84 protein-coding genes, 2 tRNA genes and 4 pseudogenes (1 of these 90 cut by a window edge) are annotated in these 90,741 nt (G+C 43.7%); 36 read left to right on the top strand and 54 right to left on the bottom strand.

Annotated features, from left to right (window positions below):
* Positions 1-108 precede the first annotated feature (108 nt).
* The 15 genes from JC606_RS02170 to JC606_RS02100 all read right to left on the bottom strand — a co-directional run bounded on the left by JC606_RS02170 (position 109) and on the right by JC606_RS02100 (position 12,945).
* The gene (locus JC606_RS02170; RefSeq protein ID WP_137407767.1) at positions 109-1,050 is read right to left on the bottom strand and encodes a sensor domain-containing diguanylate cyclase; all 942 of its coding nucleotides are present in this window, start codon (positions 1,048-1,050) and stop codon (positions 109-111) included.
* 190 nt (positions 1,051-1,240) lie between these two features.
* Positions 1,241-1,879, bottom strand: a complete 639-nt coding sequence (locus JC606_RS02165) for an OmpA family protein (protein WP_137407766.1) — start codon at positions 1,877-1,879, stop codon at positions 1,241-1,243.
* An 8-nt stretch (positions 1,880-1,887) separates the two neighbouring features.
* Positions 1,888-3,450 (bottom strand): TadE/TadG family type IV pilus assembly protein, encoded by a 1,563-nt coding sequence (locus JC606_RS02160; protein WP_137407765.1) that lies wholly within the window; start codon positions 3,448-3,450, stop codon positions 1,888-1,890.
* A gap of 4 nt (positions 3,451-3,454) precedes the next feature.
* Entirely contained in the window at positions 3,455-4,012 is a 558-nt protein-coding gene (tadF, locus tag JC606_RS02155) for a tight adherence pilus pseudopilin TadF (protein WP_105057041.1), read from the bottom strand.
* Positions 4,002-4,484 carry a TadE/TadG family type IV pilus assembly protein gene (locus JC606_RS02150; RefSeq protein ID WP_137407764.1) on the bottom strand — a complete coding sequence of 161 codons (483 nt, stop codon included), beginning with the start codon at positions 4,482-4,484 and terminating at the stop codon, positions 4,002-4,004. Before JC606_RS02150 ends, tadF begins: the two co-directional genes overlap by 11 nt.
* The gene (locus tag JC606_RS02145) at positions 4,471-5,208 is read right to left on the bottom strand and encodes a tetratricopeptide repeat protein (RefSeq protein ID WP_137407763.1); all 738 of its coding nucleotides are present in this window, start codon (positions 5,206-5,208) and stop codon (positions 4,471-4,473) included. The genes JC606_RS02150 and JC606_RS02145 overlap by 14 nt, the downstream gene beginning before the upstream one ends.
* A gap of 11 nt (positions 5,209-5,219) precedes the next feature.
* Positions 5,220-6,062: a type II secretion system F family protein gene (locus tag JC606_RS02140; RefSeq protein WP_198777743.1), complete on the bottom strand. Its 843-nt coding sequence runs from the start codon at positions 6,060-6,062 to the stop codon at positions 5,220-5,222.
* Complete coding sequence (locus tag JC606_RS02135) at positions 6,059-6,961, bottom strand: type II secretion system F family protein (RefSeq protein ID WP_198777741.1); 903 nt, start codon at positions 6,959-6,961, stop codon at positions 6,059-6,061. Before JC606_RS02135 ends, JC606_RS02140 begins: the two co-directional genes overlap by 4 nt.
* A 1-nt stretch (position 6,962) precedes the next feature.
* Positions 6,963-8,234 carry a CpaF family protein gene (locus tag JC606_RS02130; RefSeq protein ID WP_061031447.1) on the bottom strand — a complete coding sequence of 424 codons (1,272 nt, stop codon included), beginning with the start codon at positions 8,232-8,234 and terminating at the stop codon, positions 6,963-6,965.
* On the bottom strand, positions 8,231-9,472 hold the full coding sequence (locus JC606_RS02125; protein ID WP_198777739.1) for an AAA family ATPase: 1,242 nt from the start codon (positions 9,470-9,472) through the stop codon (positions 8,231-8,233). The genes JC606_RS02130 and JC606_RS02125 overlap by 4 nt, the downstream gene beginning before the upstream one ends.
* The gene (locus JC606_RS02120) at positions 9,472-9,951 is read right to left on the bottom strand and encodes a hypothetical protein (RefSeq protein WP_137407758.1); all 480 of its coding nucleotides are present in this window, start codon (positions 9,949-9,951) and stop codon (positions 9,472-9,474) included. The genes JC606_RS02125 and JC606_RS02120 overlap by 1 nt, the downstream gene beginning before the upstream one ends.
* A complete protein-coding gene (locus JC606_RS02115; protein ID WP_137407770.1) occupies positions 9,948-11,318 on the bottom strand; it encodes a type II and III secretion system protein family protein in 1,371 nt (456 codons plus the stop codon). Before JC606_RS02115 ends, JC606_RS02120 begins: the two co-directional genes overlap by 4 nt.
* Positions 11,318-12,142: a Flp pilus assembly protein CpaB gene (gene cpaB, locus JC606_RS02110; RefSeq protein ID WP_137407757.1), complete on the bottom strand. Its 825-nt coding sequence runs from the start codon at positions 12,140-12,142 to the stop codon at positions 11,318-11,320. The genes JC606_RS02115 and cpaB overlap by 1 nt, the downstream gene beginning before the upstream one ends.
* A gap of 21 nt (positions 12,143-12,163) precedes the next feature.
* Positions 12,164-12,589, bottom strand: coding sequence for a prepilin peptidase (locus JC606_RS02105; protein WP_198777738.1), 426 nt, complete (start codon positions 12,587-12,589; stop codon positions 12,164-12,166).
* 149 nt (positions 12,590-12,738) lie between these two features.
* Positions 12,739-12,945, bottom strand: coding sequence for a Flp family type IVb pilin (locus JC606_RS02100; RefSeq protein ID WP_061031451.1), 207 nt, complete (start codon positions 12,943-12,945; stop codon positions 12,739-12,741).
* Positions 12,946-13,362: 417 nt separating this feature from the next.
* Between JC606_RS02100 and JC606_RS02095 the strand changes: the two genes are divergently transcribed.
* Positions 13,363-14,256 carry a LysR family transcriptional regulator gene (locus tag JC606_RS02095; protein ID WP_137407756.1) on the top strand — a complete coding sequence of 298 codons (894 nt, stop codon included), beginning with the start codon at positions 13,363-13,365 and terminating at the stop codon, positions 14,254-14,256.
* Between the two features lie 583 nt (positions 14,257-14,839).
* Here JC606_RS02095 and JC606_RS02090 read toward each other — a convergent pair.
* The 3 genes from JC606_RS02090 to JC606_RS02080 all read right to left on the bottom strand — a co-directional run bounded on the left by JC606_RS02090 (position 14,840) and on the right by JC606_RS02080 (position 15,900).
* A tRNA-Val gene (locus JC606_RS02090) sits at positions 14,840-14,916 on the bottom strand.
* Between the two features lie 77 nt (positions 14,917-14,993).
* A tRNA-Val gene (locus JC606_RS02085) sits at positions 14,994-15,070 on the bottom strand.
* A 167-nt stretch (positions 15,071-15,237) separates the two neighbouring features.
* Positions 15,238-15,900 (bottom strand): DUF2726 domain-containing protein, encoded by a 663-nt coding sequence (locus JC606_RS02080; RefSeq protein ID WP_061031453.1) that lies wholly within the window; start codon positions 15,898-15,900, stop codon positions 15,238-15,240.
* 282 nt (positions 15,901-16,182) lie between these two features.
* Here JC606_RS02080 and JC606_RS02075 point away from each other — a divergent pair, with 282 nt between their 5' ends.
* On the top strand, positions 16,183-16,368 hold the full coding sequence (locus tag JC606_RS02075; RefSeq protein ID WP_105025039.1) for a hypothetical protein: 186 nt from the start codon (positions 16,183-16,185) through the stop codon (positions 16,366-16,368).
* Between the two features lie 329 nt (positions 16,369-16,697).
* On the top strand, positions 16,698-17,006 hold the full coding sequence (locus tag JC606_RS02070) for a TetR/AcrR family transcriptional regulator (protein ID WP_198777736.1): 309 nt from the start codon (positions 16,698-16,700) through the stop codon (positions 17,004-17,006).
* Here JC606_RS02070 and JC606_RS02065 read toward each other — a convergent pair.
* Positions 16,994-17,965 (bottom strand): annotated as a pseudogene (locus tag JC606_RS02065) (GGDEF domain-containing protein); the annotation flags it as partial. The gene JC606_RS02070 and the pseudogene JC606_RS02065 overlap by 13 nt on opposite strands.
* A 279-nt stretch (positions 17,966-18,244) precedes the next feature.
* On the opposite strand from JC606_RS02065, the pseudogene JC606_RS02060 reads away from it, so the two are divergent.
* Positions 18,245-19,350: pseudogene (locus JC606_RS02060) on the top strand (M20/M25/M40 family metallo-hydrolase).
* A 105-nt stretch (positions 19,351-19,455) separates the two neighbouring features.
* Here JC606_RS02060 and JC606_RS02055 read toward each other — a convergent pair.
* Positions 19,456-19,878: a DUF3859 domain-containing protein gene (locus JC606_RS02055; RefSeq protein WP_198777734.1), complete on the bottom strand. Its 423-nt coding sequence runs from the start codon at positions 19,876-19,878 to the stop codon at positions 19,456-19,458.
* A gap of 77 nt (positions 19,879-19,955) precedes the next feature.
* Positions 19,956-20,324 carry an ATP-binding protein gene (locus JC606_RS02050; protein WP_198777732.1) on the bottom strand — a complete coding sequence of 123 codons (369 nt, stop codon included), beginning with the start codon at positions 20,322-20,324 and terminating at the stop codon, positions 19,956-19,958.
* A gap of 265 nt (positions 20,325-20,589) precedes the next feature.
* Between JC606_RS02050 and metA the strand changes: the two genes are divergently transcribed.
* Both metA and pilW read left to right on the top strand, forming a co-directional pair.
* On the top strand, positions 20,590-21,531 hold the full coding sequence (metA, locus tag JC606_RS02045; protein ID WP_198777730.1) for a homoserine O-acetyltransferase MetA: 942 nt from the start codon (positions 20,590-20,592) through the stop codon (positions 21,529-21,531).
* A 181-nt stretch (positions 21,532-21,712) separates the two neighbouring features.
* A complete protein-coding gene (gene pilW, locus JC606_RS02040; RefSeq protein ID WP_198777728.1) occupies positions 21,713-22,453 on the top strand; it encodes a type IV pilus biogenesis/stability protein PilW in 741 nt (246 codons plus the stop codon).
* A gap of 95 nt (positions 22,454-22,548) precedes the next feature.
* Here the strand turns inward: pilW and rlmF are convergent, their stop codons facing one another.
* Complete coding sequence (gene rlmF / locus JC606_RS02035; RefSeq protein ID WP_198777727.1) at positions 22,549-23,796, bottom strand: 23S rRNA (adenine(1618)-N(6))-methyltransferase RlmF; 1,248 nt, start codon at positions 23,794-23,796, stop codon at positions 22,549-22,551.
* A 4-nt stretch (positions 23,797-23,800) separates the two neighbouring features.
* Positions 23,801-24,298, bottom strand: coding sequence for a M48 metallopeptidase family protein (locus tag JC606_RS02030; RefSeq protein WP_198777725.1), 498 nt, complete (start codon positions 24,296-24,298; stop codon positions 23,801-23,803).
* A 153-nt stretch (positions 24,299-24,451) separates the two neighbouring features.
* On the opposite strand from JC606_RS02030, the gene JC606_RS02025 reads away from it, so the two are divergent.
* Positions 24,452-24,688, top strand: coding sequence for a glutaredoxin family protein (locus JC606_RS02025; RefSeq protein WP_004741645.1), 237 nt, complete (start codon positions 24,452-24,454; stop codon positions 24,686-24,688).
* A 681-nt stretch (positions 24,689-25,369) separates the two neighbouring features.
* On the opposite strand, the gene JC606_RS02020 is transcribed toward JC606_RS02025, so the two are convergent.
* Positions 25,370-26,242 carry a LysR family transcriptional regulator gene (locus JC606_RS02020; RefSeq protein WP_198777722.1) on the bottom strand — a complete coding sequence of 291 codons (873 nt, stop codon included), beginning with the start codon at positions 26,240-26,242 and terminating at the stop codon, positions 25,370-25,372.
* Positions 26,243-26,353: 111 nt separating this feature from the next.
* Here JC606_RS02020 and JC606_RS02015 point away from each other — a divergent pair, with 111 nt between their 5' ends.
* Both JC606_RS02015 and JC606_RS02010 read left to right on the top strand, forming a co-directional pair.
* The gene (locus tag JC606_RS02015) at positions 26,354-27,553 is read left to right on the top strand and encodes an MFS transporter (RefSeq protein WP_198777720.1); all 1,200 of its coding nucleotides are present in this window, start codon (positions 26,354-26,356) and stop codon (positions 27,551-27,553) included.
* Positions 27,554-27,638: 85 nt separating this feature from the next.
* Positions 27,639-28,205, top strand: a complete 567-nt coding sequence (locus JC606_RS02010; RefSeq protein ID WP_004741642.1) for a DUF1415 domain-containing protein — start codon at positions 27,639-27,641, stop codon at positions 28,203-28,205.
* Positions 28,206-28,232: 27 nt separating this feature from the next.
* Here JC606_RS02010 and JC606_RS02005 read toward each other — a convergent pair.
* Positions 28,233-29,300 (bottom strand): annotated as a pseudogene (locus JC606_RS02005) (sensor domain-containing diguanylate cyclase).
* A 212-nt stretch (positions 29,301-29,512) separates the two neighbouring features.
* Between JC606_RS02005 and JC606_RS02000 the strand changes: the two are divergent.
* On the top strand, positions 29,513-30,088 hold the full coding sequence (locus tag JC606_RS02000; protein WP_198777719.1) for a nucleoside triphosphate pyrophosphohydrolase family protein: 576 nt from the start codon (positions 29,513-29,515) through the stop codon (positions 30,086-30,088).
* A gap of 135 nt (positions 30,089-30,223) precedes the next feature.
* Here JC606_RS02000 and JC606_RS01995 read toward each other — a convergent pair whose 3' ends face one another.
* The 13 genes from JC606_RS01995 to JC606_RS01935 form a co-directional block, all read right to left on the bottom strand.
* Complete coding sequence (locus tag JC606_RS01995; RefSeq protein ID WP_198777717.1) at positions 30,224-30,712, bottom strand: GNAT family N-acetyltransferase; 489 nt, start codon at positions 30,710-30,712, stop codon at positions 30,224-30,226.
* A 289-nt stretch (positions 30,713-31,001) separates the two neighbouring features.
* On the bottom strand, positions 31,002-31,181 hold the full coding sequence (locus tag JC606_RS01990; protein WP_102425737.1) for a hypothetical protein: 180 nt from the start codon (positions 31,179-31,181) through the stop codon (positions 31,002-31,004).
* Between the two features lie 241 nt (positions 31,182-31,422).
* Positions 31,423-32,913, bottom strand: a complete 1,491-nt coding sequence (locus JC606_RS01985) for a lytic polysaccharide monooxygenase (protein ID WP_198777748.1) — start codon at positions 32,911-32,913, stop codon at positions 31,423-31,425.
* Between the two features lie 520 nt (positions 32,914-33,433).
* Positions 33,434-35,245: a hypothetical protein gene (locus tag JC606_RS01980; protein ID WP_198777715.1), complete on the bottom strand. Its 1,812-nt coding sequence runs from the start codon at positions 35,243-35,245 to the stop codon at positions 33,434-33,436.
* A 400-nt stretch (positions 35,246-35,645) separates the two neighbouring features.
* On the bottom strand, positions 35,646-36,404 hold the full coding sequence (gene btuD / locus JC606_RS01975; RefSeq protein WP_198777713.1) for a vitamin B12 ABC transporter ATP-binding protein BtuD: 759 nt from the start codon (positions 36,402-36,404) through the stop codon (positions 35,646-35,648).
* Entirely contained in the window at positions 36,391-37,386 is a 996-nt protein-coding gene (gene btuC, locus JC606_RS01970; protein WP_198777712.1) for a vitamin B12 ABC transporter permease BtuC, read from the bottom strand. Before btuC ends, btuD begins: the two co-directional genes overlap by 14 nt.
* Positions 37,387-37,520: 134 nt before the next feature.
* Positions 37,521-38,549, bottom strand: coding sequence for a succinylglutamate desuccinylase (locus JC606_RS01965; protein ID WP_198777710.1), 1,029 nt, complete (start codon positions 38,547-38,549; stop codon positions 37,521-37,523).
* Positions 38,550-38,815: 266 nt separating this feature from the next.
* On the bottom strand, positions 38,816-40,612 hold the full coding sequence (locus tag JC606_RS01960; RefSeq protein WP_198777708.1) for a M3 family oligoendopeptidase: 1,797 nt from the start codon (positions 40,610-40,612) through the stop codon (positions 38,816-38,818).
* 125 nt (positions 40,613-40,737) lie between these two features.
* Positions 40,738-41,355, bottom strand: coding sequence for a histidine phosphatase family protein (locus tag JC606_RS01955; RefSeq protein WP_102425546.1), 618 nt, complete (start codon positions 41,353-41,355; stop codon positions 40,738-40,740).
* A 9-nt stretch (positions 41,356-41,364) separates the two neighbouring features.
* Positions 41,365-41,958, bottom strand: coding sequence for a bifunctional adenosylcobinamide kinase/adenosylcobinamide-phosphate guanylyltransferase (gene cobU / locus JC606_RS01950; protein ID WP_198777706.1), 594 nt, complete (start codon positions 41,956-41,958; stop codon positions 41,365-41,367).
* A 26-nt stretch (positions 41,959-41,984) separates the two neighbouring features.
* Positions 41,985-42,791: an adenosylcobinamide-GDP ribazoletransferase gene (locus JC606_RS01945; protein WP_198777704.1), complete on the bottom strand. Its 807-nt coding sequence runs from the start codon at positions 42,789-42,791 to the stop codon at positions 41,985-41,987.
* Positions 42,791-43,819 (bottom strand): nicotinate-nucleotide--dimethylbenzimidazole phosphoribosyltransferase, encoded by a 1,029-nt coding sequence (gene cobT / locus JC606_RS01940; protein WP_198777703.1) that lies wholly within the window; start codon positions 43,817-43,819, stop codon positions 42,791-42,793. Before cobT ends, JC606_RS01945 begins: the two co-directional genes overlap by 1 nt.
* 71 nt (positions 43,820-43,890) lie before the next feature.
* Positions 43,891-44,502: a flavin reductase family protein gene (locus JC606_RS01935; protein ID WP_137407739.1), complete on the bottom strand. Its 612-nt coding sequence runs from the start codon at positions 44,500-44,502 to the stop codon at positions 43,891-43,893.
* Positions 44,503-44,762: 260 nt separating this feature from the next.
* Here JC606_RS01935 and JC606_RS01930 point away from each other — a divergent pair, with 260 nt between their 5' ends.
* From JC606_RS01930 to JC606_RS01890, 9 genes are all read left to right on the top strand, one after another.
* Complete coding sequence (locus JC606_RS01930) at positions 44,763-44,945, top strand: hypothetical protein (RefSeq protein WP_198777701.1); 183 nt, start codon at positions 44,763-44,765, stop codon at positions 44,943-44,945.
* 279 nt (positions 44,946-45,224) lie between these two features.
* Positions 45,225-45,710 (top strand): type II secretion system protein, encoded by a 486-nt coding sequence (locus JC606_RS01925; RefSeq protein ID WP_137407738.1) that lies wholly within the window; start codon positions 45,225-45,227, stop codon positions 45,708-45,710.
* 220 nt (positions 45,711-45,930) lie between these two features.
* Positions 45,931-46,626 (top strand): NAD-dependent epimerase/dehydratase family protein, encoded by a 696-nt coding sequence (locus tag JC606_RS01920; RefSeq protein ID WP_137407737.1) that lies wholly within the window; start codon positions 45,931-45,933, stop codon positions 46,624-46,626.
* A 185-nt stretch (positions 46,627-46,811) separates the two neighbouring features.
* Positions 46,812-48,185 carry an L-cystine transporter gene (locus tag JC606_RS01915; protein ID WP_137407736.1) on the top strand — a complete coding sequence of 458 codons (1,374 nt, stop codon included), beginning with the start codon at positions 46,812-46,814 and terminating at the stop codon, positions 48,183-48,185.
* Between the two features lie 211 nt (positions 48,186-48,396).
* Positions 48,397-49,158: a YdcF family protein gene (locus JC606_RS01910; protein ID WP_137407735.1), complete on the top strand. Its 762-nt coding sequence runs from the start codon at positions 48,397-48,399 to the stop codon at positions 49,156-49,158.
* Positions 49,159-49,619: 461 nt separating this feature from the next.
* Positions 49,620-51,092, top strand: coding sequence for an aerolysin family beta-barrel pore-forming toxin (locus JC606_RS01905; RefSeq protein ID WP_198777700.1), 1,473 nt, complete (start codon positions 49,620-49,622; stop codon positions 51,090-51,092).
* Between the two features lie 185 nt (positions 51,093-51,277).
* Entirely contained in the window at positions 51,278-53,557 is a 2,280-nt protein-coding gene (locus tag JC606_RS01900) for a hypothetical protein (protein ID WP_198777699.1), read from the top strand.
* A gap of 4 nt (positions 53,558-53,561) precedes the next feature.
* Positions 53,562-55,181, top strand: a complete 1,620-nt coding sequence (locus tag JC606_RS01895) for a M91 family zinc metallopeptidase (RefSeq protein WP_137407732.1) — start codon at positions 53,562-53,564, stop codon at positions 55,179-55,181.
* 196 nt (positions 55,182-55,377) lie between these two features.
* Positions 55,378-55,560 carry a hypothetical protein gene (locus JC606_RS01890; RefSeq protein ID WP_137407731.1) on the top strand — a complete coding sequence of 61 codons (183 nt, stop codon included), beginning with the start codon at positions 55,378-55,380 and terminating at the stop codon, positions 55,558-55,560.
* A 160-nt stretch (positions 55,561-55,720) separates the two neighbouring features.
* Here JC606_RS01890 and JC606_RS01885 read toward each other — a convergent pair whose 3' ends face one another.
* Positions 55,721-56,242 (bottom strand): DUF2058 domain-containing protein, encoded by a 522-nt coding sequence (locus JC606_RS01885; RefSeq protein WP_198777698.1) that lies wholly within the window; start codon positions 56,240-56,242, stop codon positions 55,721-55,723.
* A gap of 345 nt (positions 56,243-56,587) precedes the next feature.
* Between JC606_RS01885 and JC606_RS01880 the strand changes: the two genes are divergently transcribed.
* Both JC606_RS01880 and JC606_RS01875 read left to right on the top strand, forming a co-directional pair.
* A complete protein-coding gene (locus tag JC606_RS01880) occupies positions 56,588-57,922 on the top strand; it encodes a sphingomyelin phosphodiesterase (RefSeq protein WP_198777697.1) in 1,335 nt (444 codons plus the stop codon).
* Positions 57,923-57,937: 15 nt separating this feature from the next.
* Positions 57,938-58,894, top strand: a complete 957-nt coding sequence (locus JC606_RS01875) for a chromosome partitioning protein ParA (protein ID WP_137407729.1) — start codon at positions 57,938-57,940, stop codon at positions 58,892-58,894.
* A 52-nt stretch (positions 58,895-58,946) separates the two neighbouring features.
* On the opposite strand, the gene JC606_RS01870 is transcribed toward JC606_RS01875, so the two are convergent.
* Positions 58,947-59,981, bottom strand: coding sequence for an AraC family transcriptional regulator (locus JC606_RS01870; RefSeq protein ID WP_198777696.1), 1,035 nt, complete (start codon positions 59,979-59,981; stop codon positions 58,947-58,949).
* A gap of 167 nt (positions 59,982-60,148) precedes the next feature.
* Here JC606_RS01870 and JC606_RS01865 point away from each other — a divergent pair, with 167 nt between their 5' ends.
* A complete protein-coding gene (locus JC606_RS01865) occupies positions 60,149-61,162 on the top strand; it encodes a DUF2804 domain-containing protein (protein ID WP_198777695.1) in 1,014 nt (337 codons plus the stop codon).
* Between the two features lie 87 nt (positions 61,163-61,249).
* Positions 61,250-62,098, top strand: coding sequence for a sterol desaturase family protein (locus JC606_RS01860; protein WP_198777694.1), 849 nt, complete (start codon positions 61,250-61,252; stop codon positions 62,096-62,098).
* 55 nt (positions 62,099-62,153) lie between these two features.
* Here JC606_RS01860 and JC606_RS01855 read toward each other — a convergent pair whose 3' ends face one another.
* Positions 62,154-63,983, bottom strand: a complete 1,830-nt coding sequence (locus JC606_RS01855; protein ID WP_198777692.1) for a ricin-type beta-trefoil lectin domain protein — start codon at positions 63,981-63,983, stop codon at positions 62,154-62,156.
* Positions 63,984-64,263: 280 nt separating this feature from the next.
* On the opposite strand from JC606_RS01855, the gene JC606_RS01850 reads away from it, so the two are divergent.
* A complete protein-coding gene (locus tag JC606_RS01850) occupies positions 64,264-65,010 on the top strand; it encodes an ADP-ribosyltransferase (RefSeq protein WP_198777690.1) in 747 nt (248 codons plus the stop codon).
* 76 nt (positions 65,011-65,086) lie between these two features.
* On the opposite strand, the gene JC606_RS01845 is transcribed toward JC606_RS01850, so the two are convergent.
* The 4 genes from JC606_RS01845 to JC606_RS01830 are packed head-to-tail and all read right to left on the bottom strand — an operon-like array spanning position 65,087 to position 69,235.
* Positions 65,087-67,537, bottom strand: coding sequence for a carboxypeptidase-like regulatory domain-containing protein (locus tag JC606_RS01845; protein WP_198777688.1), 2,451 nt, complete (start codon positions 67,535-67,537; stop codon positions 65,087-65,089).
* Positions 67,538-67,591: 54 nt separating this feature from the next.
* Positions 67,592-68,302, bottom strand: coding sequence for a fimbrial biogenesis chaperone (locus JC606_RS01840; protein WP_198777687.1), 711 nt, complete (start codon positions 68,300-68,302; stop codon positions 67,592-67,594).
* Positions 68,299-68,748 (bottom strand): DUF4402 domain-containing protein, encoded by a 450-nt coding sequence (locus JC606_RS01835; protein WP_061031507.1) that lies wholly within the window; start codon positions 68,746-68,748, stop codon positions 68,299-68,301. Before JC606_RS01835 ends, JC606_RS01840 begins: the two co-directional genes overlap by 4 nt.
* A gap of 52 nt (positions 68,749-68,800) precedes the next feature.
* Positions 68,801-69,235: a DUF4402 domain-containing protein gene (locus tag JC606_RS01830; RefSeq protein ID WP_008217484.1), complete on the bottom strand. Its 435-nt coding sequence runs from the start codon at positions 69,233-69,235 to the stop codon at positions 68,801-68,803.
* A 965-nt stretch (positions 69,236-70,200) separates the two neighbouring features.
* On the opposite strand from JC606_RS01830, the gene sbcB reads away from it, so the two are divergent.
* The 5 genes from sbcB (at position 70,201) to purT (ending at position 75,208) form a co-directional block, all read left to right on the top strand.
* Positions 70,201-71,625, top strand: coding sequence for an exodeoxyribonuclease I (sbcB, locus tag JC606_RS01825; RefSeq protein WP_198777685.1), 1,425 nt, complete (start codon positions 70,201-70,203; stop codon positions 71,623-71,625).
* Positions 71,626-71,649: 24 nt separating this feature from the next.
* Positions 71,650-72,021: a CidA/LrgA family protein gene (locus JC606_RS01820; RefSeq protein ID WP_198777683.1), complete on the top strand. Its 372-nt coding sequence runs from the start codon at positions 71,650-71,652 to the stop codon at positions 72,019-72,021.
* 2 nt (positions 72,022-72,023) lie between these two features.
* Positions 72,024-72,701, top strand: a complete 678-nt coding sequence (locus tag JC606_RS01815) for an LrgB family protein (protein WP_198777681.1) — start codon at positions 72,024-72,026, stop codon at positions 72,699-72,701.
* A 276-nt stretch (positions 72,702-72,977) separates the two neighbouring features.
* The gene (gene cdd / locus JC606_RS01810) at positions 72,978-73,865 is read left to right on the top strand and encodes a cytidine deaminase (protein ID WP_008217477.1); all 888 of its coding nucleotides are present in this window, start codon (positions 72,978-72,980) and stop codon (positions 73,863-73,865) included.
* Positions 73,866-74,032: 167 nt separating this feature from the next.
* Positions 74,033-75,208 (top strand): formate-dependent phosphoribosylglycinamide formyltransferase, encoded by a 1,176-nt coding sequence (purT, locus tag JC606_RS01805; protein WP_137407720.1) that lies wholly within the window; start codon positions 74,033-74,035, stop codon positions 75,206-75,208.
* A 92-nt stretch (positions 75,209-75,300) separates the two neighbouring features.
* On the opposite strand, the gene JC606_RS01800 is transcribed toward purT, so the two are convergent.
* Positions 75,301-75,954, bottom strand: a complete 654-nt coding sequence (locus JC606_RS01800; protein WP_137407719.1) for a thiopurine S-methyltransferase — start codon at positions 75,952-75,954, stop codon at positions 75,301-75,303.
* A gap of 323 nt (positions 75,955-76,277) precedes the next feature.
* On the opposite strand from JC606_RS01800, the gene JC606_RS01795 reads away from it, so the two are divergent.
* Positions 76,278-77,057 carry a RelA/SpoT domain-containing protein gene (locus tag JC606_RS01795; protein ID WP_116870434.1) on the top strand — a complete coding sequence of 260 codons (780 nt, stop codon included), beginning with the start codon at positions 76,278-76,280 and terminating at the stop codon, positions 77,055-77,057.
* Between the two features lie 99 nt (positions 77,058-77,156).
* Here JC606_RS01795 and JC606_RS01790 read toward each other — a convergent pair.
* The 5 genes and pseudogenes from JC606_RS01790 to ihfA all read right to left on the bottom strand — a co-directional run bounded on the left by JC606_RS01790 (position 77,157) and on the right by ihfA (position 80,129).
* Positions 77,157-77,588, bottom strand: a pseudogene (locus tag JC606_RS01790) (c-type cytochrome).
* Positions 77,588-78,019 (bottom strand): cytochrome C, encoded by a 432-nt coding sequence (locus tag JC606_RS01785; RefSeq protein ID WP_137407717.1) that lies wholly within the window; start codon positions 78,017-78,019, stop codon positions 77,588-77,590. Before JC606_RS01785 ends, JC606_RS01790 begins: the two are co-directional and overlap by 1 nt.
* 8 nt (positions 78,020-78,027) lie before the next feature.
* The gene (locus JC606_RS01780; RefSeq protein WP_137407716.1) at positions 78,028-79,254 is read right to left on the bottom strand and encodes a sulfite oxidase; all 1,227 of its coding nucleotides are present in this window, start codon (positions 79,252-79,254) and stop codon (positions 78,028-78,030) included.
* Positions 79,251-79,556 (bottom strand): c-type cytochrome, encoded by a 306-nt coding sequence (locus JC606_RS01775; protein ID WP_105057835.1) that lies wholly within the window; start codon positions 79,554-79,556, stop codon positions 79,251-79,253. The genes JC606_RS01780 and JC606_RS01775 overlap by 4 nt, the downstream gene beginning before the upstream one ends.
* Before the next feature lie 276 nt (positions 79,557-79,832).
* Positions 79,833-80,129 (bottom strand): integration host factor subunit alpha, encoded by a 297-nt coding sequence (ihfA, locus tag JC606_RS01770; protein ID WP_004734853.1) that lies wholly within the window; start codon positions 80,127-80,129, stop codon positions 79,833-79,835.
* A gap of 584 nt (positions 80,130-80,713) precedes the next feature.
* Between ihfA and JC606_RS01765 the strand changes: the two genes are divergently transcribed.
* From JC606_RS01765 to JC606_RS01750, 4 genes are all read left to right on the top strand, one after another.
* Entirely contained in the window at positions 80,714-81,187 is a 474-nt protein-coding gene (locus JC606_RS01765) for a Fur family transcriptional regulator (protein WP_198777679.1), read from the top strand.
* Between the two features lie 68 nt (positions 81,188-81,255).
* Complete coding sequence (locus JC606_RS01760; protein ID WP_137409066.1) at positions 81,256-82,638, top strand: dihydroorotase; 1,383 nt, start codon at positions 81,256-81,258, stop codon at positions 82,636-82,638.
* 36 nt (positions 82,639-82,674) lie between these two features.
* On the top strand, positions 82,675-83,235 hold the full coding sequence (locus JC606_RS01755) for a carbonate dehydratase (RefSeq protein ID WP_004741797.1): 561 nt from the start codon (positions 82,675-82,677) through the stop codon (positions 83,233-83,235).
* Positions 83,225-84,235, top strand: a complete 1,011-nt coding sequence (locus JC606_RS01750) for a CobW family GTP-binding protein (protein ID WP_198777677.1) — start codon at positions 83,225-83,227, stop codon at positions 84,233-84,235. The genes JC606_RS01755 and JC606_RS01750 overlap by 11 nt, the downstream gene beginning before the upstream one ends.
* 92 nt (positions 84,236-84,327) lie before the next feature.
* On the opposite strand, the gene JC606_RS01745 is transcribed toward JC606_RS01750, so the two are convergent.
* Positions 84,328-85,200: an aspartoacylase gene (locus tag JC606_RS01745; protein ID WP_198777675.1), complete on the bottom strand. Its 873-nt coding sequence runs from the start codon at positions 85,198-85,200 to the stop codon at positions 84,328-84,330.
* Between the two features lie 282 nt (positions 85,201-85,482).
* Positions 85,483-86,397: an EamA family transporter gene (locus tag JC606_RS01740; RefSeq protein ID WP_198777674.1), complete on the bottom strand. Its 915-nt coding sequence runs from the start codon at positions 86,395-86,397 to the stop codon at positions 85,483-85,485.
* Positions 86,398-86,501: 104 nt separating this feature from the next.
* On the opposite strand from JC606_RS01740, the gene JC606_RS01735 reads away from it, so the two are divergent.
* Both JC606_RS01735 and cqsA read left to right on the top strand, forming a co-directional pair.
* A complete protein-coding gene (locus JC606_RS01735) occupies positions 86,502-87,890 on the top strand; it encodes an aminotransferase-like domain-containing protein (RefSeq protein WP_137409073.1) in 1,389 nt (462 codons plus the stop codon).
* Positions 87,891-88,134: 244 nt separating this feature from the next.
* Positions 88,135-89,316, top strand: coding sequence for an alpha-hydroxyketone-type quorum-sensing autoinducer synthase (gene cqsA, locus JC606_RS01730; protein WP_198777673.1), 1,182 nt, complete (start codon positions 88,135-88,137; stop codon positions 89,314-89,316).
* Between the two features lie 152 nt (positions 89,317-89,468).
* Here the strand turns inward: cqsA and JC606_RS01725 are convergent, their stop codons facing one another.
* Positions 89,469-90,741, bottom strand: partial view of an ATP-binding response regulator gene (locus JC606_RS01725; RefSeq protein WP_198777672.1) — the 3' portion only. 776 nt of this gene lie beyond the right edge of the window; the window shows 1,273 of its 2,049 coding nt (coding positions 777-2,049); its start codon lies beyond the right edge, outside the window; its stop codon occupies positions 89,469-89,471.

Here is a 90,741-nt window from a genome sequence, read left to right as displayed (position 1 = left end):
CGATTATCTCTCAGAAGAAGGATCGGTCAACCGATCCTTATCTGATCTACATTGCTCCAATGTGAGGGCTTTTTCGTACCTGTCATCGGCATATAAAAGTTGTATAACTTACAGCTTATTTTTCTTATTGCGATACATGTTCTCGTCTGATGACTTGATCAAGTTAATGATGTTCAAACTTTGAGAATCAGAAGTTCCGCACCCATAGGAAAACCCAAGTGAAACATCATCATCACCACGAAACCCTTCAATGAACTCATGAAAATCTGCACGAATTTTACGAACCAATTCACAAGCGTATCCGGGCTCTTCTGAATGAATAACCACAATGAACTCATCACCACCGACTCTCGCCGGTATTGTGTTGTATTTGATGTTATTTCTTATGCACGAAGCAAAGCCAGAAATATAGTCGTCACCTTTAAAGTGCCCATAAGTATCATTGATGTACTTTAAATTATCCAAGTCAAAATACAGACAAACGATCTCTCCATCATCAATGTTTGCTTTGTTGAACTCATAAAAGAACCCCCTTCGATTGAGCAACATCGTCATGATATCGAAGTGGCTGTTTTTATATAAAATCCTGCTCTCTTCTTTCAAGAGGATTTCAGAGCGTAGTAAGGTTGAAATGTTCTCAATCAGGTTCACTTGGCTTTCCGTATACTCGGTTGGATTCAAGTCAAACACAAATAGGATGGCAAACACTTCTCCATCTGTGCCGCTGATGGGGATGCCACAAAATGATTTATAGTCGTCAGGCTCCTTCTCAACAGTTGCCTCACCACAAGAACATCCACTCAAATAAACCGTGCGGTTCTCTTTGTATACGTACTCACAAAAACAACTGATCTTACTTTTGTGCTGCTCGCATAACTTGGTTGAAGAACATAAAACGCTCTCAAATCCCAAACAAGTAAAATCGGAGATCGTGATGATTCCCGCATTCGATGCGTCCATAATGTCGCATATGTTGTCCAATATAGATATCCAAGTATCTACGTCGATATTTTGTTCCATCCCTTCAGAAGAGACTCTGTCAAATAGCATCAATTATTCTTTAGTATCAGATAGTTAAATTTGATTGAATATTCATTAGCATCCGTTATAACAAAAATTCTAAGCAAGGTAATATTGAGTGGGGTTCCGACAGATTGATGGCTAAGACTTTTTCTTAGCCACATCACAAGCCACTGACTCCATTAACTATTTATATTGGGTTGAACGCTAAGATATGCTCTTAGTTCACTCGTTCTGTAGCATCATCATTCGACGTCCAGATCTCGACTCGTCTGTTCTTTGCTCGCCATTCACTCGTTTCATTAGAAGAGATAGGCTTACTTTCACCAAAAGAACGAATAACCAAGCGATTCTTCTCTACCCCATCAGCAACCAAAGCATTCGAAGTAGTGAGCGCTCTTTGTAGCCCTAAAGCTTGGTTGTAGCCTTCATCACCAGTGCTGTCTGTGTGCCCATCGACCGTGACCGAACTGCCACTGGTTTGTAATTCACTAGCGAGTTGGCTCAGTGCTTTGCTGCCCATTGGTGTTAGACTGTGTTGGTCAAAACCAAAGTGGATTCGAGCCAACAATCTGTGGCGCTCTTGGCTGCTGATCCAAGTCTTACATCCGGCTTTATTGATACCTAGACTCGATTGGCTGGCTAATGCCTGTTTCAACTCGTTGCTATCGGATTGTTGCTCTATTTGTAGCGCCCCCAACCTGTGCTGCGCGACACCAACAACATCATCAACTCTCACACTGTGTTGATATTCACTGAATGCCGTGTCGCAATAAACGCTTATGCCGTCCTCCGCATTGGCGTGAAGGCTAAATTGCAATGTCGACAGGACAATGGAACCGATCATTAACTTTTTCATATTTTCCTCTAATACAACTTAGTGATGCCGCTTGTTTTTGAGCCTTTACGGATGAGTTCTTCTATCTTTTCAATCAATTCATCAAGGTTAGATACGTCGATGATGTCCTCATTTGGGTCGATAACACAGTCTTGAAAACCGCTTTGCTGAGAAGCACGGAAATCGATACCGATGACACCAATATATAAGCCAGGTATCTCCTCTCTTGCTTTGTCACACATGCCTCTATCAACAAGCCCTTTAAGAATGCCGTTATTAGGGCTTTCTTGACCATCACTCAAAATAAGCAGCATCTTGATTTTCTTGTTGTATGCTTGCTGTTCTTCGTCATCCGAGCTATTGGGATCGCCATCCTTAAGGATTTGAGAGCCTCTTAAGATCCCTTGAAAGGCGGCGGTGCCACCGTCTGCCCACATAGAACTAATCGGGTTTAGATCGGACAATTTGTTCGATAATCGAATGTTTTTAAACTGCGTTGAACTTGAAGAACCATGAGCGTTAAAAAGATCCGTTCCATTCACACCATAGAAGTTGGGTCTTAACCCCGACTTGTCCGTAAACATCGTGGCTACAGACGTGGATAAATCAACATAGTTGTATACGTCAGCAACGTGATAGTTATCTAAATAGATCACATCCTTGATGCGCTTAGCGTACTTTTGATTGTCCGATTTTGGGCTTGGGCAGTAGGACTGCCAATTCGCGCAATTGAGTACCTCATTCTGCGAATACGCACGCCAATAATCCCAATTAACATCGTTGTAAGAATAAGGGGACACGTTGGGTTTATAATTGTGTTTATAACTCAACTGACTGGTCGCGTTTGCTCGACCACCTGAGACGATTTCCCTCGTTCTCACGTTAAAAGGCACAAAGCCCACTCGGTTAAGTAACTTATCTCCGGTGGTGTCTTCTCCAGGTTCATCACACACCTCTTTCCACTCACCATCGACGTACTCTAAGTCAGTCGATGTGCACAGGATCTTGCTAGATATCTGATCGATGGCCGTTTTCAAATCATCAATTTTTTTATGACGACTTGACCCCCACCTATCATCCATCGAGCCAGAAAAGTCTGATACGAACACAATGTCGATGTTGTTATCACCAAGGTAAACGGGGTATTTTCGCGCTAGTGAGCGCCCTGCCAGATCTTGCTGCTCATCAAACGAAGGGATAAAACTGCTCGCAAACCAAGAGTCATGAGTGGTCTTTGCATTAACCGTGTATTGGATATATTCAAGAATCCCTGCTCCCTCATCTTCCGCTTGATGAAATCTCTGTGCAGAAAGATTGGTAGACTTAATGTCCCTCACGTAATTCTCGACATATTGAGTTGCTAATCCACGCGCAAGATCAGGCTGATCTTCAATAGTCACCGCTATTGCCGCAGCCTCTGCGGAATCTCTAAGTCGACTGGTCTCTTGCAAGTAGCGTGTACCTTCAACTGCCCAAAAGGTCATTCCCATGATAGGAACAAGCAATAAGCCCATCCATACTGCGGCGACACCTTGCTGTCTTTGTAGACTGAGATACTGACGATTGATATGACGTTCATGCTGAATTTTCATTTCATTATCTCCCAGGCATGATAGAAGAAGAGGCAATCTTAACCGTGGTACTCGTACCATCATTAAAGAACGGCTTGAACCAAGAGCTTTCCTCTTCGCAAAGGCTAACGCGATACAAGGGGTAAACAACGCCCTTATCTACCGGCGCTAAATCCGCATGGTCAATAATTGAATCCGTCTGGCAATTTAAGCTTCTGAACTTACTGCTACTAAACTCAGCGACATTACTGTTGTTCGTTAACGACTCGATCTTGATTGCCACATTGTCTACGGGTGTATTGAGCATTCGACTTGCTACCTTCGTCATGTCTTGTAATTCTGAGTTAGTCACAGACAGGTTCTGCCCCGCCAATACATCCGCTTCAAAATAACGCGTGCGTTCTTTAATCACGTTCACCAAAGCAAAGCTGGACCTATCGAGCTTTGCGCGTGCGAGCAGCTGATGGCTTAAATCGGCGCCAAAAAGATAAACGCCCCACAACGCGACAAGGATGAACAGCAACTCAACGGTAAAAGAACCTTGTTGGCGATTTCCATAAAACGCTCCTGGGTTACGGCGCATCATCGTTCCACCCCTCGTGTTCTAAGTTCAAAACCATTGTGCGTGAAATATCTCTATCTGCTGCACCAGCCAATTTAATGATTGGTGTGTAGCGATAAGTCACGGTAATTTCGGCCAGATCGTAATTGAAGTTCAAACCTTGGTCCGAATGCCCTCTGTTCTCAACAAAATCGTCGTAGGTTTTGAAATACTGACCCTTCATCGAGAAGCGTGAGCCATCAATCAAAAAGCTCCATAGATTGTCATCATCTTCAATCAAGCTTCGGAACTTGTTCTCGTATTGCTCATTGATCCCTTTACCTTCATAGATCTTGGTATTTCTGATCGTTTCTCTAAGCGAGTATTCGGTCATGTTTACAACGTAGATTTGGTAGCTCGACTCAAAGATCGCAAAGGTTGCGAAGAACAGCACCAGAGCCCCTAAAACAAACTCAATCGCTGTCACCCCTTTCTGCTTATTAAGACGCTTCATCGCTCACTCCCAGTTGAGTCAATTCAGCGGCAATCACTTGAATTTCTTGCGCCGAAAAGTCGCCTTTAAGTAGCTTTTGGGCCGAATCAATCTGCTGGGTTTTCATCAATGCTATCGCCAAGTTCGCTTTTACAATCTGATTGGTTGGTTCTTCTTTCAACACTGGCGCTAATGTTTCAATCGCCTGCTGGAACTCACCATTAGCCATCTGGACCATCGCGATGTTGTTCTTAACCACCACATCGTTATAACCACGTAAGCGTGCCAGATTCAGCTCTTGATATGCTTTCTCATACTGACCAATTTTTGTGTATGACACGCCGAGTAATACGTGAATTTGACCAGCCCTATTACCAGCCTCGACAGATGCAATATAAGCAGCTATCGCACTATCCGTGTCATTTTTGGCATCAAATACTTGCCCTTCTAACTGATAAAGGTCTGGGTTTTCGATGCCCTCTTTTTTCAGGTGTTGAGCGTAAAAATCTGCGGATTCGATGTCGCCTTTATAGAAGTACGCCCATGCTAGTTTCTGTTTCACCACTGGATCTTGGGAGCCTTGCTCAAGCTGAGATTTGTAATGGTTAATGAGACCATCGTAGTTTTTGACCTTCTCCATACTGGTCACCTCGGCAAGCTGGTGGTCTTGCTCGGAAGGTGTCGATTGGCACCCGGCTAACAGGCTTAGCGTTAGCAGCATCAGGTACATCGTTTTTTTATTCATGCTTCACGCCCCTAGATACTCAATGTCATTTGCATGATGCTCGGTGCGAGAATCAAGATGACGATCGGAAACATGATGAAAAGGATCAACGGCACACTCATCTTTGCAGAGAGCTTACCTACCTTTTCTTCAACCGTGAGGATTTGAACTTTTCGCATATCTTCAGCAAGGTCACTGAGTGTTTGAGCGACAGAAGTACCGTATTGCAAGTTCTGAATAATCGTCAGAACAAAGCTTCGAACGGCGGGAGTTGGAATACGCTCAGTCAAATCGTTCAATGCCTTCTCTACACCATGTATCTTGGCAGAGTCAGAGGTACGCTTAATTTGGTAGCAAAGGTCGGAATCAAACTCGGCCAGCTCTTTACCCAAGTACACTAAAGATGCCTCTATTGTCATGCCGGTTTGTACACATACCGACATCATGTCTAGTAAATAAGGGAGCTGTGCTGAGGTTTTGCTGATCAACATCTTGCGTCGCATTTGCAACAAGGTATCCGGAACAACAATCACCGCAATTAGAGAGACAATCACCACCAGCAATTTGTTGGTCGATGTCATGTCCCCTAACAGAACCAAACCTGAAACAAGGCCTAACACCAACACCTTGGCTGGAAAGTAAAACTTTGCCCATTCGGTGTTGTAATAACCTGCTTCTATTAGTTTCTGTTCAAGTTCATGTCTATGCTCCTTACCAAATCGAACAAAGAAGCGGTTAATGCGCGAAGGTGGTTTAATGGTATCCCCCCCAATATACGCAGCAACCTTCTTTAGCCTTTGATTGGAACGCACCGACTCAATAATCAAAAAGAGCAGCGAAAAAAACAGAACGATAAGCGAAGCTAATATCATCATGCTCGTACACCTCTTACTAATAGCCAAACGATGAACAAGCCGAACAGCTCACTGCCAAGTACGTAAAACAACACCACACGACCTGATTCGTCATACAGGACATAATTGACATTGTCGGGGTTTACATAATTCAGAATGATCATAAAAACCAAAGGTATAGCGGCAACAATCTTGGCGGAGATCCTCGCTTCCGAAGTCATCGCCATCTTCTTTTTTTCTAACGTTCTGGAATCCACTAGTACGCGAATCAATCGAGCTAACACACCTTTGAGCTGCCCGCCGCGCGCAATATTGGCTCTAAGCGTCACGGTGAAGAACAAAAACTCTGGATACGGGTAGTTTTTGCACGATCGCTTAAGTACCACTTCTGGCGATTCACCTAATTTCAATCGGTCGCCCATCAGCTTAAATTCACGCCCGATAGGGTTGTCCATCACTTCGCCAACATAACTAATGGCTTGCATCAAACTGTCACCCGCCGTCACCGCACTCATCAGAATGTTCAACGCATCTGGGAAGGTATTCTCGAAATCTCGACGCCTTCTGGTCACCAAGAAGCGGTAACCGAAAAAGGAAAAAATCGAAGCCAACACAGGTACCCACCAGGAGTTTGTCATCGAAAGCAAGTCAATCACGATGTACCACGAGGTAATTAAACTGCCCGTAATGTATAACGCGATGTACAAGGTAGAACGCGGCCCCAACACCATCAAGGTTGGTGAAATGGACTCTTTGAACGTGTGCCAGCTCTGTTTACGAACCAATGATTTCACGTTAATAGCGTTAAAGTTTTCCGCTTCCGCTTCTTCAATATTGAAGAATTGATTGACCTTTTTTACCTTTGAGTCCCGAATCAAAAGCAGCACAAAAGCGAATAGGATCAACGAAATCCAAAGCATGTTATGCCCCCTTAAAGGATGCGATAAGCTCTTCATAGAGCCCAAAGAATTGCGCTTTTTTCACAAGCTCAGATCGCTGCATAATGCCGTTGGTGACAAAATCTCCTTTCACGTTTTCACCGAAATGAGCATCGTCGTAACGGAAGCGATAGATCTCTTCCATCACCACGCTATCGCCCTCAAGCCCGACGATTTCTGAGATGCTGGTAATTTTACGAGACCCATCACGCAGCCTATTCACTTGAACAATCATCTGCACGGCACTGACGATCGTTCTACGAATCGCATCTAGAGGCTGATTTAAATTCGCCATCATTACCATAGACTCAACACGGGCAATCGCATCTCTTGGAGTGTTCGCGTGGAGCGTAGACATAGAGCCATCGTGTCCAGTGTTCATTGCTTGCAACATTTCAAATGCTTCAGAGCCACGACACTCACCAAGGATGATTCGATCAGGACGCATACGCAGTGCGTTAATCACCAAGTCTCGCTGGGTGACCGCTCCGGTTTGTTCAACACTGGAGGTTCGCGTTTCAAGTCGAACCAAGTTGGGTTGTTGTAGACGTAATTCAGCGGCATCTTCAATCGTGACGATACGTTCGTCTTCCGCAATGTATTGCGAGAGCGCGTTGAGTAGCGTCGTTTTACCTGAACCCGTACCGCCAGAGATCAAAACATTGATACGGCAGCGAGAAGCAATCATCAGTACTCTCGCCATGTCTGGAGACATCGAACCGAAACCGATCAGGTCTTCAAATCCGATGTTCTGCTCTCTGAACTTACGAATGGAGATTGAGGTACCGTCTAATGCAATCGGTGGGATCACAATGTTCACACGGCTGCCATCTTCTAGCCTTGCATCGACCGTAGGAGAAAGCTCATCGACACGTCGTCCAACACGCGAGGCAATACGCTTAGCAATCGCCAATAGCTGCTCTTCATTCACAAACGAGACTTCAGATTTTTTGACCTTGCCATGTCGTTCGAAAAAGATGTTATTTGGCCCGTTCACCATAATATCGGAGATAGACTGATCTTCGACCAAAGGCTGAAGTGGACCAAGACCAAACAGCTCATCGATTAAACTTTTCACCAAACCAGACTTCATCATCGATGTGATGGGTCTTTGGTAACTGTTTGCCAGCAAATCAACCGCGGCTTGAATCTGTGATTCTAGGTCTTTACGGCTCATTTTCTGAACCGCTTCTGCATCTAATGCCTCAAAGATTTGACCACGAAAAGCGAGATATAAGTCTTTGTTTGAACTCATTTAACACGCACCTTCTTTAACCAAGAATTCATCGCTTTTTGGTCAATCGGCTGTCCATTAATCAGCTTGACCAACTGTTCCATAGAACGACTCACATGACGGTCGTGTTTATGGGCTCGCTTTCCATCGATAATGATGTGCGCCAACAACTTACAATAGTCGACCTCTAGATCAACATTTGCTCCGAGATACTTCGCTAGATCGGGTTTCTGCAACACATAAGCGCCTTGCGGGCGATGGTAGTTGGCAACCATAATGACGCGCGTACGCGATGATAACGTGAGCTGTAAGCTCGCTATCTTTTCAAACAGTCGCTTCGCACTTCTCACGGATGACACCGACGCGTCGAACACCAACACGACCACATCAAAGTTTTCTACCAAGAGTTGTGGTTCAACTTTGAAGTCCACAGCGCCAGAGAAGTCTTCGATGATGAAGTTAGCGTTTCTTGCCAACAACTCACACAAGGTTTGGTTGTAATTAAGCACGTCGTTTTGGCTCATGTCACCGTCAATGGCGAGCAAACGCAGGTTCTTACGAACGCTCGTGAGGTAACTCAATGCCCCCTCTTCATCCATTTCATGCAGTGGCGCGGTAAACTCATCAATAGTTCGTGGCTTAAAGTCTTTTAAACCCAGCAACACATCAATGTTGGTGTCGGCGTATTGATGATCAACAAGAATGGTGTCTGAGCCCTGTGTCGACAACAGTGACCCGAGCTCAGTAGAGATAAACGACGTGCCTACGCCGCCTTTTGCGCCAACGATGGCAACACGCTTTGCTTTACGTTTCTGACTGACACCAGAGAAGGTTTTTAGGTTCTTACTTACGTGCGTTAAGAAATCTGTGAACTCCTGCTTATTCACAGGCCAGAACACATAATAGAAACCCATGTCTTTGAGAGAACGAAGCGTTGAAATGGCATCTTCTTTGCCAATCACGACCACACCTTTATGAGTCGGCAGTTTGCTGGCAAAAGCTTTCGCATCTTCCACCACATTACTCGACTCATTAAGCTCTAGAATCACGATATGACTACTTTGTTGCTCGGTGATTTTGGTGATGCCCGCTGTCGCTTTCACACACGCAGGCTCATTCCAACCTTCAAAGCGAAACACTTCCTGAACCAGGCTTAAACACTCTTGTGATTGGTAAAACAACGTACACCCAGCGACACCTGTCGAGGTTGCCTGAACTGGCTTAGCCTTCGTTGTTAATGCTTTCGTTAGATCAAACATTATTGTTCTCCTACCAATCTCGACTTGTACGCGACTTGCTTCAATCTCATCGATTCAACAAAACAATCGGACTGCCTTGCACGAACATGAATCTGTGCTGGTGTACATTCTTGGCTCTTCAATCCCGTTAACGTCACTTGGATATTTAGATCAGTTGGTAATAACTGGGCATGTCGATAAACCACTCTCTGTGGGGCGATGATGTGCGATGGGTACTGTTCAAAGATCCCCTGCAACATCTTCTTGTTAACGGCCGACTTATAATCCACCAAGTAGGTCGCTTCTTTATCCATCGACTCAATCTTGTGTATTAAAACGTCGAGTTGCTTGGTGGTTTCTGCACGGCTTTTAATCTCGAACTTAAAGCTGTGATGCTCTTTGTATACCAGGGCTTCAGAACCATGACCGACAAAATATTGTTCAGAAGCACAGCCGAATAGTGAAATCGCGAACAACGCCATCAATACTAGTTTCTTCATTGGATAAATCCTCCTTGCGACAGCAGACGAATCGTTGCATCAGAAGACGTCACCTCTTTACCATCCCATTTGATGTTCAGCCAACGTGCCAATGTCGATGTTTTCTTGATATATGGCAGTTGAATATCTTTCGGCTTCATCGGCTCCACGAGGTTTACGGTGGCTACGATGATCAATTCGGTGCGTTTTCTTTCAGTGGTTGCTTTTCTAAATGCGGCACCAAGAACTGGAATATCGCCAACAAAAGGGATCTTCTGCATTTTTTCCAAGTCAGCACTGCTCATCAAACCACCGAGAACAAAGCTATCTCCATCGGCAAGCTCCACGGTTGTCATGGCACGTCGAGAGGCCAATTGCGGTACTTTTATACCGGCGGCTTCTACGTAACCCTCAACCTCACTCACTTCCGGTGCTAGTTGCATACGGATTTTGTCTTGGCTCAACACTTTGGCCGTCAGGTCCAGCTTGATACCGAACTCTTTAAATGAAATGTTTACGTTACTGCTGGTAGAGACGATAACTGGCACTTCACCACCAACGAGAAAGCTTGCAGACTCGCCAGACAAGACCGTCAAGTTTGGCTCTGCGAGAACCTCTGCGATTTGGTCGTTACCTAACGCCATGATTAAGGTGCTGAGGTTAACCGCATCAAATTGGTCGAAAACAAACTCACCCACACTTGAGCCAACGGTGCTCCAATCAACACCGACGGTTTGCCCAAACGATTCTGTTACTTGAGCGACCGATATCTTGACGTTCACTTGCTGAGTCGTCGCGACTTCAATCCGTTCAATGATCCCTTCCCACGTCATATTGCGGGCAAACACCATGCTTTCAGGTTCTTCATAGTCTGAACTATCAGATTTAAACTCTAGCTTTTGCGTTTTGTCCCATTTCTCCGTTTTTTCTCGACCTAGCAGCGTCGCGACCAAGCGGTAGATGTCGTCACGCGTTGCTTCTGAGTCAACAACGCCACTCACTGCGACTTGCTCTCCCACTGACTGAACCTTGACCTTGGCATCAGGGAAAAGGAATTTGAGTTGTCGCCTGATGTCCGTTAAGTTCAGGTCAACAATAATACGGTCTGATAGCAGTACATCGTCATCAACGCCGTAGACAATCAAACGCGATTGACCCACGCTATTGGCAAATACTACAAGGGTATTGTCATTGATTATCTTGTAGTCAACGATACTTGGGTTGTTAATGAACACTTGACCGATTGGGCTTTTAAATTGGATGTGCTGACCATCATTGAGCGTGATAGAACGATCAGCCGCAAAAGTGTTTGTGGTAGAAAGTAAGCCAACCAGCGTTACTAGAATAGAACCAAACAGTGCTCGTTTAACTCGATGGGTAATTCTCATCACAAAGCCTCTCTTGGGGTGTTCTCGTTACCACGTAACTCAACAATGCCTGTATAGTTATCGATGATATTGCGTACCTCGGCGAACTCCGGCTGCAAATAGTGTTGACTGCGATAGATTTCGATATGCATGGTTCGTTGCGCAAGCGCGAGTTTTGGTAGTTCATCCGGGCTCACTTCAATAACAACGGTTGTCAGACCATCTTCTTTGCTCGGAGAGCGAGCGGTAATAGAACTATCACCCGTGTCATCATTACCGATATTGAGTACCTTGACGTGTTTCAAAAACATCGACGCCTTCACTCCCCTAAAGCGCTTTGGCTTATCGATGTTGCCAGCCAAATTGGCGTTAGGTGAACTCACCGTAAGTACATCGATAAACGAACCCGGTCGGATGTAATCATTAATCAGATTTTTATCGCTGACCTTGAGTGGGTATAACGTCATGCCCTCTGTAACTAGAAGGTCAATGTAGCCAGGCTTGCCCGGGCTCACTTGATATTCAGGCAATACAACATCGCCTGCTTTAAGATTTCGATTTAATAGAATGGAAGGTGAAAAGCTGATCTGAGCATCTTCTCTAACACCAAGCGTCAATGCTTCACTGAGAGGCAATTGCTGTTTAACGACACCTTGTGCATTGATTGCATACCCTTTTTCAAAGCTTTTGGTGCTAATCCAAACCCCAACATGCTTTTCGCTTTTTTCAGCGACCACTTCATCAGTTGTTGTTGGTTTAGGTTCACTTTTGAACAGATCGATAACGCCTAGTGCGCCGATGATTAAGGCAGCAATGGCGACAAGTAATACCAGTCGTGATCTCATAATGTGCTCATATTTTGAGGATTATATATATGGCGTAGATTGAGTTAAAATTGCTAAATAAAAGCCGATGCTAATAGCGATCCCATATGGAATACCCTCTTGAAAACCAACTTTATTTCTTATTAATTTTTTACTCACTAGATAAGAGATAGCTAAAATACCACCAGAAAAAGCCGTCAGAATAAACGCCAATAATAAGTCATTAACAGGGATGGTAAGCGACAAAATAACGACGTATTTAATATCACCCGCCCCAATCCAAATCAGTTTATTAAGAATAAGTCCGATACCTAACATCAGTAAAAAACTCATAATTTGAATATCTAGCGGAGATAAAAAACACTGCAAGAAGAGTAATAGGCACAAGGCGTAATTTTGTATCTTACGATAGAGAAAATCAGTGGCCGACACGTATAAACTCAATACTGCCAAAGTCACTAAATACAATTCATGACTAAAAATAGGGAATACCGCCTAAACTTGGTGAGAATTAATCTTATTTAACATCATAAATTAACTAAGCCAGACCGATGCAAAACATAGGTCTGGCACAAATATCTTTCGATATCATCTACACTAGCCAATAAGGCTTAATGTTAGCTGCTCGCAGTATCAATAGCGGTAGCAACTTGCTCGAATGCACCTTCAAGCTTGCCAATGAAACCGTCTGCACCCACTGCTGTCGTTACTAATACAGCCATTGCCACAGCAATTAGACCATATTCAATCGCAGTTACGCCGCGCTCATCGTTCTTGAATTGAGATAAAAACATGGTTGTTTTCACGTATAGCTTAGTAATCATTATTTATTCCTATAAGGGCTGTTGAAAATTCGTCGCCATTATAATTAGCAGGTCAAAGGTAAGGAAAATAACCCCTATCGACTTTATCAATAAGCAGAACAAAAAATGATCAAAATAAAATACCCCCCCCACACTAACTATGAAAACAAATCCATATGTAACAACAAGTTACATATGAAATCAGTTCCAAAGATCAATATTTAATTTATTTTATAAACTTGAAAAAGTAAGACTCAGCTCAATATTTTTAGTTATATCGCTCTTATATAACCTTTAGATATAAACAACTTAATAATTTATCAGTCATTATTATTCATTATAAAAATTGTTGAAATACGAAGATCATCACGCTATTGTTCTTCGAATCAGAAAACCATAAAAATTATAATTTCTTTGTGTCAAAAGGTTAGTGGAATCATGAAACTACATTTCGAAAATATTGTTTCGTTCATAGCAGTAGTTGAAGAAGGTTCATTTAGCTCTGCTGCTCGCAAACTTGGAAAATCACAATCGACAGTTAGTACAGCTGTACAAAATCTAGAGTCAGATTTAGGTTTCAATGTATTTAATAGAGAACACTCTAAAGTTTGGTTAACAGAAAAAGGAGAACGCCTCTTCCAATTATCTTTACCTGTGGTGTCGAAATATCGGGACTTGGTGACCGTTGCTCAACAAATGAATATTTCAGACCAAATCGTTTACCGAGTAGGTATCGATCCATTGGTGTTTGATAAAAATGTAAAGAGGACATTACTGGCATTTTCAGAAGCATTCCCAAACGTGGACTTATTGGTCGTCACCAAACCCAGTTTCGTTTTAGGTAACTATATCAATGAAGGTAAGATAGATTTAGCGCTAGGTAACCCCTACCACAAGACAAGTTATGACTTCAATGTAGAGGAGTTATTTCACGTTAACTGCTGGTGGGTCGCTCATAAGGATTTGGGGCCTATAAAGTCTCATGCACCATCTCAGCGAGTTCTATTAATGGATGGGTGTGAAGAACTGCTTAACTTATCGACTATTGCAGCATATAACCTTTGGCGACTGGATGATTTAGATACCATCATCGATTTATGTAATGCTCAAAAAGGCATCGCATTCTTACCTAGCTTCCTGATCGATAGTCATGTAAAAGATAACAGACTTAAGGTCATTACAGACCACCCTGATTTTTTTGGTAAACGAGTTATTGCTTCCCTTTTCTGGCAAATACATTCTGACTTTAGCTTGTTTAACCAATGGATCAAAAAAGAGCTCAAATCCAGCACTCACTACCAACAAACATTTATTGCGGATTTAGCTCAATAACGCTCTCTTAAATACTGATAGTCACATCTGGTGAGTAGAGCGCCCTTGGTGAATTACTTAACATTCGCGTAGTTCTTGATATAGAACCGAAACAAACCATAGAAAATAAATATAAATTGAAATCCCACATTTTTTTATTGTATAGCTCATTATGTATAAACTAACTTTGTTTATTACCTTCATTGCTTCGGCTTGATCGATATAAACAGCTTAATCACGTTTAATAATCTCCAATGTTTATAAGTAATTTTTTGGGTATTAAAACGTGGATAGCGTTAGATAACACGTATTCAACACGTAGGTAATGAGCTCACTATGGCTTATTCATGCGTGAGTTAGCAGGTTAAAAATGAGTTCGATGCTAAAGCACAGAGAGGCGTTCTAGTAGGTTGACGCCCGCTGGCACTTGAGGATGTGACTTGCAGACTTGAAGCAACAGATGTGGCATTAAAGAAAATCTAAGAACTGTTGATGTAGGTAAGACGAGCGTTAAGTAGAACTAGGCCAGGGTAAATTGGCGAATTTCAGACACAAAAAAGCCCACACTAGGTGGGCTTTTTTGCTTGTTCCTAAGAACGAATAATGGTGCGTCCGAGTGAACTCGAATCACCGACCCCCGCCATGTCAAGGCGGTACTCTAACCAACTGAGCTACGGACGCACAATGTTCTAAATCTTCTTTATGACGATTGTGACTAAATCAAAAGCCGCTACTTTGACAACAAGTAACAGAAGGAATGGTGGGTCCGGGCGAACTCGAATCGCCGACCCCTACCATGTCAAGGTAGTACTCTAACCAACTGAGCTACGGACCCATTCCTTAAGAACGAGGAAGATATTAACGACTGATGTATTGTGGCGCAAGTGGAAATTGCACTTGAATCAACCGTTTGCTCTTATTCGCATCAATACGTTGATTTTTTAGACGTAAAACAGAAATAAACTTGAGTTAGGTCACACTGAGCCTGTGCCCTACTCTTTGTTATTCCTCTTCTACATCGAACACAACATTGTAGTTTTCGGTATAAGTACAGTTCGGTTGACGACTACAAGTGAAAAAACGTCGTCCTTTGTAGTCACCTTGGCTAGCCAGCTTGATGATCATCGGGCTACCGCACTTCTTACAGAATCGAACCTCCTTGGCAGGTTCGATAAGATCGATATGTGTCGCGAGCAGTCTCTTCAAACGGCTCACTTGGTAACTGTGTTTTACTGAAGCGCCAATAAGCGGCAAACCAGCAGACTTACACACATGGATAAGCAGCTTCTCTCGATCCACTTTGCCTTTATTTAGCTCTTTACCATTATCAAGCTCGATGATCACGCGCGGTTCCAACGTTCGTGGGTCACAGACCACAAAATCAAAATAGCTACGAGAGATCTTATTATTCGCGATAAACCAGTTCTTCTTAGTATTCGTTTTCGCAGGTGCCAACACATTCGACATGTTCACTTTGGCAAACACGACACCGTGAGTACCAACCGCCGTAGTCAGTGCATTGTAAAACGCGGCTTGTTGCATGTTGAGCAACGCACCTCTCTTTTGATAAGCGTGGTCTTTGGTGTCGTCATGTTTGAATACGTACTTCTGAATGAAGTAAAAGAAGACAACAAGTACCACTACAACGATAAATATATTGGTCATTAGTAAAACACAGTCAAAGATTCAGGGAGATAAAGAATTTGTAGCGTAAGTAGAAAACAAGAAACTGGCAAGAAAAAGAGAATCAGTTGTTAACGATAATCACGTGCTTTAGAAGATATCAGTTACCTAAGTGCTTGATAGTGAATTTTGGCACCTCGACACAGCTCTCTTATTTGAACATTGTTCAACTATTCAAGCACCTGATTGATCTAGATCAATTCTCAGCATTTTGTGATCAATTGGCCTAAAAAACGTTATCCAAATGTTAATGAGGAAATTGATATGGAACTCAAACAAGACCCAAGATGTTATACCGACGTATGTGTAGATGGTAAATGGTTCCACTATGACCACTGTGGCACTCAAGCCTATATGCTTAAAGGCGGCGCCTCTGCTGTCATCGAGCTAGCAAAAGAGCCAACCACAGAGGGTGAGTTGGTTGAGATGCTGCAAGGTATAGCCAAATAACATAAACCAATTAAATAGCTAAACGCGCTAATACTCCCTACCTCTCCAACAAATTTTAATATTAGCGACAGTAAATCCATTCGAGCCATTCTATCTAACCTAGGTCGGAATGGCTTTTCTTTAAGCTCTTCGACTTGCTAGCAATGATTTTGTAAAAGCCAACAGCTTATACTAAACCCAACACCAAACTCAGCTATAAATATAAAATAAGAAGCTAGAATCAAAACATAGATCTAAGTTTTCCTTCATTAACCGGCTCACTATATGGAATAGCATTTCATATGAGAGTATGCTTTTACTTTGATTTCTTTATATAGGCGCTCTTAAAGATGGCTAAGCGTAGTAAGATCGATACCTGTCGCACTATTCAACTCATCCTCGATACCAGCTGTCATCAGTTATTGACGGTTGGCTACGAAAACATGTCTTACACCACGTTAAGCCAAGCAACCAAAATCTCAAGAACGGGAATCAGCCATCCTTTCCCTACGAAGACTGACTTTCTGATGGCATTAGAAGGACGATTCTTAAAACTTTTAGTTGATCATCTGACGATTAATGAAGGAGGTGAAGCGTTGGAACTGTCTTGGCAGAAAGCCCTTCAAAGCAAAGAGTTTACAGCTATTCTTAGGCACTGATTGGCGACTGCAAGTGCAGCGTTTAACTTTCCTTCCGCCAACAGCACTTCACTGTACGCTCTTAGTACGAGTATTTTATATCGATTGCTCACTTTATCGCTGTTGAGCGCTTCTGCCTTTTCATAAGCAATACGACCGTTGATTAAATCACCACTACTTAAGTAACTGAACGATTCGTTGATATAAAGGATGCCAATGGCTTCATCTTCAAATAGACCACTGTCAAAATAGAGCTTTTTGGCTTTTTCTAGAATGCCTAGTGCTTTCGGCCAATCTTCTAAGTAGATGTAAAGCAAAGCCATGTTCGACATGAGCTTGCTGTTATAAATATGCTTTGGGTACTTCTTCCCTAGTTGTAACCCTTTATGGAAGAAGTACTGCGCATCTTGAAGGTCATTACGCACATTATTGATTGCACCCGCCGTGTTGTAAGCTTTGACCAATAGCTCATCGTAACGAATCGACTCTGCAATCCCGATAGCGGAACGAATCTGAATTTCAGACGCTGCAAGGTCGCCCTCTTTAAGATATTCAATTGCAGATTCAACCAATGACTGCGATTTCAACCACAACATACCTTCTTGTTCAGCAAGGTTGTTGATCTCGTCTAAATATCCCATCACGGCTTTAGTGTCTTGCTGATGTTGCGCCACGTTCGTCAATATCATAAGACGGTACGCTTTGTAGATGACTAAGTCTCTTGTTGGATGCAGGCGAGGTAGTTGAGCCAGCGCTTTATCAGCGAATATGGGATCGCTTCGAGACAAATCGAGAATATGAATTAGCTTTTTTCCATATTCTGTTTTAGAAAGTTCTTTTTCTGGGGTGTAAACAGCGGGCTCGTTGACTTGCGAGTTAGTCAAATCTACATCGTTGATTGGATACAGCAGAAAGAAGCCCAGAAAAGCACTCATTGTAACAACAAGCAGGAATGACCCTAAAACATTGTTTTTATTCATTTATAAGTGCCATTATCAATCGCATAGTTCTCTTACTATTCGGGCAGTGTTCTTACTTTCTGCATGGTTAATTTCGGTTTGCAGTATACCCGAGCAATATACAGATTAAAATGTTGTCAACTTATAGAACTGGATCTTGTTTTTCTCATAATCTGGAATATTCAGGCGGTTTTCTTGATTTAACTCAGGCAATCATCCTACAAAGAGGCGTTATAGTGATTTTCCTGTTCCTACCTCCGTAGTTTTTTATAGCTAGCGGACACATAATGAGAATTAACAATGACCCAAATTAATGAACAACGTCTAGTCGACCATTTCTGCGATCTTGTGAAAATCGATAGTGAATCTCGCAACGAAAAGTAATTGCTGAAGCGCTGGCTGAGCAGTTAGGCGAACTAGGTTTTGACGTACATAAACTGTCGGTTCCTGAAGAAGTATCGAATGGCTTCAACATCTACGCGCGTTTAGACGGCACGCTACGGGGTAGCACAGTATTCAGCTGCCACATGGACACAGTAACCCCAGGTATCGGCATTGAGCCAATCATCGAAGATGGCATCATCCGTTCAAAGGGCAACACTATCCTAGGTGGTGACGACAAGTCTGGCATTGCGGCTATCATGGAAGCCGTTCGCTGCATTCAAGCTGAAGGTCAAGCACACAAGACCATTGAAATTGCATTCACCGTATTCGAAGAAGGCGGTCTATTCGGGTCTTTGAACTTCGATATGTCTTACATTCAATCTGAGCATGCTATCGTTCTAGATACAGGCGGCCCTATCGGCACAATCGTAAACGCTGCTCCAGGCCAACAAAAGATCGTTGCAACTATCAAAGGTCGCCCTGCTCACGCTGGGCTAGCACCAGAAGAAGGCATCAGTGCAATTCAAGTAGCAGCAGACGCTATTACTAAAATGAACCTACTTCGTATTGATGAAGAAACAACTGCGAACGTGGGTATTGTTGAAGGCGGTCAAGCGACTAACATCGTTATGCCAGAACTAAAAGTGGTTGCGGAAGCTCGCTCACTAAATGGCGACAAGCTAACAGCGCAAGTTGAACATATGATTTCAACGTTTGAAGAGAGCGCAAAGCAATTCGGTGCTGAAGTAGAAATCGAATCAACTCGTGCTTACGATGCATTCGTTATTGCAGACGATAACCCGCACATTCTTTCTATCAAATCGGCGTTCGAGAAGCTTGGCGTTACTGCAAACACCAAGCGCACCGGCGGCGGCAGTGATGCAAATAACTTCAATGCGAAAGGTCTAACAACCGTTAACCTATCTACAGGTATGGCGAAAGTGCACACCACTGAAGAGTACATAGCAGTGAAAGACATGGTTGCTATCACTGAGTTTGTTGTGGCTTACGTAACGCAATAATCTTACTTCTAAGCTAGATAAAGAATGTCACCTAGCTAATGTCAAAAAGCCGAGTTCTATAAGACTCGGCTTTTTTATTGTTCAAATTTGTCTAGAAGTTCGAGGCTAGAACCCCCTGCGCTTCCAGAACTGGCCTTGATCTTTTGCTACTAGGTCGAATGTCTTATCTGCGATGATGTTGCCTTTAAGTTCGACCGTCATGCGCCATTTACCGATCTTGTTTGAGACTGGTGCCCAAATGGTGTCGCCTAGGTAGAAATCCCAATCGTTATTGCCGATGTACTCTTCACCATCGAACGGCTCAAGCACTTCGCCTTTGTCGGTTGTGATATCCGGGTGATAAATGCAGTAACGGATCTTTTCGCCTTTGGCTTTTTTGATATTCAATATATAGCCAAACTCGACGTCGATTTCAGCGTCAACGGTGGTGGTAAACTCTTGTATTTTAGGTAGGTCTTTAGACTTAGAATCCCACGTGGAGTAAATACCGTAAGAAGTCATATCTACGACGACAGAGCGTTTTGCCATTTCAATCGTTACCTTGGAATTGTTTTATTAGTTAAATATGAAGGATACCCAATCTATAGAGTGACATCAGCATAGAGCTACTCTTGCCAATCTCTCGCCATGCGCTTGAGCACTGATGGTTCAATGTCGTGAATAGTGCCGTAGTTCTCTCGGCAAACTTCAATCACTAAATCCGCCTTGTATTTGAGTGCGAGTTGGCGATAAGCCTTCATTTCCCAGTGCTTGATGAAGGTATTCGATACAACGACATCTTTCCCTTTCTTAAGGCCATTTTCAGCGGTGTTTTGACACCACTCATGAGCCTGTTGTAGCAGTTTGGGGTCAAAACAGTACTCACCTTGCTCATTAACAAAATACATATCAGCTTCGACATGCAAGGCGTCATAAGTTTTTGCTTTTGTTGACTTACCCGAACCTGGCAGCCCTCGAATGAGTATTAACTTCATTGATGTTTTTCGGCTTAAATCAAAAACATGAGTTTATCGTAAATAGTAGAGTGTTGCTCTTATTACTGCCGATATCAGCAATCAATCACACTTGTACATTGTCTGTACATTGTTAAACAGAGGCAATAACCATAAGGCGACTAAATGCTCTTTTGATAAAAACACAAATAATTTACAACTATCCATTTTGTATATCGACAAGCGCATCAAACTATTATAGATTTAGAAGTATAGACGTCTACATATCTAGCTTAGGGAGAAAGCTGTGCCTATTCGCATTCCAGACCAATTGCCAGCGAGCGATGTTCTTCGTGAAGAAAACATCTTTGTTATGCCGCTATCAAGAGCATCGACACAGGAAATCCGTCCACTTCGAGTCTTGATCCTCAACCTAATGCCGAAGAAGATTGAAACCGAGACTCAATTCTTACGCCTTCTATCGAACAGCCCGTTGCAAGTGGATGTTGAACTGCTTCGAATCGATGACCGTCCAAGTAAAAACACACCGACTGAGCACCTCGATAACTTTTACCGTCAATTTGAGATGGTGAAAAACCGTAACTTCGATGGATTGATCATCACTGGTGCGCCATTGGGTTTGGTTCAATTTGAAGATGTTATCTACTGGGATCACCTCAAAACCATCATGGAGTGGGCTAACAAACACGTTACCTCAACTCTTTATGTGTGCTGGGCTGCTCAAGCGGGCTTGAAATTGCTGTATGACTTACCGAAGCGCACTCGCAAAGAGAAGCTATCAGGTGTTTACAGCCACGAGATTCATAACCCTTACCACCCTATTTTGCGTGGTTTTGATGACACCTTCTTAGCACCACACTCTCGCTATGCGGATTTCTCGCCAGAGTATCTAGCAGAGCATACCGACCTTGATGTACTTGCAACTTCAGATGTCGCTGGTGTGTATCTCGCAGCAACCAAAGACAAGCGAAACGTGTTTGTGACAGGGCACCCTGAATACGATGCGCATACGCTTCACAACGAATACATTCGTGATTTGGGCGAAGGCATGGAGCCAGTCATCCCTATTAACTACTATCCGAACAATAACCCCGACAACAAACCCGTTGCGAGCTGGCGAAGCCACGGGCACTTACTGTTCTCAAACTGGCTAAACTACTGCGTTTACCAACAAACACCTTACGATTTGGATCACTTCAGCGAAGATAACTTCACCAAAGACGATTAACTATTCGCTGGTTTATCAAAGATACAATGTTGCGCCCAACAAGCTGTTTACTTCTATGACGTTGAAAACAAGCTTATTGGGCGCAGCTTTTTTATGGAGAGTCGATCGCATTCCACCGTAGATTTACCACCTTATGTTTACCAATTTCATATGATTGTCTGGTGTTCATAAGGAGCTTCACATGCCTGCCAAGCCATTGTTTTCAAATCCCCTATTCTCAGCTCTGATCGCCTCTCTATCATTGGTTGGCTGTGTCTCTGTAACAGAAGGACCACCGAAAATAGAAAGCGATCCTATTGCGATGTCAGAATCTCGCATTGAATTAGGTTTGGGGTACATGGGCCAAGGCAACATGGTCAGGGCACGTGAAAACCTAGAACTTGCTATCAAACATGCACCGAGTTATTACCGTGCTCGGCTCTCTATGGCCCATTACTATGAACAAGTGGGTGAAGTCGATGAAGCGAGGTCTTCGTATCGAAAAGCGTTAAGCCTAGACTCAAGAAACGGTAACGTGCTCAATAACTACGGGACGTTTTTGTGTAAGCAAGGCGAGTATAAACAGGCCGATAAGTACTTCAATCGCGCCATTGACCAGCCCTACTACTACTTAGTATCCGCCAGTTATGAGAACGCAGCTTTTTGCGCATTCAAGGCAGGTAATACAGAACAAGCCAAGTATTACTTCACACGCGCCATTGACCATGACCCGAACCGAGTAAAGTCGATATTACAGCTATCTAAAATTGAAGTGAGTGAAGCCGATTATAACGACGCTAGGCTTCGTCTGTTTAAATTCCACCAGCGATATGGCTATCAAATTCCATCGCTTCAAATCTTAGTCGATCTGGAAAAGAAAGCTGGGAACCACGCGCTTGAGAAGAAGTACCAAAGTAAATTGGATGAATTGCTCTCTGCTTAGGCACTCAAAAATATAAAACGGGCTTGTTGAATGAACAACAAGCCCGTTTTTATTTAGAAAGTTAACGTGACTCTCTAACTTTGAAGTGTGAACCGTTATTTAAGCGCGATCCACTCTTGTCTTTGCGCGTCGTCCATAAAGGTCCATGCTACAAAGCGGCTCACTTTCTGACCTTGAGACATCTCAACCACTTTCACTTGTTTCGCTCTCAGCTTGCCTAGCTCTGAACGAATCATATCGACGTTGTCTTTCTTCGAAATCAGCGTTGTGAACCACAGCACTTGCGTTGCAAACAGTTGGCTCTCACGTGCCATTTTCATGATGAATGCCGCTTCACCACCTGGACACCATAGCTCTGCTTTTTGGCCACCAAAATTTAAGGTTGGCTTATTTTGCTTAGCTTTTTTCGATTCAGGTTTGAACGTTTGGCCTGCTTTCTTAGCTCGGTTTGCCGCTAGGTTGTCTAATTTACGCTGTGATCCCTTTTCGGCTTCTTCTAGAGAGCTATGGAATGGAGGGTTACAAATAGTGACATCGTAACGCTCATTATCCTTTATCACACCCTTAAAGATAGATTCAGAGTCCGCTTGCAAACGTGCTTTGATCTTACCTTTTAAATTAACGTTACTTTCCGCAATGAAATTCGCGGCTTTCACTGACACAGGGTCAACATCGCTACCCGTGCAACGCCATTTGTATTCCGTGGCACCGATAATTGGGTAGATGCAGTTAGCACCAACACCGATGTCTAGGGCTTTCACTGACTGATGGTTGTAAGCTTCACCTTGACCATCGCTATTAAGGATGTCTGCCACTCTGTGGATGTAATCTGCTCGACCAGGAATTGGCGGACATAAATAACCTGCAGGAATATCCCAGTGCTTAACACCATAGTGATGCGCCAATAGCGACTTGTTGAGTAGTTTAACCGCCAGTGGATCAGAGAAATTGATCGTATCTTCGCCTACTGGATTCTTAACTAAGTGTGATTTTAGCTCTGGTAAAGCAGCGACCAATAAATCAAAGTCGTAACGTCCTGAATGTTGGTTTCTTGGGTGTAAACCCGCTGCTGGCTTTACGGTATTCTTATTGCGTGGTGCACCGCCAGAACGCTTCGAGCTAGAAGGCTTGTGCGAACCGTTCGATCTTTTGGGTGCGTTATTATTAGAAGTGCCTTTTTTAAAAGGTGCTTTACCCTTCCCGCCTTTGTTGTTGCTTGGTTTACCAGGAACTCGCTTGGCTTTGTTCTGTCCAGCCACTTTTGAATCCGTACTGTTACGGTTTTTATCAGAAGCACTGTTTTTTGACAGACTTAACGTGGTTCTATTTTGTGATTGGCTCATAGGGCTACTTCTTTAAATCTAAATAAATCATGAATAAACGGGCATCTAACTCAAGTTGATGATATTCCGGTTCCATGTGACAGCATAGTTGGTAAAAGGCTTTGTCGTGGTCTTTCTCTTTAATGTGCGCCAGTTCGTGCACCATCAGCATTCTCAACAAAGGCTCAGGAGCATTACGAAAAACACTGGCGATACGAATCTCATTCTTCGATTTGATCTTGCCACCGTGGTTTTTGGCGACATATGAGTGCAAACCTAGTGCATTATTGATTAGGTGAATCTTGCCATCATAAATGACTTTACTGATGGGTGGCGTTTTCTTCATATAGCGATTTTTAATCTCAATCGCATAATCAAACAGGGCTTTCTCGCTTTTTATTTCGTGATTCTTTGGGTAGCGAGCTTCAAACCATGGCACCAATTTACCTGACTCAACAAGCTGAGTGACAGGATCGATAATGTGCTTTGGATAGCCTTGGATATAGCGTAATGAAGGATGCATGCAGAAAGACCGTACAAGTTACGTCACATCAAAATGTTATGACGTCGAAAATTGAGCCGCATAGTGTAACTGATCACACTTTTCTAATCACCTAGGATTCGTTACACTTTAACTAGATTCACCAAGAGCTAGACTCAAAAAGAGACTGTAAAGATGAAACGTGTTGTATTGTACGTGGCAGACAAATGCCCGCACTGTAAAGATGCCCAAAGATATTTGGACTCTAAGAAGATTGTTTACCGCTTAACGAATGCCAAGATGCAACGCGGCCGTAAAGAATTACAAGCGATGGGCGCTCGCTCTATCCCAGTGCTTAAAATCGGTGACCAAATCATGGTCGGATGGAACCAAAAGAACTTCGACAAGATGTATAACTCAAAAAACACTTAACGCTATGTAAGTTGTTATACCTCTTTACAACAAAGCCCGAATATCTCACCAAAGATATTCGAGCTTTGTGTTATCAGTATAGGAAACCAAGGTCTACCTTCCCTTTTCGCCACTATCCTTTTACCTTCAGAACACCACTACAAGACGCGCACCTGTATTTCTCTTTTATACCGAGAACTTTGTCAACTGATGTTCTACGAACTCTAATGAGCCTTCGTTCTTTACACTTACATTTCATGGAGCTAGGGTTGCCTAATTGATTAATTTAAAGGCAACTAATATCTACCAATCACTGCTTGTCAACCATATTGTAGGGCACACATTTTTCACAGAATAATATAATCGACGAATTAATTTTCAAACGGGCTCATTACTCTCATCTCAATACCTAGCCCTTTATTTTAATGACAGTATCGCACTTGCTGCATTTATATCGCCCCTTGATTCCTAACACTCGGTCGAGCAACGTTCTACGAATTCGTATTAACGTTTGCTCCTTACATCCACATTTCATGGCCCCTCACTAACTACTCAAAAAGTACTAGTATTATTTAACGGGCATGCATACCAAGTAAATTAGAAACTGTTAATACCCGCGCCATGCATAGTGATATGCGTCGCATAAAGCCATGATAAATGTGATATTAGTCCCAAGTGTTTGCGGGGTTAATATGTTACTAATCACACATTTTGTTTAACGAAATCGATAAAGGTTCTGTCAGCCTTAGACAAATAGCCCTCTTTCCGCCACGCCAAAGATAGATTAAGTTTTACAGGGTCTTTAAATGGCACTCCAACCACGTCGTCCTCATACTCTGTTACCAAGCTAAGCAATGCGGTAATAGCGAACTCGCGCTTTACAATAGAAAGAATCATTGGCAACAAATTAGTCTCGAATGCGATCGTCATATCTAAATCGTATTTTTTGCAGGTCGCGTCGATGAAATCACGATGGAAATAGCCTGACTTAAACATTATCAACTCTTGCTCAAAAAACTCTTCAAAAGTGATGGATGACTGTGACGCCAATGGGTGCTCTTTACCGACAACAGCTAACATTTCAGAACTGAGTAAGTGGTCAGTTTCTAGGTCATCCGGTACATTTTCATGATTGATAACACCGATATCGAGTTCGCCGTTTAATAACATTTCACGAATCGAAGCCGTGCCCGCATCGATCAACGTCAGCTTGAGATTTGGGTATTGGCTTTTAAATGCCATAACGACTTGTGGAAAGAAGTAGCTTCCCATCATACTTGGCGCTCCCAAACGTACCTCCCCTTTCTCCAAGCCTTTCAATTCATTCATCGCCAGCTCTGCATCATCAAACTGTTGGGTGATTCGCTTAGCATGCTCAAACAGTACCTTTCCTTCCTCCGTCAAAGTGACCGATTTATCTCCGCGTCGGAACAAAATCAAATCAAGTGTTTGCTCGAGTTTTTTAATGGATATGCTCAAGGCAGGTTGCGCGATATGTAAGGCTTTGGCCGCTTGGGTAAAATTCCCAAACTGTGCAACCGCGAGAAAATGGCGAAGTGGTTTTGATTCAAGCATATCGATATATTAAATATATAGAGGTGATATTTTTAATATATTTCTTTAATCCACCTTGTACTGATAACTTGTTCACAAACAGCTTAATTATTCCGCATAGGCACAAGATAAATGTTCGACAAAGGCAGTACTCAATACAAACGGATCACTCAATCATTGGCGATTGGTTCATTTATCATTTTCTGCAACCTTTACGTATTTCAACCTATTTTGCCGCACATGGCTGAACACTTCCAAGTGTCGGAAACCCAAATTAACTGGCTATTTGCCGCAACCACGCTTGGGTTATCGATTAGCTTAGTACCGTGGGCTATCGCTTCAGAGTCATTTGGTCGAAAGCCTATCATCCTATTTAGCCTTTTTGCGATTCCAGTAATTGGTTTAGGCATGGCATTCACCACCACGCTGTTACAACTCGTTATTGCTAGAGCATGCATGGGAATTGCGGTCGCAGCTTTTGCTGGTGTCGCTGTCGCCTATATGGTCGAAGAGTTAACACCCAAAGCCTTTGCTGTCGCGATTGGTGGCTATATTGCTGCTAACTCATTGGGAGGGATCTTTGGCCGTGTGCTAGGCGGCTTGCTCACAGACTTTTTCGATTGGCACGTTACCGTGCTGATCTTTGTGGTGGGCTCGCTATTAGGCGCTTTATTCATTGCCTATCGACTACCCGACCAGCAAAACTTCAAACCGCAAAAAGGGCTGTTCTTTCATCATAATCGCTCAGTTGTGATGCATTTAAGAAACCGTACCTTATGGCTTGCTATGTTGATTGGTGGAGCCAACTTCGCTCTGTTCGTGAACCTGTATTCAGTAATGGGCTTTAGATTGGTATCCGAGCCTCACTCCGTCCCTGTTGGCTTAGCATCACTGATCTTTCTCTGCTACCTGGCAGGTACCGTCAGCTCTAAGCTGTCTAACAAATGGACGCTCCGTTTCGACCCGTTAAACGGAATTCTGTTAGGTGTGTGTATAAGCTTGCTAGGAATGCTGGTATCTGCGGTTGATGACATTCCATTCATGTTTGCAGGGTTATTGCTGATAAGTTGCGGAGCTTTCTTCTCGCATACCCTAGCCTACTCTTGGGTCAGTCAAAAAGCACCAAGCGCCAAAGCGACGGCAACCGCGCTCTACCTTGTGCACTACTATATTGGTGGCAGTTTGGGTGGGTTCTTACTCTTATACTGCTGGCAGTTATTTGCTTGGAATGGCGTGATTGCAGGAGGCTCAGTCTTCTATGTCGCGATATTTGCTTGGGTCTACCAGTTGAAACAACGTCAAGTATCGACAACTAAACTCGCAGAGGCATAGAAACAACAGTATTTTCGAGACAATTAGTGCTTTTGATTAACAACCGTTCTGATATCCTACGCAAAATTTCATTTCGGAACCTGTTATGTCGAACACTCAAAACACTGATCTTCAAACCATCCATGACCAAGTAAAGCAATGGTTAGACGATGTTGTTATTGGCCTAAACCTGTGCCCATTTGCAGCAAAGCCACAACGTAATAAGCAGATTAAGATCTTTGTGAGTGAGGCAGAAACCGAAGAGGCATTGCTAGAAGACATCATGACTCAATTTGTTGAGTTGGATAACACACCAGTCGCTGAGCTAGAAACGACTCTGGTGGTTGTTCCTAACATGCTGCAAGATTTCTTCGACTACAACATGTTCATCGATTGGGTAGAGGCTTTGATAAAGCAGCAAGATTGGGAAGGCGTTTACCAAGTGGCGACCTTCCATCCTGATTACTGCTTTGGCGGTGCGGATCCTGAAGACGATGAAAACCTGACGAACCGCTCTCCATATCCGGTTTACCATTTGATTCGTGAAGCGAGCATGGAAAAGGTGTTGAAGCATTACCCTAACCCTGAAGCTATTCCAGATACCAACATCGCTCGAGTTGAATCGTTAACACCAGAAGAGCGTCGTAAATTGTTCCCGTACTTGTTTAGTTAATCACTTAGTATTCCCCTGCAGCAGTAACTAAGTGCCTTTTTGCTGATGATATGGACGAGACACAAACTGATCTCGTCCATTTTCTTTGGCAACATACAAACACTCATCCGCTACTTTAATCAGTGAATCCAACGCTGACATTCGTTCATTGCGTGTTTCACCAGCACTTAATTCGAAATGGCAAGCGCCAATAGAGATAGTAATAGGCTTTCGATCAAGAGTAATCTTCTTCACTTCCTCAAGCAGCGTCGCAAGCTTATCCTCAACCGTGTTGACTGGCGTACTCGGGTACCAAATCACAAACTCTTCGCCACCAAAGCGAGCAACAAACTCTCCTTCTTGAGCATTACTACTCAACACATTGGCCACTTTCTTTAGCACAACATCGCCCATTTGATGACCATAGCCGTCGTTCACTGATTTAAAGAAATCAATATCAACCACGGCTAACGTTCCCTTACCTAAAGACCCTTTAAGCTGCTTTACCTCGCCGTTAAGTGTTTTAAATAGAAAACGTCTATTGGGTAAATGTGTCAGTGGGTCATAGAGTGCTTGATACTCTAGCTTCTCATTTAATTCTTGTAGTTTTCTCTCTTGCTGCCTGCGAACGAGTTCAACCTCAATCCATGACGCCATTAGCTTCATCACATCAATATCGAACTCTTTAAACTCTCGGTAATAAGGGTTACCACTCGAAAAGTTAAGCGTGCCGTAAAGTTCATCATCGACAAAGATAGGAATACCGATATAAGACTCGAGACCAAAGGATTGGTAAGCAGGGTGTCGCGCGTAAGTATTATGCTCACCACAGTGCTCTATGCAGATAGGTCCACTCGAGCTGCATGTGATCTCACAATAAGTTGAGCGGTAATCGAACATATCACCACTTTTCAGGTCAACGCCTTAAGGTGTGACACAGTGCTCCACAAGGTAAGTATTACCGTCCACTTTTGACAAGATACCAATATCCAAATCAAAACGTTCGAGCCCCATAGCGAGTAGTTGGGCAATCTGACTATCGAATCCTTTTCGATATTCATTGGTAATTTGATACAAGCGGCGTATAACAATTTCGCTTTCACTAGCTTGGTGCATAACGATATCCCACTGCTGCCTAAGTGAGCGACAACATTAATATTTCTAATATAAACAAGAGTAAAAAGTAGAAAATCATAATAATCAATTGATTTGTGTGCAAAATACCTCATTGGTCCAATGAATAAAAGTCGAGTTCTTCGACTTTGCGTTAGCACCCTATTCTTACCTTTGTTAAAATGACCCATTAACGAAACAGAATGGATAGGAATATGAACCTTTCTCAACTAAACCAAGAAATCTACGATCACCTTTACCGCGACATTGAAGAGTTCCGCAGTACTTTTGATCTGCCGGTTGCTGCTCCTGAAACAATGGACGAAAAAGGCGATACGCTACATACATCTCTAGCGATCGAAGAGCTAACAGAACTTGCAGAAGCTGACTCTAAAATCGAACAAGCGGACGCTATTGTAGACAGCGTTTATGTTTTGATGGGACGTTTGGTTCACCTTGGCCAATCCAAAGTAGAAGACAACCTAGCGATCAGCTACTTAATCGACTTACTGTTGAACGTTGCCAAAAACCGTTCAATTGACTTCTTACCTTGCTGGGACGAAGTACACTCAAGCAACATGAGCAAAGTATGCCGTAATGAAACAGAATACGCAGAAACAGAAGAATTCTATGCTGAGCAGAACATTAAGCTAATGGCGGTTCAAAAAGGTGAATACATCATTGCTAAATGTGCTGAAGATTTTGTATCGGAAGGTAAAACGGTTCGCCAAGGTAAAGTACTAAAATCTGTACACTATCGTCCAGCTAACCTTGAACCTCTTACAGCTTAAGTAAAGTTAAAACTGAAGCGCTTCAAAGCATCAGTTGACTGAAATAGAAAACGCCACGTTATTGTAACGTGGCGTTTTATTCTCTATTGGAGAACTCTAGCTGTTTTAATTGTAGCCGTGGTTAGAAGCCGAGCGCTATACTAGTCGAGCCATGTGATAAACCGCCACATATTCGCCATTTCTAAAAGCGAACCCTGCAGACTCCCCCTCAATCACGAAGCCAAACTTCTTATACAGGCTGATCGCTCGTTCGTTATCGGTATAAACGGTGAGCTCCAGTCGTTTGATGTTAATCCAGTTATCACATAAGTCGATCGCCGTTGCGAGTAACTGGCTACCTACGCCTTTGCCTAACACATCGTCTTTAACACCCATACCAAAAGAAGCGACATGACGCCTTCTTGGGTTTACACATACTTCCAAGCCTAAGTTGCCAACAATTTCTCCATCCAATAACGCGACATAAGAGTAAACGTTATCTGGAACATTTGAGATTCGTTTTTGCCAAGTTTCCAGAGATGGGTTTGGGAGTTGCAGCGTACCGGTATAAGCATTAGTGCATTCGTAAACTTCTTTTATTCCCTTTGCATCTGACGGTTCAGAGCGTCTCACTACAATACTCATCGCAACTCCTACTGTTATTATTTTGCTAAATCTGAAGTACACTTTTTATGTGCACCTAGACACACTATCAAATAGTAAATATTTAACAATAGGTTAGATAAAATTGTTTCTATTTAACAATTTAGTGACTATGACTATCGACGAGGCGAGCCAATGATTTTGAATGTAACATTAATGGTTGATGCTAAAAAGTTGAACTCAAAAAGGCTACATTGTGCTACTGGTATATACACAGATGAGGCAGCATGGGCACAAACTTCTGTGCCCAGTGCTTAATTATATCTTGTGGTTAGTCACGCTCACATTGAACTTGCATGACTTTTAAATCGGTAGTGTTTAACTTCTTAGCCAGAGCTGCACCTTCTTGGTTACATTCTTCAAGGCTCGTGAATTGCGTGTTCACTTCCATTTCGGCCGTACTTGGTGCGCCACCCATCATTAAGCTAAGAATCAGTGTGAGTTCGTACATTGTTAGTCCTCTTTCGAGTTAAATAAGCATCCATTGAAATAAGATAAAGTGACTCGTGTTTTTCCTATGCACTTGTCGCGTTTGAAATAATTCTAATCAATCCTTCCAACTGAGTTTTACCATTTCGTGCCACGAGGCGATAAACACCTTGAACAAAAAATGACGCTATATCTCTGTAGCGCCATTTATAAGATAATAAACTCAGCCCAAATGGAATCATCAGGGGAACAGTTAACAGGCCTTAGTTAGCTGGACGCCAGACGCCCCACTTGTCGTTTTCGTAAGTCGCTTTCGGGTTTTCACCACCCTGAATCCACCACTGCGCTTTCCAGGACTGGTTAGAGTAAGTCACAACCTCACCACCAAGGTAAACCTTAGATGAATCCCATGTGCCCGGGTTTGGTGTAGGGTCTGGGTTTGGTGTAGGGTCTGGGTCTGGAGTCGGATCTGGATCCGGCGTTGGATCTGGGTCAGGTGTTACACCACCATCTTCAGCAATCACTTCGAATGTGAAGGTTTCAACACTATCACTTTCAATAGAGCTAGCAATGAAAGACAAGGTTTCGTTCGCTGTAATCGCCGTAGTATCAACCACAATTGAAGCCGTACCATTGTTTTGAATGCTTACTGCAGAACCTTGTGTTTGCGTAAGGTTTGCGGTTTCACTTGTTGCAATCACAACTTTGTCGCCCGCATTGACTACGTTGTCACTCTTCACAAGTTCGTAGATGTCGCCTTTCAACGGTTCAACACCGCCATCACCACCGTCAATCAACGTTAACTGACCAGATGCACGGCCATCTTTTGAGTTGAAGAAGTTACGTGAAGGATCATTTTGGAAGTACATATAGTGCTGCATTTCAGCATGCCAGTCGCCGATAAAGACCGCGCCATCTTTAAACTCTTCGTGCCAGCCATTAATTTCTGAAGCCAACAAACGAGCCCAATCGTTAACGTTTGAAGCATCGATGACGATGTCGAAACTACGAGCTACTTCACCATACTTGTTGATGATGTCGTACTTAACGGTGTCGCCAACTTCTGGCGTTCCAAATTGGTCTGAAACAAACAGATCACCACGGACTAGATCGGGCTGTGGACCCGGCTCTGGTGGAGGAGTTGTACCACCAGCAATAGTGATGTCTGAACAGTTGTAGAAGCCTTCACCTGCTGAATCATTACGTTGCCAGCGCACAAACAGGATTGCATCGCCAGAGCGGTCCGAAGGAATGGTTACATTGATACGGTATTTACCGCCATTTACAGGGACATTGCCCTCTTCTTGGATAAGCTCTAAATCTCCCCACGCTAGGCCTTTGCTTAGGTCTGCATTTGGTTTGGTTAGGTAGAACTCCCAGAATGAAGGGTTGTGTGGTGCTGTCGCGTTGAATACATATTCAAAGGTACCAGTGCTTAGCTCGGTACGAGTCCAGCCTGTATGAGGCGCACCCATACCGCGTTTTTGCGAATCATTGGCGTAACATAACGTGCCGTCGGGAATCGCCGCTTTTACAGCATTGATATTATTAAAATCCTGAACATTTTTTGCATATTCGTTACGTTGAACAAACGGATATGATCCAGAAATGTCTTTTGCTTGAGCACAGGCTGCATTCGGTGGTGTACCCGACCAAATACCACCTTGCTCGTAACACGTGTTCTGACGTGCACTTGGAAACTCAGACCAACCATGAGCATTTGCCACTGACGGCACACTCGATAGCAAAGCCATACCTACTGCAGCTTTAAGAAGATTATGATTTATTGTTGTCACTTTCCCACTCTCTATTATTTTATCCTAAACAATGCCAATCACTGCTAATCAATCAGGATTGTAGTTCGAGGATTTATATTTTTCGTTTAAAGAACAACGAAAAATATATACGTCAATTTTATCAATAACAGCGAGTTTTATATCGATAGGAATCGGAATCACACAACTCAAACAAAAGCGTTGTAGATAGATGATGTTGCTTCTAATTATTGGATTTCAGTATTCTGTCTTGATTGTAGAAACAATATTCAAAGTGAAGAAAAAAGCGGCTTCGCGAGTAAGCCACTTTGAGGTTCTCATAGTCAAAAGAGAATTAAATCAGCTAGATGAGTGAGATCTTAGTCCAACTTTTCCCATTGCTGTCTCACTAAATTTGTAAAGTCGACATGGTTAAGGTGCTGGGCGTTAGAATTGATAGGCCATAAGAAGCACAATACTTATACTTCAGCACCCCGTTAATTAAATTATCTAATTGGAACTAGAGTAACGCTACGATACCAGCAACCTCCAAAGCTTCCATTGCTGCTGCAGAAAACTCTTCTGCAGTCATCCCTGCTTGGTAGGAACTATGAATGGCAGTAGTTGCAGCCTGACTTACGTCTTCTACAACTGAACTCCAACCAACACCTGCGAGGCTTGTTGAGTTGTAGATGAACGGCAGACTATCAACGATAGACTGTTCAAAACCGCTGGCAACCGCAAACCTCGCAACAAATTCGCCTACTCCCATAAGACCAGCATCGCCAGCTTCAAACTCACTAGCACTGTGAAGAATAATTACAGATTCATGTTCAGCCGCAACAGCATTTGCTTCATCAGTACCAACAATGACACTAATACTACTCACATGCTGACTGATCCCTGGGATAGCGTCTTCTTCCATCAATAAGTACGAATCTAACTGCCTAACAAAACTTGCAGCAGTCTCTTGAGAGTCAAACTTGATGACAGTTTGTTCTTCTATAGGCGCGATATCTGAAACCGTTTTTGTGATGTATGTCGCGCTCTCATCAAATGGGAGCTGATTGGCTGGCAAACCAGTGTGGAGTTCTTTAAATCCCATATCAGTCATAAAGTTAAGATCGGACTCTGAAATCTGATTCTCAAAATATTCAGCGCCATACTCTCGAGTAGGGAAGGTTAAATAATTTTCTAAAGCTTGCTTACCACCACTTCCTTGCAGGATCTCATACATATCATCGAAAGACGCATTTAGTTTCATAGCGTCAGTACCAGGACCAACTGTAGTTGCAGAATATCCAAGAGCTTGGAATACATCTTGAAAAACACCTTTGCGAGCCAGATAAACTGTCGTCCCAGCAAGCGCAGCAACGCTAACGCCAGCAGTGGCGATAACCGCAACCTTACCTGGCTGAAGGCCTTTATCTGCTGTCACATCATCATAAACCATTATGTTAGAGAGCATTGTTGGTGATGTCTGCTGACCACTGTTCGTTCTAGCAAGATTTGTAAAACTTAAGATAGTTTGTTCTTGCGTCGCTACAAACTGCAGTTCAACCTTTTCCCAATGATTTCGGCCGTTTTCGTTGTTATCCCACGGTGCATCTACAACCCCATAAACGCCCCCAGACCAAAACTCTTCTTGAATTAAAGGGTGCGCTTTAGTGATTAGCGTATCCTCCCCCCCAATGGACACAAGTGTATTTAGTGGTTGATATGTATATGAGAGTCCGGGATGCTTAACAAATTCACCAGTGATGTCAAAAGAAAGCGTATAGCGCTGCCCAGGTACGGTTTGAAGTATCGTTTTAATTGTTGCTTGACTATTAGGTTTGCCGACAACAAGTGTAAAACCACCCGAAGGTGCCATTGCACTATCCAGGTGTGCCAATTGTCCAAATGGCTCGATCGGACTTACACAGTTAGAGTCAAGTACTTCCAAACACCACTCTTCAACTTTCCCGTCCAATATAGCGAACCTTGGGTTCAACACTAACTGATGCTTTAAATAATATTGTATTGATTCAGCCACCTCTTGTTTTACTGCATCACGGTTAACACGGTTTTCATCATATAAAGGATTATTCTTATCAATAATTTCAATTTGATTTAAGTAAGACTTAGCTAAAGTATCTAACTTATTTCTAGGACCATTATTTAACACGAAGTTGAAAGTTAATTCAGATTCTCTAGAAAGCTGGCTATTGGCTTTAAACTTATGTTCATGTGAACTGTTGAGTGTAGGAAAGGTATTGTGATCAGCAAATGCAGAATACTGGACAATGGCACATGATATGCCCAGTGCTAGCTTCCTTATAGTAATACTCATATGTTTTCTCAGTATTTGATAGATTGGATTGATTACAGTGCAAACACAAATTAAAAGTATTTATGCTAATAAGAGTTGTTTTTAACGAATAAATCATCACAAAAAAACAACTCAAACACCCAGAGGCATACAAAGAGCATATGCAACGCAAACATCACACGAAAAAATCAATATAGCGAGGTAATAATTTTATTTTATGATAAAACAACTGTCACCTTGATTTTTTATGGAGCCAAATAGCTTTGAAGTAAAACACTTGTTATCAAATACAGACTGTTGTTAACATTAAGATTTCGAGAAGTAATATATAAAAGAGAATAAGATTGGGTAAAAATCGGCGATAAACCCTTACGCGGAAATAAAACTTAGGGTTTTATTTTTCAGTTGACTGTCCCTTGGTTTATTGAAACAGCAATACCATAATTCCATCAAGAGCCACACTCTTCACTTGAGTGTTGAATACAGACTCAAGTTGTTCTGGAGTCAGTACTTCACCCGCAGTACCACAAGCTTGTAAAAAGCCTTTGTCGAGCAGTAGCACTTGGTCGGCGTGTCTTAGGGTGCGGTTAAGGTCGTGGTTTGCCATGATTATGGCGATGCCCTTTTGCGCCACTCTTTCAATGAGCTTATAGAGTAACGCCTCTTGCGCAATGTCTAACGGTGCCGCCGGTTCATCTAAGATCAGTAACTTCGCATATGGGTTAAGTGTTGGCCAAACTTGTAGGCACATGCCCGCCAATCGAACCCGCTGCAACTCACCACCTGACAAAGCTTGAATTGAGCGATGAAGCTTATCCGCAATGTCGAGCATCTGGGTTATCTCTTCCAAGGCTGCATTGATTTCAGTTTCAAGCCCTTGTGACGAGCTTGGTAGTGATAATGCCAGATATTGGAACACTTCTAAGTTGAAAGCCGGTCTTGCACTCTGACACAAGTACGCACGTTGCAATGATAAGTCCTGTAACGATAAGTCAGATAGGTCTTTCTCATCGATCTTGATATCACCTTTGTAGCTGTCACCTATGCCTGAAATGGCCTCCAGCAAAGTACTCTTGCCACTGCCATTAGGCCCAATAACATGAGTTACTTGGCCCGGCTTGAGCTCAAATGATAATGGTAATAAACGAGCGCCGACGCTCAGGCTCTTAATTTGAATCATGATTTTTAATTAACATCCAAATGAAGATAGGCGCACCGATACTTGTGGTCATCACACCCAAAGGTAATTCTGCAGAATCAAGTAAAGTTCGTGCGCAAATATCAGCAAACACCAGCAGCGCAGCCCCAGCGACGGCAGACAAAGGCAGTAGATATTTATTATCGGTACCAATAGCTAAACGCAGTAAGTGTGGCACAACCAAACCAACAAAGCTGATTACACCGCCCAACGCCACCGCACAGCCAACCAAAATGGATACTGCGAAGATTAAGCGCCAACGTAACTTAGGCACATTCACGCCAAGTTGCGCCGCATGGGTTTCACCGATCATCAGTTTGTCGAGCTTACTGCCTTGCAGACACAACCAGATAATCACAGGAATCATCACTAATGTCAGCGAGTGTTGATACCAAGTCACGCCGCCTAAGCTACCCATTAGCCAGTACATCAAGAGACGAAGGCTCATGTCATCACTGAAATAGAATGCCCATGTCACCATAGCACCAGAAAGAATACCTAATGCGACACCTACCAGCAGCAGCTTGGTCGTGGTAAGCCGCATTGCCTTTACCATACTCACCAAAATCACTGTGAAACAGAGTGACCCTAATACCGCCGCGACCATGAAGAGTTCTGGAGTCGGCGCAAACGGCAAGAAGAACAACACAATCACCATGGCGAGGCTTGCACCACCAGAAATGCCGAGCACACCTGGTTCTGCCAATACGTTGCCTAATAACACTTGTAAGCTTGCGCCAGATACCGCTAGCCCTGCCCCGATGGCAATAGCTGCTAATAATCGAGGTAAGCGTAAATCAATCAGTAGTTTTTGTTCTAATGTGGACAAGGTGCCCAGAGGGGAAATGAAGAGATCGCCAACCATTAGGTAAATAGCACTCAGCGCGATAAGCAGTGATGCCATCAGATAAATGGCTCGCGTCCATTTGCGCTGTTTTTGGTGAAGAAGTTGTTGGAAATCCATATCAAGCTACTTTGAGATTGTTCGCGTAACCTTACCTGTATACCCAAGTAAACTCAAGGTTCACACCGTAATGTGAACCTTGATATTTCAACCAGTTGAGCGGTTATTCAACGAACCGTCGTCGCTGCTACAGATTAATCGTAAACCAACTGCCCATGGTCAAATCGTGTTTCCACTTCACACACCATTAAGGCTGCTCGTTGACCGATAGCAACATTACGGTTTGGGAACACCACCGCTTCGTTTTCATTCTTCGCCATTAATGGTTTATCACCATCATGGCCAAAGACTTCACCGTGCTTGAATGCAGTAAAGTTCTCTACAGAATCTGAGAACATGAAATCGAAATCATCATGTAAACGAACAATGGTGCGGCTCACACGATAAGTAATGGTTCGCTTGGGCAGATGCTCTGGCTCAGATTCCGCGATTAAATTACGCATGGCGAGATCAAAAGCCGTTAGTCTATCGAGTTGGTTCTCACCAATTCTCGCGACCTGCCCGAGTTCCATTGTCAGAGCCTGCGCTCCGAAGTTTTCAGCGCTGTACCAGCTGAACGTGCTGGTAGGTGCATTCGACAGCAACACGGCTTCAACATGAGCACTGTTGATGAAGTCGAATAACTCTTTGCTACGTACTTCGTGGCGAACCTTAGGGCTCACTGCAAATGAATAGTGCTTAGATAAACGGATTGCACAGTGCAAATCTAAGTGCCAGCGTGTTTCTGGCTTGGTTTCTTTATAAAACTCTGTCACCAGATACTTTAAGTTCTGGGCGATATCCACTTCTCGATTGCTCTCGTACTGCTTTTCATCAAACAGACGGTTCATATTCACATCAAGAAAACGGGTATGCGCGTTGGTTGCTTCTGGGTGAGCTATGATAAACAAGCATCTAGCGTTCACTGCCTGAAAGCCTGTTTCAATATCCTCAACGAGCTTATCAATCAGCTCCATTGGTGAGGTTTCGTCGCCGTGTACACCGCTTGAAAAGATAATGTTCTTGGTTTCAGAACTGTAATCAGCGGGAATCACTTCCAACACACCACGTTGATGAAGCTTAATTTGAACACCGTTACTCAGTACGGTCTGTCCTGCAAACACTTCTTGCTCAAGATCTAGGCTGTCAAAAAGAAATGATTGGCGAAAGAGGGTCTTCGTCATGCGTTACTCCTTAATTGCACGGCCGTATGTTAATAAATTGTACATAGAAATTGTGTTGCTAGGATCGCACTTATCAATAGAAACTCCGTTATCACTCACAAATACTACCCATATATTTTATATTTCCTGCTTATTAACAAACCGAGGCCTGTGCTAAATAACTTTCTCTATTTAAAGCAACTTTTGGTTATATCAAGTTCTTTCAGCAAGATAAGAGCCACGTAAGCTAACACAGCTCTTACCTGCTATGAACAGATTGAGATCAATTAATCTTCCTGATCGAGCAATCTTTCAAATTCATCGATCTGAACTTTGACCATGTCGATGCTTTGTTGCCAGAAATCGGCTTGAGTCAGGTCCATTGCTAAGTGTTTTTGAACCACTTCTTCCGCCATCATGCTGCCCGTATCTCGCAACAAAGACACATAGTCGCCATAGAACTGTTCGCCTTTCGCATCACGTTGCGCATAAACACCTTTGCTGAACAGATAACCGAACAAGTATGGGTAGTTGTAGAAACTCACCTGAGAAATACTGAAGTGTAACTTGCTCGCCCAAAAGTAAGGGTCTGCTTCGGTCATCGCATCGCCGTACCACTCTTTCCAAGTGCTTTCCATCAGGTCACACAATTGTTGCGCCGTCAGCTCGCCTTTTTCACGCTGCTCGTAAAATGCTTTTTCGAATTCGAAGCGCACTGGAATGTTGACCATTAAAGCCAATGAAGAAGACAGCTCTTCCCACAGCATTTCAAGTTTCTCGTTTCGTGTTTGGGCTTGCGTTAACAAGTGGTCACGAACGATGTTTTCAGCAAAGATAGAAGCTGTTTCTGCGAGCGTCATTGGGTAGCGTGTCTTACACAACGGCATGTCTTTCATTACCCAGTTGTGGAACGCGTGGCCTAGCTCGTGTGCCAATGTCATTAAGTCAGAGCGGCTGCCACTCCAAGTCATGAACACAAGCGGTGTGCGTGTCGCGGCAAACTTGGTGCAGTACGCGCCTAAACGTTTGTTGGCAGCTGGTGCGGCATCAATCCAGCCATTCTCAACCATCAAAGCGACAAAATCAGCCATCTCTGGATTTACTTTTGCGAAAGCGGTTTTGATCACTTCGATCGCTTCATCAAATGGGTAAACCTTAGATTCAGCGTCACCAAGTGGCGGCATTGCAGCTAAGTGATTCCATGGCTTCATTTCATCTAAGCCGTGAACTCTTGCCATCAACAGACCCGCTTTCTGACCTACTGCGCGATTAGCTTTCGCCACAGACATCATTGTGTCTAGCGTTTCAGGCACAATTCGGCTGCCGTGCAAGCTTGGATCTAAGAAATGCACATCTGCGATTTTCGAGCGCTTTTTGTTTTCAGTCAGACGCCAACCTGCAAGCGCATTTAGAATCGAAGCAAATGACTCTTGGTGAGTCTTCATTGCACCTTGAACCGCGCGCCATGCAGGCTCTTGTTTATCGAATTCGCTACCGTACAACAAGCTCGCCGCTTGCGAGAAACCAAGTGCTTCTTCTTCACCATCAAGTTTCAAAGACAGTTTCAATGAGCCGGTAAGGTTATCGTATAAACGACCCCATGCATCACGGCCATCGACTTTCATGGCTGCTAAAAGCTGTTCTTCAGCCACACTGAGACGGCTCCTTGATAGCTTACGTGAGCTTTCAATCGCGAAGCGTTGGCCTGCAACATCTGCACTCTCGTGTTCTAAAACGGCATCAATAAACTCTGGCTCTGCGTGAATCAGCGTATCTTCATAAGGGCTAAACGCTTGTGACATTTCAGAGTTCAGCTTTGCGACACGGCCAAGCAGCGCTTTGGCTTCTGTATGAGTCGCATCTACTGAAGCGTGACAGTTAGCAAAGGTGTTAATTGTGCTCAGTAGCGTGCCTGCCGCTTCTGAGGTCTGGATTGCGTTTTGCATTGCCAGAATGATGTGACGCTTTTCAACATGGAGGTACAAGAGTTCGATACACTGTTGAATGAGTTCAATATCCTGTTCAATTTTTGCATCATCAAGATCGCGATAAGCAATGCTCAGATCCCAACTCGGTGTTGTCATGACTAAATTCCTTTCACGTAGGTAGTAATACCAATCTGGTATAGCGACTGTTAACGCCGCTTTATACTTCTAATTACTTTTAATACTTCTAAGATTGTTAATTCTTAAACTGTGTTTTTGGACACTCAGAGAACAGGCAGGCCTATCGCTTTGACGCTGATAAAGCTCTGCGCGAACTGGGTCACTTGAATATGGGTTATCGATGCATTCTCGATCGACAACTTTGAGTACAGACTCGGATTTTTCCAATCAATATCAAGGCAATGCGCCAATAACATACGAATAACGCCACCATGGGTAACCAACAATAGATTGTCACTTGGATCGTTCAAAACTTGCGACCAAGCTTGAGTTACTCTTTCGTGGAAGCTCCGTAAACTTTCTGCACCATTGAGCTTATGGTTCGATGGGTCTTGCCAAAAAGTGTCGAGCATTGCCCACTTGTCCTCAAGCTCATCAAATGCGATACCATCCACTTCGCCAAAGTTCATCTCTTGAAATTCAGGAGCATCAGACAAAGGCACAGACATGCACTCCGCGTACAAGTGAGCTAAATCGCTACAACGCTTCAACGGTGAAGTGATGACCGCATCAACCGCTATATCCTGATGTACCAAAGCGTCACAAATCTGCTGTTGAAGCTCCGGATTGACCAATACGTCAGAGACACCGTTTAGCGCAGCCTTCCCTTCCACTTTGCCATGTCTGAGCAAATAGATGTTTTTGGTGGTTCCATTGACCATATCAGTGACCTAGCCTTGAGCGTTAATAGAATGATTTGAAGGCTTAAGGTGTAGTGGCAACCCCGCGGCTATTAGAGTGACATGTTCGACAACGCGAGCAAGTGCTTGGTTCATACGACCAGCATTATCAACAAATAAGCGCGATACTTTCCCGAGTGGAACAACCCCTAAACCCACCTCGTTCGATACCATGATGATCTGTGCCGGGCTTTGCTCGACGCTTTTGACCAATACTTCAACCACGGCTTCAACCTGTTCATTGGTTGCGTCGTCACCCAGTTCAAAGATGATGTTGTTCAACCACAATGTTAGGCAGTCAATCAGCACCACATCTTCTTTCTCAAAAGACTGCAATTTTTCGGCTAATTCGACGGGTACTTCATGCTCAATCCATTGCTCGCCACGACGTTGTTGATGGTGCGCGATTCGTTCACGCATTTCATCGTCTAAATAGGTCGCAGTCGCTATGTAATGTAGACGCCCATTTGAACATGCTTCAATTGCACATAATGCTTGTTGTTCTGCAAAACTCGACTTACCTGAGCGCGCGCCACCTAAAACAAGATGGTGATGACTCTGATACGCTTGATTATTGGTTGTCATGTGTTGCCTCTAAAATCCTGAATGAGTTACATAAAGCCGTTATAAAACGCAGCGGTAAACACAACGTAAATCAGCAGTTCCATCAACTGTTGAGCCGCGCCCAAACAGTCACCAGTAAAGCCACCAATGCGTGCAATTAACCACTTTTTGAAGCCCACTCTAAACAGGTAAGCAATCACAGCTAAAACACACGTAAACGCTAACCCAAACCACAAGCTTGGTAACAGACCAACCAACATAAGGAAGACAAGCTCCCCCTTGGTTTGTTTGTTGGCTAAAGGCTTACTCTTGCTCGTATCCAAGTCGCTAACATAAGGCATGTCATAAATAAGGGAGGCCGAAATCGCTCGGCTAAAGGTGTAGCTCGTCACGATGACCATAAACAATTCAGCCATGCTGACGAGTTCATTGAGCAGAACCCACTTACCAAGCAAAGCCATGATCAGCGCAGACGCACCGTATGTACCGATGCGGCTGTCTTTCATGATGGTCAAACGACGTTCCAATGTCATACCACCACTGATGCCATCCGCCATGTCGGTCAAACCGTCCTCATGGAAAGCGCCAGTGAGCATTAAGCTAAAAGTCATCATCAAAAAGATGGCAATCGAGCTTGGTAACACAGTATCAAGCAACAGAAACAAACCGCCGCACAAGACACCCAGCAAAAAACCGACTGTTGAAAAGTAACGACCAGAACGGTTCATACGCTCTTCTGAATAAGGCGTATTCTTCGGCATCGGCAAGCGAGAAAAAAAGCCCATTGCCAACGAAAACAGTTGCCATTGATAAGCAACGCGATCTTTCCAAGATCTGTCCGGAAAATCACTCATTAAACTGTAACTCCAGCGCTCTCGAAGCTCGCCATATTGTTGTAAAACTCTGCCGCCGCTCGAAGGATTGGCATCGCCAGTGCTGCGCCTGTCCCCTCACCTAGCCTTAAACCAAGGTCGAGCAATGGCTCAGCATTGAGCAGCTCTAGTAAAATTTTATGTCCAGACTCTTCAGAGCGATGCGCAAAGATCATGTAATCGCGGCAGTTAGGCTCAATTAAGGTAGAAACATACGCCGCAACTGACACAATAAAACCATCGACCAATACTGGCGTTCTGTTGTGGTAAGCACCAAGGAAGGCACCCACCATTTGCACGATCTCGTAACCACCGACTTGGGTCAAAATCGATTTAGGATCGAGTCCTTTGCAGCGAGCTACGCCCTGTTCAACCACCGCGACTTTTCTTGCTAACTGCTCGTTATTGATACCAGTGCCTAGGCCAACACACTCATCTGCAGTACAGTTTGCTAGTGCACTCAAAATCGCTGAAGCGCTGCTGGTATTACCGATGCCCATTTCGCCAAACATGATGATATTGGTGCCATTCGAAATGGTTCTAGATACAAGCTCTGCGCCCAATTCAATCCCACGTTCTACCGTTTCTAAGCTCATTGCGGCTTCATTGGCAAAGTTATTGGTTCGTGTACCCAAACGCTGGGAGATCAGCATTGGGTTATCAGATTCGATTGGTAACAATATTCCTGTGTCGACCACCGTAATATCGATGTGGTTCACAGAACAAAAACAGTTAATCGCTGCGCCGCCGTTTAAGAAGTTCAATACCATCTGCTGTGTGACGGCACTCGGGGCAATACTCAGGCCTTCATCAGCAACACCATGATCACCTGCAAAAATGATGATGCGCGGTTTATTTAATTCAATATGTTCTGCCGCCGACTCTTGTCCTTGGCTCTGAATTAATGCTAATTGAAAGGCAACTTTTTCGAGTAAGCCCAATGCGCCAAGCGGCTTAGTTTTTTGGTCAATACGATGTTGGATGTACTGCGAGTATTTTGTATCTAACATAAAATTATGTGGCACTTAGATTGAGGAACGGGTTTTAACGATCTTATCCGCTGGAGCTAAATAGTTAACGCTTACTTAGGACGAGCGACAGAGAAGACATTAGACAGCGTGGCATATTCGCCTCCGCCTAGTCGGGATAAAGGATCAAGTGCTAGTGCATCAATCTTCAAGCGTTCGCTCTCTTTATCGATCACACCTTCAGAGATATACACCTGTTCAACTTGAGCAAAGATAAGGCTTTGCGGTACTTCACCGACTTCTTTGACCTCGTAGAGTGTGCAACCAAAAGCCACAGCGCACTGCTTCACTCTCGGTAAGGAAAAACCCTCAAATTCAACTAATTCAATGTCATTCGCCGTTACTTCTGACTCATTATGCTCAAGAGTAGCTGCAGTCGCGGTCATCACTTCAGCTGAACTCGACGATGCAATATGTATAACTAGCTTACCCGTCTCATGGGCATTACGAGTGGTGTCTTTGATTTCTCCCGATGGCTTCTTCCCGACCGATAACATCAGTAGCGGCGGATTGCTGGAAACAGGCGTGAAATACGAGAAAGGCGCTAGGTTGTACGCTTGATCAGAAGATTCCGTCAATGCCCACGCGATCGGGCGAGGAACAACGGTTTGAGTCATCAGGTGATAAACCTGAGTGGGAGCGAGAGTATCAAGCTTGAGGTTCATAGCACGTCCTTGGTCTATGTGAATTACGACCCAGTTTACGTGTTAAGCAAAGCTGTATCTATGCCTAAGTAACAGAAACCGCAGAGAGTGTTCTTAATTTAAGCAATTCAAAACCACTTTTTCTCAAATTGAGAATCAAAAAGACAGCGTAGTTGAGCTCCTAGAGCTACACAAACGAAGAATCAATGACTTACGTTTTGGCACCCTTTATGCTTTGTATGATGTGCTTGTCAATCTCTCCATTGATAAGTACCCATACAGTGAACACCCACGCTGTTAGCTACAAAATGCAACACCAAGCAACACAACCGGTTGAAAAAAATAAAGCTCAGAAAAATGATTTAGGAGGTGCGATGATTCCAAACTCAAGCAAAAGAAAACCAAATAAATCAGGTAAGAAAGTAAGCAAAAAGGTAAGGAAAATCCCACTGTCCTTCACCTAAATTTTGCGAAGAAAGTAACAAGCCCGTCGCCCAACGGGCTTTGTTATTTTTGAGGCTAAAAATAGATTAATGCATCACTTCATCGCGCCATCATCAGATCTCATAAGTTAGACAATCCGTACACTTTAAAACCAATAAACCAATTAGATTTCAAGTATTAGTTCACTTGTTAAACTTCGTAAAATTACCCTTACATTTCATAAAGTTATAACAAACTTTCATTTATTTACTCCCTTCCCCTTATTGATAGACTTACCCCATCAATAGTTAAGGGTATTTATGAAAAACAAAGGCTTTACATTAATCGAGTTAGTCGCCGTAATCGCTGTTTTAGGCATTATAGCTGTGGCAGCAGCACCTCGATTTTTAAACATCAAATCGGATGCAACAAAAGCAACGCTCGATGGCTTCATCGGCGCTTTTAACGCAACCAATGAAATAGTCATGGGCAAAGCAGCCATCGAAGGCTTAGAGAAAGAAAAACTCATTCAATTGCCAGACCAAGATGTATGGATTAGATGGGGCGCTATTGCATTAGATTCAGACAATATTAAAAACGCGATGCAAACTCATGACTATCAGTTGCTCAGCTATGGACCGAAATTCAACCCAACCCTCATAGTCTACACGGGTAGAGAAAGGCAATTTAGAGAATTAAAGGGCTATAACTGTTTTGTTCAATTCACGCGATCTTACACCTTAGATCAAACTCAACTCATCAATATTGGCGATCTAACAATCAATAAATTCTATGACGGGTGTTAACCTCTTAACTTAAAAATCTATTACGTTCATTATATTGCCTGATCTCTTTAAGCCCGTATACGCGGGCTTTCTTGTTTCCACAACACTATTTTCTTGTAGCTAATGCCGATGGCTCGTCTTTAATTTGCACGTGCCTTCACATTAAAAGCGAACAAGTTTTCGTCATTGAACAAGAAGGTTTAGATTGAAACAGTGACTTACGTAAACGTTAGGGATAGTTATGAGTATTTCTGGAGATAAGACATCAATCATAGTGGCTGGTGCTACCGGACTGATTGGTCATCATGTGATGAACCTGCTCATCAACGAGCCTGCGATACAGCACATTTACGCTTTGTCCCGAAGGGCACTCGATTCACAGTTCCACTCAGAAAAACTCCACACGCTGATTCATAGTGATCTGCAAGTCACCAGTTGGGACGATACCAAAACTACACCCAACCTTGGGATCATCTGCTTAGGCACCACCAAGAAAAAGGCAGGTTCGAAAGAAGCATTGCGTAAAGTCGATGTAGAGTTGGTCAGCCACGTAGCTCAGTCGATGAAGTTTCTTGGAGTTCAACGCCTTGCGGTTGTGTCCAGTTATGGCGCGTCCACTGATTCCTATTCGCACTACCTCAAGTGTAAAGGGCAAATGGAGCAGAACTTAAAGCGTATCGGCTTCAAGCAACTGTTCATTGCACGCCCTGGGCCGTTGGTTGGCGAGCGAGAAGAACCAAGAGCCGATGAAAAGCTGCTACAAAGCGTGTTTCCTCTTCTGTCGCCTTTTATGTTTGGGAAATTCAAAAACCTACGCCCTATCCAATCAAAAGATGTCGCTCAGGCCATGTTGTTCCGATTGTTCGAAAATAATTTCCAAAATATCGAAATTTACTCATCCAATGACATGCTCAATTTATTGGCAAAATATCGCTAAAAAGCTCATCTATTCACCATAATGTTGTATATCCACTCATACCATTCGGTGGATATTACCTATCGTTCTATTTAATTACTTTTCCTTATTTTACGTTTTGTTACAGGTCGCTACTGTAGCTAACAGTATTTGCGCCCATATATCCAAGCGCCCTATCGATTTAAAGAAATTCATAAGGAAAACAAATGTCATTTTCAGCTATCGCTGCCTTAGCGGTATTCACTGGTATCCTCTTCTTTCTCTACGGACAGCAGAAAAAAGAACACACGTTATCGCGCTTAGTTCTATTAGGTTTAGTTTTTGGTAGTGCTTTCGGCCTTGGTCTTCAGCTGCTATTTGGTGAAGGCAACCCTGTTATTAACGAAACGCTAGACTGGGTAAACATTGTTGGTCGTGGTTACGTTGGCTTACTGAAAATGGTCATCATGCCATTAGTACTAGTTTCGATGATTGCGGCGGTAGTTAAGCTTGAGAAAGGCGGTTCACTGGGCAAAATCTCTGGCATCACGATCTCTGTGTTGTTAGCCACCACAGCGATTTCTGCGATTGTTGGTATTGTAGTAACTCAGGCATTTGGCCTATCTGCTGAAGGTTTGACAGAAGGTGCGCGTGAAACAGCACGTATCGCAACGCTAGAAAGCCGCATTGGCAGCGTTTCAGACCTAACAATTCCACAAATGCTGGTTAGCTTCATTCCAACCAACCCATTTGCAGACCTAACAGGCGCTCGCTCAACATCTATCATCGCAGTTGTTATCTTTGGTGTGCTAACGGGTATTGCTGCTCGTAAAGTAATGGCAGAGAAAGAAGAGCTAGAGTCACCAATTCGTACGTTCGTTGAAGCAGCTCAATCTATCGTGATGCGCTTAGTTAAGATGATCATGGCATTAACGCCATACGGCATCGCAGCGTTAATGGCGAAAGTAGTCGCAACATCAAGTGCTTCTGACATCTTAAGCCTACTAGGTTTCATCGTAGCGTCTTACGTTGCTATTCTATTGATGTTTGTGGTTCACGGTGTGTTGGTTTCTTTTGTTGGCGTAAACCCGAAAGAATACTTCCAAAAAATCTGGCCTGTTCTAACGTTCGCTTTTACTTCGCGCAGCTCTGCTGCAACGATTCCACTGAATGTTGAAGCTCAGATCACGAAGCTAAACGTGCCACCAGCAATTGCTAACCTTTCGGCCTCTTTCGGCGCAACAATTGGTCAAAACGGTTGTGCGGGTATCTACCCTGCAATGCTTGCAGTTATGGTTGCACCTACGGTTGGTATTGACCCAATGGACATCAACTTCATTCTGTCTCTGATTGCAATCATCACGGTGAGCTCTTTCGGTATCGCTGGTGTGGGTGGCGGTGCAACGTTCGCAGCACTTATCGTACTTCCAGCTATGGGCCTTCCTGTAACGATTGCAGCACTGCTTATCTCTATCGAGCCACTTATCGATATGGCTCGTACAGCGCTTAACGTATCTGGTGCGATGACAGCCGGTACGATTACAAGTCGCCTATTACGTAAGAAAGACAAGCAACGAGATCTGGAACAGGCGAACGCTTAATTCTGATTCAAACAGCTCGATCAACAAAAAACCGATGCCCATGCATCGGTTTTTTATTGTCTATTTGGTGCCGGAGTTGCTTTTTAAATGTTAAGCGTGCATTTGTTCAATAATACAATGAGTTAGCTATGAAGTATCACCGTGATTGATATATGATTCAACACCTCAATATGCTGCATTAAATTGACACCAGTTCGATAACGGGATCACCATGAGCTTTATTATACTTTTACTTCTTCTACTATTGGTTTTCATAACTCGCTTACTTCAATGGCGAGCAACTTCCACTTTTTTATCTCTTGTTCTTATATCGTCATTTGTGCTGATTGGTACGGGTTTAATTCCTCGTTATTTACTAGACGACCTGCAAGCGAATTACGAAAGCAAGCCTGAGATCCAATGGTCGGATAATAATGCGATTGTTCTTCTTGGTGCAGGCACGCAGCTAATTAAAAGCACACAAGAGTTCGAGCCCACCTTTTTCTCTTATGGCCGAATCAGTGAAACGGCAAGCCAATATAAAGAGTGTGCTAAAACGCAAACTACATGCAAAGTAATCATCAGTGGTGGTGATGCTCAGAATAACGGTGTCACAGAGGCTGAAATTTACGAGCAACAACTGCTTAGACTGGGTGTTCCAATCGCCGACCTTATCCAGGAGCCGAACAGCGTGAACACTTGGAAAAATGCGCAGCTGACCAGCGATCTGATGAAACATCACCAATTCGACAACATTGTGCTGGTTTCATCTGGCCTGCACATTCGCCGTAGTGAACTCTACTTCAACCACTTTGGATTGAACGTGATTCCAGTGAGAGCTGATTACATGGCAGCTCAAACTTCATGGCTGCCATTATGGTATAACTTTGCGGTAACAGACTTTGCTCTGCATGAACAAATCGGGTTTGCGCGATACAACATCTACAACTTTATGGGTTGGAACAGCAAACGCGAAAAACCAGGCGACGCGTAAGAAGACACTCGCCGATTACCGAAGGCTGCTCTAAGTAAGGTAGTCAAATCACTATAAATGAAAATGCAGCGACAACCCTTGGGTTATCGCTGCATTTTTGTATCTGTTTTGTCTATGTTCTTTACCATCTATGCAAGACAATCAGTATCAACCTGTTTGTTGAACTCGCCACCTTTCATCATTTCATCGAAAGCCTTACACACACCTCAAAAGGTATCCCGTACCTGAGTACGCACCGCTCAATAAAAAAGACAGAGAATAAAGAGAAAAATCCTTATCAAATGACACTTTAATCACTAAAAGCAACTGAAATTAAAGAGAATTTCTTTTCAATTCAATTCAGTATTTTTGCGATCGTTTTATATGACAGAGTACACGCCGCTAGGAGCCCTCGGCTTCAAATAACACATATAAATAATATCTAATAAAAAAGCCAAACAATGGCAATTAGGAACTCATTAATGTTCAACGTCAGTAAAACTGCGCTCTTTATCGCTGCCACATCATTAACGTCTTATTCTGTTAATGCCAAAATCTATTCAGACCAAGTCGTGTTGGATAACCTCGGTGAGGATGTTTGTCGCTCCGACTATCGCCCACTGACTCATACTGAAGCGCAGGAACACAAAGCTGCGCTTGTTTCTCGTATGAACGTTTGGGATATCTTTGGTCTTAAAGATGATTGGGTGATCATGGGCTCTGGTTACCACGGGCTTATTAAGCATGGAGAGTTAAGTGACAAAACCTGGTGTTACCCCAATAAACCAGAAGCGGGGTTACCATACTACCCAGCGCAAGCAATCCAAGAAAGCAGTAACCTTGGGGTTCAGAGAAGCTTGGTCAATGACAATGCGTACTTCATCAGGCCTTTAGCATATCTCGCACACAACCTTGGTTATGCATGGGTAGGTGGCGATTACGGACTCTATGTGGGCCAAGACATGGCGATAAATCAGCTTAACGATGGCTGGGAGATCAAGGGAAATAGTAATGGCAGTTGTACAGGTGACCGTTGTAATGAGAAAACGACAATCACCGTCGATAACTTCGCTTACACGCTCGATACGAAAGGCTTCTCATACGGTACCGTTCAAGAAACAGACCAAGAGCTAATTAACACCCTTTCAGCTTACGCCATCAATAAGACCGAGCAGCCTAAACAGATCATCGTCGATCTTCATTTCTTACAATCAACGCAGTGGAATAAGACCAATCGTTTTGACCTTGCAGATGTTGTCTTGATGAACGAAGACTTTAACTGGCCTCAAGCTGGAAAAACCGATGTTCGAGTGGTGTTAGAAAAAGGCCAGCATTTCGCTGATACCAATAGTGGGCAGCGCTCTAAGGCGAGTGACCTTCAAGCCATCTTAACGGTACCTGCTCGATCAGTATTACCATTTAGAGTTGAGTTCTTACGCTCTACCATCTCTTACCCTTATCGCATCAAAGCTAATATGAGTTACGACGTAAACTTCACAGGCTTTCTTCGTTACAGTGGTAATGCGTTGGTTTCACACCCGACTAACCGCCCTACGCTCTCTCACACATTTACCATGGGCACCAACAGCGAAGAGCAAGCGAATATCCGCTACCAATGGGACCACCGTTATATTCCCGGTGAGATGAAATGGTGGGACTGGAGTTGGGCAATCAACGAATATGGCCTGAGCAGCATGCAATATGCCGCTGGCGCGAGTGTTCGCCCCTTCTACTCTTATGTTTCTGGTCAGTTTAATGCCGAGTCACAATACTCTGGGATGATCGATATCGGTGCTGAGCACTCTGTCGATTCATTTGATGCCGTGAACATATTAACCAACCACAAAACCTACTATGCGGGCGATATAACTGTTGAGACCGATTTCGATCCTGAAGCACTAAATCGACTCGGTTATCACGATGCTCAGCTAATGATTACTCCAATACAACACTAAAAACACGCCTGTACTCAAACACTAAGCTCATCACTCCGGTGGTGAGCTTTGTGTTACCTCCGTATCCAAAAGTAAACTAAAGCACTTATTCAACAACTGTTCTGGGCAGGTTCCCTCTGTCGTCAGTGAACACTGTTTGAGAAGTGTTTTTCCTCCCAACCACCAAAGAAAGGCACTATCTAAATATGACCAAGAAAATCCATTTATGGCGGTTCGCAGCCATTGTCTATAGCCCCTTATCCGTCGCATTTTGTCTTAGTGACGACGTCCAAGATACTCAATCATTAGATGCGATTAACCAGAATCGTATTACGTCCTGGGCTCGAAACGAAGTTTATTCAGAGCCACAGTTTGGCATTGCACTAGGCGAACTTGAGCACGATGCTCATACAAACTCTTTCTCGGCAGCTTGGCCACAAACAGAGCAAGCACTGGCGAGCGTCCCGCAAACTTTTGAAAGTACACTAAGCGAACAAAGTCTATTCAACCGCCTCGGTAAAGCGGGCTCTTCTACGCTCGAAGTTTTAGGGCCAGTTGGAGATGCGGTCGCCGTGGGCTTTTGGCTAGACAACATGGTAAGTACATTCTCTCAGGAATCCTCTACTCGTCTTGATGAAGCCGCTTCTGTTTTTTCCATCGTTCCTCTCGTTGGTGATGAGTTAAACCTATTGTCGAATGATATTAAGTACTTCGCAGCGAAAGAAAAAATTGAAGAGTTTGAAAACCAATCACATTACGTGTTTAGTGACCACTCGCCAGATTTTTATCGCTTCCATCACAAAAAAAAGGACGCAATTGCTCTACTTAACAAATACGACAATCACGTATTACAGAGTGCCGAAATGTATGTCGACCACTTACTTCTTGAAGCTGACACAGAATATCGCCGACTGACCGCTGCATACGATAGGCAACTTTCTAAACAAATGGCACGCATTGATTTAGAAATGTTGAAATCTATCGCGCATGTATCGCCTGAATCAAATCTGCACCAGCCGCTATGCCACAACGTTCACTCTTCTTTAACAGAACTAGAACGCTGTATTCGTACTGAAGGGCCCTCACGAATTGACAATTTCGTTAATAACCTAAGCAAAGATGACTACCACGCGCTCGCTTTAAAATTACATAGCAAGAAAAGAGAGCTCGTTGAAATCGCTTTACGCCGACTATCCACGCACAGAATGAACATAGTTAACAGGCTAATAGAAAGGGCAAAACCTCACGTCGCATCGATCATAACACACAGCAAAATCAACCGAAGTACATTGGAATTTCAAGTCAGGCAAAGTGGATTGAGAGAGTATGCAAACGAAGTTTGGGGGCTTGATTATCTCAGTGAAGAGCAACTTAAAACGGCTACCTTACTGATACGCCCAGCCAGAGAGTGTTGGGGAGTTCCTGCCATTGTACCCGGAGGCATTCAAGCCTCTGTCGATGCATGTAAAGATTCTGGTGCATTATACGATACTTACCACCCTATAAAGGACCCAGAGTTATCAGAAGTGTTGCTAAAAAAGGTTGAACTTAATGTCGAAGAGCATGTTGCATCGAGAGTTATTGCTGGTTGGCCAGTTGGCTTATTTAAAACTCAATTAATCAGTACTGCTAACGCCTATATATCTGGCCAGTCGTCGAACAAACTATTTGAAGATCTCCTGTCCAAGTTAGCAAACATAGAAGCTCTCCCCTACCAAACGTCTTTCAATGATTACTTGGAGAGCAAAGGAGTTGACAGCTCAGACCCCAATAATCGCAACAGTTGGTATCAGATTAGCCGTTGGTACGAGCTGCTGCTAACAGAACGACCAAGTGGTGGGGTATTAGATCAAATCAAACAATATGAAATTTTTAAACACTTTATTCAGCCTCAATTCAAGATCGCTATTACCCTTTCTTACATACGCTCTCTCAATTACTCAGTACCCTACCCAAGCGTATACTCTGCAGCAAACCTTAGGTTTTATGCCCCTCAAATGGCAGACATACTCGATAACGTGATGTCGCAACCTGACTCTCACTTTGAGCAAAACTTTCAAAACGCCATTGACAGCATAACGGAAAAGGCGATGAAAGCGACAAGTGCCAACCAACTTCAGTATTTATTGGGCGATCTTTCTCTCTATCTTCAAATCGCACAGCATCAACAGTCAGAATCAAATATATCAACCAACAGTAAACATCAACTGTTCAACAGCACGCTATCACCTCTTCATCTGAGCTACCTATCACAAGACCATCAAGACAACATTGCGTTTCAAATTGGGGAAATCTCTACCCACCAGCTTTGGTCGGACCTAGTTGATATCAAGAGCGCGTTAAGCCAAGGGGATATTCAAACGGCAGTAACACAATTAGGAGCCATCGTTAAAGAGGATGACTTTACCATGCTTCCACACATCAACCATATGCTGCTTAGAGAGCTAGAAGATTGGATTGAAATTCAATTGGCATTAGAGGAATAAGTCTATGAAACATAAAATTACACTAACCCTTTTGACCTTGATGCTGCTCATCAATTCAAGCCATACATTTGCTGGAAAAGGATCTGAATTTGGACTCTTTTATGATGATCCAGACGGCGTAAGAGTCATCGAAGGATACAATTCCGGGGCTTATGGAAACCTTTATCGCATGTCCAGAAATCTATACGTGCAAACCAAGAGTGACGCCTACCTTGCAGACATGAGCGTGTTGATTCGCAACCTGCAACTATCGCCAACAGGGCGTGAGATTTTGCGACAAATCGCTACCTACGAACCAGTAAATGCACCCGATGATGCTGTGGAACCGCTAATAGAACATACGATCGGAGTCGATCAATCAAAGGCTACTGTTGTCACGGTGATCAGGGAACCTGAAGGCCCAGGCCGACTATTCGAGACAGTACCTTCGTTGTTCGAAGACCAGCAAAAGGCTTCACTGGCATGGCAACGACAATTCAATGGCAAAGGTGTATCGAATACGATTCTCTTCTCCACCACAGAGATGGTTAACATTCCAGGAAAGAAAACACCATTTGATCAAACCGTCGCTTTAGGACATGAGCTGATCCACGCTCGAGATTTTTCTTCTGGCGCTGTTCCACAAGGCAGTACACCTCTGTCTCATCGACATCCCGACACCAACCAAATCACAGAATATGTCATTCCGAATTATGAGTACCAAACGACAGGAATTACACACTACAACAATGCTGAAAATGGGCGAGATCCTGTAACGGAAATCAGTAGTGCGAGACAATCAATGATCAACCTTCGCGAAGAGATGTATTTCCATTGGAAAGCACTCGGACAAGAAAAGGCTAAGGCGTATTTAAAAAATGAAAAAGTGGTGAGCGAGTTTCATTTAGCTGATGATCTAGGAAAAGAGAAGCGCAATACTTATTGGCCAAAAGAGCATTACGACTATCAACCCTACCCCCTTGAAACTAGACCATCTGCAACACCTCAGCACGCACCTAAATGGGATACCTTAGAAGGAAAGCAAGCTCATATAGAAGTTAAACAAGCGCTCCAACAATCATTAAGTGAAGGGAATAACCCTGCGATTGTTATCGTTGATGCAACCGAACAGCGCCTTTCCCAAAGCCTACAAAACTCACCAGCGCTCACACGAAGAGGCCTTAGTAACCAGAGTTCCATTTTGAAATACGCAGCACAGAACGACATCAAAGTGGTCAACCTATACAGTGACGCGAACGAAACGCCACTGAGCTCGCTTAAAAAAAGGAAAAAGAACCTGCTATACCGAGCGATTTCCGGTCAAAAAACAGGGGAGACACAAGGTTACCGAGACGTTCAATATAACGAAGGCAACCAAACAGCCCTAACCTCGGCACTGGAAGACAATGACGAAGTGTTAGTGATGGCCTACTCTGACGGCAAAGTGACAACCAATATTATCGACAACCTTTCAGAAAACATGCAAAAACAAGTAGTGGTATCGCGATACGCTAACTTGGATTACCAACCATCAAACCTCAGCGCAGAAGAGAGCACAGCCTGGAAATCACTAAGAAGAAAAGACAATGTAAGAGTGCTTGGAGGTGGCAGCCGCTCTCGCTTCAATATATGTAGTATCCAATAAATAAGGCTCAAAAAGACGGTTTGACATCAGTAAAACGTCGTATACAACCGGCCCTTTGTTAGTGATTAAACGCAATAGCAAAGGGCTGGTTTATGACAAATAAACTCGGTGCGTGACTTAAAAATGCAATCACAACGACACAAAAGTTTGAGTTAATGAAGCCGGCTAAAGACAGAGATCCCTAACAGGAGGAGCTATGAAATACTGTCCATGTTGCTCAACAGAGCTCATATCACGAGATGATGTACACATTTGTCCACGTAACGAAATCGGTGACTGCTATTTTGACGGGTATGAGCAATCTCATATTGAATATCATCAGCTCAAAGACTACCCACAAGATTCAGCGTTCGATATCGTAGAGGTCATCGCTGACTAGCTCTAATAGAGTTGAAAAACGGAGTTTGTCTCGCTAGCAAATCGTTTCGGCTTACGTATATTCACCAAAATTAAAAAGCCCTGATGTTAATATCATCAGGGCTTTTTTTGTCTTTCAGCGCCATAAACATACAGCGAATCTAGAAGTAATTAGCTAACCATTACCACATAAGATCATCAGGGATCACGAAGTCTTTGTACGGGTCATCCTCGTCAACTTCATCAGTGCTTGCTGTTTGAGTATCAACGATTGATTCTTCATCACGCATCGCGATTTTGTTTGCTACAGCTGTTGGAATCACAACATAGCTTTCGCCCTGACGTGCAATACTCAAGATACCTTTACTCAATTGCTTTTGAGTCAGCTCTTCTACGTATAGGTATTTAACCAAAGTACCGTCGGTGAAGTTATATTTGATCTCACCATTTTTCTGGTCAATCTTATTCATATCAATCAGCTGTTTCACTTGAGCTTTGATCTCTTTGCTCAACTGTTTCTCTTTCAGCTGCTGGTTTAATTCTTTGTCTTTTGCTTGCTGCGCCAGTTTGTTTTCTTCTGCCGCTGCTTTTGCTTCACGAGCTTGAACGCGAGACTTTTTAGAGCCTTTCTTCGCCTTCTTTAATTTTTTCTCATTTACCAAGCCAGCTTTAAGCATCTGCTCTTGGAGTGTTAACTTTGCCATGACTTTCCCAGTTCAGGATTAAAAACGGCACTATCATACCTGTTTTTCGAGTTTCTGTTTACCAGACAAGAGTAAATTACTCAACAATTCCAAAATTAACACATCCTCTCAAAACGACTTATTGTTCATTCTCTTAACCGATACCAATTCACCTTCCAACTTTATTGCGCGCGCGTAACACTTCTCATTCCATCAGAACAATATTTTCATCTTCAATAGATGGTCAAATTTATAAAACCTTGGCATATATCTCATAATTTAATATTGCTTATAGAGTTACAACTCAAGCGCAATATCTATTGACTACGTTATTCATTACACCCATTAGTAAGGATAACGTAACCAATGAAAAATCAATGGACTAGCTTAAGTGCATTACTCGCATCAGCTTCATTCTTATCTACCCCGGCTATCGCCGATACCGACGTGTATCTGACCAATAACACCAATCAAGTAATGACGATTCAAGCCAGTCACAGTGGTACTGACCTCCTTAAATATGGAGACGAATGGCAACAACACGTTGAACAAATTGGCCCTTGGGAAACCAAAAAACTGATCAGCTTTAATCGTTGGACGGGTGTCAAATCAGGGGAAACTTATCAATTCAATACTGTGGTTTCGAATACTGTGGGTGAAAGTATCACTCTTAATCAAACCATGAATGGACACTGGTACAACTCTACTCTACAACATGGCTTAAGTGCTGCTGATGTTAATTTGAGACTCTACGATGACCGTAATATTCATCGCAGTACGACCGATGCCTTTGACCTGAATACCGAGCTCGCACTCAAAGCTGATAACACAGCACGTTACGATGACATTCACTACACCATCACTCCAGAAAAAGTAGACGAGCAACCAAACCCTGATGCGAATACGTTGAAGGTCATGACGTATAACATTTGGGCTCTTCCTGCGATCGCCTCCCATATTGGTGACCGCTACGACCTGATCCCTCAGTATGTCAAAGGCTACGACGTACTCGCACTTCAAGAGGTGTTTGCCAACGGCCGAGATGAATTCTTACGTGAGCTGGCCAAAGAATACCCTTACCAAACCAAGATGCTCGATAAAGATGGCATCAACATCTATGACGGCGGCGTCATCATTGTCAGCCGCTATCCTATTGTTAACGAAGCTCAATATGTGTTTCCCGACTGCACTGGTACTGACTGTTTTGCTGACAAGGGCGTGAACTACGCAGAGATCATCAAAAATGGACAGGCATATCACGTATTTGGTACTCACACTGCATCGTTCGACACCACAACGGCACGCAACTACCGACAACGTCAATTTAGACAAATGCGCGAGTTAGCCGTATCGCTCGATATCCCTGCATCAGAAACTGTGATTTATAGCGGTGACTTCAACGTTAATAAGCTTAAGTTCCCAAGTGATTACCAAGAGATGTTTGCTAATCTTCAAGCGATTGAACCCGAGTATTCAGGCTATACAGCGTCGACATTCGACCCACGTATTAATAACTTCGCTGGCGAGCCAATGTCTGGTGGGGAAAACGTCGAATACCTAGACTATGTCGTGGTAAGTTCCGAATACGCAGTGAAAGCGCATAACAATAACCGGGTTGACGTTCCCCGCTCTACCAGTAATGAGCTTTGGAAGCATTACAATCTTTCAGACCACTTCCCTGTTAGTGCAGTCATCAAGTAACGTGGTGAATAAGAAATGCAGCGCGTTATATTAATCATCATGCTCACCGCATTGGTGGGCATGATTAGTTATTCATGGTCATCGAAAACACCAGAAACACCCACGGCTTTGGTTGAACAGGAAGCAGTTGCGCAACCAAGCGATGATTACCCTCTCATTGAGAATCATGGAACCGAAAGACAGCAAGACACTTTGCGCCAACCCAATCAGCCTGTAACGATTGATGGCAAAGCGTATGCAGAGCAGCTGGTTAGCCTTGAAGGTAAAAGCTTGTTCAGTGAGTTTGACCAATTTTGGGCACAATGCGAACAGGCCAACAACTGTACGGTACAACTATCGCAACTAGAATCTGAGTTACCAAAAGAATGGTTTGAATTACTGAGCAACTATCCTGCTCTCTATTCAGAGTGGAAAACTATGGAAAGTACCATCCCTCTCGACTCTGTAGATGACTTAGAGGCACGCGTTGCCTTGTTTAAGCAATCCGCGCAACAGATATGGGGTGAGTTAGCCCACCAGCTGTTTTCCGATCAATTTGCGCATTTAGACTTTACGCTTAGTGCAAAGGCAGTTAATTCGATAGAAGCGAACGAGTTTACTTTGCACTATCAAAAATTACTGTCGCAGTGGCAAAGTAAAGCCGAAGCATTAAACGTAGAAACTAAAGCACAACAATACGAGCTCGCTATGTCATTACTTCCGAGTAGCTTTAGCCCTACCGAGCTAGCCTCCATTAAGGCAGAACTGCAAGAGATATATTTGGATGAATCACAAGCAAGCAACATTGTGGCTCGTGAACAACAAGTAGCGAAGCAACAGCAAACGGTGGCAACTTATCATGAACAATTCGCTCAACTAAAGTCGTCCTTAGATATACTGCGGTCTACCAGCCATAGGGACTGGAGCACCCAAGAGTGGGATACATACTATCAACAACAGGTGTCTGGCTTTCGGGAGACCTTCTTTAAATAACCTCTTTGGACAATCTAGCTTCAAATCACCAGCCAACTACCGTGGTATCGGATCAGCTGAGGTCATTGCGAAACTGTGCTGGTGTTTTATGAAGCCAGCCTTTAAATGCCCTTCTGAAGTTTGCAGGATCACTGTAGCCAAGCCTTTCACCGATATCCTCAATGCTCATGGTTGTCGAAAGTAAAAGCTCTTTGGCTAACTCAATGCGAACTTCCGATAATAATGTCTGATAACTGGAATCATGAGCGTTCAGCTCGCGCCTGAGTGTACGAGAGCTGCAACCAAACTGCTCTGCGAGTCGCTCAATACCGGGAAAGTGACCTACCGTTTGGTAGAAGATCGTTTTTATCTGGTTGGTTAATAGATGCTCTGAATCCAAGGTATCAACAATCGATTGGCAAGAAGTGAGGTAACGTTTCAGAGTTGCGGCGTCATGAGTTGGTAGGGTTTGGGACAACACCGATCCATCAAATCGCATCTCACAACTGGCCTGATCAAAGGCGACATCACACGCAAACCGTTCATTATACAATGCGGCGTAATTGGGGCGCGGATAAGGCAACAACAGCGTTTCAATCGATAATACAGAGCCAGTCAGTTCCTGAAACAAAGAAAGGATCGAGCTAAGAAAGTACTCGCTGCAGAAAGGAAGCAGGTCCCCAACCTCTAATGTGTTGTCGATCAGTATCGTAGCTTTCTCACCATCTCGAATCAACTTTACCGAGAAGATCGGCCCGTTCAAGCGTAGGTATTTAAAACCTGCCTTGATCGCCTCTTCTACGTTTTGACTGGTCGATAACACATACCCCAACACACCAAAGTGGCTCAAGCTAGCGTTTTCACCAAGCCATAAACCCAAACCATCATTTGGAAAGCTTTGGTTCACAGCACTGAAAATAGACAGTTTATCCGCGTAAGTCAGTTTCGTATTGGGATCTCGCCAATCGGCACTTTCAAGTCCTAAACCAAAGAGTAGTTCTTCAGTATTCACGCCTCTTTGTTCTATGGCATTGAGCAATAATCCCACATCTAAAGCGCCCAGGTGATGGCGGTGTTCGGTTGGCATGTACTCTGCGATAATGTTCAATCGAATCTCCCTAAATTAGATCCCCTCCGTCAACGTAACCGCTCACTATCGCCCCTAAATAGGTAAGATCGTGATTAGAAACCCGCTCCTGTCCGAATATGACCTCCAAATTCTACTAAACTCACCGCAAAATGGGGTTAATTGTTAAATTAATGTGAACCATCGCAATGATAAACACACTTCCAGCTCCAGACTGCGTGATTAACTCTAATGGTCAGCCAATCATTGGGCATTTCGATGGTGTCCCAAAACATCTCAACATCGATAAGTTTGACTATCGAAACGCCATGGACGCAAAAGCAAGCGCTTGGAGTAAGCACTTCCATTACAAGCAATTTCAGTTTGCGAGCCTAGTTACACAGACTCACATCATTGGCGTTGCTATTGCTGACATTCGTTACTTGAGTTCGGCGTTTTGTTACGTATACGACATAGAGAGTAATCACCTAGAAGAGTCCAATTGGCTGCGCCCTTTAGCAGTTGATAAGCAAGTTACTCACTCCCCCTTTCAAGGCACAACAAAAATCGCAGGTCAAAGCATCGCTTTCAATATCAAAGACGGACATTGGAGCATCTCACTTAACACCAAGCATGTGAAAGCACAACTTAACCTGCGACCAGAGCCCCAAAGCTTGCCTATGGCGATGTGCACACCAACCGGTTATTCAGGATGGACCTACACCCAAAAGCACAATGCACTAACAGTAACTGGAACGCTTGAGATCAACCAACGAGCGGTCTCTCTCAACGACGCACGTGCTGGCTATGACTTTTCTGCTGGATACATGAGGCGTGAAACCAGTTGGCGTTGGGCTAGCATCAATGCGCTAGTTGATAACACGAACATTGGGCTTAACCTCGCGGCTGGAGTTAATGAAACAGGTGGCTGTGAAAACGTACTGTGGATTAATGGGACCCGACACTTACTTAGTGATGCACAGTTTACATTTGGCCGACAAGATACCCATTTGCCTTGGCAGATAACGTCTGCAGATGGACGCATCAACCTGACTTTTACTCCCTGCAACCATCGCAGCGAGAAACTCAACCTATGGCTGTTAAAGAGTAACTTTCGCCAGTTCATCGGGCACTTTTCTGGCTCAATTAAAGACAACGAAGGGACAATCCACCAGCTCGATGAGGTGCTTGGTTTAACCGAAGATCACTTCGCTCGCTGGTAGAAAAGCCTGCTAACCAGACGAATTAATGAATAGCGATTAACTCAACATATCACCTCATCACTCAGAGTGGACCCACAAGGATAAAGGATGAATATCGACGCATTAATCAATCACCCAGAATGGCTACTATTAGTACTGGCGCCTTTGTTCATGATTTGCATGTTAGCCGAGTATTTTATTGGTCAGAAACAAGGACGATTACCAGATAACTCAAGCTATAAGCTATCTGAAGTGGTATGTAATTTCACACTGGCAGGTATGCATCAGCTCTCGGACTTATTGACCGGGCTACTGATTGTTCAGCTTTACCTATGGTTATTTGGTTGGCGTTTATTGGACATAGAGATGGGCGTGTTGAGTTTCATTGTGCTCATGATTTTACAGGATTTTTTTTACTACTGGTTCCATCGAGCAAGTCATCGTGTTCGTTGGATGTGGGCCGCTCATGTCGCGCATCACAGTTCAGAGCGCATGAATTTTAGTACTGCATTTCGTCAGAGCTTAATGTACCCAATCGCGGGGATGTGGCTGTTCTGGGTTCCGTTAGTCATCATAGGTTTCGACCCAAAGTGGGTGGTCTTCGTGGTGCTTTTAAACCTAGGTTTGCAGTTCTTTGTTCACACACAGTGGGTTCGAAGCTTAGGGCCTCTTGAGTACCTCTTTAATACGCCATCGCACCACCGAGTGCACCACGGCAGGAATCCGCAATACATCGATAAAAATTACGCTGGTGTGCTTATTATCTGGGATAAGTTCTTTGGTACTTTTGAACCGGAAGTAGAAACTGTGCGTTACGGTGTCACCAAACCAGTAAACAGTTATAATCCCATCACGGTTACTTTCCAAGAGTGGAGGCTAATATGGACAGATCTCAAGAATACACAGCTATCTAGGATGCAGAAAATTAAGTTAATGCTCTCTCCGCCTTCTGATTAACACCCGCGAATTGATGGATGAAAATGGCCCACATTAGGCGGGCCACCAATTCAGTTTATTTCCAACGCCACTGGCTACCGTTGATATCAGCCCCCACCCGCCAAGTGCGGTCATTCCATTTCAGTGAGTTTGCTAAGCCATTCTTCAACTGACCATTATCCCAACGCCATTGTTGAGTCTCATGATTACGGCACAACTCTAAGCTAATATCTATTCCATTCTGGTCAAGACACATCGTTGGTGCGGCTTTGTTGATCAACTTGCCATTCGCATTCATTTTCCACTTTTGATTATCACCATCGTGACAGCGCCAACCATAAATGACTAAACCTGATTTAGAGCCATCGACTTCGGCATCTAAACATTTCAATCCATCCTCTGACTCAGTAACAATACTTCGCCATTCACCAGCGGTCTGCGTACCACTTGATGCTTCGAACAGGGCCTGTACTACTGATGTCAGTGGTTGAGTGCTGCGTGATGCTCTACGAGCGTTATCTTGCCAAGATTGAGGAACAGGCTGTGTAATGTCCCACAGGCCTTGGCCATCATAGTATGACTTAGCTACCGATTGAGGAGTCGGTGTCCATAAAAAGTCTGGATGTCGGTTCTGATACCATTCACCACCAATCGCATTACCATTTTGATCAAGTTCCAAGTCGTAGTAATAAGTAACGTTAGTAATACCATCGTAACGCGGTGAGTCACTGGTTCTATGGGTTGGAGACGTCTCAACGACATAACTGACCACCATCTGAACGCCGACCACGCTTTGGGCATTTGAAGAACGGTAACTAGAAAATCTATCTTTACGGTAATCACTCAGGTCAATCGTTACCGCTGCTGGTTGAGAAGCGGTTTGGTTCGTTTGTGGATTAAAATAGGTCACCTTATAGCCAACAACAGGTTGATTCCAAACTTGATAGTCGTAGGTTGCATCCATAATTAGGCTACGTTTAGAAATCCCCAGCTGATTTAGGATCGATAAGTGCCAACTGGCTGGGTTGGTATCTACACAATTCGGGTCGACAACACGCCCATTTTCATCTCTCTCCGGGTCTTTTATGTTACAGCGCCCACCAATAAAGCGAGAACTAAACGGCGCTTCAGACCATAGTAATGTCCCGAGAGCTTTGATATCTGACGGGTAGAAAGTAAGCGGCTCTCCATTCGCGTCAGGTACAATCAGCGATTGCTTTGGTCGAGGAAGCATATAGGCAGCAGGTGCCCAGCCATGGCAAAGCCCCATCCAACGCTCGACGTGGCCACGAGACTCATAATATCCCTTCCCCGATTCCCATGAACGTTGGGTCAGCGTGAAATTCTCATCTCCAACCAGAAGATCATATTTTTCTGCTGGCGACAGGTCATCACGGTCTTTGCCCTGATAATACTCTAGTGGTTTTTGTGAATGACTGAAGTTGAAATAGTCTTGCCAATTGTTCGCTCTCAGTTCCTTATCGGCATAACGCCAAGCAAGTGCACCAGAGTAGAGAGGCCAATAGGTATCTGACCAAGGTTGAGCATCAAGTCGTGTTTGATTAGGTGCCACTTGAGCCAATTGGTTTAAGTTGCGAATCAGTCCGTTCCCTGCATCAACTAAACGAGCTGGATTATCGTTTTGTCGAATCGGTGATAATAAGAACTCTGATATTTCTGAGTTTGCCTCTCCCCTTCTCATGATAGTGTCTCTCATCAAGTCTCGATGACGACTCATATACTCGGAGTTCTCGGAAAAGATAACCTGACCAGTTTTTTCTGGAATAGCATCCATAACCGTCTGGGGAGATTCATGAAACGCCTCCATGAATTCAGTGACTTGTGAATCACTAGCGACTGCGGCATATGGGAGTATCGCTGACAATAAAGTTACGATCGTTTTCATTAAAATTTCTACTCTCTCAGTTACTATTGTTATTGATAATAATTACCATTAACAGGACAAAGTAAGCAGAGTGGTTCGCTTTATGGGATAAATCAATTTCACGATCGTGCCAATAAATCAAACTGTGATTCGCTTTCGAATAACACCTCCATTTATCTTCTGAACTAATTAGAACGCGAACTATCTATAAATAATAAGATAGATACGCAATAACCCATATTAAACAATAAGCATAATATGTATAATAAAAAGCTATTAGAAATCGATTGTTATTACCAAAATGAAAACATTACACATTCGCTATTTGCTTGCCCTTTGCCTCTCTGCACTACCATTTACTTCACTCGCCGCCCTCAAATATAACGCTCAGTATTACAGTGCTGATAACATTGAAACCATTCTTGAAGATATGTCTGACCCAGGATTCGAATCGAATTATGGAGACTTCGCTAAGATCCGGTCGCAGCTGTACCAACAAGCAGCAGCGCAAAACCAACACCTAAACCCTAGTGAGATTGATGCACTAGAAAGGTATCAAGATGATGCCTATCAGCCGATAAGAAGAGGGTTAGCGCAAGGGAGAATGGACTCGGAGACAGAATCATTAATCAATGAAATAGACTCAGCGTTCGAACATGGCATCAAATACAAAGGGACAGTGTTTCGTGGGGAGAGCTTACTCTCCGCTTACGGAGACACTGTAAAAGTTGGAGATATCGTCAGTCCCAATTCATACTTGTCCACGTCTATCTCGAAAACATCTTCTTATACTTTTCATAATGGGCAACTTTCTCGATTTGAGCTTAACCTTGGTCAACATGGAATCGTGATACCCACGGTGCGCGATGATGAATTAGAGGTGCTGGTTAATAGAAACTCTCTGTTTGAGGTCACGGCGATCAATACCACGCCGGAGGGAAATCAAGTGATCTACCGCGAAGTATCAGCAGAACAGGTCGGTACGCGCCCTATAAAAGATCTCCATTCAGGAGAAAACCTCACCGTAGCAGAAGCCTGTATCTACTAGTGACTTTGCCGTTAGGTACGAAACATTAGGCACTATGATAAAAGCTGAGGAGATCTTTCCTCAGCCTTAACGATCACTAATAGACCTTATGAAAGTCGATCAGCTGAAATGTTAAGTCGCTTACCCAAAAATCCCCATCCAACTCGGCACCTTGTACGAATCGTTTGTCTCCCATCTCTAAGGTCACAATATATTTACCCGCGATAAGCCCTTCGACCATGTAAAAGCCATCACTCTCTATTTCACTGGAATATTCGGTGCCTTTCTGGATGTGTTTAAAATGCAGGTACGCATTGCTCTCTATATCCCCTTCCACAGTGCCATCCACACCAAATGACACCACCATCTCGATCGGTGCATGGGTTTGTCCCACCTGCTTAGTATTTACAAACACTGGATTCTGAATTGGTGTTAAGTTGAGGTCTAACGCTCCTTCATCGATATAAATTGGTAGCTTTTCTCTAGCAGGAACACTTGAAAACTCAAACCTTCCTTTAGAATTACTGACAGCACGTTGGTCCAGGACCTGTAAGCTGACTCCGGCTATAGGTTGCTTGTGATGGTCATACACGATGCCGGTCAGTTTAGAGTGGTTGTATCGATTCCATTCAACAAACTCGCCAATATCTTCGTCAAAATAGGTTTTCGCACCAAATTCCGTGGTCATCTCGACGCCATATCGGTCTTCTGTGCCTTCCAATCTAAAGAGCAGATATGGATTCACGCGTGCTTCCAAAGAGGCAGTAAATGAGACATCTTGTTTCTGGTAGCGTGCCGATACATTAGTGGTCAGCTCTTGAAATACCTTCAAAGGATCAAGCACACACTCTTTACAGGCATTTCTTAAGGAGAGCTCAGTGCGTTCATGATGTCCAGACCCATTCACTGTTCCAGATATATTCCACGATGTATCAGAAAAACCGCTTTTGGCGAGCTCGACGGTATGCAAGTAACTATCTTGGTGGGTATCTTTCGTGTATTGATAATCCCCTGCATAAGAAAGGAACAGGTTACTCGACACTTTGGCGTTCACTTTTGGCTCTACACTTAACTCGTCGTCATCGTTTCTTACCGTTAAAAAGGCAGTGAGGTTTGCAAGTGACAAGTTGTACTTGAAGACATCATACTCCATCGACTCTAAATCCAATTCATCGGTCTTATTAAGTTCAATCGATGCGGACTGATCGGCACCTAGCAAGATATCAAACTCCATGGGGAACCGATTAAAATCGGGCAACCAACCAATATGACCAGCAAACCAGTGTGTCGGTAAATATCGCCCCTGAAAACCGACTAAGTCTTTGCCATGCTGTCGTCTGAAAGCACTACCCACGGTAAAATAATCAGCGAGGCCATACTCTAACGAGACAGCGCCAGTTCGATCCGCGCCTTCATTACCTACCACCTCAACGCCCCAGTCATTGTGTGGTAAAAAGGCATCTTCTAAACCAGCAACGGTGATCTCTTCTTCCTGCCACACCCCTTTAGATAAGTAGTAACGAAACTTTATGGTGTCACCAGGGGAAATGTTGTCTTCTTCAATGACAAAACGTCCAAACTCATCAGAACGATAAGTGGTTTGATAGATACCATTAACCAACACGTCAATGCTGATATTGGGTTGGGTTGTACGTTCCAATTGTAAGTTGCCGAACTCAGGCTGACGGTTTCGATTGGTGTAGTAGAGACCGTCTTCAAGGGTTTGGTTAATCGTAAAAACACTGCCATCCAACAATACATGCCCTAACTCAAGCGAGCCCTCACCATCGTTCGTCTCAACCGCGATGTTGTAATAGACGATGGGCTGGTCTTCTCTCGAATCGATAGACAATCGGGATAAGAAATGTTCGGTACTAAGAATGGTATCGGAAATGGCATAGACATCACCTCCCTCTTCACTGTCGTGATATACAGACGTTGCTACTCGTGTCGCTAATCCTACCCTAGCAAGGGGCTCGACCGCAGGCACGTTAGAGGCACGTTTTAATTCTTCGGCTTTCTTACGGGATTCACTTTTGATCTTCGAGATCACCGCTTCCAACTCGGTCAAGGAGCTGAATTCCGGAGAAACGGTCAGCCGATAGTCATCAATGTCCCATCGGACTTTGGCAGGGATACACGCTTGTAGGCTGTACCAGTGGATATAGGTTTCAGACTCAATCACTTCAAACTTAATTGATTGGATATTATTGTCATCGCGATAACAAAGCGCTTGCTGGGTATCAACAATATAGGGGGGAGACTCTCTACCTACATCTTGCGGCAGGTAGATTTCACAATAACCCACGTCATCGCACTGCCCGTTCATCTCTAACAGCGAAAAAGCCGCATTGGATATCGATATGAACGGCTCTTCGTAATCATCCATCATCACACGGTAAAAACTATCACCGACTTGTCCTACTCGCACCTCTATATGAGCAGGATAGAGTTCACTCGCCTCGTTTTCCTGTTCTGACTGAGAATAAGCGACAAATGGAAGCAAAGAGCAAAGCAAGACAAGTCGACATAACAGGTGCTGGAACATGAATCTTATCGTCACTCAATCGAGCGCGTAAGCACTGACAACATACAGCTCAAGTTATAGAACACATTCGTGCAAAGACTCATCGTTTTGAACCAGTGAAATCTTTGAGCCTTTTGGAAGCGATTTGGTTAATTCAGCATTACGCAGCAACACCACCTTTTCGCTGTGTTCGTCGACATTCAGTTTGGCGCTGAACTGAAACTTACCGTCATTGGTGATCTTGAGGTTCTCTTCATCACATTCAAACTTAACATCTTGGACCTGTTCACCTTTTTGTACGTAAACTGGCACATAACTGTTGATGTGGAAGTTAAGCTGGAACGCTGAACCATTGTTAGATCGAACCTTTCTGGACAGGTCTGGCGGTGAGGCTTCGGGCGCTTTCGCTATCGGAGAGAACCATAGATAAGCACGGTATTCACCATCAGGCATGTCCGCAGGTAAGGCGTTCATACGCAGGCGAACGGTGCGCCTTTGGTTAGGCTTCAATTCACGAATAATCGGTGGTGACACTTTAATCCAATCAGCGATGTTTTCAGACTCAGCAATATTGGCATCGGTACGCACCAGCCCACTCGCCTTTACTGGTCGATAGATAGGTTTTATCTCTAATCGAATCGGTTCATCTGAATTGTTTTCTACCACGATTTTTTCTGTCACAGAGGTATCAGCATCTAAGACGAAACGTGTTGGTGCAATAAGGAGTTGAGCATAGGCTTGTGCAGTGAAAAGTAAGCCGACAATACATGAGATAAATAACTTCATTTATAATTAACCTCAAAAGGAATGGTACTGGTATAAACGCCAGCTGGGTGATTCGCGCCGATTTTTACTCTTGCGCCAATACACAGCAGTTTACTTCTGCCATTCCCTTTTATTTTCGCTCTGCCCCTTTTCGACAAGCCACAGCCAAAATAGAACTTTTTGATACGAAGACGTTTAGACTTTTGGGAATGGTTAAGGTATTGGTTAGATGGGAGCGAAACCACGATCTTTTTCCCTGGCTCACCTTCGACATAAAAGCGCACCACATAAATCTGACTACTCGATGGATTAGCATCGGCATTCTGTCCAGAACCAGAAACATACATGCCCGGAAATTTTACTTCCATATTCTCAGGAATTATTTCCAGAGCATAGAACGGGCTTGAATAAAAAATAAGACCAATATAAGCCGTGTACTTAACTACACATCTAAATAGAGACTTCATAGTAAAAGCGGCTGCAATATAACAGCCACAATATTAGACTAGTTTCATTTAATTACTGGTAAGTTACATCTACTGCAACGTTTGCAGTATAAGTACCAGCGACTAATGTTGCGCTCGAAGTACGTGCAGTGCCACCAATATTAAGATCCGCAGTACCCCCGGTAAGAGTTATCGCGTTATTAAAGTCAAATTCTGCCGCGATTGTATTTACACCGTTAACCAAGTTGGTATCTGAAATACTTACTGTTACCGTATCACCAGACTCTCCAGAAAGCGTAAACGCCGCAGCTCCTGCATCACCTTGAGCGACAACAACATCAGTAGTGTTGTCTGAAGTGATGATACCGAAGTCTAAATCACTGGTTTTTGTCATTGTAATTGCTTGTTTTACTTCTAATGTTGCATCAAAAGTGTCACTCACAGCGAAAACGTTCGCTGAAGAGATAGAAAGTGCAGAGACAGCAACAACCTTAAAGACTTTGTTCATTTCTTTAATCCTTTATATAAATTCGACTTTATTATTAGGGTTACCTAACAGCCAACCATAGTTAACAATTAAGTAACAACAATCCTATTTAGAAAATATATATATTGACACTTATTTATAAAGAAATAGAGAGCAGTGAGAATAAGATCACGCAAATTGATATAAATAACACTAATAAAAATAATGGTATTAGAGCATTCCATCCAATAATATATAAAACTCGTTTGACATACTAATTAGTTAGTTAACCATTTATTTAATCAAGTAAAAACCTAATTATTGGAATATATCCAGAAATACCGACCAAGATAAACTTGAAGTCATACCAAAAAACGATATATATAGATCATCATGTTGCAATAAATTCTCAAAATTGAAACAAGTTAGATTAATCCTCTCATTGTAATAAAATTGAAACATTAAGAAATCAAAGGTGAATTATTTACCCTCACAATTTATGATGTATTAAAATTAAGACATGTCAAATTATCTAACATGATTATTTATTGTGGTCATTAAAACTATAAAATAACATCATTTAGGATAATAATTTTATATCTATGACTGGTTCTACGATTTACTCTAATGACCGATTCAGTTTCATCTCTCAGGAGCGTTTAGTGCAACAAAGCGCGTGACGTTGAAAGCGTGATGTAAGGCAGATACAAGCAGTAACACACTCTTCATAGACTCAGAATGTTTTGGCTATCCAGAGCTGATTTTACCCCCCCAAATGGTGTCCCCTTCGAGCGCTTTGTCACACCACTTTGTTGGTTGATCTTGCCAATAAATAAGCAATCTAAGATACCAAGTCCTCGATCGCAGTCTGATTGAATAGGAATGCAGCACTTTCCTGCAATTTATTTGTGATCTGGGTTGCACGCGTACCGCATACTATCAGATACTGAACAAAACTAACCTTCAGCCACAGTACACGATTACCCGTAGACTGTTCAGGAAATTCAATGAGTTCAGATAATCAGCCAACCTACTTCTTTTTCGATTACGAAACATGGGGCGTGAGCCCAGCAAAAGATCGTCCAAGTCAGTTTGCCGGCGTTCGTACCGACCAAGATTTCAATATTATTGGTGAGCCATTGGTCATCTACTGCCAACCTCCTGCTGATTATCTACCTGCACCTGAAGCCGCACTGATCACTCGCATCACTCCACAAAAAGCCATGTCTCAAGGCCTACCGGAACCTGAGTTCATCGCCAAGATACATGCCGAGCTTGCAAAACCGAACACCACAAGCCTTGGTTACAACAGTATTCGATTCGATGACGAAGTAACGCGATACACCTGTTACCGTAACTTCATTGACCCATATGCATGGAGCTGGCAAAACGGTAACTCTCGTTGGGATCTATTAGACGTGATGCGTGCCGTACACGCTCTGCGCCCTGACGGTATTGTGTGGCCAGAAAACGAAGAAGGTTTCCCAAGCTTCAAACTGGAACATCTATCTGTGGCAAACGGCATAGAACATGAAAACGCGCACGATGCGATGGCGGATGTTATCGCGACTATCGAACTAGCGAAAAAGCTGAAAACCGCACAACCTAAGATGTTTGATTATCTCTACAACATGCGTCACAAGCGCAAGTTGAACGAATTAGTCGACATCGTAAACATGACACCTCTCATGCATGTGTCAGGCATGTTTGGTCGTGACTGCAATTACACAAGCTGGATCGTTCCTATGGCGTGGCATCCAACCAATCAAAATGCGGTTATCGTGGTGGACTTGGCAAAAGATCCTAGCCCTCTGCTTGAGCTAGATACTGATGAGCTTAGAGAAAGGCTTTACACCAAGCGCAGCGACCTAAATGAAGACGAGCTACCAGTGCCAATTAAGCTGGTTCAACTCAACAAGTGCCCTATCCTAGCGCCAGCAAAAACGTTAACCGCTGAAAATGCTGAAACCATTGGTATTGATCGTCAGCAGTGTTTGAAGAACCTAGCGATCCTACGCGAACACCCAGAAATTCGCGAAAAACTGATTGGCTTATATTCACAGGAACGTGAATACGAAAAGAGCGACGATGTAGATACCCAACTTTACGATGGCTTCTTCTCTCCAGCAGATAAGACCGCGATGAACATCATCCGTGAGACTGATCCAAATAACTTAGCAGCGCTGGATATCACCTTCAGTGACGAACGTATTAAGCCTTTGCTGTTTCGTTACCGCGCTCGCCACTTCCCATGGACACTAGACGAATCTGAGCAGATTAAGTGGGCAAACCATTGTCGTGAGTTTTACGAAAGCCGCTTAGAAGAATACATGCTCAACCTAGAAAACCTCGCACACGAACATGAAAGCGACGAAAAGAAAATGGCTATCTTGAAAGCGGTGTATCAATACGTAGAAAAGCTAGCTAGTTAACCCATTATCGAGAGATGTAAAACCTTGAAAGAAAGATTGCTCAAACTCGTTTACTGCTTAATCTCCTTCACCTTAATCATAGGTGCTCTCACTGCAGGCAACGCGTTACAACAATACTTAAACACCTCAATCCCTGGCAGTATTTTTGGTATGTTGATTTTGTTTACTGCCATGGTGATAGGTATTGTGCCTGCGCACTGGGTACAACCTGGTGCCAGCCTAATTATTCGTTTGATGATTTTGCTGTTTGTCCCGATCAGTGTCGGGCTTATGGAACATTTTGACATGCTTATCGCTAACGCACTGCCGATTATGGCGAGCGCGGTGGGCGGCACACTCATCGTATTGGTATCTTTGTCATGGTTCTTAGACCGCTTGCTGGCGAGAGGTAAATAACCATGTGGATTCTATTAACGATTGTGGTGTTTCTGTTTGCCCGTTGGGTAAGTCAGAAAGTGAACTCCCCGCTATGTAACCCGCTTCTAATAAGCATTGGCATCATCATTCCAATTCTGACGTTCTTTAAAGTCCCGTTCGAGACCTACTACGCAGACAATACTTGGATTACGTACATGCTTCAGCCAGCGGTTGTCGCCCTAGCTTATCCTTTATATGAGCAGCTACCTCAAATTCGAGCTAACTGGCGAATCATAACCTTTGCATGCACACTGGGTAGTGTGATGTCGATGACCACAGCGGCAATGATTGCCGTCGCTTTCAGAGCTGACCTAAGTTTGATTGCGAGTCTATTGGGCAAATCAGTCACCACACCCATTGCAATGGAAGTATCAAGCCATCTTGGTGGTGAAGCGGCTATTGCTGCAATACTGGTTCTTATCGTTGGTTTATTCGGGGCAATTTTTGCTTACCCTATCTACAATCTGATTGGTATTAAGAGCCCTATTGCTAGGGGTTTAACCATGGGCACGGTTTCTCACGCGTTAGGTACGGCGACTTGCGCTGAAAAGAACCAAGAAGATGCGGCTTTCAGTTCACTGGCGCTAGTGCTTTGTGGCGTTATCACCTCAATCATCGCACCTAGCGTGTTTGGCATGGTCGTCTGGTTTTATTCATAGCGGAAGTGCTCACAAAACGTATCAGCCCAAGCGCAGCCCTGTTGATTTCAGTGTTTGCTTGGGCTTTTTATTGCCATTTATTCAGCTAATCACCGGTGATTTTGAACAATAAGTGCGATATCAGCTGTAAAAATGGTCCTTGCAATCGATTTCAAGTGTGACCTCACTCTAATTATGCAAACCAATGTAACAACAACAATACAATGGTGATCTTTATCACAGAAAATTCCTGAGCATTGCATAAACTTAAAGCCTAAGGTCAATTAAGGATTCAACATGAACAGTCGTATTACCCTGGCGCTGGAAAGTGCTCCATCATCAATGAAAGCGCTTTTAAGTGACATCGTATTAGCAGACAACTTTGACGCGACATTGTCTCCAGAACAGTTCTCTAGCCTGCTTCAAGCAAGCGGCTTAGCGGATGACGAACTACGCATCGCACTACTTCCTTTTGCTGCAGCGTATTCATACGCTCCGCTATCTGACTTTTACGTTGGCGCGATCGTGCGTGGTTTGTCTGGTACTTTGTACTTTGGTGCAAACCTTGAAATCGCGGGTGCGCAACTTGGCCAAACCGTACACGCAGAGCAATCTGCAATCAGCCACGCTTGGATGAAAGGCGAGCGAGGCATCTCGGACATCACAATTAACTTCAGCCCTTGTGGTCACTGTCGTCAATTTATGAATGAGTTGACTACAGCGAAAGAGCTTAAAGTTCAGCTGCCACAGCGTGATGAAATGTCACTACAAGAGTACCTACCTGATTCATTTGGACCTTCTGATCTTGGTGTAACAACAGGCTTGATGTCTGAACTTGATCATAAGTACACGACGGAAGAGACCACTCCTATCGTAGTTGAAGCATTAGCAGCCCTTAACCGCAGCCATGCGCCATACACCAAAAATTTAAGTGGTGTATCACTACAGCTAACAACTGGTGAGATCTTCACTGGTGCTTACGCTGAAAACGCAGCATTCAACCCTAGCCTTCCACCGCTACAAGTTGCGCTGATTCAACTAAAACTTGCGGGCTTCGATTTTGAACAAATTGAAAGTGCAGCATTGGTTGAAATCGCCGAGGGTAGTATCAGTCACCTAGCGGATACGCAATCTACATTAGAAGCGATTAATCCTGACATTCCAGTGACTTACTTAGCAATCTAAGTACATCTAATTAACAACCTTTTAAATAAGCAGCCCATTTTTATAGGGCTGCTTTTTTTATGCTTGTAATTAACACCACAACTTACGCAAACGTTTGCTTTTGTCGTTTAAATAAGTATGATCACCCCGTTTTCAATCAATCGTTCAAAAGATCGGAAGGAATTTCTATGTTTGGTACTGCTACTCGTGAAAATGCTACTCGTGTACTTCTATTAGGTTCAGGTGAACTTGGCAAAGAAGTGGCTATCGAGTGCCAACGTTTAGGTTTAGAAGTTATTGCTTGTGACCGTTATGCAGATGCGCCAGCTATGCAAGTTGCGCATCGCAGCCATGTATTAGACATGTTAGATGGCGATGCACTTCAAGCCATCATTGAACTAGAAAAACCAGATTACGTGGTGCCTGAAATTGAGGCTATCGCCACCAGCAAGTTGGTAGAGCTTGAAGCTCAAGGCTTGAATGTCGTTCCAACAGCTAACGCCACTAAGCTAACGATGAACCGTGAAGGTATTCGTCGCCTGGCAGCAGAAGAACTCAAGCTAAGCACATCCCCTTACCGCTTTGCAGACACCTTTGAAGATTTCGCTGCAGCGGTTGAATTTGTCGGTATGCCTTGCGTTGTGAAACCAGTAATGAGTTCTTCAGGCAAAGGCCAAAGCGTTATCAAAACCGAAGAAGATATCCAGAAGTCTTGGGACTACGCACAAGAAGGCGGTCGTACTGGTGCGGGTCGTGTGATCGTTGAAGGTTTCATCGACTTTGATTATGAGATTACTCTTCTAACCGTTCGCGCCGTCGACGGTGTCCATTTCTGTGCACCTATCGGCCACCGCCAAGAAGATGGTGATTACCGCGAATCATGGCAGCCACAAATCATGTCAGACAACGCTCTAAAAGCGGCACAGTACACAGCAGAGCAAGTGGTTAATGCTTTAGGCGGTCATGGTATCTTTGGCGTAGAGTTGTTCGTTAAAGGTGACCATGTGATCTTCAACGAAGTATCCCCTCGCCCACACGATACTGGCTTAGTGACTTTGATGTCTCAAGACTCATCAGAATTCGCGCTGCACGTACGTGCATTTACAGGTATGCCAATTAAATCAATTACTCAGTATGGCCCATGTGCGTCTGCAGTAATCCTTGGACAAGGCACATCAACGAACATCCGTTTTGAAAGCCTTGCGGAAGCGCTAGATGCACCACAAACACAAGTTCGCCTGTTTGGTAAGCCAGACATCGATGGTCGTCGTCGCCTTGGTGTTGCACTAACACGCCGTAAGAGCACAGAAACCGCGATTGAAGATGCAATCACCAGCGCATCTAAAGTTAAAGTGATTTACTAATTAGGCTTTCACACATGAAGTCTTAACGATCAAAAAGACGGGCCATGCGCCCGTCTTTTCATTGGTGTTATCTTTTCGAAAGCAAACTGAGCTTAGACTTCCGACTCAATCAAGTACACTTCCTCACTGAATCGAGACAAACCTTTCTTAGCAATCTTAGGGTGCTCTTGGTCTGCAATGTCTTGATTCAATAACGTAATCTTGTAACCCGCAAACAACTGATCGATTTCTAGTTTAGGTACGCTAAACGGAGGACCTGCCATTTCGTCTTGGTCGTAGTCTAGCGTTACAAGCAGGATCTTGCCGCCAGGCTTCAATAACTGCTTCAAGCGTTCTACATATTGCACTCTCATCTCAGCAGGCAAAGCAACTAAAGAAGCACGATCATAAATAATATCGACCGGCTGAATTGGCGCAGTGAAGTAATCCCCAGTGTAAACACTCAACTCATCAAATTGATAAAGCTCATGCTGACCGTTTATTTGAGTTACGGTTGGCGTGTAAAAATGCTCAGAGAAAAAAGCTCTAACCGCAATCTGGCTCAATTCCACACCTTGAACATCTTCATGTTTAGACGCTAGCCAAATCAGATCTTCACTCTTGCCACATAGAGGAACAAAAACACTCTTCTCATAGCTAGGCTCAGTTGCTTTCCAAAACTCAACCAAAAGTGGGTTTACATCTTCAAGGTGGAAACCAATTTGGTTGGCTGCCCATTTATTGTGCCAAAATTCAGGATTATTCATCTTTCGTTCATGTTAAACAGTCATAATGCAAGGGTACAGTATAGAGAAGTAAGAGCAACCTTAGCTTGGCTTAAAGTGTCAAATTGGTTTCGAGTAACACCAGAAACTGGCTAGGTCCAAAGTTCTTAAAATTGCGGAACAAACGCTGGAATTATTTGTCTATATGTTCACATTTTAAAGCAATATTAAACGTTAGAGTTGGTTTCTGTCTTAATTAGCCCCATTTAATATGTATTGAGTTTAGTTAAGCTTTTTTACTCTTATGCGTTACTGGTTACCCCTTTTAACTACCCGTTTTTGTAACCTTGTATTTTGGAGTTTGAATGAGTGTATTTCTCCGTACGACGGCCCTAATGCTTCTAGTATTGAGCCGAGCGCCTGCATTCGCAGCAGCACCTGTTTCAACGAGTTCAACTGATCAATCGCGCACAGCGTCTTCGCAAAACCAAGTTTCATCAAACGTATTCCGCCACAGCCTAAGCGGCCTATATGGCATCAAGGCCTTCGACTCGCGTCCAACTCAGCCTTATACCGACTTCGACATCCTTTACAGCAAAGCTCACCAAGCGCAAGCAGAGCTAGAGACAATCTGTAAAAGTACTGCTCTTCTCACTAATTCAGATGCCCTATTCGCTGGTGTTAAATCTCAAGCTCGCGCTCAAGAGAAAATTGAATTAGAACTGGATGGTGACAACACAAGAATTACCGACCTAGCTCGCGCAACAATCATCGCTAATGATGTAGAAAGCTTAGTTGAAGTGTACGAAGCACTGAGCCGTGAAGCGGACGTGGTAAAAGTGAAAAACAAGTTTAAGTCACCAGCTGACTCTGGCTACCGTGACCTTAACTTACTGGTTCGCTTACCAAAAACTAACATGATCGCCGAGGTTCAACTTCACTTAAAAGCGATAGCGGATGTGAAAAGTGGTCCTGAACATGAGCTATACGAGATCATCCAAGGTATTGAGCGCCATGCCATTGCCGAAAAGCGCCCAATCAACGACATTGAAGCTGCGCAAATCAATAGCCTAAGACGCCAATCTTTAGAGCTATACCAACAAGCATGGCAACCATACATTACGACTCATATTAAAGCGGCATAACACCAACCTTACCGCTACTACAAAACCAAAAACGAACAAGGGCTGCACTCGCAGCCCTTTTTTAATTTCAGTGTTTCTCTTGTGAATCACAAGCGAACGCTATTGGTGGTAATACTCCTGGGAGCGTTCATACAAGTCCAATGGCTTTAAGGTGCTATAAAAAGCAGCGACATCCTGTAAATCCTTATCAGATAGAGACTTCAAGACTGACTGCATGTATTAGTCCTGACGTGAATCACTTTTAAAGTCACGCAATTGTTTAAGGATGTAGCTGGATTTCTGCCCCTTAATATTCGGATAAGACTGTACGAAAGGGATGATTTTATCGCCGTGGCACTGGCTACATAAGTTGTTAACGAGCTTTTCACCTACCATCAAGCTTGGTATGTATGGTTCTCTTTTGTCACTTTGTATTGTCAGTTTTGGCGAAACCTTTCCCACCGTTTCAGTGTTTTCGTCAGTGCATGCGGAGAGTGACATCATAGCAACAGTCGACGTTACCAATAGCAGCGTGAACTTAGTTAGATTCATTATTGCTCTCCCGGCATAGGCGGCATCAGAGCGCTATCAATAGGTTTGCGTCGATACTTGTTCATGTCGATCCCTTTGTCTTGATAGTAGGTACTCAGATAGTCCAGTACTGGGTCCCATGTATCAGACAAGTCCCATAGTCCCTGAGTGTCTACCATCCATTCAATCGTTTCACGCCATTGCTCTCGAGTACCACTGTTCTGCGCCACAATAAGACTCGTGTGGCACGCATTACATTGGCCTTTCACTAACTCCCATCCCGGAGCCATGATTAAACCTGAACTCTTATCTACCCCATAGAAAGCCTTCGGGTTATCCGGCACTTCATCGGCATGAACAAGCATTGAGGTTGACAAGCTACAGACCAGTGCCGCTCTCATAATTCCTTTACGATAAGAGCGCTTGTTGGGCTGAGTTGAATTATCACACATGGCTTTCCTCACGAAACTCTTACCGCGACTCTATGACAACCATTAAACAGATACCCTTTTGGATTCCATTGCGGTTGAACCACTGGCTGGCTATCGCCTTCGCTATCGGTCGCCTTCGCCCAGATCTCATAATAACCTGTCATAGGAAGTTCTAGATCGGCTTCCCATTGCTGCCACGCGCCCTTGTTTACCGGTTTATTCAGCTTGGCATCGTGCCAAGTGGTACCGTAATCGTAACTAACTTGGAGCTTCTCGACGGTTCTCAGCCCAGCCCACGCGTGCCCGCTCACTTTGACCTTTTTACCAAGCGCAAACTCAGTGCCACTCTTTGGCGAGGTAATTAGCGATTTCACAATCATCTCTTCAATGATTCTAAAATCCTTGTTTTCTACTTTTTCACCAGGCGCGATTGGGTGCTTAGGCACTTGATAGGCGGGTGCTGCCATTTTATGGCCATCATGAACTTTATTTCGGATACTAATGCCCGTAGTGCACTTTTGAGAGACAGAAGCTGGGCGACCTCCAAATACCGTTCTCAACGGAAAACCATGAAGATATGGAATAGGTTCGCCATTCATTTCCCATGCAATCAAGGCATTGTCAGTCATTGCGGCTTCAATCGGTACGCCGCGAGAGATCGCTTCACCTTTACCACTTAGGTGCTTATCAAAGCCATGGTTGCCCACATAAACCGCGTCATCTTTGATACCACAGTCTTTTAGCACATCACTGAGCAACACACCTGTCCACTGTGCGCAGTACACGCCTGCATTGTTCCACTGATTGCCTTTAGTGCTTGGGTAAAAGTTATTACGGCTGTTGCCACCACACTCCAATACTAGGCTTTGAGTATGGTGTTTAAACTTAGATTTGAGTTCCGCTATTGTGTAAGTTTTACTCTGTTTTACAGACTCCCCTTTCACTTCGAACGTCCAAGTATCCGGATCCATTTTATTGAAATCTGGCATTAAACCATTCCATCGAACAAATGGAACATCAGCGGGCGTAACAGCGGGGGCGAGCATACTTTCTGGCGGATAAGCATTCAAAGGGTTGGTATTTAAAATGGTATAGTAATCCGGCAAATCTTCTGCTTTTGCCCACGTTAACGCATTGATATCCAGGGCCTCTAAACCTTCCGGGCGATTAGCAGCAAACACCCAAGAGACCGGCAACGCTGACGCCGCGGTTGCAGTTAACGCAGCTTTCAGGAACTGTCTTCTATCTAAACTCATTGTTGCGATCCTTTGTGATTCAGTGTGTAAAAGTAAGTGGCAAGCTGCTCAATATCTTGCTCAGACAAAAGCTGGGCGACTTTAGACATGGTTTTATCGGAACGTTCTCCACTCTTAAAAGCCGTGAGCTGTTCAACCACGTAAGGCTTGTTCTGCCATTTCAGGTTCGGAATAGAAGGAAAAGAAGTGTCTTGAGTACTGCCATGGCAAGCGACGCACATATTGGCAATTTGTTGGTAATCGGCAGCTTGGCCTATCGCGGGAAATAAAAGCAATACCCAAGCTAAAGCGGCTTTTCGCACACATCCTCCTAAGATCTGGATCAAAAAATCAGTTTGATCGGTCATAAAGTGGACGCATTACAGCAAATAGAGCGGTGTATTTAAATTCAATTAGAATTAACTACCGTTAAGGAGAACTGAACGCTGATTAGAAATTGTACGAGATACGAGATACGAGATACGAGATACGAGATACGAGATACGAGATACGAGAAGATAAAAGAATGAAAACGGAAGGCAAGAATAAATATGGTGACAAAAACAAAAAGACCACGCTAGGCGTGGTCAATTGCTTGGCTACTTCTCGATTTTAATATTTTCGACACGGGCCTTTAGTTTTTGTCCCGGTCTAAAAGTAACAACACGTCGAGCAGAAATTGGAATGTCTTCACCAGTTTTCGGGTTACGACCAGGTCGCTCGTTTTTCTCGCGAAGATCAAAATTACCAAAACCAGACAGTTTTACCTGTTCGCCATTTTCAAGCGCTTTACGAACTTCTTCGAAAAACACTTCAACCGTTTCCTTGGCATCCCGCTTGCTGTATCCGAGTGTCTCAAACAGGTTCTCAGCCAAATCGGCCTTCGTGAGTGCCATAAAACTTTCCTCAAAGCTATGTTAATCATTGCTACTATCGCCAGTAGCGCCAAAGCATTTACCCTATTCAATCAATGAGATAAGGTCATTTACAAGGAAAGTGTATGCCAAGCTTCTGATTTTCGCCAACTTTTTTATTTGAACTGTAAGATTATTCTTTCAAATCAGAAACATAACACGCTCTTAATTTCATATATATGGCTAAAAAACATCTGCTTAACAGTTCCCAAATAGAACTATATTCCAACAACTATTGATAAATTAGAATTTAAAACTTTAGTTATCTAAATATTAATTTCTGAGACTTTTCTCCTATACCCAATAAAATCAGCCACTTGATTTGATATCAAGGTCAACAAAGATTACTTAATAAGCAGTATTAAATATGAGATTTGTATCATTTCAGCATTTAATTCGAGTTTGGCAATGTAATCTCTGATTGCGTGCTGACTCTTATTGCAATTCCCCCCTAGTCCGAGGGCGTTCAACCCTATAATTCAATGGTGCCACTTAACAAAGTACATTTCACAGCTCGCAATTGATATGTTATAACATATCAAACAGGGTAAATTTTAGTACTTAAAATGAAAGATATTGAAGCGATCATTAAGCACGTCAAGCAAGGATGTAGAGACAATGGAAAACAGTTTACCGCCAAAAGGCTGCTGATACTGCGCGCGTTAGCCCATGCCGATAAAGCGCTGTCTGCCTACGAGTTAGTTGACTATTGCAAAGAACATTTTGATCAACATGTTCAAGCGATGTCGGTCTACCGAGTCTTGGATTTTTTAGAACAACATCACCTAGCACACAAGATCAAGGTATCAAATAAATACATACTTTGTGATCACATCCTTTGCGAGCACGAACATGGCATCCCACAGTTTTTGATTTGTTCTAAGTGCGACAAGATAAGTGAACAAACCATCAACCCTTCTATTATTCGCGATCTTAAATCTCACGCGAAACAACAAGGATTCACCGTCACAAGCCCTCAGATAGAGATCAGCTGTGTTTGTGATGAGTGTGCTAAGCCCGAAGTAAATATGCCCTGCTAAGAATACCTACATCGAATAACTAGATTCCAACCGTATTAGCCTAATCAACAAGGAGAGATTGAAACGCTATGCCTGCAACGCTCATTAAGAATGCCTACGTGGTCAATGAAGGTACCATTACCGAGACAGATGTATTAATTGTCGACCAACGAATTGAAAAGGTTGCAAGCAATATACAGCCCAATTCAAATTGTGAAGTCATTGAAGCAAAAGGTTGCTACCTCATCCCGGGGATGATTGACGATCAAGTCCATTTTCGCGAGCCCGGGTTAACCCACAAAGGCTCAATCGCGACAGAATCACGTGCCGCTGTCGCCGGCGGTATTACTAGCTACATGGAAATGCCAAACGTCACCCCCGCGACAACAAATATTGAGGCCTTAGAGAAAAAGTTTGATATTGCAGCACAGAGCTCACTGGCTAACTACTCCTTTTACCTCGGTGCAACAGAGGACAATCTAGACCAAATTAAGAAACTCGACCCAACCAAACACTGTGGTGTAAAGGTATTTATGGGTGCTTCAACGGGTAACCTGTTGGTTGAAGATCCTCAAGCACTCGATGCCATATTCCGTGACTCTCCCGTCCTGATTGTCACCCACTGTGAAAGCGGGCCTGTGATCGCTAAAAACCAAGAGCAATTAAGAAAAGATAAAGCAGACTTAACGATTGAAGACCACCCTATCCTGGGAGATGACAAAGCCTGCTATGCCTCTTCTTGTTATGCCGTTGAGCTCGCTAAAAAGCACAATAGCCAGCTTCATGTATTGCATATCACTACAGAGAAAGAGTTAGCACTATTTGATAAAGGGCCAATCGAAGGTAAGCGCATAACCGCTGAAGCGTGTGTTCATCACCTTTGGTTCAGTAATGAAGATTACCCAAGATTAGGGAACCAAATCAAATGCAACCCTGCTATCAAATCCCCAGGTGATAGAGACGCTCTATTAGAAGCTTTGAACACGGGCGAAATCGACATCATCGCGACAGATCACGCGCCACACACATGGCAAGAAAAACAAGTTCCTTATGAGCAAGCGCCTGCCGGTTTGCCTCTAGTACAACACGCCCTCTTAACTCTGTTTGACCACGTACATGCCGGAACCATGACCATAGAGCAAGTCGTAGAGAAAACAGCACATAACCCATCCATTCGTTATGCGATACAGGAACGCGGCTATATCCGTGAGGGCTACTTCGCCGATTTAGTGTTAGTCGATCCACTAGCAACAACCTTAGTTAGTAATGAAAACAGCTTACATCAATGTGGATGGTCACCTTTCGCAGGGCACGAATTCTCTGCTCAGATCAAGCACACCTGGGTCAATGGTGCCAAGGTGTATAGCAATCCAGAATCCCCTGATAACCAAAATACGCCTACCGCTGACACATCAAAAGAAATACCGGGTGACATGGTCACTCCAGCAATGAGGCTGTCATTCGATCGCTAACTCAGCAGTTATTACCACCAATCAAAAGAAATCAATATGTTAAGAAGAAACCCTAACGGCCATATGCCAAACGTATCGGAAACCGCTTTCATTGATCCAACGGCCATTATATGTGGCAAGGTGATCATTGAAGATAACGTGTTCATTGGTCCTTATGCCGTGATACGTGCCGATGAGGTTAATGAACACGGCGATATGGAAGCCATCGTGATTAAGCGAGACACGAATATTCAAGATGGTGTGGTTATCCATTCAAAGGCCGGTGCTGCGGTAACCATAGGAGAACGCTCCTCTATCGCTCACCGCTCCATTATCCATGGGCCTTGTGAAGTCAGTGACGATGTCTTTATCGGCTTCAACTCTGTCGTTTTCAATGCCGTCATTGGTAAAGGTTGCGTGATTCGTCATAACTGCGTGGTGGACGGACTCGACCTTCCTGAGAATTTTCATGTACCACCGATGACCAACATAGGTTCAGGCTTTGACCTAAACAGCATTTCAAAAGTCCCACCAGAATACTCGGCGTTTTCAGAATCGGTTGTCTCTGCCAACCATACTCTTGTTCAAGGCTATAGAAGGATTGCTAATGAACTCTAATAAATCCCCCTTGCTTGGGATTCCGACCAACATTATTACTGGGTTTCTCGGAGTAGGAAAAACCTCTGCGATTCTTAACTTAATGAAGCACAAACCAGCCGATGAGAATTGGGCTATTTTGGTGAATGAGTTTGGTGAAATTGGCGTTGATGGAAGCTTATTCGAAGGCAATCAAACCAAACAACAGCAAGTTTTTATTCGGGAAGTACCCGGTGGCTGCATGTGCTGTGCCGCGGGATTACCCATGCAGATAGCACTCAATCAGTTGCTTTCTGAGGCGAAGCCAGACCGCTTACTGATTGAGCCTACTGGCCTTGGCCACCCGAAAGAAGTGTTAGAAGTATTATCTTCTGAACATTATCGTAAAGTGCTATCACTGCAAAAGAACATCACCTTGGTAGATGCTCGCAAGCTGTCTGATACTCGTTATTCTGACCACGATACTTTCAACCAACAAATTACCATTGCGGATACGATCGTCGGCAATAAAGTAGACCTTTATAACAAGGGGGATGCCGAAAAACTTGCCGAGTACGTTGCTCAGATTTGTCACCCTGACACTAAGCTGATCTTTGCTCATCACGGTAAGATCCCTTTCGATGAGTTTGATGGAGACACCAGCTTTTACCATCATCAAGCTCATGGGCACCATCACCACCATCATCATAAACAAGACAAGCCACTCGCTTCAGAATTACCGATGCCAGAGAGCGGTATGATAAAGGCAAGTAACCAAGGTGAAGGCTTCGAGAGTATTGGCTGGCGATTTGCAGCCGATAAACTGTTTGACCACCAGCGTTTACGACACTTTCTAGTCGGCTTGAAAGTTGAACGTATGAAGGCGGTGTTTATTACTCCAAATGGTATCTTTGGCTACAACTTAACAGAGGATGGTTTGACCGAATCAGAACTCGATGAGTGCAGTGAAACCAGAATAGAAGTCATTGGTTATAGCATCGACAATGATCTAGAAAACCAATTGTTGGCGTGTCAGATTTAGCCAGACCTGGTTAACCCTTACCCCAACCTAAAAGCCCTATGAATTACTGCATTCATAGGGCTTTTTAACCAATCCGTTATAGGTTCAACACACTAGTTCACTGAGACCAATCGCTTCTCGGCAAGTGCCATAGCGATGTTGGCTTTAGCGTAGGCACTCTCGTTGATAAAGTGCGGGTATATGTCTTGTTCACGTTCCCAATAAATATCATATCCAAAGAACGTCGCCAATATCGGCTGCCCTTGCTTAACGACCTCGAAATCCCGACCACATATCGCTGGGTGCACAGTAGCAACACGCATGCCGTCTGGGCCAAGGGGAACATTAACTTCTTCAACATAGAAAAACGCATCGTAGTCTTCTAATGCTTGCAGCTGATTGAGGTTATTCTTCTCAACATAATCAAGCACCATGGTCAGCATCTGCTTCATCAGTTTAAGCGTGTCGAATTTAAGCGAACCATGTGCCTGAGCACCCACTTCAATCATTACACCGCACTTCCCTGTAGTACAAAGGTAAGGCTGCTCATCCCACGGTTTCCTATCTTCAAATAGAATATTCGCTTCCGGCATTCGCTGTTTCACATACGCGCCCATTTTTTGATAGAAAGCATCGTTGGAAAGCAAGATCAGTGTCGCGCCCATATTGCTGGTTGTGTTGTGTAGGTCGATAATGAGTTGCTGCTCTTTGCTTGCGTATCGCTCTGCAAACTGGCGAGCTACGGTATGCTCGGCTAAACCTGGCGTGTCGTCATTGTTGAGCTGAGAAAACTCACGATTTAAATCCGTGTCTAAGTACCTTACGTTCTGATCTACCGCTTTTGGGTTTGCGATAACTGAATCGGTAGAAAATGTCGAACGATCAGCGGCATACAAGCGCTCTTTAATAAGTTTATGTAGGTAAATTCCAGAGAGTTCGTTACCGTGAGTTCCGGCGACCAGTAGGACTTGTTTGATGTTTTCCATGTAATTGATTTCCAAGTATCGAAGATGCAAGTCACCCTGCCCTATTATTACAATATAACATAACAATAAGACAAATCATTCTCTAAAAGAGAGAACAAGAAAACACCTGATAACTAGAAAGAAAATCGAGAACCCTAGATAATGATCATATTTCATGTACTCATCCCATCATAAGAAAGCCCCGCGCTTGCGAGGCTTTAATTCATAGTTCAACATCATGGTCATCGGGGTATAACGGCTATAAAGGTTACTTCAAACCCCTCTTCGTTAATGAAAATGACATCATGATTGCTTAGCGAGTTTTCTTTCCACTTCTCTGTCACCGGATGTACCGCTACTCACCGCTGTTGCAGGTTTAACGATCAAACCAATCCCGATTAAGAACAACACCGATGCAACCACTTGAGCGAGTGACAACACTTCATCGTACATAAAGTATCCGCTGATCAGCGCGAAGACTGGCACGAGCAAGGTTAACGGTGCGGTTGTGCTTAATGGATATTGGATTAACAGCTTGTTCCACACCCAATAGCCAAATAGCGTGGTTGGATATGCCTGAAATAGCACCGCAATCGTTGTGTTCCAGTCCCATTGTTCAATCCCCTGCCAGATGATTTGATCACCGTGTAACATCACAGCAAATAACACCAACGGCACTGGTGCAAACAGCATTCCCCATACATTAAATGCAAACGCCTGCTTAGTTCTGGAAGCCTTAACAATCACGCCCATTAAGGTCCAACTGCACGCTGCAATCATAATCAAGATAACGCCATTAACGGTGACATTCCCTTTCGCCGCCGAGACTAAGACCGCAAGTGCACACAAAGCTAACATCGCACCAATTAATTTACGAACCGACGCACTTTCTTTGAAAACCCATACCCCAACTGCCATTCCAATAAGTACATTGCTTGAAAGCAATACTGAGGAAAGCCCAGATGAGAGGCCTGCTGTGATTGACCATGATGCCATACCCCAAATACCAACCCCAAAGACAAAGCCATAACTGACGAGATAACGCCACGCGACATTCGGCCTTGCGACAAAGAATATCACTGGTATCACGGCTAGCGAGAAACGCGAGGCCGTTGCCAACAAAGGATGAACATTGGTTACGCCCATTTTGATCATCGAGAAATTGAATCCCCAAATTGCCATCACCAACACCGCTAACAACAAATCATTTCTTTTCATACTGTCCCCCTCTTTTGTTTTAAAAAAGTATCCCTTGAACAACAAAAAGGGTACAGATACAATTTTTTAAACAAAAACCAGTACAGTTAACCACAACCGTTACCATGAGCATTTACCGAAAACTTGCGAATCAGTTTATTAATGAGATTGAAAGTGGAAAAAGACCCGAAGGTGGGCGGATGCCTTCGCTTCGTCAATTAGCTAAGCAACAAGCCGTCAGTATGTCGACCGTAGTAAGTTGCTACCAAGAGCTAGAGTCACAGGGCTGGATTCACTCTCGACCACAAGCCGGGTATTTTGTTTCTCCTCATAAGCCAGCTCACTCAACACCTGAATGGGCACAGTTTGAGAGTAAAGTTTCCAGAGTGAGACAAACCTCATCGACTCACAACTCAATCAATGGGCCTTTAGGAGTCTCTAGCACCACCAATGATGAGCAATCGGTCGTTGAACTTGAACGCAGTTTCCGTCGATCTATAAAACGCATGGGTAACAGGCTCAACCATTACCCTGATACTCAAGGCGAGCCGATATTACGACAAGCATTGTCCACTCACTTTGCCAAGCTTGATGTACATTTCTCACCAGGCGAACTGGTGGTCACGGCTGGCTGTATGTCGGCAATAAAAGCCGCTCTTGAATCATGCACCAAAGAAGGCGATACCATTGCCATTAGCTCACCATGTTTCAACGGAATACTCGAATTACTTGGCAAGATGTCGCGTAAGATCATCGAGATCCCATCTCTAGATGACGGTGTAGACCTACAACAGTTAGAAACACATCTCAAAAGCAAACGCGTCGATGCCGCTATCTTCTGTACCTCGCATATGAACCCACAAGGGATCAATATGTCTGCTAGCCAAAAGCAGAAATTGGCAGCATTAGCAAATGAGTATCAAGTTCCAATCATTGAAGATGATGTCTACCTGGAACTCTCTTATTCTTCGCACACTCCACTGCCTGCCAAATACTATGACAAAGGTGGTTATGTTTTATGGTGTGGTTCTGTCTCGAAGAGCTTATCACCGAGTTACCGCTTAGGATGGTGCTTACCGGGAAGGTATATCAATGAGTACAAGGCACAGTTTTCTGCTGCAAGCTACGGCGTTGCTCTACCCACTCAACTCGCTGTCGCTGACTTTATTGAATCTGGTCAATACGCAAAACACGTTCGAAGAAGATGCTCTCAAATCCTATCGTTGCGCCAACGATACCTCAACTATTTAACCCAACACCTGCCTCCAGATGTAAAGATCAGTAACCCACAAGGTGGCATGGTACTTTGGCTACAGATTCCAAATCTGAATCAACCAATTTTTGCTCAAGCCGTTACCGAGAAAAAGATTGATATTCGACTTGGACACCTATTCAGTACTCTTGATCTCTATAGCAACTGCTTACGCATCAACATTGGTTATTCACTAGAGGGAGCGGCCAAACAACAGCTAGATGACTTGATTAAACTTATCCGACAATGTGTCAGCAAATAGCTTCCACCCAAGCTTTGAGCTTTAGTTTTTTCATCGTTATTCATTATAAAAAAGGCATTTATTATTCTGATTTTAACGGGGCTAAAGCTCGTTACCGTAAGGAAATCCACTCACCTTAAAACCCATAAATATTGAGTTTGCAAGGGTGTGCCCATTTATGCAACTTAGCTAATGACACCTCATTTTTTGTCGTCAATATACACCCGTCAGCGCTGGCGTTATCCTGTATATGAAGAGAATAATTATGAGTGATAAAACCAAAAATAAACCACTACCTTCCTTTATTAAAGAACGCTTAAACCATTACATTGAAGATCTCATTACCCAGAACGAAAGCCAAACACACTTAGTTCTGGGTAAACGTCCTAGGCGCAATTCAGTTGTGATGCAAAGCAATGATTACCTCGCGCTATCGCACAACAAACAGATTCAACAAGCCCACCAGCAAGCAATTGCTGAACATGATGACAACATCGTCATGTCGGCGATTTTCTTACAAGACGAGGATTCAAAACCCGCCTTTGAAAATGAGCTCGCGAGCTACGTAGGTATGGAAAGCTGCTTGCTGTCTCAGTCTGGCTGGGCGGCGAACATCGGCTTACTGCAAACCATCTGCCCACCACAAACTCCTGTGTATATTGATTTCTTTGCCCACATGTCTTTATGGGAAGGTATTCGATCCGCAGGTGCGAGCGCGCATCCGTTCATGCATAACAATATGAACCATATGCGCAAGCAGCTTGAGCGCTATGGCTCTGGCGTCATTATTGTAGATTCGGTCTATAGCACCATTGGCACGATTGCCCCACTCCGCGACATCTACGAAATGGCGCAAGAGTTTGATTGTGCACTCGTGGTTGATGAATCGCATTCTCTGGGGACTCATGGCACCAAAGGTGCTGGCCTCGTTGAAGCACTTGGGCTCACTAACCAAGTCGATTTCATTACTGTAAGCTTGGCCAAAACTTTTGCATACCGTGCTGGCGCGATCTTAGGCCCCAAACAATTGTCTGAGACACTGCCCTTTGTCGCCTATCCTGCGATTTTTAGCTCGACCGTATTGCCACAAGAAGTCGCTCGCTTAGAGAAAACCTTGGCGGTCATTAAAAGTTCTGACGATAAGCGCGAAGTCTTATTCGAACGTGCTAAATCACTCACTACGGGACTTAAACAGATTGGCTTTAACATCCGCAGTGAATCTCAGATCATCGCTTTAGAGTGTGGTAGCGAGAGAAATACTGAACGTGTGCGTGATTTCTTAGAGGAGCGAGATGTGTTCGGTGCGGTATTTTGTCGCCCAGCGACTGGCAAGAACAAAAACATCATCCGCTTCTCTGTGAATGCAGACATAACACCAAGAGATATCGATCATGTGCTCACGGTTTGTCACCAGGCATATCATCATCCAGAGCTGGAGTTCGTATAACGCTGTACACACCAATTTAATAGCCAACCCAACGGCAGGACAGAATGGACGCTATCATGTCGCAAAACTAAAAGAGCCCAGCCTATCGCTGAGCTCTTCATTAAATTGACTCGGTCTACTTCAAACCTCAAACACACTTGTGTTTAGAACCACTATATCCAATGAGCAATCTTGTCGAATAATCGGTTCTTGTCTGCTGGTTTCACAATAAAGTCCGACATTCCTGATGACTCCATCTTCTCTAGCGTGACTGGCGAGCTGTCTCCTGTATGTGCAATGATCGGTACCGAAGAGTAAGGCTTATTCGCACTTCTAATGAGTCGAGACGCTTCTACACCGTCCATGATAGGCATTTCGATATCCATCAGGATCAAGTCTACATCGTCTGAATCCAGCGCATCCAATGCTTGCTGACCATCTTCTTTCTGTACGACATCAAAACCCTGCTTTTCCAGTAACATTGCCGTAAAACGACGCAAAGATTCATTATCGTCCACGACCATAATGGTACGCTTATTTGCATTTTCAATCGGCCTAGCGGCCAACATAAGCATCACGTAATTCGAGTCAAACAGTAAACGGTCAATCGTTGCTTTGGTGTTCAGCAGCCAAACTTGTGTCTCCACCCAAATAGGTTCAAACGACACATTACGAACTCGGTGAACAGGATGATGCTCATACAAGTAAACAATTCGCGCTTCTGTAAACGACAACAGAGACTCAAGCTTATCAAGGCTGCTTGCCCTCAAATCCAAACTCTCCATATCGACGAACACTAAATCAAATTCGAACTGATACTCTTTGTTTTTAAGTGCAGATGCCACATCCAAAGTCGTGAGGTCAAATCCCATAAATCGAGACATTTCCGTCATTTTCTTATTCAGGACTGTTTGATCACTCACCATCAATACCGACTTTAACTTTCTCAATTCACTCTTAATCTCATTGACTGAATTTGACGTTAAAGACGGGAACGTCATCGTAAACTGAGTCCACTGGCCGAGCTCTGATTGGCATCTAATCTCTCCACCAAACGAACGCATCACCTTCTGACAGAATGGTAGACCTAACCCATAATTACCTGATTTACCAGTCGTATAGAAGTCTTGGAAAATATGACGTATTGCATCACTAGAGATGCCAGCCCCGTTGTCCGTCACCACAATTTGATTGCTAACGTCATCGCTACTCATGGTGACATGAATATGAAAGTCTTCCGGGCTACGGTGATGGAACGCATTCTTGAACAGGTTGTACATCACATACTTCAACAAAGTGTCGCTTCCTAAAAAATCAAAGTCGCTTTGTACATCCAAAGAGATGGCTGATTTATCCGACGCGCGCTTGTAGTTAAAGCTGTCGATTGAATATTCGATCACTGCTTGTGCAGAGTGCTTTTTAAAGGTTGAACGAGATACTCGGTTC

The sequence above is a fragment of the Vibrio sp. IB15 genome (genome assembly GCF_016406055.1).
In the GTDB taxonomy this organism is placed as follows: domain Bacteria; phylum Pseudomonadota; class Gammaproteobacteria; order Enterobacterales; family Vibrionaceae; genus Vibrio; species Vibrio chagasii.
This window is presented reverse-complemented; position numbering and strand designations above follow the sequence as displayed.

Coding starts and splice junctions, on each gene's coding strand:
- JC606_RS02170 (WP_137407767.1), bottom strand. CDS start 1,050: ATGCTATTTGACAGAGTCTCTTCTGAAGGGATGGAACAAAATATCGAC.
- JC606_RS02165 (WP_137407766.1), bottom strand. CDS start 1,879: ATGAAAAAGTTAATGATCGGTTCCATTGTCCTGTCGACATTGCAATTT.
- JC606_RS02160 (WP_137407765.1), bottom strand. CDS start 3,450: ATGAAAATTCAGCATGAACGTCATATCAATCGTCAGTATCTCAGTCTA.
- tadF (WP_105057041.1), bottom strand. CDS start 4,012: ATGCGCCGTAACCCAGGAGCGTTTTATGGAAATCGCCAACAAGGTTCT.
- JC606_RS02150 (WP_137407764.1), bottom strand. CDS start 4,484: ATGAAGCGTCTTAATAAGCAGAAAGGGGTGACAGCGATTGAGTTTGTT.
- JC606_RS02145 (WP_137407763.1), bottom strand. CDS start 5,208: ATGAATAAAAAAACGATGTACCTGATGCTGCTAACGCTAAGCCTGTTA.
- JC606_RS02140 (WP_198777743.1), bottom strand. CDS start 6,062: ATGATGATATTAGCTTCGCTTATCGTTCTGTTTTTTTCGCTGCTCTTT.
- JC606_RS02135 (WP_198777741.1), bottom strand. CDS start 6,961: ATGCTTTGGATTTCGTTGATCCTATTCGCTTTTGTGCTGCTTTTGATT.
- JC606_RS02130 (WP_061031447.1), bottom strand. CDS start 8,234: ATGAGTTCAAACAAAGACTTATATCTCGCTTTTCGTGGTCAAATCTTT.
- JC606_RS02125 (WP_198777739.1), bottom strand. CDS start 9,472: ATGTTTGATCTAACGAAAGCATTAACAACGAAGGCTAAGCCAGTTCAG.
- JC606_RS02120 (WP_137407758.1), bottom strand. CDS start 9,951: ATGAAGAAACTAGTATTGATGGCGTTGTTCGCGATTTCACTATTCGGC.
- JC606_RS02115 (WP_137407770.1), bottom strand. CDS start 11,318: ATGAGAATTACCCATCGAGTTAAACGAGCACTGTTTGGTTCTATTCTA.
- cpaB (WP_137407757.1), bottom strand. CDS start 12,142: ATGAGATCACGACTGGTATTACTTGTCGCCATTGCTGCCTTAATCATC.
- JC606_RS02100 (WP_061031451.1), bottom strand. CDS start 12,945: ATGATTACTAAGCTATACGTGAAAACAACCATGTTTTTATCTCAATTC.
- JC606_RS02095 (WP_137407756.1), top strand. CDS start 13,363: ATGAAACTACATTTCGAAAATATTGTTTCGTTCATAGCAGTAGTTGAA.
- JC606_RS02080 (WP_061031453.1), bottom strand. CDS start 15,900: ATGACCAATATATTTATCGTTGTAGTGGTACTTGTTGTCTTCTTTTAC.
- JC606_RS02075 (WP_105025039.1), top strand. CDS start 16,183: ATGGAACTCAAACAAGACCCAAGATGTTATACCGACGTATGTGTAGAT.
- JC606_RS02070 (WP_198777736.1), top strand. CDS start 16,698: ATGGCTAAGCGTAGTAAGATCGATACCTGTCGCACTATTCAACTCATC.
- JC606_RS02055 (WP_198777734.1), bottom strand. CDS start 19,878: ATGGCAAAACGCTCTGTCGTCGTAGATATGACTTCTTACGGTATTTAC.
- JC606_RS02050 (WP_198777732.1), bottom strand. CDS start 20,324: ATGAAGTTAATACTCATTCGAGGGCTGCCAGGTTCGGGTAAGTCAACA.
- pilW (WP_198777728.1), top strand. CDS start 21,713: ATGCCTGCCAAGCCATTGTTTTCAAATCCCCTATTCTCAGCTCTGATC.
- rlmF (WP_198777727.1), bottom strand. CDS start 23,796: ATGAGCCAATCACAAAATAGAACCACGTTAAGTCTGTCAAAAAACAGT.
- JC606_RS02030 (WP_198777725.1), bottom strand. CDS start 24,298: ATGCATCCTTCATTACGCTATATCCAAGGCTATCCAAAGCACATTATC.
- JC606_RS02025 (WP_004741645.1), top strand. CDS start 24,452: ATGAAACGTGTTGTATTGTACGTGGCAGACAAATGCCCGCACTGTAAA.
- JC606_RS02020 (WP_198777722.1), bottom strand. CDS start 26,242: ATGCTTGAATCAAAACCACTTCGCCATTTTCTCGCGGTTGCACAGTTT.
- JC606_RS02015 (WP_198777720.1), top strand. CDS start 26,354: ATGTTCGACAAAGGCAGTACTCAATACAAACGGATCACTCAATCATTG.
- JC606_RS02010 (WP_004741642.1), top strand. CDS start 27,639: ATGTCGAACACTCAAAACACTGATCTTCAAACCATCCATGACCAAGTA.
- JC606_RS02000 (WP_198777719.1), top strand. CDS start 29,513: ATGAACCTTTCTCAACTAAACCAAGAAATCTACGATCACCTTTACCGC.
- JC606_RS01995 (WP_198777717.1), bottom strand. CDS start 30,712: ATGAGTATTGTAGTGAGACGCTCTGAACCGTCAGATGCAAAGGGAATA.
- JC606_RS01990 (WP_102425737.1), bottom strand. CDS start 31,181: ATGTACGAACTCACACTGATTCTTAGCTTAATGATGGGTGGCGCACCA.
- JC606_RS01985 (WP_198777748.1), bottom strand. CDS start 32,913: ATGGCTTTGCTATCGAGTGTGCCGTCAGTGGCAAATGCTCATGGTTGG.
- JC606_RS01980 (WP_198777715.1), bottom strand. CDS start 35,245: ATGAGTATTACTATAAGGAAGCTAGCACTGGGCATATCATGTGCCATT.
- btuD (WP_198777713.1), bottom strand. CDS start 36,404: ATGATTCAAATTAAGAGCCTGAGCGTCGGCGCTCGTTTATTACCATTA.
- btuC (WP_198777712.1), bottom strand. CDS start 37,386: ATGGATTTCCAACAACTTCTTCACCAAAAACAGCGCAAATGGACGCGA.
- JC606_RS01965 (WP_198777710.1), bottom strand. CDS start 38,549: ATGACGAAGACCCTCTTTCGCCAATCATTTCTTTTTGACAGCCTAGAT.
- JC606_RS01960 (WP_198777708.1), bottom strand. CDS start 40,612: ATGACAACACCGAGTTGGGATCTGAGCATTGCTTATCGCGATCTTGAT.
- JC606_RS01955 (WP_102425546.1), bottom strand. CDS start 41,355: ATGGTCAATGGAACCACCAAAAACATCTATTTGCTCAGACATGGCAAA.
- cobU (WP_198777706.1), bottom strand. CDS start 41,958: ATGACAACCAATAATCAAGCGTATCAGAGTCATCACCATCTTGTTTTA.
- JC606_RS01945 (WP_198777704.1), bottom strand. CDS start 42,791: ATGAGTGATTTTCCGGACAGATCTTGGAAAGATCGCGTTGCTTATCAA.
- cobT (WP_198777703.1), bottom strand. CDS start 43,819: ATGTTAGATACAAAATACTCGCAGTACATCCAACATCGTATTGACCAA.
- JC606_RS01935 (WP_137407739.1), bottom strand. CDS start 44,502: ATGAACCTCAAGCTTGATACTCTCGCTCCCACTCAGGTTTATCACCTG.
- JC606_RS01925 (WP_137407738.1), top strand. CDS start 45,225: ATGAAAAACAAAGGCTTTACATTAATCGAGTTAGTCGCCGTAATCGCT.
- JC606_RS01920 (WP_137407737.1), top strand. CDS start 45,931: ATGAGTATTTCTGGAGATAAGACATCAATCATAGTGGCTGGTGCTACC.
- JC606_RS01915 (WP_137407736.1), top strand. CDS start 46,812: ATGTCATTTTCAGCTATCGCTGCCTTAGCGGTATTCACTGGTATCCTC.
- JC606_RS01910 (WP_137407735.1), top strand. CDS start 48,397: ATGAGCTTTATTATACTTTTACTTCTTCTACTATTGGTTTTCATAACT.
- JC606_RS01905 (WP_198777700.1), top strand. CDS start 49,620: ATGTTCAACGTCAGTAAAACTGCGCTCTTTATCGCTGCCACATCATTA.
- JC606_RS01900 (WP_198777699.1), top strand. CDS start 51,278: ATGACCAAGAAAATCCATTTATGGCGGTTCGCAGCCATTGTCTATAGC.
- JC606_RS01895 (WP_137407732.1), top strand. CDS start 53,562: ATGAAACATAAAATTACACTAACCCTTTTGACCTTGATGCTGCTCATC.
- JC606_RS01890 (WP_137407731.1), top strand. CDS start 55,378: ATGAAATACTGTCCATGTTGCTCAACAGAGCTCATATCACGAGATGAT.
- JC606_RS01885 (WP_198777698.1), bottom strand. CDS start 56,242: ATGGCAAAGTTAACACTCCAAGAGCAGATGCTTAAAGCTGGCTTGGTA.
- JC606_RS01880 (WP_198777697.1), top strand. CDS start 56,588: ATGAAAAATCAATGGACTAGCTTAAGTGCATTACTCGCATCAGCTTCA.
- JC606_RS01875 (WP_137407729.1), top strand. CDS start 57,938: ATGCAGCGCGTTATATTAATCATCATGCTCACCGCATTGGTGGGCATG.
- JC606_RS01865 (WP_198777695.1), top strand. CDS start 60,149: ATGATAAACACACTTCCAGCTCCAGACTGCGTGATTAACTCTAATGGT.
- JC606_RS01860 (WP_198777694.1), top strand. CDS start 61,250: ATGAATATCGACGCATTAATCAATCACCCAGAATGGCTACTATTAGTA.
- JC606_RS01855 (WP_198777692.1), bottom strand. CDS start 63,983: ATGAAAACGATCGTAACTTTATTGTCAGCGATACTCCCATATGCCGCA.
- JC606_RS01850 (WP_198777690.1), top strand. CDS start 64,264: ATGAAAACATTACACATTCGCTATTTGCTTGCCCTTTGCCTCTCTGCA.
- JC606_RS01845 (WP_198777688.1), bottom strand. CDS start 67,537: ATGTTCCAGCACCTGTTATGTCGACTTGTCTTGCTTTGCTCTTTGCTT.
- JC606_RS01840 (WP_198777687.1), bottom strand. CDS start 68,302: ATGAAGTTATTTATCTCATGTATTGTCGGCTTACTTTTCACTGCACAA.
- JC606_RS01835 (WP_061031507.1), bottom strand. CDS start 68,748: ATGAAGTCTCTATTTAGATGTGTAGTTAAGTACACGGCTTATATTGGT.
- JC606_RS01830 (WP_008217484.1), bottom strand. CDS start 69,235: ATGAACAAAGTCTTTAAGGTTGTTGCTGTCTCTGCACTTTCTATCTCT.
- sbcB (WP_198777685.1), top strand. CDS start 70,201: ATGAGTTCAGATAATCAGCCAACCTACTTCTTTTTCGATTACGAAACA.
- JC606_RS01815 (WP_198777681.1), top strand. CDS start 72,024: ATGTGGATTCTATTAACGATTGTGGTGTTTCTGTTTGCCCGTTGGGTA.
- cdd (WP_008217477.1), top strand. CDS start 72,978: ATGAACAGTCGTATTACCCTGGCGCTGGAAAGTGCTCCATCATCAATG.
- purT (WP_137407720.1), top strand. CDS start 74,033: ATGTTTGGTACTGCTACTCGTGAAAATGCTACTCGTGTACTTCTATTA.
- JC606_RS01800 (WP_137407719.1), bottom strand. CDS start 75,954: ATGAATAATCCTGAATTTTGGCACAATAAATGGGCAGCCAACCAAATT.
- JC606_RS01795 (WP_116870434.1), top strand. CDS start 76,278: ATGAGTGTATTTCTCCGTACGACGGCCCTAATGCTTCTAGTATTGAGC.
- JC606_RS01785 (WP_137407717.1), bottom strand. CDS start 78,019: ATGTGTGATAATTCAACTCAGCCCAACAAGCGCTCTTATCGTAAAGGA.
- JC606_RS01780 (WP_137407716.1), bottom strand. CDS start 79,254: ATGAGTTTAGATAGAAGACAGTTCCTGAAAGCTGCGTTAACTGCAACC.
- ihfA (WP_004734853.1), bottom strand. CDS start 80,129: ATGGCACTCACGAAGGCCGATTTGGCTGAGAACCTGTTTGAGACACTC.
- JC606_RS01765 (WP_198777679.1), top strand. CDS start 80,714: ATGAAAGATATTGAAGCGATCATTAAGCACGTCAAGCAAGGATGTAGA.
- JC606_RS01760 (WP_137409066.1), top strand. CDS start 81,256: ATGCCTGCAACGCTCATTAAGAATGCCTACGTGGTCAATGAAGGTACC.
- JC606_RS01755 (WP_004741797.1), top strand. CDS start 82,675: ATGTTAAGAAGAAACCCTAACGGCCATATGCCAAACGTATCGGAAACC.
- JC606_RS01750 (WP_198777677.1), top strand. CDS start 83,225: ATGAACTCTAATAAATCCCCCTTGCTTGGGATTCCGACCAACATTATT.
- JC606_RS01745 (WP_198777675.1), bottom strand. CDS start 85,200: ATGGAAAACATCAAACAAGTCCTACTGGTCGCCGGAACTCACGGTAAC.
- JC606_RS01740 (WP_198777674.1), bottom strand. CDS start 86,397: ATGAAAAGAAATGATTTGTTGTTAGCGGTGTTGGTGATGGCAATTTGG.
- JC606_RS01735 (WP_137409073.1), top strand. CDS start 86,502: ATGAGCATTTACCGAAAACTTGCGAATCAGTTTATTAATGAGATTGAA.
- cqsA (WP_198777673.1), top strand. CDS start 88,135: ATGAGTGATAAAACCAAAAATAAACCACTACCTTCCTTTATTAAAGAA.